This window comes from Pandoraea sp. (assembly GCF_004297875.1).
Classification (GTDB): Bacteria; Pseudomonadota; Gammaproteobacteria; order Burkholderiales; family Burkholderiaceae; genus Pandoraea.
This window is the reverse complement of the sequence record NZ_SCSK01000067.1, coordinates 114,775-205,570: the sequence shown is the minus strand read 5'-3', so window position 1 is coordinate 205,570 and position 90,796 is coordinate 114,775. Positions and strand designations below refer to the sequence as shown.

The following is a 90,796-nucleotide window of genomic DNA, read 5'->3' as shown; positions in this document are numbered from 1 at the left end:
CGGCGCGACGCGACGCTCGGGCGGCGCGATTGCGTTACGGCGCTAGCAGGATAGAGAGACTAAAGGCGGGGAAATGCCGCAGAGAGCGCGTGCGCACCGCCCTGGCCAGAGGGGCCAGGGCGAAACGATGATGCGGCGTGACGGGAGTGGAAATCTCAGGCGGCGCGGGCCAGCGCGGGCTCCGGCGACGGATATTCGAGCATCGGGGTTGCCGCGGCTTCGGCCGGCGCCAACGCATCCGCGCCGCTCAGGCGGAACACCGCGACCGCATTGCGCAAATGCCGGGCCTGCTCCTCGAGCGAGCCGGCCGCGGCGGCAGCCTCTTCGACCAGCGCAGCATTTTGCTGCGTCATCTCATCCATCTGCGTGACAGCGCGATTGACCTCTTCGATGCCGGTGCTTTGCTCAGTCGACGCGGCGGAAATCTCACCCATGATGTCGGTCACCTTGGTGATCGACTTGACGATCTCCTCCATGGTCTGCCCCGCCCGCGCGACCAATGCCGAGCCAGCCTGCACGCGCTGCGCCGAATCGTCGATCAAGCCCTTGATTTCCTTGGCCGCGGCGGCGCTGCGCTGTGCCAGCGTGCGCACTTCGCCGGCGACCACGGCAAAACCCCGCCCCTGCTCGCCGGCCCGTGCCGCCTCGACCGCGGCGTTGAGTGCCAGAATATTGGTCTGGAACGCAATGCCGTCGATCACCGAAAGGATGTCGGTGACCTTGTTCGAGCTTTCGGTGATGCCCTGCATGGTTTCAACCACCTGCCCCACCACCGCGCCGCCGCGCGCGGCGGTTTCGGACGCCGTGACAGCCAGTTGGCTGGCCTGCTTGGCGTTGTCCGCGTTCTGCTTGACCGCCGAGGTCAACTGCTCCATGCTGGCCGCCGTTTCCTCCAGCGACGAAGCCTGTTCCTCGGTGCGCGAAGACAGGTCGGCATTGCCGTTGGCGATTTCGCCGGCACCGCTGCTGATCGCCTCGCTGCTATCGCGCACCACCCGCACTGTTCTGACCAGCGCCTCCTGCATGCGCTTGAGCCCGGCCAGCAGATTGCTCATTTCATTCTTGCCCGACACGGCGATGGTCGTGCTCAGATCACCGCCGGCAATTTTGTCGAAGTAGGAGACAGCCTGATTCACCGGCTTGACGATCGCGCCGATCAGCGCCTGGCGGGCAAAGACACCCACCAGCAGCGCCAGGGCGACCGCGCCCCCGAGAACCGCGCGCATCAACATGAAGGTGTGCTGCGCCGATTCATAGAGCGCTTTCTGATGGGCCACGTGAATCGCCTGAAGCGCATTCAGCGTTTTGGTGAATTTGGCCCACACAGGCGGCGCCGACGATGCCTGCAAACCATTGAAGGTCGACAGATCACCCGACTTGAGCGCCCCTGCTGTCGGCGCCAGGATGTCATTGACGAAATGGGTTCGAGTGACATCGGCCTGCTTGGCGAGCGTCTCTTCCTGCGCGTTCAGTTTGGGGCGGTTCATATATTGCTGCCACAGCTTGTCGGAGACCGTGCGGTAACCGTCATAACGCTTCATGACAGCGCCCAGTTCGGCGGTATTGCCAGCCGACAGGTAGGACGACATCGTCGCCAATGCCTGCCGCATGCGCTGCAACTCCTCGGAGCTGTTTCTGATTTCGGTCAGCGTCGGCGTGTCGACCGCATAAATCGACCTGAGAGAGTCATTGCTGGACTTCAGGGACGTCATGCCCAGAACGCTCGCAACAATCAGCAGTACGACGAACAAGCTGATAACGAGCGTAAGGCTGGCGCGGATCGTGAGATTTTTGTGAATGGCGGTCACTGCTTTGGTCTCCAGGAAAGCGTGGGATCCGGCAACAGCCCGGTATGCGCTCAATCGGGTATCCCACTTACTTCCTTATCGGCAGTGAATCGCTCCAACTTAATGGCCAACCGCAATAAAAATCAGGCTGGATCGTCCCGAATTTCAAAATTCAAAGTTTTTTTGACGATTCCCGAGCCATTCCGGACAAAAGACGCCGCTGCCGGCATGCGCGCATGTCACGACGGCAAATGCGGGTATTGGCTCAACGTCAAGCTCGCCTGATCGCCGAGCGTCTGCAGGCGGGCCAGACCGCCAAATGGCAGCGTCAGCTTGTTCTCGCAATGACCGAACGGCAAACCGGTCACGATCGGGATGCCAACGACCGACCGCAGATGCGCGAGCATCGCGTTCAAATCATAGCCATTGTCGTAATCGGTCAGGCGAAAACCCGAGAAATCGCCCAGCACGAGTGCCCGCTGGCGCCCCAGCACGCCGGCCAGGTGCAACTGGAGCAGCATCCGCTCGATCCGGAACGGGTGTTCGTTGATGTCTTCGACGAACAGAATGCCGCCGGCGATGTCGGGAAAGTAAGGGGTGCCAAGCAGACTGCACAGCATTGCCAGGTTGCCGCCCCACAAGATCCCCTCTTCGGCGATGTTTGTCATCGAAGCATCGTCGGACCTGGCGGTCCACGACACCGTCACCGTCGGCGAAGTGACGGTGCGCCAGAAATGCATCATGGTGAATTCACTGGGGGTGGGCGCGCCGAAATCGTACGCCAGCATCGGTCCGCCGAACGTCGTCAGGCCGGCTCGCTGCCATAACGCCATCTGCAACGCCGTGAAATCGCTGTGCCCCACCAGTACCATGGGAGCCTCGCCCAGGCGCCGCCGCAGCGCGGCATAGTCGAGCCCCGGCAAAACGTGCACGGCACCGTACCCGCCGCGCACGGCCAGTGCAATGTCGGGCAACGCATGCCCCGCCTCTGCCAGCCGGTTGATCTCGGCCGCGCGCTGCGCAGGCGTGCCCGCAAAGCGCTGGTGACGGCGCTCGGTCGCCGCGATATTGGTGACCACGCAACCGGCCTGCTCGAGCCGGCCGATGCCACGGCCGACCGCCGCCGCATCGGGGGGATACCCCGATGGCGCGATCAATTCAACGACACGGGACTTCGGCACGTTAGACGGCTCCGTGGGGTAGTGTATTGACGGGTGCGGCCGCGTCAGCCGCGCTGTGAGCGGCCTGTCGCCGCCGTTCTCGGGCCATGGCGCGCCGTTGTGCGAAGAAGCTTTGCAGCAGTTGGGCACAGGCCGCTTCCTGCACGCCGCCGAGCACCGCCGCGTGGTGATTCAGGCGTGTCTCGGCAAACAGATCAACCACGCTGCCGCACGCTCCGGTCTTGGGGTCGGGCGCGCCAAACACCACCCGCGCGATGCGCGAATGCATGATCGCCCCGGCGCACATCACGCACGGCTCCAGCGTGACGTAGAGTTCGCACGACGGCAGCCGGTAGTTACCCAACGCCTGCGCGGCAGCCCGCAACGCCTGCATCTCGGCGTGCGCGGATGGGTCGTGACCGCCGATCGGGCAGTTGTAACCGGCCGCGACGATGCGGCCCTCGTGCACCACCACCGCCCCCACCGGTACCTCGCCATGCGCCATGGCTAGGCGCGCCTGCTCGAGCGCGGCAGTCATGAACGCCGCGTCGTTACCGGAGACGGCTGTATCAGTCATGGGCAGTGGGATCGGACGAGGAAGAAGTTGGGCCCGGCATACCTGCCAGACGCTCGGCGACGGCCAGTCGATAAGTCCCGGGGACCTGCAATGAGCGGCCAAGCGTAGCCTCGAGCGCGGCGTTGAGGGCGTGCCAACGCGCCTGCAGGCGCACCAGCGACGGCTTGTCGAAAGTCTGTGCCAATTGAGTTTCGACCTCACGCAGTTCGCGCAACTGCAGGATTTCAGGCGGTACAAAGCCGGCGTTTTTGAGCACGCGATAAGCGGCGCGACGCTCCTGCGGCACCAGCAGGTCGTCGTCCAGCGCCTGAGGGCGCCCGGCACCGGGCAAGCCGTCAAACTCGCCGCGCCGATAAGCCTCGGCGATCCGCTCTTCGATAATCGCGTCGAATATTGCCATCGCGGGAAATCCCAAATCGGGCCGCTCGGCCCTTCAAGCGGTTATTTTCGCATAAGCAGGACGCGGCAGTCCTGGCTCTGAACGCCGCTCCGTCTTGCCGAATGCCGTGGCAAACTCCGAGGCAAGCCACGCCATGCCTGGGTCCTGCGCGTTGGGTGCGTTCCAGAGCAACGAGACTTCATAGCTCGGCACTTGCAGTGGCAACAGGCTCGCCGCCAGTCCCAGGGTGAAAATGCCATTGGGGCCGGTCGAGCGCCGAGACGGACGATTCAATCGTGCTTGAGCTCGTACCAGTGTTGCGAGCGCTTGACCACGCCCACCACCAGCAGCATCACAGGCACCTCGATCAGCACGCCGACCACGGTGGCCAACGCCGCACCGGAGTGAAACCCGAACAGGCTGATGGCGGTGGCCACCGCCAACTCGAAGAAGTTGCTCGCACCGATCAGGCTCGACGGTCCGGCCACGCAATGGGCCACACCGAGCTTGCGGTTGAGCCAATAAGCCAGGCCGGCATTGAAAAAGACCTGGATCAGGATCGGCACAGCGAGCATGGCAATCACCAGCGGCGCCTCGAGAATAGCCTGGCCCTGAAACGCAAACAGCAGCACCAGCATGGCCAGCAACGCCGCGATCGAATACGGCCCGAGTCTCGACACGACATGCTGGAAATTGGCCTCGCCCTTGGCCAGCAGCACGCGACGCATCGCCTGCGCGAGAATCACCGGCACGACGATATACAGGCCGACCGATGCAATGAGCGTGTCCCAGGGTACCGTGATGGCGGACAAGCCGAGCAACAGCGCAACCAGCGGTGCGAAGGCGACAATCATGATCGAATCGTTGAGCGCCACCTGCGACAGCGTGAAATAAGGATCACCCTTGCACAGTTGCGACCAGACGAACACCATGGCCGTGCATGGCGCGGCCGCCAGCAGAATGAGCCCGGCAATATAGCTGTCGAGTTGGCCGGCCGGCAACCAGGCGGCAAAAACATGGCGCACGAAGATCCAGCCAAGCAGCGCCATCGAGAACGGCTTGACCAGCCAGTTGACGAACAGCGTGACGCCAATGCCGCGCCATTGCCGCCCCACTTGCGTCATCGTGGTGAAATCGATCTTGATGAGCATCGGAATGATCATCACCCAGATCAGCACACCCACCGGCAGATTGACTTGCTCGACCTGCATGCGCCCGATGGCCTGGAAAATCCCAGGTGCGATTTGGCCCAGCGCGATGCCCGCCACAATGCACAGCGCCACCCACACCGTCAGGTATCGCTCGAAGAAGCCGATCGCCGGGCGCGTGCCGAGTTGCAATTGCTCCGAATTACTCATGCGAAGCCTCGGCCGACCGTGCGCCGATCTCGCGCATCTCATGCTGGATGGCGCTGCGATCGAGCAAATGCAGCGGCAGATTGACGAACTGGCTCACCCGGTTGAGGATTTGCCGATATACCCGGTGAAATACCTTGCGCGTCTCTTCCTCGCTGCCTTGAAATGCAGCCGGATCCTCGAAGCCCCAGTGTGCACTCAGCGGATGCCCCGGCCAGATCGGGCAGACCTCCCCGGCGGCCTGATCACACACCGTGATGACGAAGTCCATTTGAGGCGCGTCTGGCGCGCCAAACTCATCCCAGCTTTTACTGCGCAATTGAGACGTGTCGTATCCCAATGAGTCGCACAGTTCGAGGGCGTACCGATTCACGGCGCCACTAGGATGGCTGCCCGCGCTGTAGGCGCGAAAGCGCCCTTTGCCAAGCACATTGAACAACGCCTCGGCCATGATGCTGCGCGCGCTGTTACCGGTGCAGAGAATCAGTACCGAATAAGGTTTGTCGCTCACGTGCGGCTCCGAAATGCGATGGTCGACGCGCTCGGCGTGCAGCATGCGGCCGACGCGGGCTCGCCGGCATCTCGCGCCTGTCCGAAAGTCGGCGCACTCTCCAGCGTCAGGAAGGTCTCCCAGGCCACGCCCTGCGGGTCGACTGTCCATGCCTTGTCGGACTTCGCGTAGCAGCATGTGGTGCCGCTTTGAGCCTCGACCGGCAGGTCTGCCGCGGCAAAGCGGGCGTTCATCTCGGCCAGCTCCGCCTCGGTCTGGACCTGGATGCCGACATGATCGACACCCGGCTTTGCTCCTCGCTGGGAAATCGCGAAATTGACGGCTGGGTCGTCCAGTTCCCACTTGCAGTAGTCGCTCTTGCGCACCGTCGGCTCGGCATTGCCGAACATCGCGCGATAAAACCGGATGCTCTCGTCCAGATTCTGGACAGACACATGGATATGCATGCGCTTCATGCTTGATCTCCACAGCAAAAAGAAGACTCGCTGGCAGCGCATGCCGCGCCGGCACAGCAGTTCTGGGTGAGAAAACCGACCAGACCGTTCATCGCATCGAAATTGGCCGAGTAAAAAATAAAACGACCGTCCTGCCGGGCCCTCACCAATTCGGCATGCGACAGATCTTTCAAATGAAAAGACAGGCTCGATGGCGTCAAGCCCAACTGTTGCGAAATTTCGCCAGCCGACAGCCCGCTGGGGCCGGCTACCACCAGGGCCCGAAAAATCGCCAGGCGCGATTCGTGGGCCAGCGCGCTCAGCGCGCGAACAACGAGATTTTGATCCATGACGAGAGCATAGCCTCATCAATTCAATATTTCAAGTATTATTGAAATATTGAATTGTCCTGCCGTCACTCCGCCGTCAGGCTATCGCGCTCGGAATCGATAATGACGAGATATCTGCCGGCATAAAGGCTCGACACATGGTCCTGCTCCAGCACCCATAGCCTGTCGCCGGCGGCCAGCAGCGCATTGTAGTCGGCATCGAGAATGCCATAGTGATCGAGAAACCGGTTCAGGCTCGCGGGGATACGGATGCAGCCCTTGGAAGCCGGGTGGCCCAGACGCTGAGCCAGCCGATCCGGATCGGTCGCGTGCATTTGCAGTCGCATTGCGCTGGTGCCGCCCTCTCCCCAGCCACGTTCGCCGTCGACCCAGCCGAAATCGAAGACACGCATGCCGCGCACGCCGTAACCTCGAATGCCGTTTTCGTTGAAAGTCCCCTCGGCGCGAAAATCCATATTGTCCGGGGTGTGACGAAACACCCCCAGCGGCGTCAGGAAATGATCGTAAGTTCCAGGCAAGCCGGTGGATACGGGGGACGCGCCGATCAGTTCCCACGCCGCATCCGGCCCTCCACGGTAAAACACAAAAATCGCCTGTATCTTGGGGGCACGGTCGACCATCACGACATATTCGCCCGCAAGATCATGCAAACCGGCACGATCCAGCGCGTGCTGCAGAAACGTCCCATACGCGGCCCGGGTCGCAGGCGGCACTGCCAGACGACGCCTGACTTCGTGCGTGTAGGCTTGTGCCAGCGCATCGGGCGTTTGGGCGAATGTCGGTGCGGGCGCAAGGGCCAACACCAGCCACCAGAGTGCGGCAAGTTTTACGAAGTGGTTGTTCGAAATTTTCATGGGTCAGGAAGAAAGCAGCCCTGGCTCACTTCGCTCCAGTTGCAGAGCAAGCAAGACAGCGGCTCGCCAGGGACCGCGCCATATCTATATTGATTCTAGGATGGATGATTCGATCCCGCCGGTGGTTGACGTAGATCACCACCGCGCCGGCTCAATCGAATGGTGCATCCGCACTCGCATAACACGCCCACGTACCGGCATTGCCGAAATCCCGCCAACCCTTGTCCGAAATCAATCATCGGCCGTCGCGGACAGCATAGCCTGACCCGGCAACGAGTGGCTCGCCGATCGATGCCCTCGCCCCTGGAGGCTCGCCATGCATACGCCCACCACGCCTTTTGTCGCAGTGCGCGAGTACGCGCGCCGGCTTGACGATCGCGATGAAGACTACGATGAATTACTGGATATGACCCGCAATCGACAATTCGTTCTGCTGGGCGAGGCCACGCACGGCACTCAGGATTTTTACCGGATGCGCGCAGCGATCACCCGTCGCCTGATTGTCGAAGGCGGATTCGATGCGCTGGCCATCGAGGGGGACTGGCCCGACACATGGCGTGTCAACCGCTTCGTGCAAGGCGACGGCAACGACGACGCCACCACGGCGCTGGGCGATTTCGAGCGCTTCCCGACGTGGATGTGGCGCAATCGCGAAATGCGCGACTTCATCACTTGGCTGCGCGCGTACAACACGGAAAAATCAGCCGAGCAGCGCGTTGGTGTCTATGGGCTCGATCTGTACAGCATGTACCGCTCCGCCGACGCGGTGATCCGCTACCTGGAACAGGTCGATCCGGAGCAGGCAGCCGTTGCGCGCCAGCGCTATGCCGCGCTGGACCATGTTCGCGAACCACAAGCTTATGGCTACGCTGCGGCATTCGGCGCGCGCCCCGATGCCAGCAAGGAAGTCGTCGCGCAATTGACGCAATTGCGCACCGAGACATTCGCCGCTTTGCCGCACCAGGATCTTGCCGCCTTCGATGCACACTTCTTCGCCGAGCGCAACGCCGAAGTCGTCGTGCATGCGGAAAACTACTATCGCGCGATGTTCGGCCGGCGGGTCAATACCTGGAATTTGCGCGACGCCCATATGTGCCGCACCCTGGCGGCGCTGGCGCACTATCGCGCGCAGCGCGGCGGGCATGGACGGGTCGTCGTGTGGGCCCACAATTCTCACCTGGGCGATGCACGCGCCACGGAAGCTCGCCGGCAAGGCGAATGGAACCTCGGGCAACTCATGCGCGAGGCGGTCGGCACAAACGTTTTGCTGGTCGGTTTCAGCACGTATACCGGCCACGTGACGGCCGCATCCGAGTGGGACGGCCAGACCGAGCACAAATGGGTGCGGCCCGCATTGCACGACAGCTATGAATATCTGTTTCACAGCACGCATCTCGATCGCTTCTTTCTCCCGCTGGCCGCGGAGCCGGCCGAACGATTGCGCGAGCCGATGCTGGAGCGCGCCATCGGCGTGATCTATCTGCCGCAAAGCGAGCGGCAAAGCCACTATTTCGAAGCGTCGCTGGCCGATCAGTTCGATGCCGTCTTTCATCTCGACGAGACCAGCGCCGTGGAGCCGCTTGAGATCTCGCACCAGTGGCGCAAGCGCGAGGAGCCGATGGCAACGCCATGAACCTAGGGGACACCGAAACCCGGCTCCTGGCTGCGGTCGAAACGCTCGCCGGAGAACTGCAAGGCAGCCCGCTGGCGCCGGGTTCAGTCACGCTGGACACCCACTTCGAGCGGGACCTCGGACTCGACAGCCTGTCGCGCGCCGAGTTGATGAGCCGGGTCGAGCAGGCGTGCCAGGTCCATTTGCCGATCGAAACCTTCGCCGCCGCCATGACGCCGGCGGATCTGCTGCGCGCCATCGCGACCGGCGCGACGCAGGCCGCGCAGGCGCCCACCGGCGCTCAACCCCTGCTCGTGCCCGCCGGCGAAATTGACGCGCCCCGGGATGCCCGCACGCTGGTCGACGTGTTGCGCTGGCATGCCGAGCGGCATCCGACACGCACGCACATCGTCCTGGTGGAGGACGGGATGACTGCCACCGCATACACCTACGAAACACTCCATCGGCACGCCATGCGCATCGCGTTTGGCTTGCGCGGCGTTGGCATCGGCCCGGGCGACACGGTGGCACTTATGTTGCCCACCAGCTTCGAGTATTTCATTTCCTTCATGGGCATCATGTTGTGCGGCGCCATCGCCGTGCCGATCTATCCGCCAACGCGGCCATCGCAACTCGAAGAGCACGTGCGGCGCCACACTGCACTGCTCGCCAATGCCGGCGTCAAGGCGCTGATTGCCTCGCCGGAGGTGGTTGGCGTGGCGCGGCTGTTGCGCCTTAACGTACCGACGATTCGACATGTATTGACACCCGCGGCCATCGCGAGCGACGCAGGCGGCGTACTCGTCACGCCCCGCGCCGAAGACACCGCATTTTTGCAATACACCTCAGGCAGCACCGGAGACCCCAAGGGGGTCGTGCTGACTCACGCCAATCTGCTGGCCAATATTCGCGGCATGGGGCAGCGCGTCGATATCGCCGTGACCGACGTCCTCGTGAGCTGGTTACCGCTATATCACGACATGGGACTGATTGGCGCCTGGTTTGCCCCGATGTATTACGGCTTGCCACTCGTGGTGACCTCACCCATGACATTTCTTGCGCGCCCGGCAAGTTGGCTGCGACTGATTGATCAGTACCGCGGCACCATGACCACCGCACCCAACTTCGCCTATGAGCGCTGCGCGCGACGCCTCAAGGACGACGAGTTGCGCGATCTGGATTTGTCTTCGCTGCGTTTTGCGGTTTGCGGCGCCGAACCGGTGAGCCCCGACACCATGCGCGCGTTCGCCGCGCGCTTCAAGCCGTGCGGATTCGACGAACACGCGCTGACCGCCGTCTACGGTCTGGCCGAGAACTCAGTGTGCCTGACCTTTCCGCTGCCCAGGCGCGGGTTGCGCATCGATCGCGTCCAGCGGCAAGCGCTTGCGCTCACGCAGCAGGCGCGTCCGGCTCGACCCGATGAGGCCGCCATCGAAATCGTCGGCTGCGGCCACGCGCTGCCCGGCAGCGAGTTGCGCGTGGTCGGCGAACGAGGGCACGTGCTGCCCGAGCGCCATATCGGGCGCATCGAATTTCGCGGCGCCTCGGCTACCTCGGGCTACTACCGCAATCCCGCACAAACGGCGCGCCTGTTTCGGCAGGGATGGCTCGATACCGGCGATCTCGGCTATCTGGCCGAAGGCGAATTGTTCATTACGGGGCGAATCAAGGACATGATCATTCGCGGCGGACGCCACTTCTTTCCGTACGAGCTCGAGGAGGCCATCGCGCGCGTGCCGGGCGTGCTGCCGCATGGCGTTGCCGTATGTGGCGACATCGATGCCGCCAGCGGTACGGAGCGCATGGTGATTCTGGCGGAGACCGCCGAAGTCGAACCGTCCAGGCGCGCGCAGATCGTCGCACGGATCAACGACGCCACGCTCAGGCTGCTCGACGCGCCGGCCGAACAGGTATCGCTCGTTCCCCCGCACAGCGTGCTGAAAACGTCCAGCGGCAAGATTCGTCACGCGGCGACTTTCGAGCTATTTCGCCGCAGCGGCGGCCAGTTGAAGGTGCACTCGCGCTGGCGACAGATGGCGAGTCTCGCGCGCGCCAGCCTCGCGCCCTCGTTGCGGCGTGGCTGGCAGGCGTTCACGCATTCGCTGTATGGCATTTACTGCTGGATGGTTCTGATCCTGCTCGCGCTGCCGGTATGGTGCGTGGTGGTCTCGCGATCCAACACGCGCCGCAACTGGCGCCTCGCCGGGCACGCCTGCCGCGTTTTTCTGCGCATGGTCGGCATACGTCTCGAGACCGCCTTCAGCACACAAACGAACTCGACCAAACCGCCGATCATGGTAGCCAACCATACGAGTTATCTCGATGGTTTGATACTGCTCGCGGCATTGCCGGAGTCCGTCAATTTTGTGGCAAAACGCGAACTTGCCCAGCAGCGGATCGCGGGCCCGTTCCTGCGTGGCATCGGCACCCGCTTTGTCGAGCGGGAGGACTATCAGGGCAGCCTCCAGGCCCAGGCGCTGCTGAGCACGCAAGCGCGCCAGGGCGACACGCTGTTCTTTTTCCCGGAAGGCACGTTTGGTAGAGCCGCGGGGCTGCGCACCTTCCGGCTCGGCGCATTCCGGGTCGCCTGTGCCACGCAGCGCCCAATCGTGCCGATTGCACTTGCCGGCGTGCGATCGATACTGCCCGACGGCGACTGGCTGCCCCATCGCGGGCGCGCAGCGCTGACCCAACTGGCGCCGATCATGCCCGACGGCGACGATTTCGCCGCCGCGCTGCGGCTGCGCGACGCGGCACATCGCGCCATCCTGGCCAGTTGCGGCGAGCCGCCGATGTCGGGCTATGGGACTCGCGTTTATTGAATTTTCCGGGTGAATTCCAAGGGCTTCTGCAAGCGCGCGACGCATTACCAACGCACGGGCGGGGCCGCATCGACGAGGATGAATCGGAATACTTATTGCCTGGTGTACTCCAGGCTGCGGGGGATGGTGGTGGCGGTTGCAGAGAGTGCGACGGTCGAAAGCAAAACCAATTTCGTTCGGGCCGCACCAGTTAGGACATGCGTCGTCGGTGAAACCACACCCATTTATAAGGGACGACGCACAATGCTCTGGCAAACGAAAATTTCGACACCCCAAGGCAAGCTCGTCGCCCTGATCACCCAGACTCAACTTATCCTGCGATCCGATTCATCGTCGGCGGCGGCCTATCGATCGCGTGCGAGTTGCACGTCTTCATCTGCCGTTATTACCGCCATTCAAGCGCCGGGCATTGGGCGATCCGGCATGTCGACAAAGGTATGGCCATCGCCAGGGCGCTACCTGTCTGGCTGACCAACGGCAGCCGCCGATAGCTGTCGCAACGCATTTCCTTCTACATCAACACGTTACGACAGTTTCTCGATAGCTGGCGATAGTCCTCGAAGGACGTCAAATCACTCCCACTCGATTGTCGCCGGCGGCTTGCCCGAGATGTCGTACACGACACGGTTGATACCGCGTACCTCGTTGATGATGCGGTTCGACACCTTGCCGAGCAGCTCGTGCGGCAGATGGGCCCAGTGCGCGGTCATGAAGTCCTGGGTCTGCACGGCACGCAGCGCGACGACGTATTCGTAGGTACGGCCGTCGCCCATGACGCCGACGCTCTTGACCGGCAGGAACACCGCGAAGGCCTGGCTGGTGAGGTCGTACCAGCTCTTCTGGCTGTTCTCTTCGAGCGTGCCGCGCAATTCCTCGATGAAAATCGCGTCGGCGCGACGCAGCAGGTCGGCGTAGTCGCGCTTGACTTCGCCGAGGATGCGCACGCCCAGCCCAGGGCCAGGGAACGGGTGGCGGTAGACCATGTCGGGCGGCAGGCCGAGCGCCACGCCGAGTTCGCGCACTTCGTCCTTGAACAGGTCACGCAGCGGCTCAAGCAGTTTCAGCCCGAGCGTTTCCGGCAGACCGCCAACGTTGTGGTGGCTCTTGATGGTGGTGGCCTTTTTGGTCTTGGCGCCGCCCGATTCGATGACGTCGGGGTAGATGGTGCCCTGCGCGAGCCATTTGGCCTTGCTGAGTTTTTTGGCTTCGGCCTGGAAGATTTCGACGAATTCGCGGCCAATGATCTTGCGCTTCTGTTCCGGATCGGTGACGCCGGCCAGGTGCCCCAGGAACTGCTCCGAGGCATCGACGTGGATCACCTTGGCGTGCAGTCGCCCGGCGAACATCTCCATGACCATCTTGGCTTCGTTCAGGCGCAGCAGGCCGTGATCGACAAACACGCACGTGAGTTGGTCGCCGATGGCGCGGTGGATCAGCGCCGCGGCGACGCTTGAATCGACGCCGCCGGACAGGCCGAGGATGACTTCCTCGTCACCGACCTGCTCGCGGATGCTACGCACCGCTTCTTCGATGTGATCGCGCATGATCCAGTCCGGCCTGGCTGCGGCGATATCGAGCACGAAGCGCTCCAGAATCTGCCGGCCCTTGATGGTGTGCGTGACCTCCGGATGGAACTGCACAGCGTAGTACTTGCGGGCTTCGTCGGCGATACCCGCGATCGGGCAATTGGGCGTCGAGGCCATCAATTTGAAACCCGGCGGCAACTGGGTAACTTTGTCGCCATGACTCATCCACACCTTGAGCATGCCGTGGCCTTCGGCGGTACGGAAGTCCTCGATGCCGTCGAACAGCGCCGTGTGGCCGTGCGCCCGAACTTCGGCATAGCCGAACTCGCGATGATTGCTGGCCTCGACCTGGCCGCCGAGTTGCACGGTCATGGCAAACATGCCGTAGCAGATGCCGAGCACAGGCACGCCGAGCTCCCAAACCGCCTGCGGTGCACGCAGATCCTGGGCTTCGTAGGTGCTGGCGTGACTGCCGGAGAGGATGATGGCCTTGGGCGCGAAATCGCGGATGAACTCGTCGGAAACGTCGTTCGGATGAATTTCGCAGTAGACGTGCGCCTCGCGAACTCGCCGGGCGATCAGTTGCGTGACTTGCGAGCCGAAGTCAAGGATAAGGATTTTGTCGTGCATCTTGGGAGGCGGATGGTTTGGATTCGGTAGCGGACATGCCCGGCGCGGCCACCGGCGGCACCGGGGCGGCATACGGTTCGGTGCGCTGATTGCCGAGCACACTGGCGGATTCCGCGGCTTTGTCGCTTTTGGCGCTTTGTGCTTTTTCCCGGACGTGCACGTTATGCGAGAGCTTGATCAGGAACAATGCGAAAACGATCAACACCACTGCAAGTGCCGGCAGGAACACCATGCCTGCCCCCTTGGGGTGCAGGCCGAGCGCAAGCACCCAGGCAAGAATGAACGCGCCGCTGATCCAGTTGACGTGGCCAGACACGCGGGCCACCGCAATGGTCAGTTGTCCGTTGATCGTGGCATGCCACTGCAGCCACGCGATGCCGGCGAGCAGCACGCCCAGCAGTTGGCCATATAGCGCGGGATCGGCCTGTGGAATCTGCAGCGATACGTAAAGCTGCTGCCACGGCGAGGCGAGGAACAGCACGCCAAGCGCGAGATTCAACACCGCATCGAGGAACAGGACAGTACGCAACACTGCTTTCATTGGGTGTTACTCCACGTGATAGTTGGGCGCTTCCTTCATGATCTGCACGTCGTGCACGTGCGATTCACGCATCCCGGCAGCGGTGATCTGGACGAATTGCGCGTTGCGGTGCAATTCGTCAATGGTCGCACAGCCGCAATAGCCCATCGAGGAGCGCACGCCGCCATTCAGCTGATGGATTATGGCCAGCACGCTGCCCTTATAGGCGACACGTCCCTCGATACCCTCGGGCACCAGTTTGTCGGCATTGTTGGCCGGATCCTGGAAATAGCGATCGGCGGCGCCGTCCTTCATCGCGCCGACCGAGCCCATGCCGCGGTAGCTCTTGTAGGACCGTCCCTGGTACAGGAAAACTTCGCCAGGCGCTTCTTCGGTGCCGGAGAACATGCTGCCCATCATGACGGTATGGGCGCCCGCGGCGAGTGCCTTGGCCACATCGCCCGAATAACGGATGCCGCCGTCAGCCACCAGCGGCACGCCGGTTTCTTTCAGCGCCTCCGCTACGTTGGCGATAGCGGTAATCTGGGGAACACCGACGCCTGCCACGATCCGGGTCGTGCAGATCGAGCCAGGGCCAATGCCGACCTTGACGGCGTCGGCACCGTGCTCGACCAGTGCGAGTGCGGCGTCGGCCGTGGCGATATTGCCGCCGATCACTTCGATTTGCGGGAAATGCTTCTTGACCCACTGCACCCGATCGAGCACGCCCTGGCTATGACCATGCGCGGTATCGACGACGATGACGTCAACCCCGGCGGCGACCAACAGTTCGACGCGCTCTTCGTTTTCAGGCCCCACCCCGACGGCAGCACCCACGCGCAGCTTGCCGTGCTCGTCCTTGCTGGCGTCGGGGTGTTCGGTCGCTTTCATGATGTCTTTGACCGTCACCAGGCCGCGCAACTCGAAGGCATCGTTGATGACCAGCACGCGCTCCAGCCGGTGGTGGTGCATCAACTGCTCGGCTTCCGCCAGCGGGCGGCCTTCCTTGATGGTGACGAGTTTTTCCTTGGGCGTCATGATGACGCGTACCGGCTCGTCGAGACGGCTCTCAAAGCGCAGGTCTCGGTTGGTGACGATGCCGATCAGCTGGGCACCCTCGACCACCGGGAATCCGGAGATGCCATGCTGGCGCGACAGCGCGATCACGTCCCGCACTTTCATGTGCGGCGGGATGGTGATCGGGTCACGCAGTACGCCCGACTCGAACCGCTTGACCCGCGAGACTTCGCGCGCCTGCTCGGCCGGCTTGAGATTCTTGTGAATGATGCCGATGCCACCCTCTTGCGCCAGAGCAATCGCCAGGCGGGCTTCGGTCACCGTGTCCATGGCGGCCGACAGCAACGGCATGTTCAATGTGATGTTGCGCGTGAGCTTGGTTCTAAGGCTGGTGTCGCGCGGGAGAACGGCGGAATACGCCGGGACGAGGAGCACGTCATCGAAGGTGAGTGCTTGTTGGATCAGACGCATGGCAAATCCTATAGGCGCAAAAGCGAATTATACAGAAATCGCCTTTTTTCGGCATCGCCCGTCGCGCGCATTTTCTCACCTTCTCACCACCCGGCACGTCTTGCAGGTTAGCGCAAAGGATCGCCGGACACCGCAAGAAGGCGATTTGTGGCCATGCTATTCTTGCGCCTCTTTCGCTCCCGGTGATACGGCCTGCACAGGCCCTTTCGACATCATGTGGCAAGGCATCGCTTTTGGTCTGGCGGCGGGCGCGCTGTGGGGTTCGGTCTTTCTCGCGCCACAGTTGCTGTCGGCCTTCTCCGCGCTCGAACTGAGTGCCGCGCGCTATTTGTTGTATGGCGTGATTTCACTTTGCCTGCTGGTGCCCCTATGGCCACGCCTGCGTCATAAGGTGACCCGCGCGGATTGGGTCGCGTTGTTCTGGCTCAGTCTGGCGGGCAATACGGTCTATTACCTGTTTCTCGTGGGCGCGGTGCAATGGGCAGGGATTGCGCCTGCCTCGCTGATCGTCGGCGTTCTGCCGGTCACGGTGACATTGATAGGTAGCCGAGATCACGGCGCTGTGCCGTTGCGCAAGCTGGCCTGGCCGTTGTTGCTGGTGGGGCTAGGCATATTGAGCGTGAATCTCGACGTCTTCATGCATGGGAGCTCGAGCACCCACGGCTGGGGTACCAAGCTGCTTGGTATCGTATGCGCGGTTGGCGCCTTGAGCTGCTGGACCTCGTACGCGGTGGGAAACGCTCGCTATCTGGCGCGTAACGGGCATTTCAGCAGCCACGAGTGGTCGGTGCTGACGGGGGTCGTGACGGGGCTGCAGGCATTGTTGCTGGCCGTACCCGCCTTTTTGCCGCCCCTGATGGGAATTCACCCAGCCATTGGCGGCGACTGGCGGCTTTTCTGGCTGGTATGCGCGACCGTGGCAATCGGCGCATCGACTATCGGCAATGCCTTTTGGCATGCGGCGAGCCGGCGGCTTCCATTGACGCTCTCGGGCCAGATGATCGTGTTCGAAACGTTTTTTGCCCTTTGCTATGGCTTTTTCTACGAGGCGCGCTGGCCTCGCGCGCTGGAGCTGATCGCAATCGTCTCGCTACTGGCCGGTGTCAGTTGGTCGGTGCGTCTGCACGCACCCGCGCGCAATGCCTGAATGCGCGACGCATCAGCGGCGACCCTGCCACTTGTTCCCTTCGCGCGAGCCTTCCGCCCGTTTTTTTGCCACCCGACGCTGGCGCGCCTCTTTGGGGTCGGCCTTCAGGGGCCGGTAGATTTCCACGCGGTCGCCAGCCTGGACCGGCGTATCGAGTGGCTTGAGTTGCCCAAAAATGCCGACGCGCTGCTGTTCGAGGTTGATCTCGGGATGCCGTTCAAGCACGCCACTGCAACGAATCGCCTGCTCGATGGTCGCCCCCGGCGGCACGTTCATCGCCAGCAGAGTCTGCGTATCGCGCTGGGCGTAACAGACCTGGATACGTATCGCTTCATCGGGCATAGACAACCTCAGCCCGCTTGACAAAAGAATCGACAAACGTATTGGCGATGTGGCTAAATACGGGGCCGATCACTTTTTCCAGCAGCAGGCTGGAAAACTCGTAGTGCAGACGGAACTCGATTTTGCAGGCGTTTTCGCGCAGCGGCGTGAAGCGCCAGGCGCCGGAGAATTTCTTAAACGGCCCGTCGACGAACTCCATGTCGATAGCGGTGGGCCGATCATGGCGATTACGCGTCGTGAATTGCTGATGCAAGCCCTTGAACGCTATTCGGATTGAAGCTTCCATCGAAGTTTCATCTTGATGACGAATTTCGACCCCGCCGCACCATGGAAGGAAGTTTGGATAATCGGCGACATTGGTTACCAGATCGAACATCTGCTCCGCCGAGTGCTGGATCAGCACAGTTTTGATGACTTCTGCCATTGCGTTCGCGATCGTGATTTGACAGTAGCCCGCGCGCCATCGCCAAGCCACACCGCCGAGACTGTTTGTTAAAATTGTAATTTTACCCGAGCCTAGCGCCACTTCACGTAAAGTCTTCCTCAATGAGCATAATCGACAACAAAAAGGCCTTCTTCGACTATTTCATCGAGGAACGCTATGAAGCCGGATTGGCGCTCGAGGGGTGGGAAGTCAAGGCGATTCGCGCCGGGCGCGGTCAGATCAAGGAAGGCTATGTGGTGATCCGTGACGGCGAGTTGTTCCTGATCGGCGCGCACATCAGTCCGTTGCCCACTGCCTCCACGCACATCCATCCGGATCCGACACGCACCCGCAAGCTGCTGTTGCACTCCGAGGAAATCAGGCGCCTGATCGGCAAGGTCGAGCAACGCGGCTATACGCTGGTGCCGCTCAACTTTCACTACAGCAAGGGCTTGGTCAAATGCGAAATCGGCCTGGCCAAGGGCAAGAAGCTGCACGACAAGCGCGAGACCGAGAAGAAGCGGGACTGGGAGCGCGAGAAGGCACGACTGATGCGCAACCCGCGCTGATCCAGTCGCTCCACCAGGCAGTCCGGCGGCAATTGGACCGATTGCCGCGCCAACGACTAGCCTTTGGCGGGGTCAGCTGGAGCCGACTCACTGCCTCGAACGATCTTGAGCGCTGCTGCGACCATGCCGCTGATGTCACTCAGATTGCCGGGCACAATCAGGGTATTGCCTGTCTTGGCCAAATTGCCGAACGCGCCGACGTACTGTTCAGCCACTTTAAGATTGACTGCGTCCATGCCGCCCTGGGTCTGAATCGCATAGGCAATTTTTTGAATCGCCTGGGCATTGGCTTCGGCCACCGCCAGGATTGCCGAGGCCTCGCCTTGAGCGCGGTTGATAAAAGCCTGCCGCTCCCCTTCCGATTTTTGAATGGCCGCTTCGCGCGCGCCATTTGCCAGATTGATCTGCTCCTGACGCTTACCCTCGGAGGATGCGATCAATGCACGCTTTTCGCGCTCGGCGGTGATCTGTGCCTGCATCGCATGCAGGATTTCCTTGGGCGGGGTCAAATCCTTGATTTCATAGCGCAGCACCTTGACGCCCCAGTTCGCCGCGGCTTCGTCCAGCGAATCCACGACGCTTTGATTGATATGCGTGCGTTCCTCGAAGGTCTTGTCCAGTTCCATTTTGCCAATGACGCTGCGCAAGGTGGTTTGCGATAGTTGCGTGATCGCCGAGACGAAATTGCTGGAGCCGTACGAGGCTTTCATTGCGTCGGTGACCTGGAAATACAGCACCCCGTCAACCTGCAGTTGCGTATTGTCCTTGGTGATGCACACTTGACTTGGCACATCGAGCGGAATTTCCTTCAGGACATGCTTGTAGGCAACACGATCGATAAACGGCACAACGATCGACAAACCCGGCGTCAAGGTGGTGTGATACCGCCCGAGCCGCTCGACGACCCAGGCGTGTTGTTGCGGCACGATCTTGACCGATCGGACGACAATCAGAACTGCGATCACAAAAATGATCAGCGCAACGCTGTTGATATCGAACATCTTGCCCCCTGGCGATGGAGGCCGGCAGTTGCCGGCAATTGAATGAGTGTCGCGTCGCTGGCCCGTCGCGCCGCGATCAAGTCTTGTGCTGACCGACTGCGGCGACGATCAGGCGACTGCCCCGCACCTCGCGTATCTCGAACCAGCCGGTTGCTGCTACCTGCCCTGGGGCTAGTTCAACGTCCCAATCTGCGCCTCGGTAAGAGACCCGCGCCCGACCGTCGGCCTGCCACGCCTCGACCCGCAGGCGCTGGCCGATATCGAGATTGACATTCGGGTCACGCGCCGCTTCGAGTTTGCGGCGCCGCCCGAAGCGGCTGCGCCGGAGCAGCGCGACAGCTGTGGCAGCGATCACCGCAGTCAGCACGACCTGCACCGGATGGCTCATGCCGACAATGGCGGCCAGCCCGCCAGCCACGAAGCCGATCGCGATCATCAGCAGATAAAACGTGCCGGTCATCAACTCGGCGACGACCGCCAAGCCGGCCAGTCCGAACCAGAACAGCATCATGTCCACCACATCGCTCCCCGGCAACGATGCCAATAAAAAACCCCGGCAACATCTACCGGGGTTTATAACATGGAATGGCGCGCAACTGACGGCGCGGCACCTCGCCGCGCCGTTTTTCGGCCTTTGCTTACAGCTTGAGCTTGGCCAGATGCTGCCACGTGTCGATCACCGTGTCAGGGTTGAGCGACATCGACGCAATGCCCTCCCTTGCCAACCATTCGGCCAGATCCGGATGATCGGACGGCCCCTGCCCGCAGATACCGACGTATTTGCCGTTGGCCAGACACGCCTTGATGGCGCGACTCAGCATGAAAAGCACCGCCGGGTCGCGCTCGTCGAAATCCTTGGCGAGCAGTTCCATGCCGGAATCGCGATCCAGCCCAAGCGTCAGTTGGGTCAGATCGTTCGAGCCAATCGAGAAGCCGTCGAAGAATGCGAGGAATTCCTCAGCCAGGATGGCATTGGACGGCACCTCGCACATCATGATCAGGCGCAAGCCGTTTTCACCACGCTTGAGACCGTGCCTGGCCAGCAGGTTGACGACCTGTTCGGCTTGCGTGAGGGTCCGCACGAACGGCACCATGATCTCGACGTTGGTCAGTCCCATCTCTTCGCGCACGCGCTTGAGCGCCAGGCACTCCATTTCGAAGGCGAGCGCAAAATCCTCGGCAATGTAGCGCGAGGCGCCACGGAAGCCCAGCATCGGGTTTTCCTCGTCCGGCTCGTAACGCGAACCGCCGATCAGTTTCTTGTATTCGTTCGACTTGAAATCGGACAAACGCACGATGACTGATTTCGGGTAGAAGGCAGCGGCAATGGTGGCAATGCCCTCGGCCAGCTTGTCGACATAGAAGGCGCGCGGCGACGCATGCCCGCGCGCGACCGACTCGACTGCTTTTTTCAAATCGGCATCGACGTTCGGATACTCGAGAATCGCCTTCGGGTGTACGCCGATGTTGTTGTTGATGATGAATTCGAGGCGCGCCAGCCCAACCCCCTGATTGGGCAGTTGGGCAAAATCGAACGCCAGTTGGGGGTTGCCCACATTCATCATGAGCTTGATGGGGATGTTGGGCATCTCGCCGCGCTGGATTTCAGTGACTTCGGTCTCCAGCAATCCGTCGTAGATCTTGCCCTCGTCGCCTTCCGCACAAGACACGGTGACCAGCGAGCCGTCCTTCAGCCGTTCGGTCGCATCACCGCAGCCGACCACCGCAGGCACGCCGAGTTCGCGCGCGATGATTGCCGCGTGGCAGGTGCGGCCGCCACGGTTGGTGACGATCGCCGAGGCGCGCTTCATCACGGGCTCCCAGTTCGGATCGGTCATGTCGGCGACCAGGACGTCACCCGGTTGCACGCGCTCCATTTCGGAGGCATCGCGAACGACACGGACCGGACCCGCACCGATTTTCTGGCCAATCGCGCGTCCGGTGGTCAGCACCGGTGCGGCGCCCTTGAGCTTGAATCTTTGCTCGACGGTGCCGGCGGCCTGGCTCTTGACGGTTTCGGGTCGAGCCTGGAGGATGTAAATTTTACCGTCCTTGCCGTCCTTGCCCCACTCGATATCCATCGGGCGGCCGTAGTGCTTCTCGATGATGACGGCGTACTTGGCAAGCTCCACCGTGTCGCTGTCGCTGATGGCGTAGCGGTTGCGCATTTCGAGCGGTACGTCGACGGTCTTGACGCGACCAGCCTCGCCCGCCTGGGTGAACTCCATCTTGATCAGTTTCGAGCCGATCGTGCGCCGAATGATGGGATACTTGCCTTGCTGCAGCGTCGGCTTGAAAACGTAGAATTCGTCGGGATTGACGGCGCCCTGCACCACCGTTTCACCCAGCCCGTAGCTGGCGGTGATGAAGACGACATCCTTGAAGCCGGATTCCGTGTCGATCGTGAACATCACGCCGGCCGCGCCGCAGTCGGAGCGCACCATGCGCTGCACGCCCGCCGACAACGCCACTTCGGCATGCTCGAAGCCCTTGTGCACACGGTAGGAGATTGCCCGATCGTTGTAGAGCGAGGCAAACACGTGCTTGATGCGATCGAGCACATCATCGATGCCGACCACGTTCAAGTAGCTTTCCTGCTGCCCGGCGAACGACGCATCGGGCAAATCTTCAGCAGTGGCGGAGGATCGCACCGCGAATGACATCTCACTCGAAGAATCGCCTGCAAGCTTTTGAAAATGCGTGCGAATTTCTTCCTCAAGCTTCGGTTGAAGCGGTGCCTCGACGATCCATTGCCGAATTTCGGCGCCGGCCTGGGCCAGCGCCTTGACGTTATCGATGTCGAGCCCGGCAAGACGTTGCGCGATGCGCTCGGTCAAGTTGTTATGCGCCAGGAAATCACGGAAGGCGTGCGCCGTGGTGGCAAAGCCGCCCGGCACCCGCACACCTGCTTCGGCAAGCTGGCTGATCATCTCGCCGAGCGACGCGTTTTTGCCGCCCACCGAGTCGACATCCGTCATTCGCAAATGCTCAAACGGCACCACGTAGGCGCCGTCGTGTGCTGCGTTAGTCATAAAAGCCCCTAAAGTGAGAAAAAATTCTGAGCTGCATGTCTGGGCTTTACAGTGCGACACACAACCTGTTGGATAAGGAATCGACTGGCGCCGAAAAGTCCGGCGGCGCCGCGCCGGTTCGGCGTCTGAGGCAATTGCTTATCCAACAGGCGGGTAGCTCCCTCTCTTTGCAGAGAAGGAGCCCCCTAAGAACCGTACGTGCGACTTTCACCGCATACGGCTCCAATCTACATTAATAGTTTCCTATTCAAAGTCCCGTCTTACTTGACCGGAACCGGCTTAGTTACCGCAATTTTACCAGCATGCACCTGTCGGTGGCAGTTAGGGTGCAGCAGCACTCGGTTCGATAGCGCATTGGTACCGCCATGCATCTTGTACACCAAATGATGGTCGTGCCAGCCATTATCAAACTCGAGTGCTTCACCGCAGAGTGCACAGTTGCCCTGCTGCGATGAGTACAGGCTGAACCACTGTCTCAGATAGCTTCTGGATTTCTCCATACGCTTCTGTCGCAGCTCTTCGCCATACTGCTCCATACTCGGATCAAAGGGACTAAAGTCCCCTTTGACCTTCTTGTGCCGCTGAATCACCGTACCGCTGATCTGGTACAGCTCGAGCAGCCCCTTACTACCATCTTTCCGGACTGCGGGGGTGGCAAACACCCAATTTCGTTTACCTACTGTGTGAAAGTATTTCTTTTTCACCCAATCGGTGTTCTTGTTGGAGTGTCGCCTCTTCGCCCACCGCCAGAGCCTCTGAAATATCAGATGCTCCATGCGGCTGTATGCCTGCTTGGCCACCACGGGACTGTGATATTGCGCCCAGCCCCGTAGCATCGGGTTCAGCAGTCGAATCAGTTTCTCCTGCTTCACCGTCATATTGTTGCCGATCGTTTCCGCCACCTTGCGATAGAACGCTTGCGTGTTCTTCTTGCTCGGTTTGATGAGCAGCGTTCCCGAGTACTTCCGGAAATTCCACCCCAGGAAATCAAAGCCTTCGCCAATGTGAACAATCCGCGTTTTCTCCTCAGATAGTTGCAGTCCCCGTACTGCCAGGAAAGCTTCCACCCAAGGTCGGACCTCATTTTCCAGCACCTCCTTCGAGACGCCGGTGATCACGAAGTCATCCGCGTACCGCACCACATTCACTTTCAGCTTCCTGGCTTTCCCCTTGCCCAGTTTCGCACCAAGGTGCGCCACCAGTTCCGATTCCAGCCCGTTCAGCGCAATATTTGCCAGCGTTGGGGAAATGATGCCCCCCTGCGGCGTACCGGCTTCTGTTGCCTGATACCGACCTTGATACAGCAGACCGGATTTCAGCCACTTCCGAAGAATTACCTTGTCCATTGGGACATGGTTCTCCAGCCAGTCATGGCTGATATGGTCGAAGCATCCCTTGATGTCCGCTTCCAGTACCCACTTGGCCGAAACCTTCGCGGATAAGGAAACAAACAGCTGGGACATGGCATCGGCCGTCGAGCGATTTCTCCTAAACCCATACGAGTTCGGGTCGCTCGTGGACTCTGCCACCGGCTCGAGGGCCAGCAGATACAGGGCCTGCATCGCCCTGTCTCGCATGGTCGGAATGCCCAGAGGACGCTTCTTTCCATTGGCCTTCGGGATATAAACCCGCCGTAATGGCATAGGTCGATACCCACGCTGCTCCAACCTGCCGACTGCTGCCAGTCGATTCTCAGGCGTTTCCCACAGTTCGCGATCGACTCCCGCCGTTCGCGCGCCAGTATTTTGCGTAACACGTCGTACCGCATACAGCTTCGCGGACAACGTGCGGGTCAGCATCCGTTGCAGGGCTTTCACCTTGCGCCATTTGCCTTCCCGCGTCGCCTTCGCAATTCGAATCTGCATTCCCTTCACGGTCCGTTCAACCCGGCGCCAATCAATAGCGTGCCAGTCGTCCGGCCCATGGGAGGGCGCAGATCCATCCTTTCGGATTGATACTTTCATGCTGCTCTCCTCATCTGGAAGAAATCCCCAGACGGGAGGCGCATCTTCCCCCTGCGGGGAGCGATAACGCCCCCCGCGGGGAATATTTCAAAGGCGGCACGAACACGTCCGTACCGCCACCAGTTTTCTAAAGGTCAGTCAGACCGTCTTACGACGGTAGACCAGACGGAAGTGGGCTCGCTTTCGCGTGGGGTAATGTCTCAACCCCTATCCGGCCGATTACAGGCCAGCCTTCGCTTTTTCCGTCATCCCATACCCGCACCGCCATCAGTGCCCCTCGCGGAACACCTTGCTGGTCGACTTCGACCAGCGACGATACGGGCTTACCACGTTCCCGGCATGTCACACGACTGAGGCAGGTCCTGCCTTTTCCCCGACGGTCTGATGACGACGTAACCCAAGCAACCAGTGGGTCAACCGACCGCATGCCATTTTGGCTAGAGCCCGATACCGCAAGCAGCTTTGGCTCTTCAATAGTGACGAGGTTTATCAGCAGTTCACTTTACGTTGACCATTTCAGCCAGCCTTGCTCCTTTACCCCCTTGCTGCTAGGAGTATCCGCACCGACCCTTCACAGGATCGACACGCCCGAAACTTCCGGGGGATACGTTGTCGGAAGAGCTTCACACCCTGCCGTTACCAGCAACGCATGTCTTCCTAGGCTACTGCTAGTCGTATAGCAGGTTCACTACACCCACCCAAGCCTCGGATGGGGTCGAACAATGACACACCGAGCTTCGCTCGTTTCCTTTTCACAATCCGGAGCTCGAAGGCTCGAAAGCACAACCATTACCCCCGCCTTGTCGGCGGAAATGATGCCGCCGACTGCGGTACCTGACGGTAATCAGGTAGTTGCGGTGCGAGGACTGTTGGTGAAACCGCCCAACAGTCTCTACACCGGCAAAGCCAGGCCGTGACGACCCGACTTTGCTGTTTCCTCTGACCCTAAGGACAAGCCTTGTTCAGATAAATCGTTTTATAATCTACCGCCCGCCTCACGGTTGGGGCTTCCTCTATTACGGACGAGGTCCGATCCGGACACGAGCACGTGTCGCACAGTTGCCGCTATTCTACCGTGCGAAGCTGCATTTTGCGATGCAAAAAACCGAACCGCCCCTCGCTTGGCCGCCCCCCATATGAACTCCTCCGACCTGCCTGCCGTGACCGATCGCCCGCCCCGCCCCGTCTTTTTGGTATCGGACGGCACCGGCATTACGGCTGAAACCTTTGCGCATTCCATTCTCACGCAGTTCGAAATGCGCTTTCGCCTGATCCGGTTGCCTTTTGTGGACTCGGTCGACAAGGCATACGAGGCGGCCAGCCGAATCAATGAGGTGGAGCGCGTCGAAGGGGTTCGCCCGATCGTATTCACCACGCTGGTCAACAGCAAAGCCAATGCGATCGTGACGCGCACGCGGGGCCTGGTGCTCGACATGTTCCAGAAATTCATCGAACCGCTGGAACACGAGCTGGAGCTGAAGTCGACGCATGCGATCGGACGTTTTCACCAGAATGCGGATAGCGACGCCTATAAGAATCGTATCGAGGCGATCAATTTTTCGCTGGCTCATGATGACGGGCAGTCCGACAAGAATCTCGAGAGCGCCGATGTCATTCTGGTGGGTGTGTCGCGCAGCGGCAAAACACCGACCAGCCTCTATCTGGCACTGCAATATGGCGTCAAGGCGGCAAATTATCCGCTGATCCCTGACGATTTCGAGCGCGGTCGCCTGCCATCGGCGCTGAGCCACTTCAAGCACAAGCTGTTCGGTTTGTCGATCAACCCGACGCGGCTCTCCGAAATTCGCAATGAACGTCGGCCGGGCAGCAAGTATGCGTCGCTCGAGAACTGCCGCTATGAAGTGAACGAGGCTGAAGCCATGATGCGGCGCGAGGGCATCAAATGGCTGTCGTCCACGCACAAGTCGATCGAGGAAATCGCCACGACGATCCTGCAAGAAGTACGTCTGGAGCGCGACGGCTATTGATGAGCCTGCGTGCGGCCGCCTCCTATGGCCGGCTGCGCTGGCGAACCGCCTCGAACAGGCACACGGCGGCGCTGGCCGCCACGTTGAGCGACTCCATGCCGCCGGGTTGCGGAATTTTGACTGGATGGGTCACTACGCTCATCCAAGGTTCCGAGACCCCCGCGCCCTCGTTACCGAAAATCCACGCTACCGGTTGCGTCAGATCCTGTTGGTAGATGGTCTGGTCGGCGTGGGAGGTAGTTGCCAGAATTTGCCCCGAGAGCCGCGGAGCCAGTCCTTCGAATGTGCAGTGCTCCACGATATTGAGCAGGAAGTGCGCCCCCATGCCGGCCCGCAATACTTTGGCCGACCAGCAAAAGGCTGTCCCCGCGGTGCAATAGACGTCCGGAATACCGGCGGCAGCCGCACTGCGCAGAATTGAGCCGACATTACCGGCGTCCTGTACGGCGTCGAGAATCACGCAGTCCGTGGATTGATGCTCCGGTAACCGCCCCGTTGGCACCGTTACCACGAAAAGCAGATCGATACCGTTGACGACGGTGCTCAGGCCGTGAAAGAGCGCCTCGGGCAGGCAGATCAGACGCTCGCTGTCGACCCGCGCGAGCACGTCCTGCACGCCGGCGCTGTCCAGCGCCGACTCCGACACCACGCAGTGCAGCGGCTGACCGCAGGCATCCAGATAGGCATCGGCCAGATGGATGCCCTCGAGCAGCGCATTGCCGGCCCGGCGCCGCTGCTGGCTGGAGTGCGCGAGCTGCTTCAGGTGCTTGAAAAACGCATTGTCCTTGGAGGTGATGTGCTTCATGCCGGGTCCTTAAGCGCTGGTCGCCGCCAATACGTCACGCACCGGGGCAAAGGATCGCCGATGATGAGGGGTCGCACCGAATTCACGCAACGCGGCCAAATGCTGCGGCGTCGGATAGCCACTATGGACATCGAAGCCATACTGCGGGTAGCTTGCGTGCAGCGTGCAAAGCATCCGGTCACGCGATACCTTGGCCAGAATCGACGCGGCGGAAATCGCGGCGACCTTGTCATCGCCCTTGACGATTGCCTCGGCGCGCATCGGCAGGGTCGGACAGCGATTACCGTCGATCAGGGCCAACGTCGGCTGTGGCTGCAATCCAGCGATCGCACGCTGCATCGCCAGCATGGTTGCATGCAGAATGTTCAGGCGATCGATTTCCTCGACGTCGGCAAGCGCGATATGCCATGCCAACGCCCTTTCCTGGATTTGCTCGTAAAGCACTTCGCGCCGCTTTGCCGTAAGCTTTTTGGAATCGGCCAACCCGCCGATTGGCCGGGCCGGATCAAGAATGACCGCGGCGGCCACCACCGGGCCGGCAAGCGGGCCGCGCCCAGCCTCGTCGACGCCGCACGCCAGATCGTCGGGGGCGTCGAACGCAAGGGCGATTTGCGAGGCGTTGTGCCGGCGGTTCATCCTGCGCTCCGGCCGGCCGGCAGCATTCCGACAATCACGTCGGCCGCGCGCGCGGCGGCATCCCGTTTGAGCGTGACGTGCATTTCGGTAAACAAATCAGCCAGGGTGCGTCGATTGTCATCGTCGTTCAACTGCGAGAGCGTCGCCTCGGCGAGCGCCTCCGGCGTAGCGGCCTCCTGCAGCAGTTCGGGCACGACGAAGCGACCGGCGAGCACATTCGGTAAGCCGACGTAGGGCAAATACCCCATGCGCTTCATCAGTTGCGCTGTCAGCCAAGGGACCTTGTAGGAAATGACCATCGGCTTTTTGTATAAGGCGGCTTCCAGCGTTGCCGTTCCGCTGGCCAGCAATACCGCATCAGCGGCTTCGAGGGCATCGTGGGAGGCTCCCCGGGTCACTGTCAGCGCCAGTTCGGGATAGGCGGCGAGCAGCGGCCGCAACTGCTCGCGCAGCGTCTCGGAGGCAGCCGGCAGCACGAACCGCAAACCAGGCTGACGCGTCTGCATCAATGCCATCGCGGCAAGGAAGACCGGTGTCAGCAATGCAATTTCGGCACGCCGACTGCCGGGCAAGACCGCGACGATCTGGCCCTCTTCAGAGAGGCCGAGACGCCGGCGTGCAGCAGCCGGATCGGGGCACATGGGAATGACGTCTGCCAACGGGTGCCCGACGAACGTCGCGGCAACGCCGGCGCGATGATAGATTTCCGGCTCGAATGGAAACAGACACAGCATGTGGTCGACCGCGCCCCGGATCTTTTTTATCTTGCCTCCGCGCCATGCCCAAATCGACGGGCTGACGAAATGCGCAACCGGCACGCCGGCCGCGCGTAGCGCTTCCTCGACAGAAAAATTGAAATCAGGCGCATCGATGCCGATGAAGATATCCGGCGGCGTGGCGAGCAAGGTGCGCCGCAGATCACGGCGAATCGCCAGGATATCCCGCAAATTGTGCAGTACCTCGACGTAGCCGCGTACGGCCAGCTTGTCGATCGGCCAATTTGCGTGAAAACCGGCGGCGCTCATCTTGGGGCCGCCAATGCCGAAATAGGTGGTATCGATCGGCAGTCGCGCCGACAAGGACGACAGCAATGCGCCGCCCAGCAGGTCACCGGAGGGCTCTCCGGCGGCCATTGCCAGGCGCAGTCCTCCCGATGGCATAGTCATCGCGTGGCCCTCAGACCTCAGCGAATGATGCCGCGTGTGGCCGTATTCAGGAAATCGAGCCAACAGCGCAGCGCGTCGGCCACGGCCCCCGTCTCAGCGGCCGCCAACGCGGAAATCTGCAACTTGGCTTCCTCGAGTGTCAAACCGCTCTTGTAGACCAGTTTGTATGCGTTGCGCAGCGCGGCAATGGTCTCGGCGGAAAATCCTCTCCTCCGCAGACCTTCGACGTTGACGCCGTGCGGTACCGCCTTGTCGCCGGCGGCAATCACGAAGGGAGGGATGTCCTGCACGAGTGCAGAGGCGCCACCGAGCATCGCGTGCGCGCCGATGCGCACGAATTGGTGCACCCCCGCCATGCCGCCGAGAATGGCCCAGTCACCGACATGCACGTGCCCAGCAATCTGGGCGTTGCTGGAGAACACCGTATTGTTGCCGACCTGGCAATCGTGCGCGATATGCACGTAGGCCATGATCCAGTTATCGTTGCCGATACGGGTGACTCCCGCATCCTGCGCGGTGCCCGTGTGAATCGTGGTGAATTCGCGGATTGTGTTGCGATCACCGATCTCCAGCCGAGTCGGCTCACCCCGATATTTCATATCCTGCGGCATGCCGCCGACCGAGGCGAAATGGCCGATGCGGTTGTCCTTGCCAAGCGTCGTATGCCCTTCGACCACGCTGTGAGAACCGATTTGAGTACCGCTGCCCAACGTGACATCGGGGCCAATGACCGCATAAGGGCCGATCGACACGTCGTCTGCCAGTGTCGCTTTCGGGTCGACAATCGCGGTGGAGTGGATATTCGCCATCTTGTTCCGGTACCCGTCAGTTGGCTTCAGGGTTCTTCTTGATCATGCACATGAACTCGGCCTCTGCAGCAACGACGCCATCAACCATTGCCCGCCCCTTGAACTTCCAGATGCCGCGCAAAAAACGCTCGAAGTCGACATGAAGCACCATCTGATCGCCCGGCTCGACGGGCCGCTTGAAACGAGCACCATCGATGCCGACGAAGTAATACAGCGAATCCTCACCGTGCTCGGTGTCTTCTGAGAATGTCAATAAAGCCGCGGTCTGCGCCAGGGCCTCGATGATCAGCACCCCGGGCATCACGGGCCGTTGCGGGTAATGACCAGTAAAGAACGGCTCATTGATCGTCACGTTTTTGATCGCCGTGATGCTCTTGTGGGGCTCGAGCTCGATGACGCGATCAACCAACAGCATGGGGTAGCGGTGCGGCAGCAGCTTGAGAATCTGGTGAATATCGATTTTGACGGTGTTCTGGTTCATTTGGTGTTCTGCAAATCTTTGACGATCGCCTCGAGTTGTTTGATTCGATCGCGCATCTTGTCGAGATTGCGCACGATGGCGGCATTTTTATTCCACTCGGCATGAGGAATTGCTGTCAAGGCATTGCTGTAGGTGCCTGGCTTGGAGATCGATTTGGTGACCCCGGATTTTGCCGCGATCGTCACTCTATCGGCTATGGTGACGTGCCCTGCGATACCTGCCGCCCCGCCGATCATGCAGTAGCGCCCGATCGTCGTGCTGCCCGCGATACCCGCGCAACCCGCGATCACCGTGTAGGCGCCAACCCGGACATTGTGGCCGATCTGCACTTGATTATCGATTTTGCAGCCTCGCTCGATCACGGTATCAGCCATCGCACCGCGATCGATGCTGGTGCTGGCGCCAACCTCGACATCGTCTTCTAGAACCGCTCGACCGACCTGAGGGATCTTCACCCACTCGCCGCCCTGCGAGGAGAAATCGGGGGCAAATCCGAATCCGTCGGCACCGATTACCACGCTTGCGTGCAGGATGTTGCGAGCGCCAATCACACTGCCATGATAGAGGGTGACATTGGCATAGATCAGCGTGTCGTCGCCGATCACGGTACCGCGCCCGACGAAGCAATTGGCCTGTATGCACACCCGCTCGCCAATCAACACTCCGGCTTCGATGACGGTATTCGGCCCAATACTCGCGCTGGCGGCAATGCGGGCCGATGGATCTATGACTGCGCTGGCGTGCACGCCGGGAATCACCGCAGGGGCATTGGAGGCGGCAAGCAACTGCGCAACGCGAGCAAAATAAGCGTAGGGGTTTGCCGCGATAATCCAGTTACGGCCAGAGGTGCGTTCGACCTTTTCGAAATCGCGACGCGCCAAAATGATCGCGCCGGCGCGAGACGACGCAACCTGATTCAGATACAGCGGATTCGACAAAAACGCCAGTTGACCGCGCTCGGCATGTTCCAGCGGCGCCAGTCCCGTGACCGTCGTCTCGCTATCGCCGATGAGTTCACCGCCGAATTTCGCCACCAGTTCCGCCAGCGAGAACGACGTCATTTCAGCGCTCTCACTTGCTCGGCGCACTCGCGGCGTTCGGTGACAGCGTGCCGCCGTTCATCACGCGCAACACCTGATCGGTGATATCGATCCGAGGACTGACGTAGACCGCTTCTTGCACGATGAGGTCGTATTTGTCCTTCTCGGCAATCTGCTTGATGACACGATTCGCCTGATCGAGAATCGACGCCAGCTCTTCATTGCGGCGCTGATTCAAGTCGTCGCGGAATTCACGCTGCTTGGTCAGGAACTCGTTATTCAGATCGTTCAGCTCACGCTGACGATTGGCGCGATCGATCGGCGACAGCGTCGGGCCGTCCTTGTCCAACTTCTCGGACATGGTTTTAAGGCGCTGCGCCATCAATTGAAGATCATGATCCCGTTTTGAAAACTCTTTCTCGAGCTTGGCTTGCGCCACCCTGGCCGGCAACGAGTCTCGCAGGATGCGGTCGGAGTTCACCGCGGCGATGCGAGCCTCCTGCGCGGACGCGTGCAGCGCAGTGCACGCCAACAGCACCGCTGCCAAGCCGGTGGTCCAATGCTTGCGTATTCTGTTCAATCTCATACCCCTTCAATAGCGACGCGTCCGAACGGTCGCCTATCGCATTTAGAACGATGTTCCGACCTGGAACTGGAATTTCTGATACTGATCCCCGGCCTTGCGAACCAGCGGGAAACCCATACTGATTTTCAGCGGGCCAATCGGCGAAATCCACGACAAACCAAAGCCGTAAGAGTAACGCAACTCGTTAAGTTTGTAGGGCTGCCCTTCATCGAACACGTTACCGCCGTCCAGGAAGGTGAACACCCGAAGCGTGCGGTCATAGCCGGTGCCCGGCAACGGGAAACTCATTTCGATATTGCCGATCAATTCCGACGCGCCGCCCAGCGGATCGCCATTGGTGTCGTGCGGCCCCAGGGAACTCGGTGAATAGCCACGCACCGATCCGATACCGCCAGCATAATAGTTCTTGAAAATCGGGAACGGTTCGCCGCCAAAACCGTGGCCATATCCGATTTCGCCATTCATCGACAACGTATAGCCGCGAGCGATCGGATAGTAGAACTGGTGCTGGTAGAACGCCCGGTAATACTTGGTGGTGCCGATCGGGGTACCGACTTCGATGTTGGCCTGCTGATAATGACCTTCCGTAGGCACCAGCGCGCTGTCACGGGTATCCCGCGACCATCCGATCGTGAACGGATAATTGTTGCTGACATAGCCGAACTGATTCGCGTAATCGATATAGCGTTGCGGCGTAGTTCCATCGTTAGTCAGATGAAGCTTGGTCTGCTCCATACCGATGCCGAAGTAAACTGTGTCGCTCTCGGAGAACGGAATACCGAACTTCAGGCTACCGCCCGTCGTGTTGATACGGAAATCACTATTGCTCGTCAGCAACAGCGGCTGATACGTGCGGTAGTAGAGATCGGTGATACGACTGATGCCATCGACCGTGAAATAGGGATCGACCTGGGTAACTGTCAGGGTTCGATAGGTCTTGCCCGTATTCACATTCATCGACAGGCTGGTGCCCGACCCAAAGACGTTGTCCTGGCTGATGCCCGCTGTCAGCACGACCTTATCGGTCGACGAGAAGCCGGCCCCGACGTTGATGGTGCCTGTCGGCTTTTCCTTGACTCTGACCGTGATATTGACCTGGTCGGGTGAGCCGGCCACCGGCTGCGTGGTCACGTCGACATCGGTGAAATAGCCGAGACGATTGATGCGGTCTTTCGACAGCTTGAGTTTCGCTGCGTCGAACCAGGAACTCTCGAGTTGGCGCATCTCGCGTCGAATCACCACGTCGCGCGTGCGAGAGTTGCCGACGATGTTGATCTTGTTGACATAGAAGCGCCGCCCCGGCTCCACCACCAGTGTAAGCGCGACGGTATGCTTTTTGCGGTCGACTTGCGGCTGAGCGCTGACGCTGGCAAACGCAAAGCCATAATTTCCGAGCATGCTCGTGATGGCTTTGGTGGTACCTTGCAGCTTGGCTGCCGAGAAGGTGTCGCCTGCCTTCAGTTGCACCAGCTTTTCGATCGCGTCGCGCTTGCCGAGCATGTCTCCGACCAACTTGACGCCAGACACCTTGTAGGGCTCGCCTTCGTGCAAATTGAGCGTCAGATACATCGATTGCTTGTCTGGCGTGATCGACACGTCAGTCGAATCGATGTTGAATTCCAGATAACCGCGATTCAAGTAAAAGGAGCGTAGTTTTTCCAGGTCGCCGGTCAGCTTTTCCTTCGAATACAGATCGTTCTTCGAGTACCAGGAAAACCAGTTGGGCGTCCCCAGCTCCATTTCGGCACGCAGGTCCGAAGCGGAGAATGCCTTGTTGCCCACGAAGTTGATCTGCCGAATCTCGGCCTTCGGTCCCTCGGTCACGGAAAACTGGATGCCAACCCGATTGCTGTCCATCGGCGTGACAGTGGTCTTGACCTCGGCCGCGTAATAGCCGCGGGTCAGGTACTGCCGCTTGAGTTCTTGCTCGGCCTTGTCGAGCAAGTTGCGGTTGAAGCTCTGACCCACGGCCAATCCGACCGCCGAAAGCGCTTTGGTCAGCGCATCCTTATCGAATTCCTTGATGCCAAGAAAATCGACGGACGAGATCGCTGGACGTTCGTCCACGTGAATCATCAGTATGTCGCCGGGTGCTTCTTCGACACTTACGTCACTGAACAATCCCGTCGCGTAAAGCGCCCGAATCGCTTCAGTGCCTTTCTCGTCGTTGAACAACTCGCCGGTCTTGACCGGCAAATAGGCAAACACGGTGCCCGGTTCGATACGCCGCAAACCTTCAACCCGGATGTCCTTCACGACGAAGGGCGTCACCGCATGAGCGGCCAGTCCGTAAGCAGCCAACACTGCCGTCACCAGGGTTTTCGGAAGAAGGTGATATTTTTTGGACAACTTGCTTCCCCAAGAAACTATTTAACCGTAATATCGGATTTCCCGCCGCCGGCGGACATGTGACGCCATCAAAAATGCAGCAATTTTGACAGGTCGTTAGATAGGGCAACGGCGGATAGCAGCACAATGCAAATCAAACCGATCCGCTGCAACACACCCTGCCACTGCTCGGGAACTGCTCGACCAGTGATTGCTTCGACCGCATAATATAACAGATAGCCCCCGTCCAAAACCGGAATCGGCAACAGATTCAGCACGCCGAGACTGATGCTGACCAGCGCCAGGAAAGCAACGAAATAGCTGAGCCCCAAGCGCGCCGATTGACCGGCGTAATCAGCGATGGTGACAGGCCCGCTAAGATTCTTCAGCGACGCTTGCCCGACAATCATCCTGCCCAGCATCTGAAACGAGAATCGGGTCACGTCCCAAGTGTGTTGTACGCCGCGTTGAATGGCTTGCAGCGGACCGTAGCGAACTTCCACGGTGTGCATTCGGTTGACCAGGACAACGCCGATCTTGCCTTCCAAATTCCCTTTACTGTCGCGTTGCGCACGAGGCGTCACGGTTAGCGTTTGCGTCTGTCCATTGCGCAGCACGGTCAACTGGACGGCACGCCCGGCGTCGGCATGCACGGCAGACACCAGCGTCGAGGCGGAATACAGTGGTCGCCCGTCGATTTCGATCACTTGATCACCAGCCCGCAAGCCTGCTTGGGCACCCGACCCATTTGAAATGACGTCACTAATGAAAATTTGGGCGGCTGGTTGCAAGCCGAGCCGTCGCATGAAGTCGTCATCAGTGCCGATGCGGCTTCCAGCGAGATTGAGCCGATAATCGCGCCCCGCCTGATCACCGCCGGCGACCAACGTGATCGAACCCGCGCTGACGACTGGGTCGAGCATTTGCCAACGCAGATCATCCCAGGATCGCACCGGCGTGACGCTACCGTCTCGATCGCGAATTCCCACCACCGTCTCGCCACCGCTGAGCCCGGCGGCGGCTGCGATCGTTCCGGCAGGCGGCGGCGCCAGCCGGGCAGACGGCTCGAGCACGCCGGCCAGATTCAGGCTCGCGTACAGGAGAATTGCCAACAGGAAATTCGCGACGGGTCCGGCCAGCACGATCAGGAAGCGCTTGCCTACGGTCTGCCGGTTAAAGGCCCGGTGCGCCTCATTCGCGGGCACCTGCTGGGTCTCGTCGCGCTCATCGAGCATGCGCACGTAGCCGCCAAGCGGCAACGCGCAAACGGCGAATTCGGTCTGGTCAGGACCATGCCGCCAACTGAATAACCGCTTGCCAAAACCTACACTGAATCGCAGCACCTTCACACCGCATCGTCGCGCCACCCAGTAATGACCGAATTCGTGAATAACCACGAGCACGCCAATAGCGACGACAAAAGCCAGGATCGTGGTCGTGAAGTCAATCATCTGGGCTTCCGATCACCCCAGGCGCGCGAGTACTTCGCGTGATAACGCGCGAGCGCGCCGGTCGACTTCAAGCACGTCGTCGAGCGATGTAGCCTGGCTCGACGGCATGCGCTTGAGAACGTCTTCGACGAGCGTCGCGATCGCGGTAAAACCGATACGGCGATCGAGAAACGCCGCAACGGCCACTTCATTGGACGCATTCAGAATGGTGCTCGCCGTGCCGCCCAACTCGAGCGCCTCGAATGCCAGACGCAGGCATGGAAAGCGCTGCAAATTGGGACGCTCGAAAGTCAGGCGCGCCACCTCGGCAAGATCCAGTGGCTTGACGCCCGACTGGATGCGCTGCGGATGAGCGAGCGCATGCGCGATCGGTGTACGCATGTCAGGATTACCCAACTGAGCAAGTATCGAGCCATCTGCATAAGAAACCATCGAGTGGATCACGCTTTGGGGGTGAATCAACACTTCGATGCGCGAGGCCGGCATGCCGAACAGCCAGTGCGCCTCGATGACTTCCAGGCCCTTGTTCATCATGGTCGCCGAATCGACCGAAATCTTGCGGCCCATCACCCAGTTCGGGTGGGCACAAGCCTCATCGGGCGTAACGTTCGCGAGCGTTGCCAGTTCACGCTCACGAAACGGCCCGCCCGACGCCGTCAATACAAGGCGCTCCACGCCGGTGCCGGACCGCGACGAAGCGCCAGTGGCAAACGGCAGGCACTGAAAGATGGCATTGTGCTCGCTGTCCAGCGGCAACAGCTCGGCGCCGCCATCCGCGACGGCCTGCATGAAAAGCGCCCCGGACATGACCAACGCTTCCTTGTTTGCCAGCAGGATACGCTTGCCGGTTCGCGCTGCCGCCAACGTTGGCGGCAGCCCCGCAGCGCCAACGATCGCCGCGACCACGGTATCCGCTTCCGGCGCGGCAGCGGCGGCGCACAACGCCTGCGGACCATACGCGACCTCGGTTGCAAGCCCCTTGGTACGCAGCCGCCGTTCGAGCTCGGCTGCTTTGTCGGCATCGCCAATGACGGCTAGGGCCGGGCGCAGCGCGCAACATTGCTCGAAGAGCTTGTCGAGATTATGGTGGGCCGTCAGCGCATGCACACTGAAACGGTCGGGATGACGCGCCACCACGTCGATCGTGCTGTCGCCGATCGATCCGGTAGAGCCAAGTATGACGAGGCGTTGTGTCATATTAGACAAATAGCATGACAAGCGGCAGAACAGGCAAAAGGGCATCGATACGATCCAATATCCCTCCATGCCCGGGCAACAATCCACTGGAATCTTTTCTGCCGGCCTGGCGCTTGAGTTGCGACTCGAAAAGATCTCCCACGATGCTGTATATCACCAGTATCGTCAAGCATACCGCGCCAGTTGCAACCCCGAAGCGGTCGACCAGCACCGAAACCAGCGTCGGTTCCCCGTGGCGACCGATCAGCATCACGACGGCCGCGGCCAGCAGCACCAGAAGCCAGCCTCCTGCCGCCCCCTCCCAGGTCTTTCCCGGGCTGATGCCTGGTGCCAATTTACGCCGACCAAACGCTTTGCCCGCGAAATAGGCCCCGGAATCGGCCAGCCAGACGACAACCAGCACGGACAAGAGAAAGATCACGCCATGCTGGCGCGCCAGCCAGATCGCTTGCCACGCGGCAACCAGGACTACCCAACCCGCCAGAAGAAGAAAAACACGCCATGCACCGGAAGTCTGCGGTTTGCGCCATAGCGTATAGGGGCCGATCAAAAGCCAAAAAAGCACTGCGGGGCTCAGCCAGGCTGACGAAGGAATAACCCCCGCATAGCTGGCCGCCACGCCAGCCAAGGCGACCAGCGCATAGGGCACGCTTCCAGCCAACGGCAGTCCCAGCAAACGCGCCCATTCCCAGGCGCCCAAAATCACCGCCAACGCGACCACCAAACCAAATTGTCCTGGCGTGCCGAGAAACAGAGCGGGAAGCACTATTGCCAGCAGAATCAGCGCGGTCAAGACGCGTGTCTTCAGCATTTATCGAATTTTTCCGGAATTTTTCTTGGTTTGCGCGCTGGTCCGCCCGAAACGACGCTCGCGCAATTGGTACGAAGCAATCGCTTGATCAAGCGCCGCAGCGTCGAAATCCGGCCAGTATGTGTCGGTGAAGTAAAGTTCGGTGTAGGCGAGCTGCCACAACAGGAAGTTGCTGATGCGCTGTTCCCCCCCGGTGCGGATAAACAGATCCGGCTCAGGCGCATAGGCCATGCTCAGGTGCCGCGCCAGCATCTCCTCGCTCGGCTCGCCCTCGAGCAACAGGCTCTGGGCCCCGGCCTCAAGCGCCATACGACGCGCTGCCTGCAGGATATCCCAGCGCCCCCCGTAGTTCGCCGCGATCGTCAGCGTCAGCCGCGTATTGCCCGCGGTCCTGGCTTCGGCCTGCTGCACCAACTCTCGGATACGGGGATCGAACGCTTCGAGCGCTCCTATCACCCGCAAGCGAATACCGTTGCCGTCGAGCTTGTCGATCTCGCGCTCCAGCGCGCCGATGAACAGCTTCATCAGGAAGGAGACTTCCTCGCCGGGGCGGCGCCAATTCTCGGAGCTGAAAGCGAATAACGTCAGATATTCAACGCCGCGCCGCATGCACGCCTCGACCGTGCCCCGCACGGCCTCAACGCCACGCGCATGTCCGGCCACGCGAGGCAATTTACGCCGCGTCGCCCAGCGACCATTGCCATCCATCACAATGGCGATATGACGCGGCACCGCGACAGTCTCCGGCACCGCCAGCGTCGAACTCGAATAAGCCATCAGGATGTCAGTCACCCTCCGTGCAACCGCGGTCTCAGACCGTCAGGATTTCGCTTTCTTTCTGTTGGCCAAGCTTGTCGATTTCAGCCACGAATTTGTCCGTGAGCTTCTGGACATCGTCCTGTGCGCGACGCTCATCGTCTTCAGAAATTTCCTTGTCCTTGAGCAATTTCTTGAGTTGCTCGTTGGCCTCCCGACGCAGGTTCCGTACGGCGACCTTGGCGCCTTCGGCCTCACTTTTGACCACTTTGGTCATCTCGCGACGACGCTCTTCGGTCAGCGCGGGCATCGGAACTCGAATCAGGTCCCCTTGCGTTGCGGGGTTGAGCCCCAGATCCGACTCGCGGATGGCCTTTTCGACCGCGGCGACCATTTTCTTCTCCCACGGCTGCACGCCAATCGTGCGGCCATCGACGAGCGTGACGTTGGCCACTTGGGAAATCGGGACCATCGAGCCGTAATAGTCGACCTGCACGTGATCCAGCAACCCGGTGTGAGCCCGACCGGTGCGTACCTTGGCCAGATCGGCCTTGAACGCCTCAATGGACTTTTGCATTTTTTGCTGGACATTCTGTTTTATGTCAGCAACGGTCATGAAAACCTCCGAGCCAGGGAATAGAAAAAAAGAAGAATTTGCGCATGCGCAAATTCTCGTTCAATTTGGAATATCAAACGTGTACGAGCGTTCCTTCGTTCTCGCCCAAAACGACATGCTTGAGCGCGCCGGGCTTGACGATGGAGAAAACGCGGATCGGCAATTTCTGATCGCGGCACAGCGCAAATGCCGTGGCATCCATGACTTGCAGGTTTTTTGAAATTGCCTCATCGAAACTGATTGTCGAGTACTTCACCGCATCGGCCACTTTCTTTGGATCGGCCGAGTATACTCCGTCGACCTTGGTCGCCTTGAGCACGACCTCGGCGCCGATTTCGGAGCCGCGCAATGCCGCCGCGGTATCGGTGGTGAAAAACGGATTGCCCGTGCCGGCGGCGAAGATCACCACCTTGCCCTCCTCGAGCTGGCGAATGGCGCGCGGCCGAATGTAGGGCTCGACCACCTGATCCATACGCAGCGCGGATTGCACGCGGCCTTCGATTCCGGCGTGGCGCATGGCATCCTGCAACGCGAGGGCATTCATCATGGTCGCCAGCATGCCCATATAGTCGGCCGTCGCACGGTCCATGCCGGCCGCGCCACCCGCGACGCCGCGAAAGATGTTGCCGCCGCCGATCACGATCGCCATCTGGACGCCCAGACGAACGACGTCGGCGATATCGGCAACCATGCGCTCGATCGTGGCCCGATTGATGCCAAAAGCATCATCTCCCATCAGGGCCTCACCGGAAAGCTTGAGAAGTACGCGCTTATAAGCAGTAGGCATAAGGATCCTTGCAGGGTCTAGGTGGGCACTGTGATCGAGTTTGAAACAAAGTTTTCCGGAGGCGGCTGGCGCGCCGCCTCCGTCAGCATCACGCCTGCTTGGCGGCAGCCACTTGGGCAGCGACTTCCGCTGCGAAGTCATCCTGCTTCTTCTCGATGCCCTCGCCCACGACATACAACGTGAACCCCTTCACCGCGGTATTGGTGGCCTTGAGCATCTGTTCGACGGTTTGTTTGTCATTTTTGACGAACGTTTGGTTCAGCAACGATACCTCTTTGAGGTATTTTTGTACGCTGCCGTCCACCATCTTGGCAACGATTTCGGCCGGCTTGCCCGATTCGGCGGCCTTTTGCTCGGCGATGCTGCGCTCCTTGGCGATCAGCTCGGCCGGGACTTGCTCGGCCGACAGCGACACCGGCTTCATAGCCGCAATGTGCATGGCCACATCCTTGCCAACTTGCTCCTCGGCGCCATCGTATTCGACCAGCACGCCAATGCGGGTACCATGCAGGTAGGAAGTCAGCTTGACTGGGCTGTCGTAGCGTACGAAGCGCCGAATCGCGACATTTTCACCGATCTTGCCGATCAAATCCTTGCGCACCTGTTCAACCGTCGAACCTTGCAACGGCAGTGCCGACAATGCCGCCAGATCGGCCGGGTTCTGCTTGACCACCAGTTCGGCCACGGTCTTGCCGAACGCGAGGAAATCGTCATTCTTGGCGACGAAATCGGTTTCGCAGTTCAACTCGACCAAAGCGCCCAGGCTTCCCGCGCCCTGGCTTTCGATGCACGCGGCCACGATGCCCTCGGCTGTCACCCGGCTGGCAGCCTTGCTGGCCTTGTTGCCCAATTTAACGCGCAGAATCTCTTCGGCCTTGTCCATATCGCCGTCGGCTTCCGTCAGCGCCTTCTTGCACTCCATCATCGGCGCGTCGGTCTTGCCACGCAGTTCGGCCACCATGCTTGCAGTAATTGCCGCCATATGTCACTCCTGAAATTCAAAATCTGTCGAACACGCCCCACCCGTCTCGGGCGGCTGCCTGGCTGCTGTGCCACGGTTCAGCCTCGGCTGCTCAAACGCTTACTTCAAAAAAAAGGGGCTCAACCGCGGCCCCTTTGTGGTTTGCCTGCGCGAGGGATTACGCCTCGTCGCTAACTTCGACAAATTCGTCGCTGCCGTCGCCACGCACCGCTTCGACGACCTCGTTGACGGCGTTGGCGCGCCCTTCGAGAATCGCATCGGCCACACCGCGGGCGTACAGCGCCACGGCCTTGCTCGAGTCATCGTTACCCGGAATGATGTAGTCGACGCCTTCGGGCGAGTGGTTGGTATCGACCACCGCAATCACCGGCACGCCCAGCTTGACGGCTTCGGTGATGGCAATCTTGTGGTAGCCGACGTCGATCACAAAAATCGCATCGGGAATACCGCCCATATCCTTGACGCCGCCGATCGACTTCTCCAGCTTGGCCATCTCACGCTGGAACATGAGGCTTTCCTTCTTGCTCATCCGCTCGGTTTCGCCTGCGGCAACCGCGGCTTCCATGTCCTTGAGCTTTTTGATGGAAGACTTCAGGGTCTTGAAGTTGGTCAGCATGCCACCCAGCCAGCGGCTGTTGACATAAGGCATGCCGGCGCGCGCGGCTTCTTCGCCGATGGTTTCGCGCGACTGGCGCTTGGTGCCGACGAACAGGATGGTGCCACGATTGGCTGCCAATTGACGCACGTATTTCAGCGCATCCTGGTACATCGGCAGCGTTTTCTCCAGATTGATGATGTGAATCTTGTTGCGATGGCCGAAGATATACGGAGCCATCTTGGGATTCCAGAAACGGGTCTGGTGGCCGAAGTGGACACCCGCCTCCAGCATTTCACGCATCGTTGCGGACATAAAATTCTCCAAAAGGGTTGGGTCTTAAACCGATTGCCGCATTCCCGGCGCAGCCTCTCGCTAAGGCCTGCGCAACGGAAACACCCTGGATGCATCGGTTCGCGCGCTAACAAACATTTCACTACCAAGTCCGGGCTTTATTCGCCGCCGCGTCGATCACGACAATCCTGCTCGAACTGCGCCATCCCGCAAAACCCGCGGACAGAACCCGACTTAGCCGGAGATTATAGCATCCGCGCAGCCGCACGCTCAAGCCGCGCCACCGCGCGCCAAATCGACGCCGGCCGGTGCGCCATACTCAAACGCCGTGAGCACCGGTTGGCCTCACTTGGTGCGATAATGATCGATATTTTCGTTTTTTTGCGCAAAACCATGGCCATTACCCTGAAAACCGCTCACGATATCGAAAAAATGCGTGTAGCCTGTCGCCTGGCGAGTGAGGTACTGGATTTCATCACCCCTTACGTCAAAGCCGGGGTGACGACGGGCGAGCTCGACCGGTTGTGCCTCGAGTATATGGAACAGGAGCAGCACACCATTTCCGCGTGCCTGAATTACCAGCCGCCCGGCTACCCGCCCTACCCAAAAGCCACCTGCATCTCCGTCAACGATGTCATCTGTCACGGCATTCCCGGCGACAAGGTCATCAAGAACGGCGATATTCTCAATATAGACATTACCGTCATCAAGGATGGCTATTTCGGCGACACCAGCCGGATGTTCATCGTCGGCGAGGGCTCCATCCTGGCCAAGCGCCTGGTGAATGTCACCTACGAATGCATGTGGCTGGGCATCGAGCAGGTGCGGCCCGGCGCGCACCTGGGCGACATCGGCCATGCCATTCAACGCCATGCCGAGGCACAAGGCTTCAGCGTCGTGCGGGAATACTGCGGACATGGCATTGGCCAGGTGTTCCACGAGGATCCGCAGGTCGTGCATTACGGTCGCCCGGGAACTGGCCTGGAGATTCAGCCTGGCATGATTTTCACCATTGAACCGATGATCAACGCCGGCAAGCGGGACATTCGGACCATGCCCGACCTGTGGACGGTCAAGACGCGCGACCGCAGCCTCTCGGCCCAGTGGGAGCACACCATCCTCGTCACCGAAACCGGGCATGAGGTGCTGACGGTCTCGGCCGGTACCCCCGCACGGCCCGCGAGCGTCCTGGAAGCGCTCGCTTCATAACGCCATTTTGCGGCGCCCGGGAAGCCATTAGCTTGATTCGGACGGCTCGCGCCACGCGCGTCTTATAACGAATTGATGCGATAATTCGATCGGCTCCGCGCGCGCCGTGCATTCATGCAGGTGCTTTGCGCGGCCTTCCGCCCCCGCGCCAGGAAAATCCGCCCATGCATGCCCATGCTCGCGCCCCTCATCCGCTTCGCCAGGCTCTCAAATCCCGCAAGGACGCCTTGCTCGAACACTACAGTCAGCAAGGCAAAATCGATCCGCTATTGCGCGGCCTGAGCCGAACCGTCGACGCGATCGCGACACAAGCCTGGCAAGTCTGCGAGTTACCCCCGCAACTGACACTCGTTGCCGTAGGCGGTTACGGGCGCGGTGAGTTGTTTCCCTACTCGGATGTCGACATCCTGCTCCTGCACCCCGACACGCTCGATGAGTCGATAGCGGGCCGGCTGGAGCGCTTCATCGGCTTTATGTGGGACATCGGCCTGGAAATCGGCAGCAGCGTGCGCACCGTCGAGCAATGTCTGAGCGAAGCCGAGAGCGACATCACGATCCAGACGAGCCTGCTGGAGGCGCGCTTCATTACCGGCGATCACGCTTTATTCGCGCAATTCGAAGCCCGTTTCAAAGCGTCCCTGGACCCTCGCGCATTCTTTCGTGGCAAGCAACTCGAAATGCGCCAGCGCCACGCCAAATACCAGGACACGCCTTACAGCCTGGAGCCGAACTGCAAGGAAAGCCCCGGCGGGTTGCGCGACTTGCAGACGATTTTATGGATGACGCGCGCAGCCGGTCTGGGCAACAGTTGGGACGAACTTTACCAACGCGACTTGCTGACCGCTCGGGAGGTCAAGGAACTACGACGTAACGAGCGTCTGCTGAAAAATATCCGCGCGCGCCTGCACCTGCTCGCCCAACGCCGCCAGGACATCCTCGTGTTCGACCTTCAAACACCGCTGGCCGAACGCTTCGGCATCAAGCCGACGGCCGCCAAGCGCGCCAGCGAACAACTGATGCGCCGCTATTACTGGGCTGCCAAGGCCGTCACGCAACTCAATACCATTCTGCTGCTCAACGTCGAAGCGCGGCTGTTCCCGCAAAGCAGCGGGGTGACGCGCGTGCTCAACGATCGATTTGTCGAAAAACAGGGCATGATCGAAATTGCCGATGACGATCTCTATCAACGTCATCCGACTGCGATTCTGGAAACCTTCCTGCTCTACGAGCAAATCGTCGGCCCCAAGGGACTATCGGCACGCACCCTGCGGGCGCTTTATAACGCTCGCGAGCTGATGAACGTCCAGTGGCGTGCAAACCCGGAAAATCGACACCTTTTCCTGCAGATTTTGCAGCAGACGCGGGGTATTACACACGCCTTGCGACTGATGAACCAGACCAGCGTGCTGGGCCGCTATCTGCTCAGTTTTCGCGGCGTCGTGGGCCAGATGCAGCACGACCTCTACCATGTCTACACGGTCGATCAGCATATCCTGATGGTGGTGCGCAACATACGCCGCTTCATGATCGCCGAACATGCCCACGAATACCCGTTCTGCAGCCAGCTGATTGCCAATTTCGACCGTCCGTGGGTGCTGATTGTCGCCGCGCTGTTCCATGACATCGCCAAGGGCCGCGGCGGCGATCACTCCAAGCTCGGCATGACCGACGCCCGCCGCTTCTGCGTCAAGCACGGCATGGACGCGGAAGATACCGAGCTGGTTGTATGGCTGGTCGGACAGCATCTGACCATGAGCCAGGTCGCCCAAAAACAGGACACCACCGATCCGGAGGTCGTGCGGCGTTTTGCCGAGGTCGTCGGCAACGAGCGCTATCTGACGGCACTGTACCTGCTGACCGTGGCCGACATCCGCGGCACCAGCCCGAAAGTCTGGAATGCCTGGAAAGGCAAACTCCTCGAGGATCTGTACCGCATCACCCGCCAGGTGCTCGGCGGCGAACAACCCGATCCGCACGCGCAACTCAAAGCACGCAAGGCCGAGGCCTTGAGTCTGCTGCGTTTGTACACCGTGCCGGAGCATGCCCACGAAGCCTTGTGGAATCAGTTGGATGTGGCTTACTTCCTGCGTAATGATGCTGCCGACATTGCCTGGCAGACACGTCACCTATGCCGCTTCGTCAATACACCGACACCGATCGTCAAGGGACGCCCGGCGCCCATCGGTGAAGGCCTGCAGGTATTTATCTACGCGCCGGATCAACCCGACTTGTTTGCCCGAATCTGCGGCTACTTCGAGCGCAAGGGGCTGTCGATTCTGGACGCCAAGGTTCACACCACGCGCCACGGCTATGCGCTCGACAACTTCCTGATCACCGACCCCGGCGCCGGCACCAGTTACCGGGACATCATCAATCTGGTCGAAGCGGAGTTGGTGCAGCGGCTAAGCAGCCAGTCGCCATTGCCCGAACCGAATCAGGGCAGATTGCCGCGCCGCTCACGCACCTTCCCGATCACGCCGCGTGTCGATCTGCGTGCCGACGAGCGCGGCCAATACTATCTGCTTTCGATCTCGGCCAACGACCGCACGGGCCTGCTGTACGCCATCGCCCGCGTCCTGGCGCGGCACCGCATCAGCGTGCATGCGGCCCGTATCAACACCCTCGGAGAACGCGTCGAAGATATATTTCTGCTCGATGGCCGCGGCTTGCAGGACAATCGTCTGCAAATCGCACTTGAAACCGAATTACTTGAAACCCTGGAAATATGAGCGACACACCGCGCGCTAAACTCAGCGCTAAGCATCCCCGTCCGGCCGAGCGCACACGTGCCCCGGTGCGCCCGGGCGGCATTGGCGCGGTACAGCGTCGACGACCGTCCGAGACCGCGGCACAGAATACAGCGCCGAACACGGCGCCCACCACGCCAGCGCGCAACACAACGGCAGCGCCCGCTCGACAAACCAAGGCCCCCGCCGGCAGGCGTGCCGACACGAAACCGGGAGCGGAGCGCAAGCCACGCCCAGCGCCGCCCGCTTCACCCGGCCGCGCAACAAAACAATCGGCTTCGGCCAAGGGACGAGCGTCGTCGGTCGGCGCAAAGCGCCCCGCTTCAGCGGCGCCCGTTCGGGCAACGCGTCAGACAGGCCAATCGCCCGCTTCCCAGCAAAAGCGGCACGGCGCCGCCAGGCCGAATGACGAAGGCATGGTGCGCTTGTCCAAACGCATGTCGGAACTGGGTATTTGTTCACGGCGGGAAGCTGATGAGTGGATCGTCAAAGGCTGGGTCCGGGTGGACGGCGCCGTCGTATCCGAGCTTGGCAGCAGGATCCGTCCGGAACAGAGCATCACGGTCGAGCGCGCCGCACGCAACGAGCAGGCTCAGCGAGTCACCTTTGTCCTGCACAAGCCGATCGGCTACGTCTCGGGGCAACCGGAGGACGACTATCCGCCTGCCGCTGCGTTGCTTACCGCAGCCAATCGCTGGCAGGAAGACGATGCCAGGATTCGCTTCTCGCCCCAGCAACTTCGGGGGCTGGCGCCAGCCGGCCGTCTCGATATCGATTCCACCGGCATGCTGATTCTCACCCAGGACGGGCGCATCGCCCGCCAGTTGATCGGCGCGGATTCGGATATCGACAAGGAATACCTGGTGCGGGTCGCTTACCAAACCCATGAGGAGGACGTGCGGACGCACTTCCCTGCGGCCCTGCTCGACAAGCTGCGGCATGGCCTCTCGCTCGACGACGTGCCGCTCAAGCCGGCCGAGGTGGAGTGGCAAAATCCGGAGCAGCTTCGCTTCGTGCTGCGCGAGGGGAAAAAGCGGCAGATCCGCCGCATGTGCGAACTCGTCGGCCTGCGCGTGACTGGCCTCAAGCGTATTCGGATGGGGCGGATCAAACTGGGCAATCTGCCGCAGGGGCAGTGGCGTTACCTGCGCCCTGACGAGCAGTTCTGAACGATGATTGAGCGGGCCTGCCGCTCAATCATCGGCCGGCGCGTCGAGCCCCGGGAACAGCACATCGGTATAGCCAAACTTTGTAAAATCGGTAATACGCATCGGGTATAGCTTGCCGATCAGGTGATCGCATTCGTGCTGCACCACGCGCGCGTGGAACCCCTCGGCGACCCGGTCAATCGGCTTGCCGTACTGGTCAACTCCTTCATAACGGATCATCGAAAAGCGGTTGACCATGCCGCGCAATCCGGGCACCGACAGGCAGCCCTCCCAACCTTCGTCCATGTCTTGCGTAAGCGGCGTAATCACCGGATTGATCAGCACCGTCTGCGGAACGGCCGGCGCGTCCGGATAGCGCTCGTTTTGCTCGAAACCGAAAATCACCAACTGCAGGTCGACGCCGATTTGCGGCGCCGCCAGGCCGGCACCGTTGGCTGCATGCATGGTCTCGAACATATCCCGCACCAGCTCATGCAATTGCGGCGTATCGAATTGCTCGACGGGCTTGGCGATGCGCAGCAGCCGCGCATCGCCCATCTTGAGAATTTCATGAACCATCGAGTGCTCTCCCTTTTCAGTTCGCATCCAGCAATGCAAGCATGCCGTCTTCGTCGAGCACCGGCACGCCCAATTCCTCGGCCTTGGCCAGCTTACTGCCGGCTTCGGCACCCGCCACGACATAGTCGGTCTTTTTCGACACCGACCCGGCGACCTTGGCACCCGCGGCCTCGAGCCGCTCCTTGGCTTGCTCGCGGGACATCGTCGGTAACGTCCCGGTCAAAACAAATGTCTTGCCGGCCAATGGACTGGCCGCTGCGGCCCGCCGCGGCTCGCTCTCCGGCCAACTGACGCCGGCCGCACGCAGTTGTTCGATCACCTCGACATTATGCGGCTCCGCGAAAAAATTGGCGATGGACTGCGCCACCACCGGACCGACGTCATTGACCTCCAGCAACTCCGCTTCGCTTGCCGCCATCAGCCGGTCCAGCGTGCCGAAGTGGCGGGCCAGGTCTTTGGCCGTTGCTTCGCCCACGTGGCGGATGCCCAGCGCATAGATAAAGCGCGCCAGCGTCGTATGCTTGGCCTGTTCGAGCGCCGCCAGCAAATTGCTGGCCGATTTATCGGCCATCCGATCGAGGGCCGCCAGCTTGGCCAGGCCCAGCTTGAAAAGATCGGCCGGCGTGCGGATAAGTTGCTGGTCAACCAATTGGTCGATCAATTTCTCTCCCAAGCCATCGATGTCGAGCGCCCGCCGCTGGGCAAAATGCCATAGCGCCTGCTTGCGCTGTGCGGCGCAAATCAGGCCACCGGTACAGCGCGCGATCGCCTCGTCGGGTAGCCGTTCGATGGCCGATCCACACACCGGGCAGGCGCTCGGCATGACAAACGCGCGCGCATCGGCCGGGCGCCGGTCCAGCACAGCGCCCACCACTTCCGGGATCACGTCGCCAGCGCGCCGCACAATGACGGTGTCACCAATCAGGAGATCCTTGCGGCGCACTTCGTCCTCGTTATGCAGCGTCGCGTTGGTCACCGTCACGCCACCGACGAACACCGGCGCCAGACGCGCCACCGGCGTGATGGCACCGGTGCGGCCGACCTGAACCTCGATATCGAGCAACGTCGTCAGCGCCTCCTGCGCGGGGAATTTATGCGCCAGCGCAAAGCGCGGCGCGCGCGACACGAACCCCAGACGCTGCTGCTCATCGAGCCGGTTGACCTTATAAACAACGCCGTCGATGTCATACGGCAAAGATGCCCGGGCCTGGCCCACCTCTCGATAGAATGCAAGCAACCCACTCGCGCCATGCACGACTGCACGCCTGTCGCATACCGGCAAGCCAAGCTCGAGGTACCAGCGCAACAACGCGTCGTGGGTCGGCGGCATATCCGCGCCCAGCAATTCGCCAATGCCATAGGAAAAAAACGACAAGGGGCGTCGTGCCGTCACGCGCGAATCGAGCTGACGCAAGCTGCCAGCCGCGGCATTGCGCGGGTTGGCAAACTCCTTTTCGCCGGCTTCGCGCTGACGCTGATTCATTTTTTCGAAGTCCCGGCGAAACATCAACACTTCGCCACGCGCTTCCAATACTGCCGGCGGGGTCGGCGTCTTCAGGCGCAGCGGGATCGCGCGCACGGTTTTGATATTGGCCGTCACATCCTCGCCGGTCGTGCCGTCGCCCCGCGTGGCAGCCTGCACCAGCAGCCCGTTTTCATAACGCAGCGCCACGGCCAGGCCGTCGAATTTCAACTCACAGGCATATTCGACGGCTCGTCCGAAGAGATCATTCCCCTCGTCTTCATGATCGTACAGCGCCTCGCCGACCCGCCGGTCGAATGCAACGACATCGTCATCGGCAAATCCGTTGTTGAGCGAAAGCATCGGCACCTTGTGGGTGACGTTCGCAAAGCCCGTGGCAGGCTGTCCGCCGACGCGCTGCGTCGGGGAATCAGGTGTGACGAGATCCGGATGCTCGGTTTCGATCTGCACCAGGGCCGCGTAAAGGCGGTCATACTCGGCGTCCGGCACCGTCGGAGCGTCGAGTACGTAGTAGGCGTAGTTATGCTGTTCCAGCTCGGCGCGCAGCCGTGCTGCCTGTTCGGCGGGGGAAATGGCACCGGCACGTGCAGCTGCCGTGCCGGATTTAGCGAGAGAGTCGGACATGCGCTCGTTCATTGGCGTTGATGGCGATCATTATGCCAATGAAGTCGCGGTTTGTACCGCGCAACTTGAGCGCCAATCAGGCCGATGCCGGGGCCCTGCTATTGACCGAACAGGCGACGTGTCGACAGTGCGCCGGCCGGCAATCCGCGCTGCTCCAGCCGCGCGTAAAGCGACATCAATTGAGTTTCGATGCCCGTCAGTGCGGTCTCCGGCAACAAGCGGCGCTGATCGTCCACAACCCGCCCGCCGATGCGCTGACCGATTGACTTGGCGTAATCGCACATCAGCCGGAACGGCAGCAAGTCTTCGTCCGCCACCGGCACGTCGAGCAACAGCGTGATGAGGTCGCCGCCCTTGTATGTCAGATCATCGCGCAGGAAATTGGTGTCGCCAAATTGCAGCGTGAACACCGGATTCTGGCGCGTGTCGAGCTTGACGAAACGCGTGCCGTCGCGCGACAGGAGCAGGCCATCCTGGGTCGCCACCGCCTGGATGTAGTTTGCAGACCAGGGCGCGCCGTCGGACAGCACGTTGACCGACAATTGCGCGTCGCACTGTGCGGCGAAGCTGTCGAGGTCACGCGCCTTGCCGACGGTTTCCATCATGTCGGGCAATTCCGGCAGGGCGTCCACTGCATCGGCCAGCGCCTGTACCTGGCTGATGAATTCCGAAAACTCGACTTCATTGAGCGGACCCGCGCGATTTGCCAGTTGCACCGCCATGCGCAGTTGCGTATAGCGTCCGCCCGAGCGCAGCAATTCCCAATGCGGGGGATCCTCCACCCATCCTTCGACGTGTACGGCCTTGCCACCGGCACGCCGCATCCGTTGCGCCAGCGGCAACACCCGTTCGGCATTGATCGTGCCACCCAGCGGCAAATTCACGACACAATCGATACGCTCGTCCACGACGGCCGGCGCGATCGCCGCGTTGTTCGTCGGCGAGACCGGCTTCCGGGTGCCTGCCTCCGCCGACGGTTCGCTCGGCTCGCGCGCCTGGCGCGCGCCTTCATCCGGCGCCACCGCGGCGTCATCGATCGCGACCGGCGACTCGCCAACCACGGGTACCGGCGTCTGGGCCACATCCGGCTCCGGGGGCGCGCCGTCGGTCGATGGCGCGTGTGGCGCGTCGGCTGCCGTTCGGGCCAGTGTCGGCTCGCGCCGTTCGGTACTCGCCGGATGATGCCTGCCGACCGCAGGCTGGCTCGGCTCGATGAACGGACGCTCGTCTTCATGTTCGGCCGCCGACGCCGGCACCATGCCCTGGCTACCGCCCTTCATCGACCTGGGAATTCTCCGTTTCACCTTACTGCTTTGCCAGGCGTTGTAAGCCACCACGCCGAGCAATATCACGACCCCTGTGCCAATCAGTCCCAGCTGCAGCTCATTCATGCGCGGCTTCCTTCTCTCGCTCCGTAGGCATTGCTATTCAATATTCCCTGGTCGTCCGCTCAGTTGGACTCCACCATGTTCACGGCCGATTCCATATCCACCGCCACGATGCGCGACACACCCTGCTCCTGCATGGTAACGCCGATCAGCTGGTGGGCCATTTCCATGGCGATCTTGTTGTGTGAAATGAACACAAATTGCGTTTTGCTTGACATCCGCTCGACCATCTTCGCATAACGCTCGGTATTGGCGTCGTCGAGCGGCGCATCAACTTCGTCGAGCAGACAGAACGGTGCCGGATTCAGCTGGAACATGCCGAACACCAATGCGATCGCGGTCAGCGCTTTCTCCCCGCCCGACAGCAGGTGGATGGTCGAATTCTTCTTGCCCGGCGGCTGCGCCATCACCTGCACGCCAGCGTCCAGGATTTCCTCCCCGGTCATCATCAACTTGGCCTGGCCGCCGCCGAACAGCAACGGGAAAAGCTCGCCGAAATGCCGGTTGACTTCGTCGAAAGTACCTTGCAGCAAGGTGCGCGTTTCCTGGTCGATCTTGCGGATCGCGTCCTCAAGGGTATTGATCGCTTCAGTCAGATCGGCCGATTGAGCGTCGAGGAACGTCTTGCGCTCGCGCGCCGCGGTTAGCTCGTCCAGGGCGGCCATATTGACCGGTCCGAGCGCGTTGATCGCATTGTTGATCCGCGTCACCTCGCCTTGCAGCCATGAGGGCTTCATGTCAGCGTGCAGCCGGGCTGCCAGCGCCGCCTCGTCGACCTGCGCGGCCGCCAGTTGTTCGGCGAACTGCTCCCGGTTCAAACGCGCCGCCTGTTCCTTCAACTGCAGCTCGGTGATGCGATCGCGCAGCGGCTGCAAACCTCGCTCGACCGTCAGGCGCTGTTCGTCCATTTGGCGCAACTGCAATGTCAGGGCATCCAGCTCGGAGCGCGCCGCAGTCAGGATCTCCTCCTTTTCGGCCCGCACCGTCAGTGCATCCTGCAAACCGTTCTCGACAGTTTGTTCCGTAATCTTTACCAACTCCACCTGAGCTTGCTCGATACTCGCAACGAGACGTTCCGCCTGCTCATGTGATGTCTGAATATTTCTTTTTAATTCATTGATTTTATTTTCAATATTCTTTTCGGCGAACTTGGCTTCCTGTGCACCGCGCTCGAGATCGCGCAGTTGATTGCGCGCCTCGCCGAGCATCGTGTCAAGCGACTCGAACTCGAGCTGCCCATCCTCGAAGTGCGCCTGCAACTCGGCCAGCCGGCCGTCCGCCTGTTCGAAATTGGCTTCCGACTCAGCCCGCAGCGCCAGTTGCTCCTCGATTTGCAGGGCGATTTCGCGCAACTCATCGTCGATTTGCGTGCTGCGGGCGTTGTAGCGCTCGTGCGCCTGGCTGAGCTTGAGCACCTCCAACTGCAATGCATGGACCTGTTGGGTCGCCCGCTCGGCGCGCACTCGCGTCTCGCCAAGCGCCTGACTGGCCTGGCTGTAGGCAGCCTCACAACGCACCGCGGCGGTCTTGGCCTCGTCACCCAGCAGCATCTGCGCACGCAGTTGCCTGCTCAGGTTTTCGATCTCCTGCTGCCGGGCGAGAAGCCCCGCCTGCTCGGAGTCGGCCGCATACAACTGCACGCCAACGCGGCTGACCAGATGGCCCGCAGGCACGACCAGCGTCGCGCCAGCCGGCAGTTGCGCGCGCAGCGCCAGCGCCTGCGCCATGTCGTCGGCCACGAATACGGCTCCCAGCCATTCCTGCAACACCGCCCGCAATCCCGGGTCATCGATGCGCAGCAACGCCGTCAAGGGCCGCAATCCCGCCGGCGACTCGAGCGGGCGACCCGCCGTCGGCGGCGAATAAAACGCCAGCTTGGCAGGGGGCGCATCGCTGGCAAACGCCTTGATCCAATCGAGATTGCTGATTTCGAGCGCGGCCAGCCGCTCCCGCAATACCGACTCGAGCGCATTCTCCCAGCCCGGCTCGATATGCAGCTTTTTCCACAGGCGCGGCAATTGCGCGAGCTCGTGCTTATCAAGCCATGGCTGGATCTTGCCCTCGGTCTGCACGCTCTGCTGCAACTGCTTGAGCGCCGCAAGGCGTGCTTCGAGCTGCGCGATCACGGCCGCTTCGGACTGCACCCGTGCCTGTGCCGACCGGCGCTCCTCTTCCAGGCGTGGCAATGCCTCTTGCGCTTCGGCCAGTGCCGCCTGCGCGTCATCGCGCAGCGCCTGCTGCTCGGCCAGCTCGCCGCGCAGATTTTCCAACAGGACTTCGTCGGGCTTGTCTAGCCCGTGCGCCTCGCCCTGCAAGCGCTCCTGGCGCTGCTGCAATTGCTGCAGCGACTGATCGGCGTTGCGTTGATGCGCGGCCTCCAGCTTGAGGGCCTGCTCGACCTGGGCAATCTCGCCACGCTGCTCGTTGAGCTTGGCCTGAGCATCGCGCCAGCGAGCTTCCATGGCCGGCAATGCGTCGCCTTGGGTGGCCGCCTCGTCCTGCGCTCGCGCGCTGCGCTCTTCGGCGATTGATAATTCCTCGGTCGCCTCGGCCAGCTCGTCCTGCGCCTGGGCCGAGCGCGCCAGCCACTGCTCGCGCTGGGCGCTCAGGGCAGCGAGTTGCGCCTGCACCCGGTTGCGCGATTCCACCACGAAACGGATTTCCGCCTCGAGCCGGCTGACCTCGGCATTCGCTTCATACAGCCCGCTTTGCGCAGCCTGCACGGCGTCGGTCGAAGTGTAGTGCGCGGCGCGCAGGGTTTCCAGTTCGGACTCCGAGGCCCGCAGCCGGGCCATTTGAGCTTCCAGGTCGATCTGCGCCTGCTCGATCGCGCGCTGCTGGCGCTCCTGTTCGGCCTGAGCTTCATTTCTGCGCAGCAGCCACAGCAACTGCTGCTTTTCTTCGCCATCGCTCTGCAGGGCCTTGAACTGTTGCGCGACCGCCGCCTGGGATTCGAGCTTTTCCAGATTGCTCGCCAGCTCGCGCAGAATGTCCTCGACCCGCGTCAGATTCTCGCGCGTATCGTGCAGGCGGTTTTCCGTCTCCCGGCGGCGCTCCTTGTATTTGGATACGCCCGCAGCCTCTTCCAGGAATACCCGTAACTCATCGGGCTTGGCCTCGATGATGCGGGAGATCATGCCCTGCCCGATGATCGCGTAGGCGCGCGGACCCAGGCCCGTGCCAAGGAAAATGTCCTGGATATCGCGGCGGCGTGCCGGCAGATTATTGATGTAATAGCTCGATGTGCCGTCGCGCGTCAGCACGCGCTTGACCGCGATCTCGGCGTACTGGCTCCATTGGCCGGCCGCGCGGCCATCGCTATTGTCGAAAATCAGCTCGACGCTGGATCGGCTGGCGGGCTTGCGAGTGGTCGAGCCGTTGAAAATGACGTCCTGCATCGACTCGCCGCGCAATTCGGAAGCGCGCGACTCTCCGAGCACCCAGCGCACCGCGTCGATGATGTTCGACTTGCCGCAACCGTTGGGCCCGACTACCCCCACCAGTTGCCCTGGCACGTGAAAATGGGTCGGATCGACGAAAGATTTGAAGCCAGCCAGTTTGATGGAGGTCAGACGCACGGCAGGTTCGCTTATACGGTCATTGGAAAAACGCTGGACACGCCCACAGCAGCGTCAGCACACCCTGTCGGCCCTGATCGCGCCAGGGCAGCATCAGGGAGCCGGATTCATGGGTGTGAATCATACCATCGCATCCCCGGCTCGGGCCCTTTTCCCGGCATCGCGATGCGCGGTCTCAGGCAACAAACCAGCGATAGCACCTGCCGCAACAATGCAAATACCTCCGGCAACTTCGCGCAAACCGAGCACTTCGCCCGCGATCAGCCACGAGGACACTGCCGCCACGACAATCTCGAACAGCATGATCAGTGCCGCGCGATTGGCAGCGACCCGAGCCAGGCCGAACTGAACGATCACATTGGTGGCGGCGATCGTCACGCCCAGCGCGAGCAGCACCAGCGCGGCAGGCACGCGTTGCGGCACCGGTACAGCGCCGTGGACCAGGGCCTCGGGCATGATCCCCAATGACAGCACGCCAGTGACCACACAACCGACAAACATTACCCAGGTGCGCATTTCTCCCCGCATCTCCGGCAATACCTGGCTGGCTCGCCGCACCAGCACATTGTTGGCCGCAAACCCCGCCCCGGCCAGTAGCCCCATCCACTCGGCCGGAGTGGCCGGTACCGGCCACCCGCCCTTGGCCGGCCAAAGCATCAGCGCGGCGCCGCTTAGTGCCAACGCGATGAGCAGCGCTCCAGCAACGGTGAGCCGCTCGCTCAGCAGCCATTGCGCCAGCAGGGCCGTCCACACCGGGCTCAGGTAAAACAGCAGCAGAACCCGCATCACATAGCCGTGGGTGGTCCCCCAGATGAAACAAATATTCGCCACGCCGGCTGCCAGGCCAATAGCCGGCAGCAGCCATGAGGCGCGCAGCGTCGAAAACCTGCGCCAGTAAACCACGCTGATAAATAGCGTCGCCACCACCGCGGTCAACACTTGCGCCAGCGCTGCGGAGATTCCCCACGTCAGCAGCATCCGATACGGATACCACGAAATGCCCCATACCGACGATCCGACCAGGATCGACAGTGCCGGCGCCCACCCCGGCGCTGGCGGCGCCGAGCGAACCGCTTCCGTCATGTCCCCCCCCAAAAAAAGCCGACCAATGCCTCGCCATCGACGCAGGCATTCAGCGCCGCGGCGCCTTACCACGGTATAATTTTCGTTTAGCCGATTTCGCGCTATCACTGCGCGTCGGCATGAACACTCCGATGCATTGATCGAAAATTCTCATCGCCCGTGAATCCGTTACTCGCAAAACTCCAGCCGTACCCCTTCGAGAAGCTCAGAGCCCTGGTACAAGACATCACGCCGGCGGCCGGTTTTAAACCCATCAGTTTCGGCATTGGCGAGCCCAAGCATCCCACCCCACTGTTCATCAAGGAAGCCCTGAGCGATGCGCTCGGCGGCTTGTCCAGCTATCCGGCGACGCAGGGCACCGAGGCCTTGCGGCAAGCCATCGCCAGCTGGCTCGAAAAGCGTTACCGGCTGCCGAACGTCAACCCGGCGACCGAGGTGCTGCCGGTCAACGGCTCCCGCGAGGCACTGTTTTCCTTCGCCCAGGCAATGATCGACGGCAGCCGGCCCAATGCGCTCGTGCTGTGTCCCAATCCGTTCTATCAGATTTACGAAGGCGCGGCGTTACTGGCCGGGGCGACACCCTATTTCGCCAACAGCGATCCGGCGCGCAATTTTGCGCCCGATTACGATGCGGTGCCAGCGGAAATTTGGCAACAGGTGCAGTTGCTGTTCGTTTGTTCGCCGGGCAATCCAACCGGCGCGGTACTCGGCCTGGACGACTGGCGCAAACTGTTTGCGCTGTCCGACCAGTACGGCTTCACCATCGCCAGCGACGAATGTTATTCCGAGATTTATTTCGACGAAGAACGCCCGCCGCTCGGCGGGTTGGAGGCAGCGCACCAGTTGGGCCGGAATTTTGACCGCCTGGTGGTGTTTTCCAGCCTTTCCAAACGCTCCAACGTGCCGGGCATGCGCTCCGGGTTCGTTGCGGGTGACGCGGCCCTGCTCAAGCAATTCCTGCTTTACCGCACCTATCATGGCTGTGCGATGAGCCCGGCAATCCAGGCCGCCAGCATTGCCGCCTGGAGCGACGAAGCCCACGTGCGGCTCAACCGCAGCAAATATGTGCGCAAATTCCAGACGATCGCGCCGCTGCTGGGCGAAGTACTGGACGTCGCCATGCCCGACGCAGGCTTTTATTTGTGGGCCCGCGTCGACCAGCGAACCGGCCTGTCGGATACCGAATTCACCCGGCGCCTGCTGGCCGACTACAATGTGACTGTCCTGCCCGGCTCGTTTCTTGGCCGGGAAAGCCAGGGGACCAACCCGGCAAAGAATTTCGTACGCATCGCGCTGGTGGCAGAAGTCGACGAATGCACCGAAGGTGCTCAACGCATCGTGCAATGCTGCCGAAGTCTTTAATTTCTTTTTTCATCGATCCATACCATGCCGCAACAATTGCAAAACATCATCGACCAAGCCTGGGACAACCGCGCTGAGATCTCCGCCAAGAACGCACCGGCCGACGTGCGCGAAGCGGTCAATCACGTACTCGGCGAGCTCGACCGGGGCACACTGCGCGTGGCCGAAAAGAAAGACGGCCAGTGGATCGTCAACCAATGGCTCAAGAAGGCGGTGCTGCTGTCGTTCCGCCTGGAAGACAACGTGCCGATGCCGGCTGGCGGGTTTTCGCAGTTCTACGACAAGGTGCCGACCAAGTTCGCCAATTACACCGCGGAAGATTTCGCGGCCGGCGGCTTTCGCGTGGTGCCCCCCGCGGTGGCCCGGCGCGGCTCGTTCATCGCCCGCAACGTCGTGCTGATGCCCTCGTATGTGAATATCGGTGCCTACGTGGATGAAAGCACGATGGTCGACACGTGGGCTACCGTCGGCTCGTGCGCGCAGATCGGCAAGAACGTGCACCTGTCGGGCGGCGTCGGTATCGGCGGCGTGCTCGAGCCGCTGCAGGCCAATCCAGTGATCATCGAAGACAACTGCTTCATCGGCGCGCGCTCCGAGGTCGTCGAGGGCGTCATCGTCGAGGAAAACTCGGTTATCTCGATGGGCGTCTACATCGGCCAATCCACCAAAATCTACGACCGCGAAACCGGCGAGGTGCATTACGGCCGCGTGCCGGCGGGCTCGGTGGTGGTGCCGGGCAACCTTCCTTCGAAGGACGGCAAGTACAGCCTCTACTGCGCAGTCATCGTCAAGAAAGTCGACGCCCAGACCCGTGCCAAGACCGGCATCAACGAACTGCTGCGGGGCGACTGACCATGAGCGCGGTGCTGCACGGCATTCCCAATTGCGACACCGTGAAAAAGGCCCGCGTCTGGCTCGACGAGCAGCGCGTGGCCTACACATTCCACGATTTCAAGAAAGCCGGTGTGAGCGCCGCCATGCTCCGGGACTGGCTGACACAAGTGCCGCTCGAGACGTTGCTCAATCGCCGCGGCACCACCTGGCGCAAACTCACGCCGGGCGAACAGGCCAGCGCCAATGACGAAGCCGGCGCGATCGCCCTGATGACGGCCCAGCCCTCGCTGATCAAACGTCCCGTATTGGTTGCCCACGGGCGCGTCACCGTCGGCTTCAAGCCCGAACTCTATCAAGCGCTGTTCTGAATGCCCATGCCCCATACGTCGTCCCACCCGCCCTCGCCCACCCTGGTGCTCACCGAGCAATTGATTGCCCGCCGGTCCGTCACGCCCGACGACCAGGACTGCCAGGACCTGCTGATCGAGCGCCTCGCACCGCTCGGGTTCACCTGCGAGACGATCGTCTCGGGCGACGTCACCAATCTCTGGGCAGTGCGGCGCGGTGCCGCCGGCACGGACGGCAAGCTGCTCGTGTTCGCCGGCCACACGGATGTCGTGCCGACCGGCCCACTCGATCAGTGGCACTCCGATCCATTCTTGCCGACCCATCGCGACGGCAAGCTCTTTGGCCGCGGCGCCGCCGACATGAAAACCTCGATCGCCGCGTTCGTCGTCGCCGTGGAGGAGTTCATCGCGCTTGAACCGGACCACCGCCACGCCATCGGCCTGCTGATCACCAGCGACGAGGAAGGCCCCGCCACCGACGGCACGGTCAAGGTCGTGCAGGCCCTGCAGCAACGGGGCGAGCGCCTGGACTACTGCATCGTCGGCGAGCCGACATCGGTCGACACGCTGGGCGACATGGTCAAGAACGGCCGGCGCGGCTCGCTGTCCGGCAAACTGACCGTCAAGGGCGTGCAAGGCCATATCGCGTATCCCCACCTGGCGAGCAATCCGATCCACCTGGCTGCGCCGGCGCTGACCGAACTGGTGGCCGAGCGTTGGGACGACGGTAACGAATATTTCCCGCCGACTACCTGGCAGATGTCGAATATTCACGCCGGCACCGGCGCCACCAACATCATCCCTGGCGAGGCGGTGATCGATTTCAATTTCCGCTTTTCCACCGCCAGCACGGTAGAGAGCCTGCAAGCGCGCGTTCGGGCGATACTCGATAAACACGGTCTTGCCTATGACCTGCACTGGACCGTCGGCGGCCTGCCGTTCCTGACCCCGCGCGGTGATCTGTCGCAAGCGCTTGACGCGGCGATCCGGCAGGAAACCGGCGTCGAAACCACGCTCTCCACCACCGGCGGCACGTCGGACGGGCGCTTTATTGCGCAGATCTGCCCGCAAGTGATCGAATTCGGGCCGCCCAATGCCAGCATTCACAAAATCGACGAGCATATCGAAATCGCGTTCATCGAACCGCTCAAAAACATCTATCGCGGCGTATTGCTGCAACTGGTGCGGTAAGTTTCCCCAATAACGATCTTCCGCTCTGCCGGCCGCCGGCGACGTCCATCTGGAGAAGTCCATGTCCGACCATCCCTTCACGACGGTGCGCGACCTGTTGCGCTATGCCGTCTCGCGTTTTACCGAAGCCAAGCTGGCATTCGGCCACGGGTGCGCGTCGGCGTACGACGAGGCCGCCTACCTGGTCCTGCACACGCTGCATTTGCCGCTCGACACGCTCGATCCGTTTCTCGACGCGACTCTCTTGCCGGCCGAAATCGAGCGCGTGTTGTCGGTCATCAACCGGCGCGCCGGCGAGCGCGTGCCCGCCGCCTACATCACCAATGAAGCCTGGATGCACGGCTACCGGTTCTACGTCGACGAGCGCGTGATCGTACCGCGCTCCTTCCTCGGCGAATTGCTGCAGGATCAGTTCGCTCCCTGGATCGCACAGCCGGATCAGATTAGTCACGTGCTTGAACTCTGCACCGGCTCCGGTTGCCTGGCGATTCTGGCCGCGGACGCATTCGCGCAGGCCCACATCGATGCAGTCGACCTGTCTGGCGACGCCCTGGCAGTCGCCGCGATCAACGTCAGGGACTACGAATTGCAGGATCGCATCGCCTTGCACAAAGGCGATCTGTACGCGTCGCTGCCATCCAGGCGGTACGACCTGATCCTGACCAACCCCCCCTATGTCAACGACCAGGCAATGCAGAGCCTGCCTGCGGAATATCGACACGAGCCCCGCATGGCCCTGGCCGGCGGCAACGACGGCATGGCGGTGGTGCGGCGCATCATCGCCGATGCCAGGCAATGGCTCACGCCCGACGGCTTGCTGGCGGTCGAGGTCGGTCACGAGCGCACTCACGTCGAGGCGGCCTTCCCCGATCTGGAGATGACGTGGCTGAGCACCAGCGCTGGCGACGACATGGTCTTTTTGGTGCACGCCGCGGCGCTGCCGTGACCACGACAGCCAATCCCTCCAGATGATGTCGCTCACGCCGTTTCATCTCGGATCGCTGCTCGCGCTGCTGCATCTGCTGGGCATACTGGCCGCGGCCCACGCCATCCTGACGGTGCGCACCTCGCAAGGCGCGGTCGCATGGGCCGTGTCGCTGCTCGCCGCGCCTTACTTCACCCTGATTCCCTATCTGATCCTGGGGCGCAGCAAGTTCTCCGGCTACGTCGAGGCGCGTCGCCAGCAGAACCGGGTCATGCATTCGCGCGTCGGTGAAATCGACTGGCACGCCGGTCAGGCGAGCGCGTTGCGTCATGACGTCGGGTTCAGCGCGCTCACGCGCCTGACCGGCATGCCGTTTACCGCGAACAACGGCGTGCGGCTGCTGGTCAATGGCGACGCGACCTTCGCGGCCATATTCGATGCGCTGCGCCAGGCGCGCAGTTACATCATCGTGCAGTTCTTCATCGTGCACGACGACGCGCTGGGCCGGGAATTGCAGCAGATTCTGCTTGAGCGCGCCGCCGCCGGCATCGGGGTGTATTTCCTGTATGACAGCATCGGCAGCTACGATCTGCCTGCGCAGTACACCGAGACGCTGCGCGCCGGCGGAGTCCGGGCACACGCTTTCGCCACCCAGCGCGGCCTTATCAAGCGCTTCCTCAACCGCTTTCAGCTCAATTTCCGCAATCACCGCAAAATCGTCGTGATCGACGGCGACCGCGCCTTCATCGGCGGGCACAATGTCGGCATCGAATATCTCGGCCAAAAACCGCCTTTGTCGCCCTGGCGGGATACGCACATCGACATCACCGGGCCGGCCGTGGTTGGTATTCAGCGCGCTTTTGTGGAGGATTGGCATTGGGCCACCGGCGAGATTCCACCGGTCAAGCGCCTGCCGGCGCCCTCCGGAGCCAGCATGCATTGCCAGGTCGTGCCCAGCGGCCCCGCCGACCAGCTCGAGACCTGCTCGCTGTTTTTCGTCGAGTGCATCAATGCCGCCCGGCAGCGGATCTGGATCACCACGCCATACTTCATCCCCGACGAGGCAGTTTTCTCGGCGCTACGGCTGGCCGTGCTGCGCGGCGTCGACGTGCGTCTCTTGATTCCAAGCCGACGCGATCACTACGTCGTGTTCGAGGCCACCACGCTATACGCTTACGACGCGGTACGCGCCGGCATCCGGGTCTATCAATACCAGCCTGGCTTCGTTCACCAGAAGGTCGTGCTGATCGACGACGCCGCCGCCGCCGTAGGCAGCGCCAATCTTGATAATCGCTCGTTCCGGCTCAATTTCGAGATCATGCTATTGACCGTCGATGACGTCTTCGCCAAGAACGTCGAGCGCATGCTCGATACCGATTTCGCCCAGGCCAGGCCGATGGCGCTTGACGCCTACTACCGCTTGCCGTTCTGGCGACGCATCGCGATGCACGTCGCGCGGCTGTTCGCTCCCATCCTGTAATTGCTCGCCCGCTAAAATACGGGTTTCACCAATTTTGACCGTACCGTGATTCGATTCGAACGCCTCAGCCTGTCGCGTGGCACCAAGCCACTTTTCGATAACACCTCGGTGCTGATCAATCCCGGCGAGGCGGTTGGACTGATCGGCGCCAACGGCGCCGGCAAAACCACACTCTTCGCGCTATTGCGCGACGCGCTGCATCCCGATGGCGGAGAGGTGACAATGCCGCCGAGCTGGCGCATCGCGCACGTCATGCAGGAGACCCCGGCAGTCGAGCGCAATGCGCTCGACTACGTGCTCGATGGCGATACCGCACTGCGCGCGGCCGAGGCCGCCATCGAAGCCGCCCAGCACCGGCACGACGGCCACGCCGAAGCGGAAGCGCATACCGCCTTCGCCGACGTCGACGGTTATACCGCGCCGGCGCGGGCCGAGGCGCTGCTGCTCGGGCTGGGCTTCACGCTCGAGCAAACACGCCAGCCAGTAGCCAGCTTTTCGGGCGGCTGGCGCATGCGGCTGAACCTCGCGCAGGCTCTAATGTGTCCGTCTGATCTGCTGCTGCTGGACGAACCCACCAATCACCTCGACCTCGATGCGATCGTCTGGCTCGAAGACTGGCTGCGCCGCTATGCCGGCACGTTGATCGTGATATCGCACGACCGCGAGTTTCTAGACGGCGTGTGCAATGTGACGCTGCACATCGAAAATCAGCAGATCAAGCGCTACGGCGGCAACTACAGTCAATTCGAAGTGCTGCGGGCTCAACAGATCGCCCTGCAGCAAAACGCCTATGAGAAGCAGCAAAAAACCATCGCCCATCTGGAAAGCTTCATCAACCGTTTCAAGGCCAAGGCCACCAAGGCTCGGCAAGCGCAGAGCCGGGTCAAGGCGCTCGAGCGCATGGAACTGATCGCGCCGGCTCACGTCGCCTCACCCTTCACTTTTGAATTCCGGGCACCCAACGCCGCGCCCAACCCGATGCTGGTTCTCGAGGACGTGCGCTGCGGCTATCGTGTTGGCGAAGACGGCGATGCCGCCATGGCCGAGAAAGTCATCCTGCCGGCGGTCACACTGTCGGTGCAAAACGAGCAGCGCATCGGCTTGCTGGGCGCCAACGGCCAGGGCAAATCGACCCTGATCAAAACACTGGCGGGCACGCTCGCGCCACTGGCTGGCCGCGTCAAGCACGGCAAAGGCCTGCAGATCGGTTACTTCGCGCAGCATCAGGTCGAAACGCTGCGCCACGACGACTCCCCGTTGCAGCATATGGCGCGTCTGGCGCCGGATACCCGCGAGCAGGAATTGCGCGATTTTCTCGGCGGATTCAATTTCCGTGGCGACATGGCAAGCGCGCCGATTGCTCCATTCTCAGGCGGCGAGAAAGCGCGGCTGGCATTGGCGCTGATCATCTGGCAAAAGCCGAATTTGCTGCTGCTGGACGAGCCGACCAACCACCTCGACCTGGAAACGCGCCATGCGTTGACCATGGCGCTCGCGCAATTCGATGGCACCTTGATTCTCGTGTCGCACGACCGGCATTTGCTGCGCGCCACCACCGACCAATTCCTGCTGGTCGCCGGCGGGCGCGTGCAACCCTTCGATGGCGACCTGGACGACTACCGCGACTGGCTGCTGCAGGACGCCGCCGCCAAACGCAACGCAATGCGCGCCGCGGCCAAACCGGAGGCCAGCGCGGCGACGGACACCGGCGCCAACCGCAAGGAGCAGCGCCGCGCCGAGGCGGAGGAGCGGCAACGGCTGACCCAATTGCGCAAACCGCTGCAAAACAGGATTACCAAGCTGGAGAACGAACTGGCCGAGCTCGAGCAGGAGAAGCAACGGCTCGACGCGATTCTGGCGGACTCGGCCACCTACGACGAATCCAACAAAACGCTGTTGACCGATAGCCTGAAGCGCCAGGGCGAGGTCATGGCCCGACTGGCCGAGGTCGAGAGCGCATGGCTCGACGCACAGGAAGCGATCGACAAGATCGCCTGACCGGCCACCGCTGACACGACGGCGCTAGAGCGCTGCGATAGCCTGGTCGATACGGTCGACCGCACGCACCTCGAGTCCATCGATGGGTTGCTTGGGCGCATTGGCCTTGGGGATGATGGCCAACGAAAAGCCGAGTTTCGCGGCCTCTTTCAAACGATCCTGTCCGCGCGGGCTGGGTCGTATCTCGCCAGCCAGACCGACCTCGCCGAACGCCACGATGCCGCGTGGCAGCGGTCGATTGCGCAATGATGAGTGAATTGCCAGCATGACCGCCAGATCGGCCGCCGGTTCGGTGATTTTCACGCCGCCCACGGCATTGAGGAAGACATCCTGGTCGAAACACGCAATGCCGGCATGCCGATGCAGCACCGCCAGCAGCATTGCCAGTCGATTCTGTTCGAGCCCGACGGCCAGGCGCCGGGGGTTCGGCACCTGCGCGGTATCGACCAAGGCCTGGATTTCGACCAGTAGCGGGCGCGTGCCCTCCTGCGTGACCAGCACGCAGGAGCCCGGCACTGTCTGGTCGTGCTGCGACAGGAACAGCGCGGATGGATTGGAGACACCCCGCAATCCTTTTTCGGTCATGGCAAATACGCCAAGCTCGTTGACGGCGCCAAAGCGGTTCTTGAACGCGCGCACCAGCCGAAACGAAGAGTGCGTATCGCCCTCGAAGTAAAGCACTGTATCGACGATATGCTCCAGCACGCGCGGTCCGGCCAGATTGCCCTCCTTGGTCACGTGCCCGACCATGATCACCGTCACGCCGGATTGCTTGGCGGTGCGCGTGAGCTGCGCGGCGCATTCGCGTACCTGAGCGACGGAGCCGGGCGCGGAGGTCAGCGCCTCGGAATAAACGGTCTGGATAGAGTCGATCACGACGATCTCGGGGCGCTCGCTCTCGATCGCCGCCAAAATCTTCTCCAACTGAATTTCAGCCAGCAAATGCAGCTCGCCGCTGGCCGGCCCGGTCAGGTCAAGGCGTTGCGCCCGCAGTGCGATCTGTGCGGCCGATTCCTCGCCGCTGACATAAAGCGCCGGCCGTTCGCGCGCAACCTGAGCCAGCGATTGCAACAGCAGCGTCGATTTCCCGATGCCCGGATCGCCGCCGATGAGCACCACGCCGCCGGCCACCAACCCGCCGCCCAGCACCCGGTCGAATTCGCCGATACCGCTCGAAAAACGCGGTACGTCCGCGGCCTCGATATCCGCCAGCCGGCGCACCGGCGCACTCTTGGCCAGCGCCTGATAGCGATGCCCCGAGGCGGTTTCTGCGATGGTTTCCAATAACGAATTCCAGGCATTGCAATGCGGGCATTGACCCTGCCATTTCGGCGACTGGCCGCCGCACTCCGAACAGGTGTAAATCGTCTTGGCTTTGGCCATCCGGGACTGATCTCAAAAATAACGGGAATGACGCTCGGCGTGTCGAGCGCTTATTGCTCGATCACCGGCACGCGTGGCGCCAGTGCGCACATCAGCTCGTAGCCGATCGTTCCGCATGCGGCGGCCACGTCGTCGATCGGCAGCCCGCGTCCCCACAGCACGACCTTGCTGCCCATGCGGGCCTCCGGCACGGTACTCAGATCGACCATCAGCATATCCATCGAAACGCGACCGACCACCCGGGTCTGCACCCCGGCAACCAATACGGGCGTGCCTGTTGGGGCGTGGCGTGGGTAACCGTCGGCATAGCCACAGGCCACGACTCCGATGCGCATCGGCCGCTCGGCGGTGAACACGCTGCCATAGCCAACGGTCTGTCCGGTGCTGAGCTCCTGCACGGCAATCAGCTCGCTCTCGAGGGTCATCGCGGGTTGCAGTCCGAGTCCTGCCACATCCGCCGTTTTGCCGCTGGGTGAGCCCCCGTACAGGATGATGCCTGGCCGCACCCAGGCGTAATGCGTTTGCGGATGAAACAACGTCGCCGCCGAATTCGCCAGGCAGCGCTCGCCGGGAATATCGCGCGCGCCGCGCTCGAACGCCTCCATCTGATAGTCGACACCGCGTTCGCCGTCGGCGTCCGAGAAATGTGTCATGAGCACGATCTGGCCGACCCCGGGCATCGCACGGACCCGCTCCCAGGCCGCGCGAAATCGCTCAGGCACGAAGCCCAGGCGGTTCATGCCGCTATTCATCTTGAGTTGGACCGTCAGCGGCTTCGACAGCCGAGCACCTTCGAGCATGCGCAGTTGCTCATCGCAATGCACGGTTGTAGTGAGGCCATATTCGTCGATGATCTTGAGGTCTGCGGGGTCAAAAAAACCTTCCAGCAGCAAAATCGGACCGGCCCACCCCAGTTCGCGCAAGCGTATCGCTTCGTTCAAATCGAGCAGGCCGAAGCCATCGGTCTCGCGCAGGCCGGGAAAAGCCCGTTCGATGCCATGCCCGTAGGCATTTGCCTTGACCACGGACCAGACCTTGGCCTCGGGCGCGTGGCGCCGGGCGACATCGAGATTATTGGCGAGCGCTGCGGTGTGGATCGTGGCACGAATAGGACGGGGCATGACGGTGAGTTTCGAACGAGAGAGTGATTGAGTTTATGGTCTTGCGACGGCCACCGTGCGAGGCTGGCAGCCCAGCGAGCTGGACTATGACCGACGCCGCGATGCGGCCGGCCATGGCCGGACTCGGTTAGGATTATGCATATTTTCGTGTTATAAAGCCGTGCGCACAACTTGTTTTGCCGATTTCTTTCTCCCATCAGAGGAGCCGCCGAGTGCTTGGCCGCGCCGGGCTACACTTGGCCGGCGGCAAGCGCCGGTGATATGGGACGGACGCAAAACCGCCGTCGGGAACCGATCCAAGCTGAGATGAAGACAGGCTTTTACACCATCATGGCAGCGCAGTTTTTTTCGTCGCTGGCCGACAACGCATTGCTTATCGCCGCGATAGCGCTCCTCAAGGACTCTCATGCACCACAATGGATGACGCCGCTTCTTAAGCTGTTTTTTGTGTTGTCTTACGTCATTTTGGCGGCATTTGTCGGAGCATTCGCCGATTCCATGGCCAAGGGCAAGGTCATGTTCATCACCAACAGCATCAAGGTGATCGGCTGCATCATGATGATGGCGGGCTCCCATCCGCTGATCGCCTACGGCATCGTCGGCTTCGGTGCCGCCGCCTACTCGCCGGCCAAGTACGGCATTCTTACCGAACTGCTCCCAGCCGAGCGGCTGGTCGCCGCCAACGGCTGGATCGAAGGCCTGACGGTCACCTCGATCATTCTCGGCACCGTCCTGGGCGGCGCGCTCGTCAACCCGCACATCGCCCACTACATCATCGCTCGCACGCCAGCGGCCATCCACACCTCGGCCGACGCCGCCATGTTGGTCATCATGGGCATCTATATCATCGCCGCGCTGATCAACCTCGGCATCCCCGACACCGGAGCACGCTACCGGCGCCAACAGCGCAACCCGATACGCCTGGTCACCGACTTCGCCGGTTGCTTCGCGACGCTGTGGCGTGATCGGCTCGGCCAGATCTCCCTGGCCGTCACCACGCTGTTCTGGGGCGCCGGCGCCACCCTCCAGTTCATCGTGTTGAAATGGGCCGAGAAGGCGCTTGGCATGAATCTGTCCGAAGGCGCGATCCTGCAAGCGGTGTCCGCGCTGGGCGTGGCTGTCGGCGCCATGCTTGCGGCTGCCAAGATACCTCTGAAAAAATCCCTGTCTGTGTTGCCGGTCGGCATTGCCATGGGCATCGTCGTGATGGGCATGGCCTTTTTTTCGAAGCACACACTGCCGGACTGGCCGATCAAGATTGGCATCTGGCATGTTCCGTTCTATCTGATCGTTGCCTATCTGTTTCTGATTCTGGTGGGTGCCCTGGCAGGCTTTTTTGTCGTCCCGATGAACGCCCTGCTGCAACATCGCGGCCACGTCCTGCTGTCGGCGGGGCACTCCATCGCGGTGCAGAATTTCAATGAAAACCTGTCGGTGCTGTTGATGCTGTGTCTCTATGCGCTGCTGATCTGGTTCAACGTGCCGGTCGGCGTGGTGATCGTGCTGTTCGGCACTTTCGTATGCTGCACCATGTGGCTGGTGATGCGCCGTCATCAAGCCAATCAACGCCAGTTCGATTCAGTGGCGCTGATCGGCGAAATCAAGCACTGACTACGATGTCGGCTCGCATTCTCAACGTACTGACCATCGCCGGATCCGACCCGAGCGGCGGCGCCGGCATCCAGGCCGATCTCAAGACCTTCTCGGCGCTTGGCGTCTACGGCATGAGCGCGATCACTGCGCTGACTGCGCAAAACACCCTTGGCGTCAGCGCGGTGCACGTACCGCCGAGCACATTCGTCAGCGCCCAACTCGACGCCGTGTTCGGCGACATCGAATGTGCCGCGGTGAAGATCGGCATGCTGGCCAACGCCGATATCGTGCGCGCGGTAGCCCAGGCGCTGCGGCGCTACCGGCCATGTCACGTCGTGCTGGATACCGTCATGGTGTCGAAAAACGGGCATGCCCTGCTCGCGCCGGAAGCGGTCGAGGCACTGCGCCGCGAACTGCTGCCGCTGGCCGACCTGATCACGCCCAATCTGCCGGAAGCAGCCGTGCTGCTCGATCAACAAGCCGCGACCGACGAAGCCGCAATGGCGACCCAGGCGCAGGCACTGCGCGGCCTGGGCGCGCGCAACGTGCTGCTCAAGGGCGGACATCTGGGGGGCGTCAACAGCCCCGATTGGCTGCTCACCGAGCAGGGCAGCGAAAGGTTCGACGCCCCGCGCCTGCCGACGCGCAATACCCACGGCACGGGCTGTACATTGTCGGCCGCGCTCGCCGCACTGCGCCCCCAACATGATGACTGGCCAGACACCGTGCGCGCCGCAAAGCAATACCTGAGTCAGGCGCTGGGTTCGAGCGATGCGCTGCAGGTTGGCCACGGCATCGGCCCGCTGCATCACTTTCACGCCTGGTGGCCCCGTCAGTCGTGATGACCCGCTCAGCGCGTGTGGCCCCGCTGCGCAGCGCGCTGCCAAAGTTCGACCATGCGCCGGCGCGCACGCGCCAGCCAGTCGTCCGGCACGATGAATCCGCGCTGGGTCTCGTCCCAAGTGCCGTCGGGGTTTTCCGCCAGACCAACCACCAGCAGGGGTTCATGCGGCAGACCGTTTTGCCAGAGCGCGGCGATGCGCGCGCCGAGCGCCGACCGATCCATAGTCTCTGACCCCGTCAGGCGCGCTGGCGCCAGCCAGTGAACGCGCGGCAACACGCTCCAGGCGGCGACTGCGGAGCCGTTGGCCGCCGTGTCGCTCGCCCGTTGCCATTCGGCCAGCGTGGCCCACCATCCTCGCCCGTGCTCGGCGGAGATCACCGCCGGCAATGGCACAGTTGGCGCCGCGTCGCGCCCGGCACCGAGTGGATGAAACATCCATCCTTTCAAGTAGGCCTGCGCCTGCCACGGTCCCGCATGCGGCAGTATCGATTGGGCCGCCGCCATGCTCGTCAGGCGCAACTGATGCAGCAGCAGGCGCTGCAGCTTGTCGCCGAGACTGTCGGCAAGGTTTGGTCCGAGCCATCGATATTGCTCGGCATGCGCAACGGATAGACCATCCATGGCCATATCGTCGTCCCCGGGAGGCACGTAAAGATACAGCTTGACCGCCAGTTCCCAATGCAGCATTCGTCGGCTGGCCAAATGCCTGATCAGAAAATCGCATTCCCCAAGAGTCTGCCCTCCTTGCCGCAGATCGCGCACTTGCAGGCCGGCGGCCATCAATTCGTAACCGGGGCCGTCACGCAGGTAGAACTGCAGCAGGCGCTCGGCGTATCGCCCGAGTCGGGCGCTTTCGCCGGCGGCGAGAAACGCCTTTAGCGATGCCGGTTGCCGATCCTGCGCCAGCAGCCAGCGCTCCACCATTGCCAATTCGGCGTCGCTGGGTGTGACGTTGCCCAACTCGGCGGGGAATGCGTCGGCGCGCAGCAAATCGGAAGACAGCAGTAACCACGCGAGATCCCGCACCGGGGCCTCGCGCAATTGGGGCATCAAAGTGCGGTAGCGCTCGGGTTGCAAAGCGATTCGTAAGTGGCGCGCGCCAGACACCAGTCGGCCCAGGCCTTGGCCTTGTCAGGCAAATTGCGCAGTAAGTAGGCCGGATGGTAAGTCACGATCACCGGCACGCCCTCGTAATGATGGATCCGCCCTCGCATGCTGGCGATGCTGGCCTGCGAATTCAGGATGCTCTGTGCGGCAAAGCGCCCCATCACGACGATCAATTTCGGTTGCAACAGCGCGACCTGTCGCTTCAGATAAGGCTCGCATTGCATCACTTCAGCCGGCTCGGGATCGCGATTGTTGGGCGGCCGGCATTTCAGCACGTTGGCAATGTAGACATTCTTGCCACGTTGTAATTGGACCGCGGCAAGAATATTGTCCAGCAGCTTGCCGGCCTGCCCGACAAACGGCTCGCCCTGCAAGTCCTCTTGTTGGCCTGGCGCTTCGCCCACCAGCAACCAATCAGCCTGGCGGTCGCCAACGCCGAATACCGTCTGGGTGCGATGCTCGCACAATGAGCACGCGCGGCAGCCCGCCACTCGCGCGGCCAGCGCATCCCAATCGAGTTGCTCGACGGGCGTCGCGTCACCATCGTCCGGGCTGCCGCCGGCAAGCGCGTCGCGCGCCTGCGCGTGCGCGGCCGGCGGCATGTCGGACGACACGTCGGCAGACGTCTCGGTCGGTGCGAGGCGGCGCGCCCATAACGGCCACAATCCAAATTCTTCCAGTATCGGTTTAGGCAGCGGCACGGCGATCCTCCAGCGTCAAGCGCATCACGATGGCGTCCTCGCGCCGGCCGTGATACGAGGGGTAATACCCCCTGCGACAGCCAATCTGCCGAAATCCGTAGCGTTCGTAAATCGTCAGTGCGCGGCTGTTGGAGGGCCGCACTTCGAGCAGCACGCCAGTCATGCCCTGGGCCCGCGTGCGCCGCACGATCTCATCGAGCAGGCGCACGCCCCAGCCTTGCCCATGATGCGATGGGTCGACGCAGACATTCAGCACATGATTCTCGTCGACCACCGGCATGCAAATAAAGTAACCAAGCAGGTCGCTGCCTTCACCGCGCAGGCAGCAGGCATCCTGACTGGGGCCCTCGGCGCGCAGCGAATCGACGAAATTTACCCGTTTCCACGGAAATGGATAGGCGCGCGTTTCGATCTCCATGACCTCATCGAGATCGGCTTCGGTCATCGCCGCGAACCGGTGAGCTTGCACCGCCATCAGCGCCCCTCCGCCAAGTGCGCCAATGTGGCGCGATGCCCGGCGGCGGCCTGCCGTTCAGCCACCGTCTGCGCGACCTTGTTGCGAATGTAGAAAGGTGCCGCCTCGTGCGCCGGCAGCGTCCGCCCCAACGCATAATCGCGCGCGGCCAGCACGGCCACCGCGCGGGCGTGCGGCAACGCCTCGGACAACACGGCACGGGCTTGTCCTGCCAGTGGCAGGCGATCCCCGAAAATCGCCGCGGCGTTGCCGGCCAGCATGAATGGCTCGTCAGGTTGTGGCAATGCGTCGGGTGCATCGAGCGCCGCGTCGTGATTGACGACCCAGCCCTGGGACGGTCCGTCCCAGGTGTAATCGGCCCAGTAGACCTCCTCCATGCGGGCGTCGAGCGCCACCATGACCCGGCCGGGCGCGGGACGCTGCGCCCGGGCCATTTCGGCACAAGCCAGCAAGGTGCTGACCGGAATCACCGGCAAGCCGGCGCCGTAGGCAAGCCCTTGCGCCACGCCGCAGGCAGTGCGCAATCCCGTGAAGGAGCCTGGCCCGGCGCCAAAGGCAATCGCATGGCACGCGCCGAGCGCCAGCCCCCCTTCGTCGAGCACGTCCCGGATCAACGGAAGAACGTGTGCACTGGAAACCGCCCCGGTGTGGCGATGGCGGACGATCACGCGTTCGGTGCCGAGTGAATTCAGATACAGGGCTACCGAGCAAAATTCGGTCGACGTATCGAGAGCAAGTATGGAAATGGCAGACATGCCGATATTGTAATCGCCGAAGCCGTCGCACAGGCGGTCGGGCGACTGCCGGATAGTTTTCCCGGGATAGGCGGCGCCGAGTTGATTCGGTACGCTATTAATTTCAACTGAAATCGTTTCATTGTGTATAATTATTTCTGCTATCGTTGCTAGACGAATCAAATAAGCGCGGAAGTCATTTCGGTCAATTTTTCCCCAAAGGACATGCTTATGAAAAAGGCCCGCACAACAGCCCTCGCCACGGTATTCGTCGCCTTGGCGACCGGGTTGGCACAGCAAGCCGGCGCAGTCACGCTCAAGGAAATCCAGCAGCGCGGTTATGTGCGCATCGCCATCGCCAATGAAATTCCATACGGCTACATGAACCTGTCCGAGCAAGCCAAAGGCATCGGCCCCGACGTTGCCAAGCAGGTGATGAAGCAGCTCGGCGTGAAGAAAATCAAATGGGTCGTCACTGGCTTCGGCTCGTTGATCCCCGGTCTGAAAGCCAACCGTTTCGATATGGTTGCGGCGGAAATGGCGATCCTGCCGCCGCGCTGCGAAAAGGTGCTGTTCTCGGAGCCGGACAGCTCCTATGGCGAGGGCTTGCTGGTCGCCAAAGGCAATCCGGCTCATCTTGATTCGTATGAAGCGTTCGCCAAATCGGGCAAGAAGGTCGCGATCATGGCGGGCGCCGATCAGCTCGACATGCTTCAGGCACTGGGCGTGCCCAGCAGCAATATCGTGACTATCGCGAGCAACGCCGATGCCATCTCAACGGTAACGACCGGCCGCGCCAGCGCCTATGCTGCAACGGGTCTGACGGTGAATCAGCTGGCGGCCAAGAGCGGCAAGGTGCAAGCCGCCAAGCCCTTTACTGATCCAATCGTTCACGGTCAGCCGGCACGCAGTTGGGGGGGCTTCGCCTTCGCGCAGAATTCGACGGATCTGCGCAACGCCGTCAACACCCAATTGGCTCAATTCAAGAAAACCCCTGGCTGGAAGCAGTTGATGAAGCACTATGGCTTCACCGACAAGGATGCCCAGGCGTCCTTTGACAAGACCACGGCACAACTGTGCACCAAGTAAGCGTCGAACCATGCATTGGATCAGCTACGCCACGCCCCTGCTTCAAGGGGCGTGGGTTACGGCACAGCTCACGGTCTATTCGACGCTGCTGGGCGCCTTCTTCGCCTTTTTGTTCGGCCTGGGCAAGCTCTCGCGCTATTGGCCGATCAAGAGTCTTTCGATCGGCATCATCGAGATCTTTCGCGGCACCTCGCTGCTGGTCCAATTGTTCTGGCTGTATTTTGCGCTGCCGGTGCTCGGACAGTTGGCCGGCGTCGATCTGCGGCTGCCGCCGGTCGTGGCAGGCACGCTGGCGTTGAGCCTGAATATCGGCGCCTATGGCGCCGAGGTGGTGCGCGGCGCGATTCAAGCCGTCCCTCTGGCTCAGCACGAAGCCGCCAAGGCGCTCGACTTCACCGCGCGCCAAACACTATGGCGCATTGCGTTGCCGCAGGCCATTCCAGAGATGATGCCGAGCTTCGGCAATCTGGCCGTGCAAAATCTCAAGGACACGGCACTGGTTTCTCTGATCAGCCTGGGTGACCTTGCGTTTCGCGCCGAGCAGATCCGCAACTTCACCCAGGACAGCACGACCGTCTACACGGTGCTGCTGCTCATGTATTTCGCCATGGCCCTAGTTCTGACCGCAGTGATGAAATTGCTTGAGCGCTCGGTCGGCCGCTGGCGTGCGCGGAGAGCCTGAGCATGTTGTTCGGATTTCATTGGAACACGGCGAATAACTGGCTATTCGCCGAATCGATCCTGCCCATCCTGCTCAGGGGGATGCTCATCACGATCGAAGCGTCGCTGCTGGGCTTCGTGGTAGCGGCAGTCCTCGGCCTGATGCTGGCTGCACTCAAATCGTCGAGCTTGCGTATCGTCGCCTGGCCGGCGCAACTGTTGACCGAATTCCTGCGCGATACGCCGCTACTGGCGCAGCTGTTCTTTCTGTATTACGTGCTGCCCGACTACGGAATCGTCCTGCCGGCGTTCATGACCGGCGCGCTTGCGCTGGGCGTGCAATACAGCGCCTATACCTCGGAAGTCTATCGCGCCGGCATTGAGTCGATTCCGCGCGGCCAGACCGAGGCCGCCCGCGCGCTCGATCTCTCCGGATTGCGCACTTTCAGCGTCGTCATCGTGCCGCAGGCCATCCCGCGCATCATTCCGGCGCTCGGAAACTACCTGGTATCGATCATGAAGGATGTGCCCGTGCTCTCGGTCGTCTCGGTACTCGAAATGCTGAACGTCGCCAAAATCATTGGCGACCGCACCTTCAACTACCTGATTCCGCTCTCGATGGTGGGCGGCCTCTATATGATTCTGACACTGTTTGCCTCGGCCGCCGTGCGTTATCTCGACAGGCGACTGCCTAAACGAGGATTGCCCCTGCGATGAACGATTCCATCATCAAATTCGACCAGGTCACCAAGCGTTTCGGTTCGGTGACCGTGCTCGACGCGCTGAACTTCGAGGTTTGCAAAGGCGAGAAAGTCACGATCATCGGACCTTCGGGCTCTGGCAAGTCGACCGTGCTGCGCATTCTGATGACGCTCGAAAAGATCAACGACGGTGTTATTCATGTGGTTGGAAAGCCGCTATGGCATGAGGAGAAAAACGGTCAACTGGTGCCGGCCGGAGACAGCCATTTGCGCGAAATGCGCAAGGAAATGGGCATGGTGTTTCAGCAGTTCAACCTGTTTCCTCATATGACGGTGCGCCGCAACATCACCGAGGCGCCGATACACGTGCTGAGACTATCGAAGCAAAAAGCCAACCAGCGCGCCGACGAATACCTGGAACTGGTGGGCCTGTCGGAGCACGCGGACAAGTTTCCCAACCAACTGTCCGGCGGGCAGCAGCAGCGCGTGGCGATCGCCCGCGCCCTGGCCATGCGACCCAACATCATGCTGTTCGACGAGCCGACCTCGGCGCTCGATCCGGAACTCGTCGGCGAAGTGCTCAATGTCATTCAGCGGCTCTCCGAGGAGCACGACCTGACCATGCTGCTGGTCACCCACGAGATGCAGTTCGCCAAGCAGATTTCCGACCGCGTCTGCTTTTTCGACAAAGGCTCGATCGTCGAGGAAGGCCCACCCGAGATTTTGTTCACCGAACCTCGCGAGGAGCGCACGCGGGAATTCCTCCAGGGCTTTATCCATCCCGCGTGACGGACCATCGCACCAGCCGCGCGCGCGCCGCGCATACAAAAAAACCGGACCAGTCCGCGAGGACATGGCCCGGCTAAGTGCGACCGGCCCGCAAGCCGGCCGGGGTCACAGGTTACGCCACCATGGCGACTTGCTCGATTGGCGCCAGGGCGGCGAAGTTCCGGCGTGCCGCAATGTATTCGGGGCGCGGATCGAGCCCATGCTTCGGCGGCTCCAATGTATTTTCGACACTGTTGTAGACCATGAACACGTTCGCGCGGGGCCACGGCGAAATATTGCCGTTCGAACCATGCATCGTGTTGCAATCGAAAAACACGACTGAGCCAGCCTTGGCCGTCATTGCCTGAATGCCGCCCTGCTCCGCCAGCAGATTCAGGCTGAGCGGATCGGGCACGCCATACTCCTGCTTCTTGAGCGATTGCTTATAGTGGTTCTCGGGCGTACGCCCCTGGCAGGCGATGAATTGCTGCTGCGATCCGGGAATCAGCATCAGTGGGCCGTTGCAGGCATTGTTGTCGGTCAACAGGACCGAGCAGCTCAACGCGCGCATGGCCGGCATGCCGTCTTCGATATGCCACGTCTCGAAATCCGAGTGCCAATAAAACTCCTTGCCTTTGAAGCCGGGTTTCATATTGGCGCGCGATTGATGCATATAGACTTCCGAGCCCAGAATTTGGCGCGCGACGTGAATCAGGCGCGGATCACGCGCCAGCCGGCCCAGCTTCTCGCTGAGTTCATGCACCCGGAAAATCGAGCGCACCGCGTTGCTGCCCGGCTCGGTAATCGCCTCGTCGCGCGAGACAATGTCCTTCGCGGCGCTCATGCGCTTGACTTCATCGAGCAACACCTGAACCTCGGCGTCGTCGAACACATTTTCCAGCAAAATGAAGCCGTCTCGCTCATAGCCGGCCAACTGCGCCTGAGTCAGTGCGTCGGCATAGCGTCCGCCGTCATAGACGACCGGATCCTGCCGGGCAATGATGGCCGAAGTGCCATCTGTCGTGCGAGAAGCGTATAAATCGCTTACCGATATAATCATATCGTACTCCTTTGCATCTCAGGCGGCCTGAGGCTGCTCGATCGGATAGACGCCGTCGGCATCGTGCACTTCCCGACCAGTCAAGGGCGGGTTGAAAACGCAAATCACCCGCAAGGGCTCCTTTCCTCCGCGCAGCCAGTGATCGTCATTTTCATTCAGCGCATAGACGACCCCTGGGCCCAGTGCATATTTCTTTCCGTCCGCAATGGTTTCGACTTCGCCGTCACCCTCGATGCACCAGACTGCCTCGAGATGGTTCTGATAATGGATATGCGTCTCGGTCCCGGGAAAAATCACGGTCTCGTGAAAGGAGAATCCCATGCCGTCCTGTTTGAGCAGCACCCGTCGGCTCAGCCAGTTATCGGTCTTGATCTCGTCCTTGGTGCCGATCACGTCATTGACATTTTTCACGATCATCGCTTGTTCCCTCCGAATTTGAAGACATGGGCGCCGGCGCCTTGGCTGGCCAGCACGTGCGCGACACTTTGCTCGATGACTTCGAGCCCGCGTTTGAGCAGGTCGTCCTCGATGGTCAACGCCGGCAGAATTTTGAGAACTTCGTCGTTGGCGCCGGAGGTCTCGATCACGACGCCGTGCCTGAACGCCTCGCGCGCGATCCGATTTGCCATGTCGTTGCGCCCCGAGGTCGCGAGGCCTTGAATCAACCCCCGGCCGCGCACGCTCAAACCCGCGCCGGGATAGCTATGAACCAAATTCTCCAGCCAGTCGCGCACCAGGCGCTCCTTGCGCGCGGTTTCATCGGCAAATGTGCCATCCGTCCAATAGGTGTCGAGCGCCTGCGCTGCGGTGACGAATGCCATGTTGTTGCCGCGGAATGTCCCGCTGTGCGCGCCCGGCTTCCACACGTCGAGCTCTGGCTTCATCAGCACCAGCGACATCGGCAGGCCAAAACCGGACAGCGATTTCGACAGCGTAATGATGTCGGGCTTGATGCCGGCGACCTCGAAGCTGAAGAAGTTGCCGGTGCGTCCGCAGCCGACCTGAATGTCGTCGACGATCAACAGCATGTCGTGCTGATGACACAAACGCTCGAGTTCCTTGAGCCAGCGCTTGCTGGCAACGTTCACGCCACCCTCGCCCTGCACCGTCTCGACGATCACTGCAGCCGGATGATCCAGACCGCTGCTCGGGTCGTCCAGCATGCGCTCGAGATAAGCCATGGTATTGACGTCGGTGCCGAGATAGCCGTCGAACGGCATGAAAGTTGTGTTGGCCAGCCCGACCCCCGCAGCGCCGCGGAACTTGGCGTTGGCCGTAACAGCCAGCGACCCGCCAGTCACGCCGTGAAATCCGTGAGTAAAGGAGATGACGTTTTGGCGGCCCTTGACCTGACGCGCCAGCTTCAGTGCTGCTTCCACCGCGTTGGTGCCCGTCGGGCCCGTGAATTGCAGCGTGTATTGCCAGTTGCGCGGTTTGAGCAGCACCCGCTCCACCGTCTCGAGAAAGTGCTTTTTGGCGCATGTCGCCATATCCAGCCCGTGCACCAGGCCATCGGTATTCAAGTACTCGATCAGACGTTTTTTCAGAATCGGATTGTTATGGCCGTAGTTGAGCGTTCCGGCGCCGCTGAAAAAATCGATGTATTCGTTATTGACTTCATCGATCAGCACGGAACCCCTGGCCTGCTTGAAAATCACCGGGAACGACCGAACGTAGCCACGCACCTCCGACTCCATTCGGTCAAATATTTTTAAGTCCATTGCGGTTTCTCCGTGTTTTATCGGACGCGCCAACGAGCGCCATGGCGGCGCACATCCCTCCGCGCACGTCCAATCATTAAGCCGCGCAGTCTGTCCGAGCCCAAACCCGGCTGGCTTGGAACGGGCCGATACGCAGCAGCGGTTCGTCATCATGACCGTGGCCGGCAAACAGATGACGATCAAACAGCGGCAGCTCTTGGATCGAGGCCTGCAATGCAGTGGCCAACGCCGCGAAAAGGCCCCGCGAGGCCTGGTTCTGCGGGCTGACCGTTGTTTCGATGAATTGAATGTGACTCAGATGCGGTCGTCGCAGCAAAGTCTGCAGCATGCTCAGACCGAGCCCACGGCCGCGTGCCTGCGGATGAACCGCGACTTGCCAGATGAACAGCACGTCGGCCTGCGCCGGCGGCATATAGGCCGAGATGAAACCGAGCACCTGGTGGTCCGCTTGAGCCAGCACGCAGGTAGGCGAAAAATGCTCGCACAGCAGAAGATAGGCGTACTGCGAATTCAGATCGAGCGGTGGGCACTGCTCGATCAAACGATGTATTTGCGCGCCATCGCGCCTATCGGGTGTCCTCAAGGATAAGCCGGGCTTATCTTGAACGGCCAAGCGACTCCTGGAATTTTCGCTGGGGTAAGCGCCGTCTTTATCTATCAAACCACCAATCCTGATTCGGGGGGCACATCGCCCGTAGGTACATCGAGAATCGGTGGAGCGGGCTCACTTGCCGATTCCGCGGAGACACCGCCCGACTCGATCAGATCGACAACGCGCTCAAGCGCCATCGTGATCGTGGCCTGTTCCAGTTCGGGTAATGCATTGAGCGCCTCCGAGAGCTTTTTCTGCATCGGTGCGGGCGTCTCGCTGGCTAGTTTGAAGCCGGCCTCGGTCGCCGACACAAAGACGATCCGTCGGTCTTCGCGTCCGCGCTCGCGGCGAATCAGCCCCTTGTCTTCCAAGCGATCGAGAATGCCTACCACCGTGCTGGCGCTGACATGAATTTCCCGACTGATCGCGGTCGCGGTCAACGGGCCGTGATCGATTACAGCGCGCAGACAAATCAATTGGGGTGCCGTAATGTTGCTGCAGGCGGCCAACTGCCGGGAATGCAGGGCAATCGATCTCGTGATGCGGCGCAGTGCGCGCAGGATGCGCAAATCGTACGGCTGGCTGCTGGTTGATGGCGTTGTCATGGACAGGGCAACCGGAAAATTCCGATAAATTAATTTGTACTGAAATAATAATATCGGAAATGATTTGAGTCAAACTGCTATGCTCCTCCGAGCGATAACAGGGCTGCCGCAGTGATGGTGCAGCGATTTTGCGCCGCACCACAGGCGTAAGCCTTTATAAAGGCCAGCAGAATTTTCCCAAGTAGTCTATAATCTTGGCTTCCGTTGCTGCGCTGCACCTGTCAACGGATTATTTGCGTTTTGCCCCAATCCAGTTATAAGCCTCTCCGTTCGCTCACGCAGCACTCGAGCACACTCCCGGCTTACGATTCGGGAAGTCCCGTTGTTCAACTTCCCCTGCCCCACCCGCGATTTGCTATTAGCAGCCGTCGACCCGGGTTTGCCGATTGGCGCCAACGCCTTATTCAAACCTGTGTTGTTGAGGGATTAATGGAAATCACTTCCAAACTATCTGCGCTCGCGCAGACGATCTTCGCTGCGTCCGAAGAAAATACCACCCAAGCTTCGGCCCCGGTGGCAAAAGCCGCCGCGTCCAGTGGACCGACCTTTGCCGAGATGGGCTTGAACGCGGGCATTCTGTCTGCGCTCGAGGCCGCCGGTTACACCCAGCCAACACCCGTGCAACAGCGCGCGATCCCTGCTGCGCTGGCCGGCCGCGATTTGCTGGTATCGAGCCCGACCGGTTCTGGCAAGACTGCCGCATTCATGTTGCCGGCGATTCACCGCTTCGCCGAATGGCAAGCCAATCATCCGGCACGCGCGGCACACCCGCGCAACGAAGTCGCCGCGCCGGGCGAGAAGCCCCGCAAGGGTCAACGCGTGCGGCCCGCGCCGGCACAACCGGCCCTGCTGGTGCTCACGCCAACACGCGAACTGGCGCTGCAAGTCACCAATGCGGCCGAAACCTACGGCAAGCACCTGCGCCGTCTGCGCACGGTCAGCATCCTCGGGGGCATGCCGTATCGCCGCCAGTTGGAGTTGCTGGCGCGCCAGCCGGAAATTCTGGTGGCAACGCCCGGACGCCTGCTCGACCACATCGCCAGCGGCAAGATTGATTTGTCGGCCTTGCAAATCCTGGTATTGGACGAAGCCGACCGCATGCTCGACATGGGCTTCATCGAAGATATCGAAACTATTGTCGACGCCACGCCGGCAACGCGCCAGACGCTGCTTTTCTCGGCCACGCTCGACGGCAAGATCAGCACGATCGTACATCGCCTGCTGCGCAACCCGGAACGCATCGAAATCGCCGCCCGCAACGACCAGCGAGCCAATGTGAATATCGCGCAGTCGCTGCATTACGTCGACGACCGCCAACACAAGGACCGGCTGCTCACGCATCTGCTGGGCGATCGCGCACTGGATCAGGCGATCGTGTTCACCTCGACCAAACGGGATGCCGACCAACTGGCCGATCAACTCGATCAGGCCGGTTTCAGCAGCGCCGCGCTGCATGGCGACATGCCGCAGGGCGTGCGCAACCGCACGCTCAAAGACATGCGTGAAAAGCGATTGCGAGTCCTGGTGGCCACCGACGTAGCGGCGCGCGGCATCGATGTGCCAGGCATCACGCACGTATTCAATTATGACTTGCCGAAATTCGCCGAGGATTACGTACACCGCATCGGCCGCACTGGTCGTGCGGGACGCACCGGCACGGCCGTGAGCCTCGCGCAGCACAGTGAGGCGCATGCTGTGCGTCGTATTGAGCGTTATACCCGTCAACCGCTGGCGGTCAACGTCGTGGCTGGCTTCGAACCGCGCCGTGCCGCGCCGGCTGGCAACAAACCCGCGCCGGGCAAGCGCCCTGGCTATGGCCGAACCGCCAAACCCGGCGGATCCGGCAACTGGGGCAATTCACGCGACGGCGCCCGGCAAGGCGCAGGCCGCTCGTTCGGTAACCGCGAAGGCGGTGGCGGCTTCCGTGACGGCGGCAACCGCTCGGAGCGCGGCTTTGGTGGCGGTTACGCCGGCAAAAGCAGCGGTAACGGCGGGGGTAATGGCGGCGGTTATGGGCGCCACAGCAAGCGCGGCTAAGCCGCTTCAGCCAAGGCAGTAAAAAGCCCCGCCGAAAAAATTCGGCGGGGCTTTTTGTTGTTCGGCGATGCAAACTGCGCATCGCCTCGATGCCGGTCGGCTTAGATTTCCTCGTACAGCGGCAGCGTCAGGAATTCGGTGAAATGCTCGCTGGTGCTCATTTCCTCGAAGATCTTGGCGGCACGGTCGTAAGTCGGCGTCTCGCCACCAACCGTCTGCTTTACCTTGGCGAGTTCCTGCGGAATCAGCTCGCGCACCAGTTCCGCGCTCACTTTACGGCCGTCGTCCAGCACCCCTTTGGGCGAGCGGATCCACTGCCACACTTGCGAGCGCGAAATTTCGGCGGTCGCGGCGTCTTCCATCAGATTGTGAATCGGCACGCACCCATTGCCTGCCAGCCACGAGCCCAGATAGTGGATGCCGACGTTGATGTTGTTGCGCAGACCGTTTTCGGTGATCGGCGCCTCCGGCTGGAATTCCAGCAGGTCCTTGCCAGCCACGTTGACGTCGTCACGACGCTTGCTGATCTGGTTCGGGCGATCGCCCAGCACCTTGGTGAATTCCTCCATGGCCACCGACACGAGGCCCGGGTGAGCCACCCAGCCGCCGTCATAGCCGTCGGTCGCGTCGCGCGCCTTGTCGCTGCGAATGCCGGCCATCGCCGTTTCGTTGGCTTGCGGATCGTTCTTGATCGGAATCAGCGCGCTCATGCCGCCGATGGCGGGTGCATTGCGCTGATGGCAGGTCTTGAGCAGCAACAGCGCATAAGCCCGCATGAACGGCACGGTCATCGTGATCTTGGAGCGATCGGCCAGGCAGAAATCCTTGTTGACCTTGAACTTCTTGATGCACGAGAAAATGTAGTCCCAGCGACCGGCGTTCAGGCCCGCGCTGTGGTCGCGCAATTCATAGAGGATTTCGTCCATCTCGAAAGCCGCCAGAATCGTCTCTACCAGCACCGTGGCCTTGATGGTGCCCTGCGGGATTCCCAACTCGTTTTGCGCCAGCACGAACGCATCGTTCCACAGACGGGCTTCGAGATGGCTCTCGATCTTCGGCAGGTAGAAGTACGGACCGCTGCCGCGCGCCAACAGCGCCTTGGCGTTATGGAACAGGTACAGGCCGAAATCGAACAGCCCGCCGGAGATGCGCTGCCCGTCGACCAGCACGTGCTTCTCGTCGAGGTGCCAGCCGCGCGGACGCACGATCAGCGTCGCGACCTTGTCGTTGAGCTTATAGGTCTTGCCGTTTTGTTCCAGGCTGATCGTGCGGCGCACGGCGTCACGCACGTTGATCTGGCCTTCGATCTGATTATTCCAGTTGGGCGTGTTGGAATCCTCGAAATCGGTCATGTAGCTGTCGGCGCCGGAATTGAGCGCGTTGATGATCATCTTGCGCTCCACCGGCCCGGTGATTTCGACGCGACGGCACTGCAGATCTTGCGGCAGCGGCGCGATTTTCCAATCACCCTCGCGAATCGCCTTGGTTTCCGGCAGGAAGTCGGGCTGCTCGCCCGCGTCCAGGCGAGCGGTGCGGACCACGCGCGCCTTGAGCAATTCCTGGCGACGGGCTTCAAACGCGCGATGCAGCTTCGCCACGAAAGCCAATGCGTCAGTGGTCAGGATCTCTTCGAATTCGGGACGGATTTCCGCCTTGATTTCCACGCCCGCAGGCAGATTAATCGCCATGGTGACTCCTTGGTTCAACAGGTTATGTAAAAAAACGGTCGCACAAGCGTGCGTCAAATTCAAGCTGGCGCAGTGTTGCGCGCGGCAACGAAGCGCACAACGTCGCGCAGATCACGGCCCATGCCGTGTGGCGTCACGCCCAACTGTTCCAGCGGCAGCCCGCCCCGGTTGACCCAAAAGGTCGTGTAGCCAAACCAGGTCGCGCCGATGGCATCCCAGCAATTGCTGGAGACGAACGCCATTTCGCCCGCAGACAACCCGAATGCGTGTGTGCCCAACTGATACGCTTCAGGCGAGGTCTTGTACTTGCGTGCCACATCGATGCTCAAGACATGCTCGAACAAACCCTTCATGCCGGCGCTCTTGACCGCGATATCGAGCATTTGCGGGTTGCCATTGGAAAGAATGCCCAAGCGCAGCCCGTTGTCGCGCAAGCGACGCAACGCCTCGATGTTTTCCGGAAACGACGACAGGCAGGTGTACTCGTCCATCAGGCGCTTTTCCGCCACCGGCGACAGGCTCAGGCCCAGGCGCTGCGTGGCGAACCGCAAGGCATCGATCGTAATGTCCCAGAAGGGCCGGTAATACTCGCCACGTGGGCCCGACAATGTACGCAAATGGGTGTACTCGATTTGCTTGTCGCGCCACAACGCGGCAAGCGCGTCGCCATGACCCGGAAATAACTGCTCGGCGGCCGCGCGTACCGAATACACGTCGAATAACGTGCCATACGCGTCAAAAACAACCGCTTTGATATCCGTAGCCATAGTCTCGGTATAACTTGAATTTACTTTTGCATTGTATTATTTATCAATGAGCGAATAAAAGTTCATTGAAATCAATTTATCTTTTACTTTTTCATAGGTAATCGAAGCGTGGATCGTTTCAAACAAATGGAAACTTTCGTCGCTGTCGCCTCGCGAGGTAGCCTGTCGGGTGCGGCGGCGCTCGAGGGCGTGGCGCCGGCGATCATCGGCCGACGCATCGATGGCCTGGAAGAGCGGCTCGGGGTGAAATTGCTGGTGCGGACCACGCGCAAGGTCACGCTGACCTACGAAGGGTCGGCCTTTCTCGAAGACTGCCAGCGCATTCTCAATGAAGTGCACAACGCCGAAGCGACCGTCTCGGCTGGTGGCGTCAAGGCCAGCGGCCATCTGCGCATCACCGCCCCGGCCGGCTTCGGGCGCCGGCATGTCGCGCCACTGGTGCCGGCCTTTCTCTGCGCCCATCCGGAAGTGACGTTGACGCTGGATTTGTCCGACCGGCTGATCGACCTGGTCAATGAGGGCTTCGATTGCGCCGTGCGGCTCGGCGAGTTGCCCGATTCGAGCCTGGTGTCGCTGCGCCTCGGTGAGAATCGCCGAGTCTGCGTGGCCGCGCCGGCCTATCTGGCGCGCCACGGCACGCCCGCCACGCTGGAGGACCTCGCCCATCACAATTGCCTGGCATTCGGCGCCAGCACCAACCAGCAACGCGGCTGGACTTTTCAACAGGACGGCAAGGTGCTCAACATCCGCGTGGCCGGTTCGATGGAATGCACGGACGGCGCGGTCCTGCACGAATGGTGCCTCGAGGGATACGGCCTGGCGTGGCGCTCGTGGTGGGAGGTCGGCGAGGATATCCGAGACAAGCGGCTGGTGACCGTGCTCGACGAATTCGCCGCACCGCCGATCGGCATTCATGCGGTGTTTCCGCAGCGCAAGCACCTGCCCTTGCGCGTGCGGCTGTTTATCGATTATCTGAAACATAGCTACAGCAACCCGATCTACTGGGAGGCCGCCGAGCACGCCGAGTCCGACAGGCATCCGGCATCCGACGCGGCCGCGATACCCTGAGCCGCGGCGTGCCGGTTCGGTGGCGCGCAAAATCGAGCGGAATCGCCCGGGTCGAGGATTACAATGAAATCGCTGGACATGCCAGCCACAACGCAAGGAGGTCATATGCTGTTCACTCATATCCTCTTACCCACCGACGGCTCCGAACTCTCCGCCAAAGCCGTCAACGGCGGACTGGAGCTGGCCAAGGCGCTGGGCGCCAGAGTGACCGGCTACGTATGTCTGGCCGAGTATCCGTATTCGCCGTTCAGCGAATACGTGCTGGAGGCGCCTGCCACCTTCAACGACCGCATCCAGCAAGAAGCCCAGGTCCATCTGGACAAGCTCGCCGAGGCGGCGAAGGCCGCGGGCGTTGCGTTCCGAAGTGACACCTCGGCGTTTCCCACTCCGTACCTGGGCATCATTGACGCCGCAGAACGCCACGGCTGCGATCTCATTCTGATGGCGTCGCATGGTCGCCGTGGCTTGACCAGTCTTCTGCTCGGCAGCGAAACGCAACGCGTCCTGGTGCATTCGAAAATTCCGGTCCTGATTTACCGGTAGTCTAGCCGGGTCGATTCCATAACAGGAACGACGCCGCGCGAACCGGGTTCGCGCGGCGTGCCCTTTTTTGTCTCCCCTCTCCCTGTCGACCCGCCGGCACTTGCGGCAGGCCGTTTTGCCTTTGTCGCGCTTTGCGCGGGACGATCCGCCCAGCTATCGCCCCGCACCGCCTGGCTATCAGGCCGCTTTGACGGCCCCGTGCGATGCGTCGAAGAATTGCTCGTCTTCGGTCGAGCCCTTCAGCGCGGTGGTCGACGCTTCGCGCTCGATGGTCTGGGTCACCGCGTCGAAATAGCCGGTGCCAACTTCGCGCTGATGCTTGACCGCCGTGAAGCCCTTGGTGGCTGCCGCGAATTCGGCTTCCTGCAACTCGACGAACGCGCTCATCTGATTGCGCGCGTAGCCGTATGCCAGATTGAACATCGAGTAATTCAGGCTGTGGAAACCGGCCAGCGTAATGAACTGGAACTTGTAGCCCATCGCGCCCAGCTCGCGCTGGAATTTGGCGATGGTCGCGTCGTCCAGGTTTTTCTTCCAATTGAACGACGGCGAGCAGTTGTACGAGAGCATCTTGCCCGGGAATTCCTTGTGGATGCCCTCGGCGAATTTCTTCGCGAATTCGAGATCAGGCTTGCCCGTCTCGCACCACACCAGGTCAACGTAGGGGGCATACGCCAGGCCGCGCGAAATTGCTTGCTGCAGGCCGGCGCGAGTCCGGTAGAAGCCCTCGACGGTGCGCTCGCCAGTGCAGAATTCCCGGTCGTTCTCATCGACGTCCGAGGTCAGCAGGTCGGCCGCTTCGGCATCGGTTCGCGCGATCAGCACGGTCGGCGTGCCCATCACGTCGGCCGCCAGGCGCGCGGCCACCAGTTTGGCCACGGCTTCGCGTGTCGGCACCAGCACCTTGCCGCCCATATGGCCGCATTTCTTGACGGAAGCCAGTTGATCTTCAAAGTGAACGCCTGCCGCGCCTGCTTCGATCATCGACTTCATCAACTCGAAAGCGTTGAGCACGCCGCCGAAGCCGGCTTCGGCATCGGCCACGATCGGCGCGAAGAAATCGACATAACCTTCGTCGCCCGGATTTTTGCCTTCCGACCATTGAATTTGGTCGGCGCGTGCGAACGTGTTGTTGATGCGACGCACGACGGCCGGCACCGAATTGGCCGGATACAGCGACTGGTCGGGATACATTTCACCGGCCAGGTTGGCGTCGCCCGCGACTTGCCAGCCCGACAGGTAAATCGCCTTGAGGCCGGCCTTGACCTGTTGCATCGCCTGATTGCCGGTCAGCGCGCCCAGCGCGTTGATGAACGGCTCGCTGGTAATGCCGGCCCAGAGTTTTTCCGCGCCACGCTTGGCCAGGGTGTGCTCGATCTGCAGCGAGCCGCGCAAACGAATCACATCCTCGGCGGTATACCCGCGCTTGATGTTCTTCCAGCGCGGATTGGAAGCCCATTCCTGTTCCAGCTGCTTGATTTCCTGTTGACGCGACATGGCAATCTCCTAGTCCTATGGATAAAACGAAAAACCGCTTTTTTTCGCCGCCGGGTGCCATAACGGATTTTTCCGGCGCTTCTGGCGGCGAAGTCTTATATAAGAGTCTAGTGATTTCTTACGCGTCGCAACAGATCTAAATGGTCAAAAAATAAAAAAATTAATCCTTTTTTATCAATTACTTGCGATATTTATTTCTTATTGTGGAAAACAATTTTTTATATTGAAAAATTTTCTTTGTGCTTAGCAACGCAGATTTTTACTCACCAAAACAGCTTGCCGCATTATGAAAAATCGCATGCGCACGACTACGCCGCTTTCCGGAGGCGGGTCGCAACTCCCGCCGGGCGCAAAACCAGCCATAGCGCCGCGCCAATCAGGCCGCCGCCAAAGGCATGCGCCCACGACAGGCGCTCTCCCAAAAAGAGCGCGCCCCAGAGCACGCCGAACAAAGGAATCAGGAATGTCACGGTCAGTGATTTGATCGGCCCGATATCGGCGATCAAACGGAAATACAGGATATAAGCCAGCGCGGTGCACATAAAGCCGAGGCCGGCCATCGCAGCCCATACGCCGGGCGTGCCCCAATCGGGCGCCGGCCCCGTGACGGACGAAACGGCGAAGAACGGCAGCACCAGCAGGATCGCGCCCAGTTGAGAGCCGAAGGCCACCAGCTTGCTGTCCAAACCACCCTTTTCAGTAATCCAGCGACGCGTGAGGAAACCCGCCAAGCCATAGCAGGCGGTGGCGACCAGGCAGGCGCCCGCCCCCAGCAGCACCGTCGGTGTGAGCGCAACCGGGCCAGCCCGAGTCAGCACACCGACACCGGCCAGGCCAAGCACCATCGCGAGTACTTTGGGCGGCGTCAGGCGCTCTCCAAACAACAGCGCGCCGATCAGCACGCCCATGAGCGGCGTGGTCGCGTTGAGAATCGCCGAGTAGCCGGCCGGCAGCGCTTCGGCGGCCAGACAGTACATGATGAAAGGCACGCCGGAGTTGATCGCGCCCAGCGCCAGCGTCGCGCCAAATTTGCCGTTGAAGCGCCACCGTACGCGCATTGCGGCGAGCAGCACCGCCAGGCCGAGCGCACCGAACAGCACGCGAAAAAACGCCGTCGGCAAGGCGCCCAGTACCGGCGCGGCAATCCGCATGAAAAGAAAGCTGGCCCCCCAGATCGCGGACAAGGCGATCATTCGCGTGAAATCGGCAGGTCTCAAGATGTTCCTCTGCGCCCGTGCATGGCATTTGTGCATCGGCCCGTCCAATGCGGTCGCCATCTTCGCATGGACGCAGACGGTTGTCTGGCCAATTTCGGACCTCGAACTGGCTGCCCGCCATGCCGGCCGCGACCGGCATGGCGGACTCAGGCGCGCGCCAGCCGATGGGCGACCCAGTCGCCGGATTCGATGCGCGGCCGTCCGGCAACGGCCGATGCGGCAACCGGGTAGACGATGCAATCGTGGATTTCTCCGGCGCAGGTCACCGCCACTTGCTCGCGCTCGAAAAGGCCCGCCTGGCCAGGGTAGACCTCTTCGATTTCGTCGAGCACCGGCACCAACGCCGGCGCGATCCGGTAAACCTCGCCACGCACACGCCCCTGCCCATTTGCGCGCACCATGCCAGGGTAATCGCCAAAGTCGTACAGGATCCCGTCCACCTCGGCCGCGCCCACCAGCTCCGGTGCCGGCAAGCCGTGGCGCGCGGCTGCCCGCCGCAAGTCATTGATTTCGCCGGCGCGCAGCGTGCCATAGACAAAGGTATGGAGCGAGCCACTCACGCCAGCTTCTCCCGGCTGGCGATAATGCCGTCGCGGTCGGCGTAGATCCAGTCGCCCGGGTGGATCAACGCGCCAGCAATTTGCACCGGGACGTCGCGCTGCCCCTGGCCCAGCTTGGCGCCCCGCCGTGGATTGACCGCCAGCGCGCGCACGCCGATGTCGCACGCGTCGAGTTCGTCCGAATCGCGCACGCAGCCGTTGACGATAATGCCAGCCCAGCCGTTGGTCGTGCCCAGCATGCCGAGATTGCCGCCCACCAGCGCACAGCGCAGCGAGCCGCCACCGTCGACGACCAGCACCCGCCCGCCGCCGGGCGTCTCGAGCGTGGCGCGCACCAGCGCGTTGTCCTCGAATACCTTGAGCGTGGTCGCCGGGCCGCTGAAGCGCGCGACCTTGCCGAACCCCAGGAACATCGGCGCGAGCACGCGCAACGAACCGTCTGCGAGCCGGGATTCGTGGGCGTCGCAAAGATCACATGTGGCAAATGACATCGTTTCCTCGCATAAATCGGAATAGACCGGATGATAGCGCGTCACGAGGTGGCGTCCTCGCCAGGCGCGACCGGCATGGCCTGCGCGACTTCGCCCAGGCAGCGGCGAAACAGCGCGAGCGCGGGAGTGTTCCCGCCATCCACGTTCCAGGCGACGCTGACCGGGCCCATCACGCCACCAAGATTGAGCGGCAGTATTTTCAGGATGCCGCTGGCGGCATAGTGCGTCGCCAGCGAATGCGGCAACAAGCCTAGCACCGCCGATGATTGCAGCAAGGCGAGATTGGCCGTGGTGACGACGGACTCCACCACATTGACGGGCGTCCTGACCCCGTGCGCGGCAAGAATGGACAGCAGGCGCTTATACATCGGCGCACCGATGGTGGGCACGATCCACGCGCAGCCGTCCAGATCCTGCCAGGCAACTTTGCGTTTGCGCGCGAGCGGGTGCGTGCGCGCCGCCACGATGACGGTCGGATCGTCGAACAGCGCCTCGCTGGCCAGCGAATCGTCGGTCAACTCCTGCGCGACCCGTCCCACCACGAGATCGAGATGACCGGCTCGCAATGCCGGCAGTAACTGATCGAGCGTTCCCTCGTGCAGGCACACCGTGGCGGTCGGGGAGTGCCGCTTGAAGCGCAACACCGCCTCCGGAATCAGGATCGGCGCGGCTACCGACAACACGCCCACGTCGATCCGACCGCCCATGCCGTTGGCCATCGCCTGCAGGGCCTCGCTGGCACGATTGGCGTGCCGCAACACTTCCCGGGCGTGGTGAATCAGGCAGGCGCCATAGGGGGTGGGCTTGATGCGGCGGCCATCGCGCTCAAACAGCGGCACGCCGACCCCGCGCTCGAGATCCGCAATCATTTTGGAGATGGCCGGCTGGGTCACGTGCAGCGCCTGAGCCACCTTCCCGACGGTCGGCAAGTCAGCCAGCGTGACCAGCAATTGCAGGTGCCGCAGCTTCAATTGACGAGAAAAATAACTTTCGATCGGTAGCATGACAGCCTTTATTTCATAACCATTAATTTATCAATAGACACGAATATCTCATTAGACGGTAATAAATTATAGGTGGAAAATTCCTCGAAAAATCGCGGCAGCCAAGCCCCGGCGCTGGGCCGGCTCGCTGGCGACCGAACGTCGGCTGCGCTGGTCAGCCCGCGAACAACGAGATAACACGGCCGGTGGCGGCCGTTTTCATCAGGAGGCCTTTCCATGTCATCCCTTGCAGTCCATCGGCGTGCCATCGTTGCCGCGACCATCGGCAATGCATTCGAGTGGTACGACTTCATTGTTTTCGGCTTCCTGTCGGTCATCATCGCCAAGCAGTTCTTTCCGTCGACTGACCCCACGCTTTCGGTGCTGCTCACCACCGCGACCTTCGGCAGCGCGTTCCTGGTGCGCCCGCTCGGTGGCATCATGCTCGGCATCTACGCCGACCGGGTCGGGCGCAAGGCCGCGCTGTCGCTGGTCATCGTGCTGATGAGCATTGCCTCGGCAATGATCGCCTTCACGCCGAATTACGCCACTATCGGTATCGCCGCGCCGGCCATCGTCGTGCTCTCGCGCCTGCTGCAGGGTTTGTCGGCCGGCGGCGAATTCGGCAGCGCGACGGCGCTGTTGATCGAATACGCACCGGCGAACCGGCGCGGCTTCTATGGCAGTTGGCAGAACTTCGGACAGTTCCTGGCAGCGGTCGTGGCTGCCACCATGGGCGCGCTGATCTCGCGTGGCCTGTCTGCCACGGCGCTCAACGAGTGGGGCTGGCGCATCCCATTTTTGTTCGGCTTGCTGATCGGTCCGGTGGGGTTCTATATCCGCACCAGGATCGACGAAGCACCCGGCTACACGCAAGCGATCGCCACGGCGACAGACGCGGCCCGCGTGAGCTTCGGCGCGATCTGGCGCGAGCATCGCAGCGCGCTGCTCATCGCCTTCGGACTGGTGGTCTTCAGCTCGGTCGCGCAATACGTGCTCAACG

The 90,796-nt window shown here is 61.5% G+C and carries 82 protein-coding genes and 2 pseudogenes (1 of these 84 cut by a window edge); 26 read left to right on the top strand and 58 right to left on the bottom strand.

The window, feature by feature from the left end; translation table 11 throughout:
* Nucleotides 1–155: 155 nt before the first annotated feature.
* The 10 genes from EPN80_RS20065 to EPN80_RS20020 all read right to left on the bottom strand — a co-directional run bounded on the left by EPN80_RS20065 (nt 156) and on the right by EPN80_RS20020 (nt 7,407).
* Nucleotides 156–1,808: a methyl-accepting chemotaxis protein gene (locus EPN80_RS20065; protein ID WP_293031609.1), complete on the bottom strand. Its 1,653-nt coding sequence runs from the start codon at nt 1,806–1,808 to the stop codon at nt 156–158.
* Between the two features lie 218 nt (nt 1,809–2,026).
* Nucleotides 2,027–2,968, bottom strand: coding sequence for a muramoyltetrapeptide carboxypeptidase (gene ldcA / locus EPN80_RS20060; protein WP_293031606.1), 942 nt, complete (start codon nt 2,966–2,968; stop codon nt 2,027–2,029).
* A 1-nt stretch (nt 2,969) separates the two neighbouring features.
* Nucleotides 2,970–3,524 (bottom strand): tRNA adenosine(34) deaminase TadA, encoded by a 555-nt coding sequence (gene tadA, locus EPN80_RS20055; protein ID WP_293031603.1) that lies wholly within the window; start codon nt 3,522–3,524, stop codon nt 2,970–2,972.
* Nucleotides 3,517–3,924, bottom strand: coding sequence for a DnaJ family domain-containing protein (locus EPN80_RS20050; protein ID WP_293031601.1), 408 nt, complete (start codon nt 3,922–3,924; stop codon nt 3,517–3,519). Before EPN80_RS20050 ends, tadA begins: the two co-directional genes overlap by 8 nt.
* 33 nt (nt 3,925–3,957) lie before the next feature.
* On the bottom strand, nt 3,958–4,197 hold the full coding sequence (locus EPN80_RS20045; RefSeq protein ID WP_293031598.1) for a hypothetical protein: 240 nt from the start codon (nt 4,195–4,197) through the stop codon (nt 3,958–3,960).
* Nucleotides 4,194–5,261 carry an ACR3 family arsenite efflux transporter gene (gene arsB, locus EPN80_RS20040; RefSeq protein WP_293031595.1) on the bottom strand — a complete coding sequence of 356 codons (1,068 nt, stop codon included), beginning with the start codon at nt 5,259–5,261 and terminating at the stop codon, nt 4,194–4,196. The genes EPN80_RS20045 and arsB overlap by 4 nt, the downstream gene beginning before the upstream one ends.
* Entirely contained in the window at nt 5,254–5,769 is a 516-nt protein-coding gene (locus EPN80_RS20035) for an arsenate reductase ArsC (RefSeq protein WP_293031592.1), read from the bottom strand. The genes arsB and EPN80_RS20035 overlap by 8 nt, the downstream gene beginning before the upstream one ends.
* On the bottom strand, nt 5,766–6,224 hold the full coding sequence (locus EPN80_RS20030) for an ArsI/CadI family heavy metal resistance metalloenzyme (RefSeq protein WP_293031589.1): 459 nt from the start codon (nt 6,222–6,224) through the stop codon (nt 5,766–5,768). The genes EPN80_RS20035 and EPN80_RS20030 overlap by 4 nt, the downstream gene beginning before the upstream one ends.
* A complete protein-coding gene (locus EPN80_RS20025) occupies nt 6,221–6,553 on the bottom strand; it encodes a metalloregulator ArsR/SmtB family transcription factor (protein WP_293031586.1) in 333 nt (110 codons plus the stop codon). The genes EPN80_RS20030 and EPN80_RS20025 overlap by 4 nt, the downstream gene beginning before the upstream one ends.
* Before the next feature lie 65 nt (nt 6,554–6,618).
* On the bottom strand, nt 6,619–7,407 hold the full coding sequence (locus tag EPN80_RS20020) for a hypothetical protein (protein ID WP_366469215.1): 789 nt from the start codon (nt 7,405–7,407) through the stop codon (nt 6,619–6,621).
* A 316-nt stretch (nt 7,408–7,723) separates the two neighbouring features.
* Here EPN80_RS20020 and EPN80_RS20015 point away from each other — a divergent pair, with 316 nt between their 5' ends.
* The 3 genes from EPN80_RS20015 (at nt 7,724) to EPN80_RS21150 (ending at nt 12,312) form a co-directional block, all read left to right on the top strand.
* Complete coding sequence (locus EPN80_RS20015; protein ID WP_293031583.1) at nt 7,724–9,040, top strand: erythromycin esterase family protein; 1,317 nt, start codon at nt 7,724–7,726, stop codon at nt 9,038–9,040.
* Entirely contained in the window at nt 9,037–11,841 is a 2,805-nt protein-coding gene (locus EPN80_RS20010; protein ID WP_293031580.1) for an AMP-binding protein, read from the top strand. Before EPN80_RS20015 ends, EPN80_RS20010 begins: the two co-directional genes overlap by 4 nt.
* Nucleotides 11,842–11,919: 78 nt before the next feature.
* Nucleotides 11,920–12,312, top strand: a complete 393-nt coding sequence (locus tag EPN80_RS21150; protein ID WP_366469212.1) for an ESPR-type extended signal peptide-containing protein — start codon at nt 11,920–11,922, stop codon at nt 12,310–12,312.
* A 101-nt stretch (nt 12,313–12,413) separates the two neighbouring features.
* Here EPN80_RS21150 and guaA read toward each other — a convergent pair whose 3' ends face one another.
* Genes guaA through guaB form a run of 3 tightly spaced genes read right to left on the bottom strand, consistent with a single transcriptional unit; the run spans nt 12,414 to nt 16,005 of the window.
* Nucleotides 12,414–13,997, bottom strand: coding sequence for a glutamine-hydrolyzing GMP synthase (guaA, locus tag EPN80_RS20005; RefSeq protein WP_293031577.1), 1,584 nt, complete (start codon nt 13,995–13,997; stop codon nt 12,414–12,416).
* Nucleotides 13,972–14,538, bottom strand: coding sequence for a hypothetical protein (locus EPN80_RS20000; RefSeq protein WP_293031574.1), 567 nt, complete (start codon nt 14,536–14,538; stop codon nt 13,972–13,974). The genes guaA and EPN80_RS20000 overlap by 26 nt, the downstream gene beginning before the upstream one ends.
* Before the next feature lie 6 nt (nt 14,539–14,544).
* Complete coding sequence (gene guaB, locus EPN80_RS19995) at nt 14,545–16,005, bottom strand: IMP dehydrogenase (protein ID WP_293031570.1); 1,461 nt, start codon at nt 16,003–16,005, stop codon at nt 14,545–14,547.
* Nucleotides 16,006–16,219: 214 nt separating this feature from the next.
* On the opposite strand from guaB, the gene EPN80_RS19990 reads away from it, so the two are divergent.
* On the top strand, nt 16,220–17,152 hold the full coding sequence (locus EPN80_RS19990; protein ID WP_293031567.1) for a DMT family transporter: 933 nt from the start codon (nt 16,220–16,222) through the stop codon (nt 17,150–17,152).
* Between the two features lie 12 nt (nt 17,153–17,164).
* Here the strand turns inward: EPN80_RS19990 and EPN80_RS19985 are convergent, their stop codons facing one another.
* Nucleotides 17,165–17,494 (bottom strand): RnfH family protein, encoded by a 330-nt coding sequence (locus EPN80_RS19985; protein WP_293031565.1) that lies wholly within the window; start codon nt 17,492–17,494, stop codon nt 17,165–17,167.
* Nucleotides 17,484–17,918 carry a type II toxin-antitoxin system RatA family toxin gene (locus tag EPN80_RS19980; RefSeq protein WP_293031562.1) on the bottom strand — a complete coding sequence of 145 codons (435 nt, stop codon included), beginning with the start codon at nt 17,916–17,918 and terminating at the stop codon, nt 17,484–17,486. The genes EPN80_RS19985 and EPN80_RS19980 overlap by 11 nt, the downstream gene beginning before the upstream one ends.
* A 122-nt stretch (nt 17,919–18,040) precedes the next feature.
* Here EPN80_RS19980 and smpB point away from each other — a divergent pair, with 122 nt between their 5' ends.
* Nucleotides 18,041–18,487, top strand: a complete 447-nt coding sequence (gene smpB, locus EPN80_RS19975) for an SsrA-binding protein SmpB (protein WP_293031558.1) — start codon at nt 18,041–18,043, stop codon at nt 18,485–18,487.
* A 56-nt stretch (nt 18,488–18,543) separates the two neighbouring features.
* Here smpB and EPN80_RS19970 read toward each other — a convergent pair whose 3' ends face one another.
* The 4 genes from EPN80_RS19970 to ltrA form a co-directional block, all read right to left on the bottom strand.
* On the bottom strand, nt 18,544–19,488 hold the full coding sequence (locus EPN80_RS19970; RefSeq protein WP_293031555.1) for an SPFH domain-containing protein: 945 nt from the start codon (nt 19,486–19,488) through the stop codon (nt 18,544–18,546).
* A gap of 76 nt (nt 19,489–19,564) precedes the next feature.
* Nucleotides 19,565–19,999 (bottom strand): NfeD family protein, encoded by a 435-nt coding sequence (locus tag EPN80_RS19965; RefSeq protein WP_293031632.1) that lies wholly within the window; start codon nt 19,997–19,999, stop codon nt 19,565–19,567.
* A gap of 127 nt (nt 20,000–20,126) precedes the next feature.
* Nucleotides 20,127–22,520 carry a phosphoenolpyruvate synthase gene (gene ppsA, locus EPN80_RS19960; protein WP_293031552.1) on the bottom strand — a complete coding sequence of 798 codons (2,394 nt, stop codon included), beginning with the start codon at nt 22,518–22,520 and terminating at the stop codon, nt 20,127–20,129.
* A gap of 260 nt (nt 22,521–22,780) precedes the next feature.
* Nucleotides 22,781–24,484, bottom strand: a complete 1,704-nt coding sequence (ltrA, locus tag EPN80_RS19955; RefSeq protein ID WP_293031550.1) for a group II intron reverse transcriptase/maturase — start codon at nt 24,482–24,484, stop codon at nt 22,781–22,783.
* Nucleotides 24,485–25,620: 1,136 nt separating this feature from the next.
* On the opposite strand from ltrA, the gene EPN80_RS19950 reads away from it, so the two are divergent.
* The gene (locus EPN80_RS19950) at nt 25,621–26,472 is read left to right on the top strand and encodes a pyruvate, water dikinase regulatory protein (protein ID WP_293031548.1); all 852 of its coding nucleotides are present in this window, start codon (nt 25,621–25,623) and stop codon (nt 26,470–26,472) included.
* A gap of 22 nt (nt 26,473–26,494) precedes the next feature.
* On the opposite strand, the gene EPN80_RS19945 is transcribed toward EPN80_RS19950, so the two are convergent.
* The 16 genes from EPN80_RS19945 to rpsB form a co-directional block, all read right to left on the bottom strand.
* The gene (locus EPN80_RS19945) at nt 26,495–27,277 is read right to left on the bottom strand and encodes an RNA methyltransferase (protein ID WP_293031545.1); all 783 of its coding nucleotides are present in this window, start codon (nt 27,275–27,277) and stop codon (nt 26,495–26,497) included.
* 9 nt (nt 27,278–27,286) lie between these two features.
* The gene (rnhB, locus tag EPN80_RS19940) at nt 27,287–27,913 is read right to left on the bottom strand and encodes a ribonuclease HII (RefSeq protein WP_293031542.1); all 627 of its coding nucleotides are present in this window, start codon (nt 27,911–27,913) and stop codon (nt 27,287–27,289) included.
* On the bottom strand, nt 27,910–29,079 hold the full coding sequence (gene lpxB, locus EPN80_RS19935) for a lipid-A-disaccharide synthase (RefSeq protein WP_293031539.1): 1,170 nt from the start codon (nt 29,077–29,079) through the stop codon (nt 27,910–27,912). The genes rnhB and lpxB overlap by 4 nt, the downstream gene beginning before the upstream one ends.
* A gap of 17 nt (nt 29,080–29,096) precedes the next feature.
* The gene (gene lpxA / locus EPN80_RS19930) at nt 29,097–29,888 is read right to left on the bottom strand and encodes an acyl-ACP--UDP-N-acetylglucosamine O-acyltransferase (protein WP_293031536.1); all 792 of its coding nucleotides are present in this window, start codon (nt 29,886–29,888) and stop codon (nt 29,097–29,099) included.
* A gap of 16 nt (nt 29,889–29,904) precedes the next feature.
* Nucleotides 29,905–30,369 carry a 3-hydroxyacyl-ACP dehydratase FabZ gene (fabZ, locus tag EPN80_RS19925; RefSeq protein WP_047214029.1) on the bottom strand — a complete coding sequence of 155 codons (465 nt, stop codon included), beginning with the start codon at nt 30,367–30,369 and terminating at the stop codon, nt 29,905–29,907.
* Nucleotides 30,366–31,430 (bottom strand): UDP-3-O-(3-hydroxymyristoyl)glucosamine N-acyltransferase, encoded by a 1,065-nt coding sequence (lpxD, locus tag EPN80_RS19920; protein WP_293031532.1) that lies wholly within the window; start codon nt 31,428–31,430, stop codon nt 30,366–30,368. Before lpxD ends, fabZ begins: the two co-directional genes overlap by 4 nt.
* A 10-nt stretch (nt 31,431–31,440) precedes the next feature.
* On the bottom strand, nt 31,441–31,995 hold the full coding sequence (locus EPN80_RS19915) for an OmpH family outer membrane protein (protein WP_293031530.1): 555 nt from the start codon (nt 31,993–31,995) through the stop codon (nt 31,441–31,443).
* Nucleotides 31,996–32,037: 42 nt separating this feature from the next.
* Complete coding sequence (bamA, locus tag EPN80_RS19910; RefSeq protein WP_293031527.1) at nt 32,038–34,344, bottom strand: outer membrane protein assembly factor BamA; 2,307 nt, start codon at nt 34,342–34,344, stop codon at nt 32,038–32,040.
* Nucleotides 34,345–34,412: 68 nt separating this feature from the next.
* The gene (rseP, locus tag EPN80_RS19905) at nt 34,413–35,774 is read right to left on the bottom strand and encodes an RIP metalloprotease RseP (RefSeq protein WP_293031524.1); all 1,362 of its coding nucleotides are present in this window, start codon (nt 35,772–35,774) and stop codon (nt 34,413–34,415) included.
* 12 nt (nt 35,775–35,786) lie between these two features.
* Nucleotides 35,787–36,971 (bottom strand): 1-deoxy-D-xylulose-5-phosphate reductoisomerase, encoded by a 1,185-nt coding sequence (gene ispC / locus EPN80_RS19900; protein ID WP_293031522.1) that lies wholly within the window; start codon nt 36,969–36,971, stop codon nt 35,787–35,789.
* 1 nt (nt 36,972) lies between these two features.
* Nucleotides 36,973–37,782, bottom strand: coding sequence for a phosphatidate cytidylyltransferase (locus tag EPN80_RS19895; protein ID WP_293031520.1), 810 nt, complete (start codon nt 37,780–37,782; stop codon nt 36,973–36,975).
* Entirely contained in the window at nt 37,783–38,559 is a 777-nt protein-coding gene (gene uppS / locus EPN80_RS19890; RefSeq protein ID WP_293031517.1) for a polyprenyl diphosphate synthase, read from the bottom strand.
* 34 nt (nt 38,560–38,593) lie between these two features.
* Nucleotides 38,594–39,154, bottom strand: coding sequence for a ribosome recycling factor (gene frr, locus EPN80_RS19885; protein WP_047216465.1), 561 nt, complete (start codon nt 39,152–39,154; stop codon nt 38,594–38,596).
* 73 nt (nt 39,155–39,227) lie between these two features.
* Nucleotides 39,228–39,941, bottom strand: coding sequence for a UMP kinase (gene pyrH / locus EPN80_RS19880; RefSeq protein ID WP_047214036.1), 714 nt, complete (start codon nt 39,939–39,941; stop codon nt 39,228–39,230).
* Nucleotides 39,942–40,029: 88 nt separating this feature from the next.
* On the bottom strand, nt 40,030–40,923 hold the full coding sequence (tsf, locus tag EPN80_RS19875) for a translation elongation factor Ts (protein WP_293031510.1): 894 nt from the start codon (nt 40,921–40,923) through the stop codon (nt 40,030–40,032).
* A gap of 157 nt (nt 40,924–41,080) precedes the next feature.
* On the bottom strand, nt 41,081–41,833 hold the full coding sequence (gene rpsB, locus EPN80_RS19870; protein WP_293031507.1) for a 30S ribosomal protein S2: 753 nt from the start codon (nt 41,831–41,833) through the stop codon (nt 41,081–41,083).
* 372 nt (nt 41,834–42,205) lie between these two features.
* On the opposite strand from rpsB, the gene map reads away from it, so the two are divergent.
* From map to EPN80_RS19855, 3 genes and pseudogenes are all read left to right on the top strand, one after another.
* The gene (map, locus tag EPN80_RS19865) at nt 42,206–43,021 is read left to right on the top strand and encodes a type I methionyl aminopeptidase (RefSeq protein WP_293031629.1); all 816 of its coding nucleotides are present in this window, start codon (nt 42,206–42,208) and stop codon (nt 43,019–43,021) included.
* 164 nt (nt 43,022–43,185) lie between these two features.
* Nucleotides 43,186–45,732 (top strand): annotated as a pseudogene (locus EPN80_RS19860) ([protein-PII] uridylyltransferase); the annotation flags it as partial.
* Between the two features lie 452 nt (nt 45,733–46,184).
* Nucleotides 46,185–46,937 (top strand): pseudouridine synthase, encoded by a 753-nt coding sequence (locus tag EPN80_RS19855; RefSeq protein WP_293031501.1) that lies wholly within the window; start codon nt 46,185–46,187, stop codon nt 46,935–46,937.
* Between the two features lie 24 nt (nt 46,938–46,961).
* On the opposite strand, the gene def is transcribed toward EPN80_RS19855, so the two are convergent.
* The 5 genes from def to EPN80_RS19830 all read right to left on the bottom strand — a co-directional run bounded on the left by def (nt 46,962) and on the right by EPN80_RS19830 (nt 55,651).
* Nucleotides 46,962–47,495 (bottom strand): peptide deformylase, encoded by a 534-nt coding sequence (gene def / locus EPN80_RS19850; RefSeq protein ID WP_293031498.1) that lies wholly within the window; start codon nt 47,493–47,495, stop codon nt 46,962–46,964.
* A gap of 16 nt (nt 47,496–47,511) precedes the next feature.
* Complete coding sequence (ligA, locus tag EPN80_RS19845; RefSeq protein ID WP_293031495.1) at nt 47,512–49,602, bottom strand: NAD-dependent DNA ligase LigA; 2,091 nt, start codon at nt 49,600–49,602, stop codon at nt 47,512–47,514.
* 98 nt (nt 49,603–49,700) lie between these two features.
* Nucleotides 49,701–50,993, bottom strand: coding sequence for a cell division protein ZipA C-terminal FtsZ-binding domain-containing protein (locus EPN80_RS19840; protein ID WP_293031492.1), 1,293 nt, complete (start codon nt 50,991–50,993; stop codon nt 49,701–49,703).
* A gap of 59 nt (nt 50,994–51,052) precedes the next feature.
* Complete coding sequence (gene smc / locus EPN80_RS19835) at nt 51,053–54,568, bottom strand: chromosome segregation protein SMC (protein WP_293031489.1); 3,516 nt, start codon at nt 54,566–54,568, stop codon at nt 51,053–51,055.
* Between the two features lie 120 nt (nt 54,569–54,688).
* Nucleotides 54,689–55,651 carry a DMT family transporter gene (locus tag EPN80_RS19830; protein WP_293031486.1) on the bottom strand — a complete coding sequence of 321 codons (963 nt, stop codon included), beginning with the start codon at nt 55,649–55,651 and terminating at the stop codon, nt 54,689–54,691.
* 159 nt (nt 55,652–55,810) lie between these two features.
* Between EPN80_RS19830 and dapC the strand changes: the two genes are divergently transcribed.
* The 7 genes from dapC to EPN80_RS19795 all read left to right on the top strand — a co-directional run bounded on the left by dapC (nt 55,811) and on the right by EPN80_RS19795 (nt 63,788).
* A complete protein-coding gene (gene dapC, locus EPN80_RS19825; RefSeq protein WP_293031483.1) occupies nt 55,811–57,013 on the top strand; it encodes a succinyldiaminopimelate transaminase in 1,203 nt (400 codons plus the stop codon).
* Nucleotides 57,014–57,037: 24 nt separating this feature from the next.
* Complete coding sequence (dapD, locus tag EPN80_RS19820; protein ID WP_293031480.1) at nt 57,038–57,865, top strand: 2,3,4,5-tetrahydropyridine-2,6-dicarboxylate N-succinyltransferase; 828 nt, start codon at nt 57,038–57,040, stop codon at nt 57,863–57,865.
* A gap of 2 nt (nt 57,866–57,867) precedes the next feature.
* Nucleotides 57,868–58,215 carry an ArsC family reductase gene (locus tag EPN80_RS19815; RefSeq protein ID WP_293031477.1) on the top strand — a complete coding sequence of 116 codons (348 nt, stop codon included), beginning with the start codon at nt 57,868–57,870 and terminating at the stop codon, nt 58,213–58,215.
* A 6-nt stretch (nt 58,216–58,221) separates the two neighbouring features.
* Entirely contained in the window at nt 58,222–59,385 is a 1,164-nt protein-coding gene (dapE, locus tag EPN80_RS19810) for a succinyl-diaminopimelate desuccinylase (protein ID WP_293031474.1), read from the top strand.
* 61 nt (nt 59,386–59,446) lie between these two features.
* Nucleotides 59,447–60,331 (top strand): 50S ribosomal protein L3 N(5)-glutamine methyltransferase, encoded by an 885-nt coding sequence (prmB, locus tag EPN80_RS19805; protein WP_293031472.1) that lies wholly within the window; start codon nt 59,447–59,449, stop codon nt 60,329–60,331.
* Between the two features lie 25 nt (nt 60,332–60,356).
* A complete protein-coding gene (gene cls, locus EPN80_RS19800) occupies nt 60,357–61,790 on the top strand; it encodes a cardiolipin synthase (RefSeq protein WP_293031626.1) in 1,434 nt (477 codons plus the stop codon).
* A gap of 45 nt (nt 61,791–61,835) precedes the next feature.
* Nucleotides 61,836–63,788 (top strand): ATP-binding cassette domain-containing protein, encoded by a 1,953-nt coding sequence (locus EPN80_RS19795; protein ID WP_293031470.1) that lies wholly within the window; start codon nt 61,836–61,838, stop codon nt 63,786–63,788.
* Between the two features lie 24 nt (nt 63,789–63,812).
* Here the strand turns inward: EPN80_RS19795 and radA are convergent, their stop codons facing one another.
* Both radA and alr read right to left on the bottom strand, forming a co-directional pair.
* The gene (radA, locus tag EPN80_RS19790) at nt 63,813–65,171 is read right to left on the bottom strand and encodes a DNA repair protein RadA (protein WP_293031467.1); all 1,359 of its coding nucleotides are present in this window, start codon (nt 65,169–65,171) and stop codon (nt 63,813–63,815) included.
* Between the two features lie 50 nt (nt 65,172–65,221).
* Nucleotides 65,222–66,292, bottom strand: a complete 1,071-nt coding sequence (alr, locus tag EPN80_RS19785) for an alanine racemase (protein WP_293031464.1) — start codon at nt 66,290–66,292, stop codon at nt 65,222–65,224.
* A gap of 306 nt (nt 66,293–66,598) precedes the next feature.
* On the opposite strand from alr, the gene lplT reads away from it, so the two are divergent.
* On the top strand, nt 66,599–67,903 hold the full coding sequence (gene lplT, locus EPN80_RS19780; RefSeq protein ID WP_293031461.1) for a lysophospholipid transporter LplT: 1,305 nt from the start codon (nt 66,599–66,601) through the stop codon (nt 67,901–67,903).
* Nucleotides 67,904–67,908: 5 nt separating this feature from the next.
* Entirely contained in the window at nt 67,909–68,727 is an 819-nt protein-coding gene (gene thiD, locus EPN80_RS19775; protein ID WP_293031458.1) for a bifunctional hydroxymethylpyrimidine kinase/phosphomethylpyrimidine kinase, read from the top strand.
* Between the two features lie 8 nt (nt 68,728–68,735).
* Here thiD and EPN80_RS19770 read toward each other — a convergent pair whose 3' ends face one another.
* The 4 genes and pseudogenes from EPN80_RS19770 to tsaB all read right to left on the bottom strand — a co-directional run bounded on the left by EPN80_RS19770 (nt 68,736) and on the right by tsaB (nt 71,767).
* On the bottom strand, nt 68,736–69,806 hold the full coding sequence (locus EPN80_RS19770) for a DUF1853 family protein (RefSeq protein WP_293031455.1): 1,071 nt from the start codon (nt 69,804–69,806) through the stop codon (nt 68,736–68,738).
* Nucleotides 69,779–70,372, bottom strand: a pseudogene (locus EPN80_RS19765) (uracil-DNA glycosylase); the annotation flags it as partial. The pseudogene EPN80_RS19765 and the gene EPN80_RS19770, both read right to left, overlap by 28 nt.
* A 151-nt stretch (nt 70,373–70,523) precedes the next feature.
* Entirely contained in the window at nt 70,524–71,012 is a 489-nt protein-coding gene (gene rimI / locus EPN80_RS19760) for a ribosomal protein S18-alanine N-acetyltransferase (RefSeq protein ID WP_293031452.1), read from the bottom strand.
* Entirely contained in the window at nt 71,012–71,767 is a 756-nt protein-coding gene (tsaB, locus tag EPN80_RS19755) for a tRNA (adenosine(37)-N6)-threonylcarbamoyltransferase complex dimerization subunit type 1 TsaB (RefSeq protein ID WP_293031449.1), read from the bottom strand. Before tsaB ends, rimI begins: the two co-directional genes overlap by 1 nt.
* A gap of 210 nt (nt 71,768–71,977) precedes the next feature.
* On the opposite strand from tsaB, the gene ehuB reads away from it, so the two are divergent.
* From ehuB to ehuA, 4 genes are read left to right on the top strand one after another with little or no spacing between them, the layout of a single operon-like run.
* A complete protein-coding gene (gene ehuB / locus EPN80_RS19750; protein ID WP_293031446.1) occupies nt 71,978–72,835 on the top strand; it encodes an ectoine/hydroxyectoine ABC transporter substrate-binding protein EhuB in 858 nt (285 codons plus the stop codon).
* A 10-nt stretch (nt 72,836–72,845) separates the two neighbouring features.
* Nucleotides 72,846–73,517, top strand: coding sequence for an ectoine/hydroxyectoine ABC transporter permease subunit EhuC (ehuC, locus tag EPN80_RS19745; RefSeq protein WP_293031443.1), 672 nt, complete (start codon nt 72,846–72,848; stop codon nt 73,515–73,517).
* A 2-nt stretch (nt 73,518–73,519) separates the two neighbouring features.
* Nucleotides 73,520–74,212, top strand: coding sequence for an ectoine/hydroxyectoine ABC transporter permease subunit EhuD (gene ehuD, locus EPN80_RS19740; protein ID WP_293031440.1), 693 nt, complete (start codon nt 73,520–73,522; stop codon nt 74,210–74,212).
* The gene (gene ehuA, locus EPN80_RS19735; RefSeq protein WP_293031437.1) at nt 74,209–74,985 is read left to right on the top strand and encodes an ectoine/hydroxyectoine ABC transporter ATP-binding protein EhuA; all 777 of its coding nucleotides are present in this window, start codon (nt 74,209–74,211) and stop codon (nt 74,983–74,985) included. The genes ehuD and ehuA overlap by 4 nt, the downstream gene beginning before the upstream one ends.
* Nucleotides 74,986–75,097: 112 nt before the next feature.
* Here ehuA and thpD read toward each other — a convergent pair whose 3' ends face one another.
* The 5 genes from thpD to EPN80_RS19710 all read right to left on the bottom strand — a co-directional run bounded on the left by thpD (nt 75,098) and on the right by EPN80_RS19710 (nt 78,942).
* Entirely contained in the window at nt 75,098–76,024 is a 927-nt protein-coding gene (gene thpD / locus EPN80_RS19730) for an ectoine hydroxylase (RefSeq protein WP_293031434.1), read from the bottom strand.
* Between the two features lie 18 nt (nt 76,025–76,042).
* Nucleotides 76,043–76,441, bottom strand: a complete 399-nt coding sequence (locus EPN80_RS19725; protein WP_293031431.1) for an ectoine synthase — start codon at nt 76,439–76,441, stop codon at nt 76,043–76,045.
* Nucleotides 76,438–77,745: a diaminobutyrate--2-oxoglutarate transaminase gene (gene ectB, locus EPN80_RS19720; protein WP_293031428.1), complete on the bottom strand. Its 1,308-nt coding sequence runs from the start codon at nt 77,743–77,745 to the stop codon at nt 76,438–76,440. Before ectB ends, EPN80_RS19725 begins: the two co-directional genes overlap by 4 nt.
* Nucleotides 77,746–77,821: 76 nt before the next feature.
* Nucleotides 77,822–78,328, bottom strand: coding sequence for a diaminobutyrate acetyltransferase (ectA, locus tag EPN80_RS19715; protein WP_293031425.1), 507 nt, complete (start codon nt 78,326–78,328; stop codon nt 77,822–77,824).
* 74 nt (nt 78,329–78,402) lie between these two features.
* The gene (locus EPN80_RS19710; RefSeq protein WP_293031422.1) at nt 78,403–78,942 is read right to left on the bottom strand and encodes a MarR family transcriptional regulator; all 540 of its coding nucleotides are present in this window, start codon (nt 78,940–78,942) and stop codon (nt 78,403–78,405) included.
* Between the two features lie 429 nt (nt 78,943–79,371).
* Here EPN80_RS19710 and EPN80_RS19705 point away from each other — a divergent pair, with 429 nt between their 5' ends.
* Complete coding sequence (locus tag EPN80_RS19705) at nt 79,372–80,979, top strand: DEAD/DEAH box helicase (protein WP_293031419.1); 1,608 nt, start codon at nt 79,372–79,374, stop codon at nt 80,977–80,979.
* Between the two features lie 101 nt (nt 80,980–81,080).
* Here the strand turns inward: EPN80_RS19705 and aceB are convergent, their stop codons facing one another.
* Nucleotides 81,081–82,667 (bottom strand): malate synthase A, encoded by a 1,587-nt coding sequence (gene aceB, locus EPN80_RS19700; RefSeq protein ID WP_293031416.1) that lies wholly within the window; start codon nt 82,665–82,667, stop codon nt 81,081–81,083.
* A gap of 59 nt (nt 82,668–82,726) precedes the next feature.
* Nucleotides 82,727–83,434, bottom strand: a complete 708-nt coding sequence (locus EPN80_RS19695; RefSeq protein WP_293031413.1) for a haloacid dehalogenase type II — start codon at nt 83,432–83,434, stop codon at nt 82,727–82,729.
* A 108-nt stretch (nt 83,435–83,542) separates the two neighbouring features.
* Here EPN80_RS19695 and EPN80_RS19690 point away from each other — a divergent pair, with 108 nt between their 5' ends.
* Nucleotides 83,543–84,502, top strand: a complete 960-nt coding sequence (locus tag EPN80_RS19690; protein ID WP_293031410.1) for a LysR family transcriptional regulator — start codon at nt 83,543–83,545, stop codon at nt 84,500–84,502.
* Between the two features lie 108 nt (nt 84,503–84,610).
* Nucleotides 84,611–85,045 (top strand): universal stress protein, encoded by a 435-nt coding sequence (locus EPN80_RS19685; protein WP_293031623.1) that lies wholly within the window; start codon nt 84,611–84,613, stop codon nt 85,043–85,045.
* A gap of 177 nt (nt 85,046–85,222) precedes the next feature.
* Here the strand turns inward: EPN80_RS19685 and aceA are convergent, their stop codons facing one another.
* The 5 genes from aceA to EPN80_RS19660 all read right to left on the bottom strand — a co-directional run bounded on the left by aceA (nt 85,223) and on the right by EPN80_RS19660 (nt 89,814).
* Complete coding sequence (gene aceA / locus EPN80_RS19680; protein WP_293031407.1) at nt 85,223–86,542, bottom strand: isocitrate lyase; 1,320 nt, start codon at nt 86,540–86,542, stop codon at nt 85,223–85,225.
* Between the two features lie 308 nt (nt 86,543–86,850).
* Nucleotides 86,851–87,759 carry a DMT family transporter gene (locus EPN80_RS19675; RefSeq protein WP_293031404.1) on the bottom strand — a complete coding sequence of 303 codons (909 nt, stop codon included), beginning with the start codon at nt 87,757–87,759 and terminating at the stop codon, nt 86,851–86,853.
* Nucleotides 87,760–87,905: 146 nt separating this feature from the next.
* Nucleotides 87,906–88,319: a gamma-glutamylcyclotransferase gene (locus EPN80_RS19670; RefSeq protein WP_293031401.1), complete on the bottom strand. Its 414-nt coding sequence runs from the start codon at nt 88,317–88,319 to the stop codon at nt 87,906–87,908.
* Complete coding sequence (gene rraA / locus EPN80_RS19665) at nt 88,316–88,810, bottom strand: ribonuclease E activity regulator RraA (protein ID WP_293031398.1); 495 nt, start codon at nt 88,808–88,810, stop codon at nt 88,316–88,318. The genes EPN80_RS19670 and rraA overlap by 4 nt, the downstream gene beginning before the upstream one ends.
* Nucleotides 88,811–88,851: 41 nt before the next feature.
* A complete protein-coding gene (locus EPN80_RS19660; RefSeq protein ID WP_293031395.1) occupies nt 88,852–89,814 on the bottom strand; it encodes a LysR substrate-binding domain-containing protein in 963 nt (320 codons plus the stop codon).
* Nucleotides 89,815–90,030: 216 nt separating this feature from the next.
* Here EPN80_RS19660 and EPN80_RS19655 point away from each other — a divergent pair, with 216 nt between their 5' ends.
* Nucleotides 90,031–90,796 carry the 5' portion of an MFS transporter gene (locus EPN80_RS19655; RefSeq protein WP_293031393.1) on the top strand. Its footprint extends 551 nt past the window's final position, so the window shows 766 of its 1,317 coding nt (coding positions 1–766); the start codon lies at nt 90,031–90,033; the stop codon falls past the right edge of the window.

Excerpts from the sequence above, each read along its gene's own strand:
- tadA (WP_293031603.1), bottom strand. The coding sequence starts at position 3,524 with ATGACTGATACAGCCGTCTCCGGTAACGACGCGGCGTTCATGACTGCC.
- EPN80_RS20050 (WP_293031601.1), bottom strand. The coding sequence starts at position 3,924 with ATGGCAATATTCGACGCGATTATCGAAGAGCGGATCGCCGAGGCTTAT.
- arsB (WP_293031595.1), bottom strand. The coding sequence starts at position 5,261 with ATGAGTAATTCGGAGCAATTGCAACTCGGCACGCGCCCGGCGATCGGC.
- EPN80_RS20030 (WP_293031589.1), bottom strand. The coding sequence starts at position 6,224 with ATGAAGCGCATGCATATCCATGTGTCTGTCCAGAATCTGGACGAGAGC.
- EPN80_RS20025 (WP_293031586.1), bottom strand. The coding sequence starts at position 6,553 with ATGGATCAAAATCTCGTTGTTCGCGCGCTGAGCGCGCTGGCCCACGAA.
- EPN80_RS20020 (WP_366469215.1), bottom strand. The coding sequence starts at position 7,407 with ATGAAAATTTCGAACAACCACTTCGTAAAACTTGCCGCACTCTGGTGG.
- EPN80_RS20015 (WP_293031583.1), top strand. The coding sequence starts at position 7,724 with ATGCATACGCCCACCACGCCTTTTGTCGCAGTGCGCGAGTACGCGCGC.
- EPN80_RS20010 (WP_293031580.1), top strand. The coding sequence starts at position 9,037 with ATGAACCTAGGGGACACCGAAACCCGGCTCCTGGCTGCGGTCGAAACG.
- EPN80_RS21150 (WP_366469212.1), top strand. The coding sequence starts at position 11,920 with ATGAATCGGAATACTTATTGCCTGGTGTACTCCAGGCTGCGGGGGATG.
- guaA (WP_293031577.1), bottom strand. The coding sequence starts at position 13,997 with ATGCACGACAAAATCCTTATCCTTGACTTCGGCTCGCAAGTCACGCAA.
- EPN80_RS20000 (WP_293031574.1), bottom strand. The coding sequence starts at position 14,538 with ATGAAAGCAGTGTTGCGTACTGTCCTGTTCCTCGATGCGGTGTTGAAT.
- guaB (WP_293031570.1), bottom strand. The coding sequence starts at position 16,005 with ATGCGTCTGATCCAACAAGCACTCACCTTCGATGACGTGCTCCTCGTC.
- EPN80_RS19990 (WP_293031567.1), top strand. The coding sequence starts at position 16,220 with ATGTGGCAAGGCATCGCTTTTGGTCTGGCGGCGGGCGCGCTGTGGGGT.
- EPN80_RS19985 (WP_293031565.1), bottom strand. The coding sequence starts at position 17,494 with ATGCCCGATGAAGCGATACGTATCCAGGTCTGTTACGCCCAGCGCGAT.
- EPN80_RS19980 (WP_293031562.1), bottom strand. The coding sequence starts at position 17,918 with ATGGCAGAAGTCATCAAAACTGTGCTGATCCAGCACTCGGCGGAGCAG.
- smpB (WP_293031558.1), top strand. The coding sequence starts at position 18,041 with ATGAGCATAATCGACAACAAAAAGGCCTTCTTCGACTATTTCATCGAG.
- EPN80_RS19970 (WP_293031555.1), bottom strand. The coding sequence starts at position 19,488 with ATGTTCGATATCAACAGCGTTGCGCTGATCATTTTTGTGATCGCAGTT.
- EPN80_RS19965 (WP_293031632.1), bottom strand. The coding sequence starts at position 19,999 with ATGATGCTGTTCTGGTTCGGACTGGCCGGCTTGGCGGTCGTCGCCGAG.
- ppsA (WP_293031552.1), bottom strand. The coding sequence starts at position 22,520 with ATGACTAACGCAGCACACGACGGCGCCTACGTGGTGCCGTTTGAGCAT.
- ltrA (WP_293031550.1), bottom strand. The coding sequence starts at position 24,484 with ATGAAAGTATCAATCCGAAAGGATGGATCTGCGCCCTCCCATGGGCCG.
- EPN80_RS19950 (WP_293031548.1), top strand. The coding sequence starts at position 25,621 with ATGAACTCCTCCGACCTGCCTGCCGTGACCGATCGCCCGCCCCGCCCC.
- EPN80_RS19945 (WP_293031545.1), bottom strand. The coding sequence starts at position 27,277 with ATGAAGCACATCACCTCCAAGGACAATGCGTTTTTCAAGCACCTGAAG.
- rnhB (WP_293031542.1), bottom strand. The coding sequence starts at position 27,913 with ATGAACCGCCGGCACAACGCCTCGCAAATCGCCCTTGCGTTCGACGCC.
- lpxB (WP_293031539.1), bottom strand. The coding sequence starts at position 29,079 with ATGACTATGCCATCGGGAGGACTGCGCCTGGCAATGGCCGCCGGAGAG.
- lpxA (WP_293031536.1), bottom strand. The coding sequence starts at position 29,888 with ATGGCGAATATCCACTCCACCGCGATTGTCGACCCGAAAGCGACACTG.
- fabZ (WP_047214029.1), bottom strand. The coding sequence starts at position 30,369 with ATGAACCAGAACACCGTCAAAATCGATATTCACCAGATTCTCAAGCTG.
- lpxD (WP_293031532.1), bottom strand. The coding sequence starts at position 31,430 with ATGACGTCGTTCTCGCTGGCGGAACTGGTGGCGAAATTCGGCGGTGAA.
- EPN80_RS19915 (WP_293031530.1), bottom strand. The coding sequence starts at position 31,995 with ATGAGATTGAACAGAATACGCAAGCATTGGACCACCGGCTTGGCAGCG.
- rseP (WP_293031524.1), bottom strand. The coding sequence starts at position 35,774 with ATGATTGACTTCACGACCACGATCCTGGCTTTTGTCGTCGCTATTGGC.
- ispC (WP_293031522.1), bottom strand. The coding sequence starts at position 36,971 with ATGACACAACGCCTCGTCATACTTGGCTCTACCGGATCGATCGGCGAC.
- EPN80_RS19895 (WP_293031520.1), bottom strand. The coding sequence starts at position 37,782 with ATGCTGAAGACACGCGTCTTGACCGCGCTGATTCTGCTGGCAATAGTG.
- uppS (WP_293031517.1), bottom strand. The coding sequence starts at position 38,559 with ATGGCTTATTCGAGTTCGACGCTGGCGGTGCCGGAGACTGTCGCGGTG.
- frr (WP_047216465.1), bottom strand. The coding sequence starts at position 39,154 with ATGACCGTTGCTGACATAAAACAGAATGTCCAGCAAAAAATGCAAAAG.
- pyrH (WP_047214036.1), bottom strand. The coding sequence starts at position 39,941 with ATGCCTACTGCTTATAAGCGCGTACTTCTCAAGCTTTCCGGTGAGGCC.
- tsf (WP_293031510.1), bottom strand. The coding sequence starts at position 40,923 with ATGGCGGCAATTACTGCAAGCATGGTGGCCGAACTGCGTGGCAAGACC.
- rpsB (WP_293031507.1), bottom strand. The coding sequence starts at position 41,833 with ATGTCCGCAACGATGCGTGAAATGCTGGAGGCGGGTGTCCACTTCGGC.
- map (WP_293031629.1), top strand. The coding sequence starts at position 42,206 with ATGGCCATTACCCTGAAAACCGCTCACGATATCGAAAAAATGCGTGTA.
- EPN80_RS19855 (WP_293031501.1), top strand. The coding sequence starts at position 46,185 with ATGGTGCGCTTGTCCAAACGCATGTCGGAACTGGGTATTTGTTCACGG.
- def (WP_293031498.1), bottom strand. The coding sequence starts at position 47,495 with ATGGTTCATGAAATTCTCAAGATGGGCGATGCGCGGCTGCTGCGCATC.
- ligA (WP_293031495.1), bottom strand. The coding sequence starts at position 49,602 with ATGTCCGACTCTCTCGCTAAATCCGGCACGGCAGCTGCACGTGCCGGT.
- EPN80_RS19840 (WP_293031492.1), bottom strand. The coding sequence starts at position 50,993 with ATGAATGAGCTGCAGCTGGGACTGATTGGCACAGGGGTCGTGATATTG.
- EPN80_RS19830 (WP_293031486.1), bottom strand. The coding sequence starts at position 55,651 with ATGACGGAAGCGGTTCGCTCGGCGCCGCCAGCGCCGGGGTGGGCGCCG.
- dapD (WP_293031480.1), top strand. The coding sequence starts at position 57,038 with ATGCCGCAACAATTGCAAAACATCATCGACCAAGCCTGGGACAACCGC.
- EPN80_RS19815 (WP_293031477.1), top strand. The coding sequence starts at position 57,868 with ATGAGCGCGGTGCTGCACGGCATTCCCAATTGCGACACCGTGAAAAAG.
- dapE (WP_293031474.1), top strand. The coding sequence starts at position 58,222 with ATGCCCCATACGTCGTCCCACCCGCCCTCGCCCACCCTGGTGCTCACC.
- prmB (WP_293031472.1), top strand. The coding sequence starts at position 59,447 with ATGTCCGACCATCCCTTCACGACGGTGCGCGACCTGTTGCGCTATGCC.
- cls (WP_293031626.1), top strand. The coding sequence starts at position 60,357 with ATGTCGCTCACGCCGTTTCATCTCGGATCGCTGCTCGCGCTGCTGCAT.
- radA (WP_293031467.1), bottom strand. The coding sequence starts at position 65,171 with ATGGCCAAAGCCAAGACGATTTACACCTGTTCGGAGTGCGGCGGCCAG.
- alr (WP_293031464.1), bottom strand. The coding sequence starts at position 66,292 with ATGCCCCGTCCTATTCGTGCCACGATCCACACCGCAGCGCTCGCCAAT.
- lplT (WP_293031461.1), top strand. The coding sequence starts at position 66,599 with ATGAAGACAGGCTTTTACACCATCATGGCAGCGCAGTTTTTTTCGTCG.
- thiD (WP_293031458.1), top strand. The coding sequence starts at position 67,909 with ATGTCGGCTCGCATTCTCAACGTACTGACCATCGCCGGATCCGACCCG.
- rimI (WP_293031452.1), bottom strand. The coding sequence starts at position 71,012 with ATGGCGGTGCAAGCTCACCGGTTCGCGGCGATGACCGAAGCCGATCTC.
- tsaB (WP_293031449.1), bottom strand. The coding sequence starts at position 71,767 with ATGTCTGCCATTTCCATACTTGCTCTCGATACGTCGACCGAATTTTGC.
- ehuB (WP_293031446.1), top strand. The coding sequence starts at position 71,978 with ATGAAAAAGGCCCGCACAACAGCCCTCGCCACGGTATTCGTCGCCTTG.
- ehuC (WP_293031443.1), top strand. The coding sequence starts at position 72,846 with ATGCATTGGATCAGCTACGCCACGCCCCTGCTTCAAGGGGCGTGGGTT.
- ehuD (WP_293031440.1), top strand. The coding sequence starts at position 73,520 with ATGTTGTTCGGATTTCATTGGAACACGGCGAATAACTGGCTATTCGCC.
- ehuA (WP_293031437.1), top strand. The coding sequence starts at position 74,209 with ATGAACGATTCCATCATCAAATTCGACCAGGTCACCAAGCGTTTCGGT.
- thpD (WP_293031434.1), bottom strand. The coding sequence starts at position 76,024 with ATGATTATATCGGTAAGCGATTTATACGCTTCTCGCACGACAGATGGC.
- EPN80_RS19725 (WP_293031431.1), bottom strand. The coding sequence starts at position 76,441 with ATGATCGTGAAAAATGTCAATGACGTGATCGGCACCAAGGACGAGATC.
- ectB (WP_293031428.1), bottom strand. The coding sequence starts at position 77,745 with ATGGACTTAAAAATATTTGACCGAATGGAGTCGGAGGTGCGTGGCTAC.
- EPN80_RS19710 (WP_293031422.1), bottom strand. The coding sequence starts at position 78,942 with ATGACAACGCCATCAACCAGCAGCCAGCCGTACGATTTGCGCATCCTG.
- EPN80_RS19705 (WP_293031419.1), top strand. The coding sequence starts at position 79,372 with ATGGAAATCACTTCCAAACTATCTGCGCTCGCGCAGACGATCTTCGCT.
- aceB (WP_293031416.1), bottom strand. The coding sequence starts at position 82,667 with ATGGCGATTAATCTGCCTGCGGGCGTGGAAATCAAGGCGGAAATCCGT.
- EPN80_RS19695 (WP_293031413.1), bottom strand. The coding sequence starts at position 83,434 with ATGGCTACGGATATCAAAGCGGTTGTTTTTGACGCGTATGGCACGTTA.
- aceA (WP_293031407.1), bottom strand. The coding sequence starts at position 86,542 with ATGTCGCGTCAACAGGAAATCAAGCAGCTGGAACAGGAATGGGCTTCC.
- rraA (WP_293031398.1), bottom strand. The coding sequence starts at position 88,810 with ATGTCATTTGCCACATGTGATCTTTGCGACGCCCACGAATCCCGGCTC.
- EPN80_RS19660 (WP_293031395.1), bottom strand. The coding sequence starts at position 89,814 with ATGCTACCGATCGAAAGTTATTTTTCTCGTCAATTGAAGCTGCGGCAC.